Origin of the sequence: Bacillus sp. UNC437CL72CviS29, assembly GCF_000482345.1 — a bacterium.
Taxonomy (GTDB): domain Bacteria; phylum Bacillota; class Bacilli; order Bacillales; family Bacillaceae_G; genus Bacillus_A; species Bacillus_A arachidis.
In genome coordinates this window covers 1-115,343 of record NZ_AXVB01000011.1, presented here as the reverse complement: position 1 = coordinate 115,343, position 115,343 = coordinate 1, and the positions used below count along the sequence as shown (strand labels likewise).

Genomic DNA, 115,343 nt, shown 5'->3' with positions numbered 1-115,343 from the left:
TTCATACATATCATCTAATCGACCAATAATTTCATAATTCCCATATGATGATAGTATAATATCTTGGATAACCTTACTATGACCACCTGCCCCAATCATGATTATTTGCATTCATTTCACCTCCTCAAAAGTCCTTAGTACCAGTAAATTTCTCAATAGTTACATGCCCAACTTGGTTAATGCCTTCCGATTTAGATACCTTCTTCACCGTCAATAACAAAATTTTCATATCAAGAAAAAAAGTACGATTTTTCACATACCACACATCAAAATCGAATTTTTCTTCCCATGAAATTGCGTTTCTTCCATTCACTTGAGCCCACCCTGTAATTCCTGGTCTTACATTGTGCCGCCTAGCCTGTTCTTCTGTATATAGCTCCAAATATTCCATCAATAATGGTCTAGGACCCACCAAACTTAAATCCCCTTTTATAACATTAACTAACTGTGGCAACTCATCCAAACTATATTTTCTAAGAAATTTACCGAACTTAGTAAGTCTTACATTATCAGGCAGCATATTCCCCTCGCTATCTGTCTCATCAGTCATAGTTCTAAACTTATACAGAAAAAAAGGCTTACCATGTAATCCTGGGCGTTGTTGCTTAAATAGGATAGGGGAACCTAGCTTAACTCTAACTAAAACTGCTACTATTATAATAAGAAATGAAAACAACATCGATAATGACAAAGAAACGAACAAATCAAAAAGCCTTTTCATAAGTAATTATACTCCTATCGAAAATTTTTTGAGGCGCTTCCTACAGAACGAGGCTATAACCTTCCAACTACCTTTAGGGGATTCTTCTAATTCAACCATACTCTTGTATAAAATGAAATCAATTCGTAACTTACATTCTGCTATGAACTTCATTCAGTATGCTATAAATACACTTCCCCGTTCCCTGAAGATCAGACGCCTAAACTCAATAATAAAATCGCTATATTTTTATACAAATATAGCGGTTTTTTTCTTTCCATATTCAGTTGATGATAGTATTATCTATCAATCTAGTGGCCGTGCTTATATCACTAGATACATTATTGAATACACATTTGACTACAGTCATCGCCTTTTCCCTAGTTAACCAATGTAAACTAAGAAGAGTGTCTTCTAAATAGCTGTGCGTAATGATAGAAACAGCAGGATTATCAGTCTTCCTAATAACAGAATTTAGAAATGTGTTACAACTATGAACAATATTCCCTTCGAAGTTTATACCAACATTTTGAAACAAACAATTATCCGCATTAATTTTTCGCGTATATTGGGCATTATTGGAACCAAAAGATATATCCCCACCTATTCTGCTTGTTTTTGCTCTTATAAATTTACCGTTACTAAGGTTACAACATTCCAAATCTGCGGCCCCTTCTATTAAAATGAGACCTTCTATAGCAATAGGGCGACCACCATAATTAGCAGGTGGCTTAATATTAACATCATAATTCTTGACGGTAATATTCTTAATGACTCCACCTGTCAAAAGCACTGAAAAGTTTTGTGTTACCGCATTATCACTTCGCCACTCTCTTTCAACTGTGATGTCCGAAATATAGCATCTGCCATAATCATACCTGCTTATATTAAATCCGACTTTTCCAGCGTCAGTTATGACCATTGGTGGTCCATTCAATGTTTCAGATACTCGAAAACTTGTTGCCGTTACGTTAATCGTATAGTAGAGTTTATCCACACTAATTCCAGTTGGCACTTTGCCAACCCATTGTTCAAAACATATTTTCGCACCATTCCCCATTCCATGTGGAGTACTATAGGAAAACATTCCATTAGCGACATTTACAGTAGGGCTGCCAAAATATCCATAGATGCTTGAACCGTAAAATAAACCATTTTTTATCTGGCAATTTTGAATGACGGCTCCTCGGATATCCTGCAGTTTGATATTACCGTTATTACATATAGCCCCATTGACAAAATTATCCCCTTTCACAACGAGTTCACATCCAATGAAAGTGTTGTGAATGTATTTGACATACCAGTTATTCTGATAAGAACTAATTCCCCCTATGTTATATCCTTCAAATATATTATTTTCCAAAACTATATGAATGCCGTCTGCATTTACAAAATGTCCACGAGCATTATTAGAAATATAGTTATTATAAATATAAATTCTAGTATTCAATTCAAACCCCGATTGATTCAATTCAGGTCGCCATGTCGGTATGTTACTTTCAGACCACATGGATTCGATATCTATTCCGAACATCGGGGCAATGCCATCGGTTGTAATGCCGTCATCAGCTTTACCAATTGAATAAATTTTATTTTCAAAAATATAAGTGTCATTTGAACCACCGAGAGTAATCCCTTGCCTTCTGCAGTTATGAATATCACAGTTATGAATGTAAATATGCGAACCCATCTGTTCCTGTGTATAATCAGCTGGATTAATCTTATATTCTAACCAGCCTGTTGAAATGGCATCCCCTGTACAATTGCTTATTTCTACACAATCTATCTCCACAAAGTTTGAGCCCCTTATTTCTATTCCTTGTCCCCACTCATGAGTGTAATTCTGGCTGTCCACTTTTGCATTTATTTTTGCAATTTGGGCATCGCTTAAAGGTGAAGACGTAATATCAATAACAAAAATCATTTTATTAGCATCTTCTATTGGAGCGAACCAACCTCTCCCAGTCGAAGATGCAGGAGCAAATTGACCGTTTGTTCTAGAACCGACTAGCGTGCCAATTGCAACAGTATCTTTATATTGATAAAAACTGTATGCTGTGGTGTTTATTCCAGAGATAGACCATAGTCTAAAAGCTTTAAGGAGCCCAGGATTCTCATATCTGTCCACTATTTCACTACGGATAAAATTGGGATTATTATTCAATGAACCGTCAGTATTCACTCCTCCTCTTACAAATTTCACACCTATTTCGTAAATATGTGTTTTTTTATCTCCGACTATTTTCCCACCAGAAATTTTCACATTTTTAACTCCCTTAATATCAAATACTCGATACCAGGGTGACGAATTAGTTTCCAGTTGTAAGACACACTCTCCCGACATTTCAAAATGTAAGCCGCTTGGTATGGCAATACACGAGAATGATGTATTGTCAATTTTCAACTTATATATGCCGCTCGGTATTATAACATGATTGTATCCTTGGGACTTAGCCCAAACCAAAGCATCATTTATCCCCTTTGTAGTGGCAACAGAATTGGTACCATCGTTTTTAATATTCCATCTTACCAATTCTAATATATATGAATTTGAAACGTCCTCTGCATTTGAAACTGGTACCTTTTTTGGAGACCAGTGTGCTTTTGGGCCATCATAAGTTAATACATCACCATGAGTAGGAGATGCTGTTGTTACATCTACATCATTAAGGTCCCCAAGATTCGCATTTAAGTTTACGTCCATATTCCCACTTCCTTTTTTCTATATATTATGCTTCTATAGCTTAAATAGATTGGGTATATGAACTCTAACAATAAAAAGGATCCTTTCATTCCATAGCTTATAGCTCTTGAATTTTCCCCTTAAAACACGTGTTAATAGCATATAACAACACTTTGATTCGAATTAGGAGGGAATCCCCTTATTTAACTTAAATTTTTTTAATAACTTTTGTGAAATCCCTCTAATAATCCCAAATAAATATTTAAATTCCGTTGTTTTATGAAAAATCAATATATAAATCACATTAGGAACTATGATACATATGATTCCCTTTAACAATAACTCCAAGAAATTGCTTGATAACGTGAAATTGCTCGCAAAACTTGTAATAAAATACGTTCCTATGCCTATTGCTGCGTAGTAGGCGTATTTTAAGAAATAATCCATTACAGGCCTATTAAATACATTTTTGTATACTAAATAAGGGGTAAGCCAGAAAGGAACAGTAATCACACTTAAAAGGGTACCAAGAAATACACCCATTATCCCCAGATATTTAACTAGTACGATAGAAAAAGCTAGGTTGACAGCAGCTTGAAACAAAGGTGCATATCTATCCTCATGAAAAACACCCGCTGTAGTTTTCACAGTTGTTATGGAGTTCCTCATGCCTCTTTCATAAAAAATAATTACTAATACAAACAACACACTTTTACTCATAAGATACTCTGATCCAATCCATAAAGTGATAAAGGGCTCCATTATAATACATAATAATATAGAGAAGAATGAGTATAACCAAAAATTCAAAAGCATATAGACCTTATACACACTATAAACCTTCTCTATACTTTCTTTTGCTACTAAATTCCCTACACTATGGTATGTATTATTAAAAATTTGATAAGTAAAATTCCTACAAATGTCTATTAACATACTGTAGTTAGAATACAGTCCAACTGCTGCTACACTAATAAATGAAGATATGATAATGTTATCGGTACCTAATACTAAGTAATTTCCTATGTTTTGCAACACAATTGCTTTCACATTCTTAACAATTTTATCTTTAGTTTCAGCATCTAATACACCCGAAACTTTATCTTTTAAAAACGGGTACATCCTGTTGACTATGATTGCCAAAGCAATGCTAGTAGTAACTGTTATCATACTGTCGATAACTAAATATAAAATATAATTTTTTGTAAAGTGAAGTATTCCAATTTTGAGACAAGCAGATACAATTGAAGATATGGAATATATTCCTGTTACAATATAGCCCTTCTGAGAAACACTTAAAAACGAATTCTTATGCATGTACAGATAAGGAGCAACTGTATTGAATAAAAATATAAGGTAAATCCAATGAATATTTTCAACATTCGAATCTTTAATAAAGTATCCAAGAAACGGCATTAAGGACAAACCGAGTAACAAGACAATCAAGGCAATTACCATATATGCTTTCCGATACAATCTCATAAGTATGTTGATTTTTTCTTGATCATTTTCTGCGACCGGCTTATAAAGACTGTACATTATACTAGCACCTATTCCTGCCTCCGCTAACGAAAGCATAGAAAGTATATTAGTAAGAAATCCATTTATACCTAGATATTCAATGCCCAGATTATTGATAAATACGGTTCTTGAAATAAAGCTTAAAGATGTGACAATGATTTGATTTCCGATTCCAGCAGATATATTAATTAGGGAATTTTTTACTCTCATATTAAAACCTTCTTGATATAGATTTTTTACATGTAGCCAACAAGATAGCTGATATTAAAGTAAACGAATGAATCCCCAAATGCTCTGCGGCTTTCTTTACATTTAAATTAGACTTAACAAAATCATAATATAAATTATAATAGGATAATTTCCCTTTCAGGCCACACTTATAAAATTCAATTTGCTGATTTATGTAATATGCGGTACCTTTCGGACTTTTAGCAAATATATCCCTCATATTTTTTGTTAAACCATCTTCTAAATAATTACATATATATATTGTCTTATTAAACCATCTTATTTTATAACCTTCATAAGCCATCCGATTCCATACCGTAGCCTCTGTCATAAATTTTTCCCCTTCAAACTCATGAAACTTGTATTTCCTTAGTATATCGGTATAAAAGGCTTCAGCTTTATCTCCTGTTATATTGTATTTATTCCGTTCAAGTGAAGTTGCATCAACATATTCACCTTTAAACGTTGTTCCTAAAAAATCCTTACTGCTCCCTCCCCTATTACCAGAAACACCACAAAATAATTTTTTATCCTCCAAACTATTTTCCCATTCTACTATACTTTCTAATGCATCCTCCGTAACATGATCATCGGAATCTACGATAAAAAACATTTCTCCTTCAGCCAAATCAACACCCTTGTTAATTGCTCTATGTTTTCCTCCATTTTCAACTTTATAGTATCGTATGGAAAATGAATTTTCTTCTAATTTCCACACTTTAAATAATTCCTCTGTATTATCACTTGATCCATCATCAATGACTAACCATTCAAAATTTCTATACGTTTGCTCCTGTAATGATCTGTATAATTTCTCTATAATATATCCTCTGTTATACGTTGGGGTGAATACTGTTATTCTCATTTATAATCATCCTTTGTATGAACCTTGCTTACTTCTCATATAATCTATTACTTTCACCTTTTTATTTCATTTTCCCATAAAAAAAGCACCACAGATTTTACTCTACTGGCGGGAAATCATGTCTTACTTCATTCAACCAAAATTATTAACTTCCTAACATATCCATCTAATTTATAAAAACCTATCTTATACATTATTTATACTTAATTTTTATTTAAATATAAATTAATGCTCCTCATACAAAATCCTTGGGTAAAAGGCAGAATATTAAACAATGTAGAATATACTCCTATATCCTTTGTATCTCCTTGGGAAAATTCAACTGCTCCATCTTTTCTTGTAACTTGCATTAAATAATGCATAGCTCTCTCTACACTATCCATGCATTCACTTGAAATTTCATCTATCTTTGAAGCATTTAACATAAACCATCCAAGTGTAGCTGTAGCAGAAGAATCAGGCCTACTCTCATTTCTAGTTACAGTCCAATTCCAACTTCCATTATCTTGTTGAAAACTCATTGCAGTTTTCGCAAACCTTTTAACACTCTCCTCAAGTGATAATTTATATTTACTATCTTGGGGCAATTCATTCCAAGCATCTATAAGACCAATAGCAAACCAACCAAGACCTCTTCCCCATCCATATAATCCAAGAGGGACTTTATTCTCTATCTTGTAGACATGACATGGTAGCGAATGTTTATGTAACATTCCGTACTTTTCATACTCCCTAATTTGTTTCACTGCTAAATCTATGCATTCTTCCTCGTTATATCTAGTACCATAACAAACTAAAAAGGGGCATATAAATCCTATAGTATCTACATATCTGTAGCTCTTCATAAACTTCCTATATTCTACTGTGCCGTCTTCACCTATATGATCTTTAATCATTTCCCATGTATAATCTAATGCCTTTTTATATTTGTTTATGTCGATATGATCCAACTTCATAATAGCGTAAGCGAGTATAGCTCCATCTATATGCTTAGGTTTTTCTAGCCATTGACCACTACTATCAAATTTTGAATTCAAAAATTTTTCAATCTCATATTTCATTTCCTTATCATCATTATGTCTTAAATACTCAGATAAACCTAATACTAATGATGCTTCTTGCCAATGTTGTATCGTACTTTTCGTATAATTTCCTTTCAGCATATCTAATACAACTAATCTTGTATTGTCTGTTACTTTTATTTTTGGTGTGTTTAGTAACCACTTAGACCCTTTTTTCGTTATAGTGTTATTCCATATGGATTTATCCTCATATCTCCCCATATGAATTCTCAGTACCCAATCTTTTATTACAGGTACTACATCTATGGTAATAATCATTAGAATAATAAAAATTACAATGCAACTCAAAATTTGAAATATCATCTTTATATTGCCCTTTCAATGTAAAAATAATTTAAATACTTATTTAACATATCCAACAGTACTACCTAATGCTTCTGACATTTTGGTACACATATCTAGCGTGATATTCTCACCTATTGTCCAGCTTTTATCATAACGATGTGCTGTCTCTAGATTTAATTTGTGCTTATTGATATAATCTTTTGTTTTCCCTATAATTTCCGCTGGATTTCCCCCAACAATGTACCCTTCTGGAACTGATTTTGTTACTACACTTCCCGCAGCCATAATAGCATTTTTCCCTATTGTAATCCCAGGCATAATTAAGGCCCTTGCTCTTACAAATACATTGTCTTCTATTTTTATTTTCGCTATTTTTGTATAATCTAAATATCGTTTCGTACTGGCGTCATGTGCAAGGAGATATACTTGGGGGCAAATGTAACATTATCACCTATTTCTATTAGCCAACAATGAGCATAGTCAATTGTACTTCCAGCTAATCCACTACAATTTTTCCCTATCTTCATAACTCTTTGCACACACGCTTCTATTGTTAAATCTTCAAGGGATATGATTCCTAATTTTACCATTTAGGATTTTTTTACCCGACTTAACATAATGACCTCCAATGGATGTATTATTTAACTTATTTTTAAATGCTATATTTAACCATTTATTAAGTTATACAAATGATCCACTTCATCTTCTGTCCCCAATTCTTCTTTCTTGAGATTATCGATAAACTTACTTCTTAACTTTTCTTCTTTTATTAATAACTCAAGATGATTTGCCACTGACATAGGGGTCATCTCTGCAATTACTCCATTGATATTATTTCTTATATGATTATTAGCTGTCTCAAAATTAGTAATTAATATTGGCTTTGCCAGTATTTTTGCCTCATCTATAGAAATAGATTTACCTTCATATCTAGATGTTTGCATATATATATCTGCTTGTTTTATGTATGGATATGGATTTTCTTTTACACCTAATAATTTTACTCTTTTCTCCAGTTTTTCTTCCTTTATAATTCTTTCAAGTTCTTCTCTTACATTGCCTTCCCCAATCAAATACCATGTAAGATCGTACCCTTTTTTTATGAGTATATTAAATGCTTCTAAAGAGATATCTAATCCCTTTTCTTTAGCCAATCTTCCTACCGAAATTAATGATATACTTCTATCGTTCTCTTCTTTAAAATCAACTTTCTCTAATGACATTTTCCTTATCATTCTGGAAGAAACTATATTATGTATACACCCAATTTTTTGTTCATGTTCAGGAAAATTCTCTTTTAAAATATTTACTAGCTCTTCTGATACAGTCACTATATGATCCAGTTTACCAAAATAAAATTTTTCTTTGCTATAATCAATCCCTAATTTGTTATAATCCGTGTGTATCCATCCAATCTTTTTTTTCGCTTTTACCTTGTCTACACAGAAATATATAGGGTTTTTTTCCTGGAATCCTATAGCTACATCGTATTCCCCATTGATTTCACCTATCGATTTTGATATATATTTCCATATTTTTTGTTCAATTATGGCCCCATTTGTTTCTGTCTTAGCCAGATAACCTAATACCCCTCTAGAAAATATCGTTTTAAAATCTCCTATTTTTATTAATTCTGTAAAAGACTTTTTTATGGGCATATCAAAATATTTATATTTTATCGGTTCTGGTAATACAGTGACTTCTTTTGGTAACTTATTTATAAATATTCCTTCATGCTTGAATAAAAATAAATCTACTTTGTATTTAGAATAATCTATAACTTCCAATAAAGAAATTAGGGCTTTTTCAGCCCCACCACAATTTAGATTATTCATTATAAATAATATATTTTTTTTCATGAACTTCACCCATTATAGAATTTCATATAACTTATATATTTCTTCTTCCGTTCCTAATTTCTCTTTCGAAAGGTTACTTACTAATGTTTTCTTTAGTTTTATATCTTTTATAAGTCTCTCAATTCCTTCTGCAATAGCCTCTGGTTTCATGTCTACAATTAATCCATTTATCTCGTTGTCAATTTGATCTTTCGCAGTACTAAAATCAGTAACAAGTATAGGTTTATTCAATATTTTTGCCTCATCAATTGCTATAGATTTCCCTTCAAATTTAGATGTCTGTGCATAAATATCTGCTTGTTTTATATACGGGTAAGGATTAGATTTTAACCCTAACAATTTGAAATTATTTTCTAATTTATTTGCTTTTATCAAATTAGTCAGTTGTTCTCTTTCTTCCCCCTCACCTATAATATTCCACTTTATTTTGTATCCTTTATCTATTAATTTCTTACAGGATTCTATAGCCATTTCAAAGCCTTTTTGATAGTGCAACCTACCTATCGAAAGGATAATAATTTCATTATCTTGCTTAACATAAACATCCTTATTTTCTTGATTAGCCATTTTATGTATCATTGTCGGTGATACAATATTGTAAATAACACTTATTTCATCTTTTTGATTAGGAAATCTATTTTTTAGAATGTTGGCACACTCTTCCGATACTGTAACTATATTGTTTAGCTTTTTGAAGTACAAAACATCAAAGTTCGAATCCATTCCTAATTTATTATAATCAATGTGTACCCATCCTATTTTTTTATGTGCTTTCACCTTATCTACACAAAAATATGTAGCGGTTTTTTCTAAGAACCCTATAGTAGCATCATACTGTTTCTCAATTTCATTTAAAGACTTAGCAATATATTTCCAGCTGCATTGTTCCTTTATCGATGTATTTTTTCCTATTCTATTCTTCATAGTGAACATACATCTATTATATGCTAGTGATATTTCTCCTTTTAATAAAAATGCTTTGACCGATTTAAACAAAGGTAAAGTAAACGTCTTATATGCTTCTGGTATAGGCAAAATTTGTACATCTTTTGGTACAAATTCCATAAATATACCTTCATGGTTAAACAAAAATAAATCCACATTATATAACTGATAATCTATTTGGGATAGTAAATTTACCAGACTTTTTTCTCCACCACCAGCAGATAGACTAGGCATAACAAATAATAAATTTTTTTTCATAATATAACCTCGATTTACTTAGCTAATTCTTGTAAGTATTCTACCGCTTTATATGACATTCTTTTAATATTAGGCATAGTTTGCTCTAGTTTTCGTTTTAATTGATCTTCTTCTCTTACCATCTCATCGAATTTAGCTTTTAATTTATTACTATTAGATATTTCTTCTATATTTAAGACTAATTTCTCTTCTCCAAATAAGTCTTTAGCTATTCCCTTCGATTTTATACTGTATCCCAATACCATAGTTGGAACACAGTTTGAGTAAGCCGCTATCGTGGCATGTGTTCTAGCTCCTATAAAGAATCGCATCCTAGCTATATAGCCTTTATATTGTATTGCATTTAAATTGTTTGGTAATATAATTACCCTACCTGTATTTTTAAATTCCTCATAATATGTATGCAGAACCTCATAATCATTATTCCCATCCTGCATAACATGCGGTGTGAGGGCAATTGTTGAATCTGTAGTATCTAGTATATGATTAATTAAATCTCTTACCGCAACTTGTGAATCCTTATTTCTATTCCATACAAGTGGACTAAAATTAAGACCTATTGTATTTTCCTCTTGCCATCCTTTAGGTAATTCCAACTCTTCTTTCTCCATGGTAAATGCAGGATCTGCACACAATTTAACATTATTCAGTCCCTTGTTTTTCAACATATTATAGGTAAGAGTTTCACGAGCTAATATTAAATCAAACTGTTTTAAGTCACCTAACTTTCTCTCCGACATATCCTCTTCACCTATAGAACATCCCCATAACACTAACTTCTTTCCTGCTGCTTTTACTTTTTTATCTATTTCATACAATGCAGGCTGCTCCCCGTAACAATAATTATCTCCGCCTATAGATAAGCATACATCCATATTCTTTATATGTTTAATTATATTATCTTCCATTTTAGCTATTGCATAAGATTCATCATTAAACATTTTTACTTTAAGTAAAGCCATCCACCAATCATATGAGTACTTTGCTATACTCTTAGTAGAACCATCATATATTCCATCTAACTTTGTTATAATCTTATCTGTTTCCGGCTTACTTGATATCAAATATATCTTTGCTTCATCTATCTCTTCTTTTATGATATTAGTAGAGGAACGAACAATAGCCTCACACCCTCTATTCAGACTTCCGCCATGGGCAAACATCATGATTTTCATACTTAAACTCCCTCACTATTATTTATTTCTGAATCTACTGTAGGCTGTGACGCAATATAGCCCAACCGTTGATTGTCTCTTTATTAAATTTATTATTAGCCGCTCATATCTTCCTAGCTTGCTATAAATTTCACTATAATATATAGGTAGTGCCTCCCTCACATGTTTATTTTGTATCATACTTTTTACGTATTTATACCGCTTACTGAAACTTACATCTTTAGACGGTGTAAAATAAACGTGTATATAGGACATTACACTATTAATAAACTTTATTGATTTTAATTGATCTATTTTTACTTTATTAAATTTATCAGTATATATTTTAGGCAATTCCATAGTATATACTTCTACAGCCCTCTGAAAGTAATCTCTTTTCGATATATTTCTAGTAGCACTACCAGCTACTTCCCTATAGTGATAACCTGCATAATTGATATATTTCATACGGGTTGCAACACTAAAAAATTCAACGTTAAACATTCCATCTTCCCCCAATGCAATTCCATTTGGAAATTTAACGTCATTTTCCTTGATTACATTATTTCGATAAATCTTATTTACAACGGTATTCAAGTTATCTGCCTTCAGAAAATAAGGTAATAATTCTCGATCTATATAATCCCTTTTGAGAACAGTATCTATAGGAAATGGATATTTTGTAGTTACCTTATGCCCTTCTGTTTCACTCTCGAAATTTGATATAACTACATCACAATTACTTTCTTTTACCGAATTATATAACACCCTATACATATCTCTTTTTACAGAATCATCAGCATCAACAAATCCAACATATTCCCCAACCGCTAAATGTAAGCCCCTATTTCTAGCAACACTTACACCTTGATTTCTTTGATTGATAAGTATAATCCGGTCATCTAATTCCTTATACTTCTCAATTATTTCTCTGCTGTTATCTGTTGAACCATCATTAATAAATATAAACTCACACTCTTGAAGTGTTTGATTTAAAAGTGACTCTATGCACTGAGTGATATATTTTTCTACGTTATAAACTGGTATTATTACACTTACTTTTTGGCTCATGCCTAATCACACCTTTATGGGAAATCTCTTACGCCACTATCATAAATACACCTCTATTATTATCCCCTATACTTGATGTATGAATTGGTTAGGCGCTTATAAAGTGGAACTTTAATCATTGAGGATTTTCTTCATCCCCCAATGATTATTAGTTGAACCAATCGGGTTTTTACGGGCCGTTGATCTCCCACCTAACTTCTTTGTTTTTGCCGAATTTTGAGGTGGGGGTCTTACTGCCCGTTAATGCGGGATAATTTTATATAACTTATTTAATTCAGCGTTATTACTATAATCTCGATCTCGCAAATTATTGATTAATGTTTTCCTTAGCTCATCATCTCTATATAAATTTTCGATACCTTCGACTAACCCCTCTACACTTGAATCACATATAACGCCTTCAATTCCATCATCCAATTGACTGGCCGCAGTAGGATAATTAGTTATCAATATAGGCTTTTCAAGGATTTTAGCTTCCGTAACCGTAACTGCCTTTCCCTCATATCTGGACGGTTGAACGTATAAATCACATAACTTCATATACGGATATGGATTAGTTTGTTTGCCTAATAGTATAAAACTGTCTTCTAACTGTTGTTCCATTATCAGTTCTTTAAGGATAGATTCATCCGATCCGTATCCTATCACATACCATTTTATATTGTTTAATCCTTTATTATGTAATGCTTTAAGAGCTTGTATAGCAACATCAAACCCTTTCGCATATGACAACCTTCCAACTGATAAAATATTAAAGGTATCGTTATTTTTTTTATTAAAATTCACAGTGCTTTCAGCCATATTTCGAATAAATTGGGGTGAAGTAATATTTTCTATTTGTACAATTTTATTTTTTAGCGATGGATATACAGTTAAAAACGTCTTTGTACATTCGTCTGATATAGATGCTATGTAATCAAATTTATTCCACATAGAAAAATCAATTTTATTATCAATTTCTAGTGTGCTATAATCTGTATGAATCCAAGCAACCTTCCTATCAGCGCTGACATTATCAGCTAAAACATCGTGTGGCCATGCGTAACTAATCGCAACGTCATATTTTTTTTTCTGTTTAGGCAAAAAATATGCTGCATATTTTGACACAAGCTGCATCTGAATATATCCCGAACCTTCCTTTAACTGTCTCTTTTTTGATATTCTGCCTGCCATATACTTACTGATTATTCTTGTGATTACTGCCCCAAAATATCCTCCACGTATACATTGCACAATTGACTTCCTAAAGACGGTATATCCACCTATCTGTGGTAGTACGTTAACTTTATTAGGTACTAGATTTAAGAACTCTCCGCTATGATTAAAAATCAATAAATCTATGTTGTATGTATCATAGTCGAAGCTTTCCAACATATTAATTAGACTTCTCTCTATTCCACCTATCTCCATATCATAGATAGAGATTAAAACATTTTTTTTCATACGCTTCCTCACATTCATGTTTTGTTTTGATGTAAGTAAATGAAAGCAATCGTAGTATGTGAATTCATATGGAATAAACTTTTCATTAACTGCTTAAACTAGTGCGATCAATACAGATATTCTCTCTTTTATTCACAAATAACGTATTAGAAGGAATACGCCCTTTTACAACGCTTCCGGCAGCTATTACGGTATTATCGCCTATAACAGTATCCTTCAATATAACTACATTAGAACCAATCCAAACATTCTTCCCTATCTTTACTTCACCTTTTACCAGATGACCATCTGTAGGGTCTTTATAATTATGATCGTGGTCATTAATGCACACATTGGGTCCTATCTTTGTACCTCTTCCAATCGATATTCTATTTACACAGTTGATATTACAGTTATCATTAATAAACACTTTTTCTTCTATATCTAATACCCCGTCAAAATCCAGTCTCATGCTGGCATTCTTTCTTACAAATACAAACTTTCCAATATTAACTTTTGAACGCTTATTAAAGATCTCAATCTTGCTATTTGCTTGGAGAAAAAAGATTGAACACTTTATATTACGAAAATATATTACCTTATAGAAGGCACCTCTTAATGCACCAATTATATGTGAAATATTCATTAGTACAGTAAAGTACAGCCCTCTATTACGGCTTTCTGCAACTATTGTTTGAATAATTTTCTTGAATACATTAATCATGTGTATTCTCCTTAAAACCTTTTTTTCCTATTATGTACTTTCTTAGCCTAGCAATATTATTTCCACCTATTATTTTCGCTAAGATCAATTTTATATTACCCTTGATTCTTACTTTGGGCGGCAACCAACTTTTATAAAAATGATGCATTGCATATGTATTTTCAGTTATAAATTTTCTGCAATTGATATAATCATATGGAGAAAAATAAGTTTGTGGATAAAAGGCCCCCATACCGCTTATTTCTTGATATTCTCCATTTAATTTTAACCCTGCATTTTTTAGTATATTCGTTACAATAGCCACATTGGTTAATTCATCATGTTTTCCATCTTCTTTGATGAACTCTTTCCCTTCATATGAATCCAAAAATGTTTTAATTAACTTATTTCCTTTCATAGCCCCTATAGTACTTGTAGCTATATAATTTTCTTGTTCAAATCCCCAAAATGAATCATGATGAAGCATATTATCAAAAGGTTTAAATACCTCTACATCAGTATCTAAATAAATACCTCCAAACTTATAAAGAACATATACTCTTACATAATCACTTACAAATGCAAATTTTTTCGCATCATAGGCTTCTTTGACATATAGGTTACATTCTATGTCAAAATTTTTTTCATTCCACTCAATAATTTCATATTCTGGGAGGTTCCTCTTCCAGCTATCTATGCATTTTTGTACGATCTCAGGTTTCTCTCCACCACCAAACCAACAATAATGTATGATTGATGGAATTTTCCTCACGTTCTCCAATTGATACACTCTCCCCGATATGCTTAAATTTATACTTAAAAGTAGGGGTTACTTAAAAATCTATAAAGATATATATTTACTTGTATAAATGATACCTAAACTTATTACATTCTCATAAAAATAATAAATGAGATAACATAATAAAAGTCCGTAATATACAAACTTCCTATCCTTTTTAGAAAATAATACAACAATCCATGAAATTAAAATTAATTGATATAAACTGAAATAAATGGTAAACCTTGCAAATATCCAATTTTGCGTTGAAATAATCATAAACACTAAACCAATTAAAGACATGTTTACAATGTAATCACTTTTCGGAAAGACTTCTCTTAATTTTTCTCTGCCAAGATATGCAATAACTATTGGCACAGCACTAACTGCAACACGTAATACATTTGCTCCTCCCTCTGCAAAGTTCTTATAGTGTCCATACTGAGTTGATTCTAATGCCGAGAACAAAGCGGATGAGAATTGGTTAAACCCAATTACTATAATGACCGAGAAGAACAGCAATACATACGTATCCCAAGCCCAAGCCTTTCTCCTAACCAAAAAATAAATTGGGATTAAGATAAGCGCTGACTTATGAATCATAGCTGCTAAAAGTACAATTAAAATATATTTTTTCCAATTTCCATTAAAAATATATTTCGTGGCCAGAAAGACAATGGATGCTGCTAAAAATTGTCTGATTCCATTCATGGATACCAAATACATTCCACCTGTAATATATACAAATAAAGCTAATTCAAACATTCGGGAGTATTTATAAAGAGTTATTACAATTAATACATTTGTTACTAAAGCGACAAAAAATATCATAATCTGCGGATCTTTTGAGAAATGTTGCAGAAACATCTGTAAAATATCAAATCCAAAATCCCCTGAAAAATCAATATTGCTCCAACTGAATTCATTGTGGGCATAGGAATACATGTAAAAATAAGTATCACCAATATTATTTCTAAGTCCCGATACAATAACAAGAGATGCCATTGCCAAGAAACTAAGCATCTTATTTGGTTGAACCGGAACGATCCCGTTGCTCATGCTCTTTGCAGAATACCTTGCAAAAAAAGATAAAATGTAAACTACAAAAAGGTTTATCCATAATATAGTCATTCCATAACTCCTTCCACACAGCAAACAAGCAAGTAACTTAGACAAGCAAAGACACTGAAAAAATAGATATATTTATACATAAATATATCAACAGATTCATCAGCCAATGATTGCAACCTTAAACAGCAATTACCCGCACGTCTTTACCTTCCTAATGACGCTTCGAAATGGTTTTATTACTCGTATTCTGTATATAAAGATAGAGAAGAATCCCGAAAGGTATCGCCAAGAGAGTCGTGCCCTTACATGGTGATTCTTTAAGAAAAGCATAATTTCTAATCATTAGATTACTCGATACATAATGTATGGATTCTCGAAATCTCTCCTTAAAAGAAGGAGCATACTTCATAGCAACCTTCCTGAAGAATAAAAACCCACGCGGATTTTTCTTATATTGTTTAATCATGTTCATGCTTGAACCATCATCTAAATATTCCACATGGCATAAGACTTCGTTCATAATAAGTAAAGGACATTGTTGATCAATTAAAATATACTTATAACTGAGCGGACAGTACTTTTCTCCTGAAAATATAGGATATGGCAAAGATTTTTTTGTCAATTCCGAACGATAAACTAGTTTCTTATCGCCTCTAACCCCATGAAGACCATACAAACCTGATAGTGTGGAAGCCTGAATATTAGATGGCATTTTTGTTCCAATGATCTCCCCATTCTGTTTCGCATCCAAACCGACTATTCCAGCAAACTTCTTGCTTCCATGTGTCTTCCAAAATGAAGCAATCTTTTCAACTGCATCTTCAGCCATATAATCATCCGAGTCTATACAAACATTTAGCTCTGTATCAATTAATTCATAAGCGGTATTGTGTGCTCCGTGCATACCTTGATTTTCTTGGTAATGATAACGAATGGGAACGACATCTTCTGCAATCCAAGTATCTATAAGCTCCTTTGTGTTATCAGTAGAGCCATCATCAATAATTAACCAAATAAAATCTTTACATTTTTGTCTCTTTAAACTTTCGTAACATAAATGAAGGGTATATGCACGATTATATGTAGGCGTAAAAATGGTTAAGAGTTGTGTCATTGCAACCCCTCCTGCATCAAATTTTTATTATTTATAGGCATGTGCATAATAGTAATCTGTCAGCCAATTTGCCATAGTAGCCGTATCATAGCCCTTATTTTGCATTACATTTGTTGTATCCTCATGCTCTAATGATGAGGAAAGAATTGAATCTGCCCATAATTCCGTTGAACTCTTTAAGCTCATGAATTTCATTCGACCAGTCAAGTTAGATTCACTAGTAATTGCATCAGACACCACACAATTTAAACCAGCAGCCTGTGCTTCCACTAGTACAACTGGCAAGCCTTCAAAAAGCGATGGAAATAGAAAAACATCAAATCCTTGCATCAATTGCGGGATATCAGTTCTAGTTCCTAGAAATCTGACTTTAGAAGACAATCCTAAGTCAGCGACTTTTTTTTCAATGCTTGCACGTAGAGTACCCTCTCCTATGAGAACCAGTATGGATTCTGGGTTCTTTTTATGTACAGCATGGAAAATATCTATTAAAAATTCATGATTTTTTTGCTTATTGAATCTTCCTACATGCCCGATAACTAACGTATTATCGTTTGCTCCAATTTCTTCTCTTACCTTATTTCTGTTACTTTCGTTATATTTAAATTCTGCAGCATTCACTGCGTTATTTAGAACTTTTACTTCATTAGAGTTTGCTCTTTTCTTCCCAAACAACCATTCCCCTGCTTTTTTTGAACATGCAAAATATGCAGTCGGATTTTCTTTCATTGTGAATCGTGCATATAATCGAAAAGGAAGTTTTATGTCGATACCTAAATCACTCAAATGACTGTGAGCAATACGGCACGGAACACCTGCATTTTTTGCTGCTCTTAATACAAAACTACTGTTCTCATTGATATGGGAATGTACTACTTTATACTCAGGATTAGTAGCAAAGAACTCATTGAGTAATTTAAAGTAACGTCGATAATTTCCAGGGCGTATCTGTGGCATTCGATAAATTTTTCCACCAAGCTCCTCAATTTCATCATCATAATGTCCCTTATCTGTTCTATGTACCATAAAATCAAATTGAATCTTACTGCGATCTATTCTTCGATAATAATTCATCAACATAGTTTCAAGCCCGCCACGATTCATGACGGTAACTACTTGAAGTATACGAATAGGTTTCAAGAGTACCACCCCTATCTAATCATCTTTCTGAGTGAATCTATTGCCACTAACATGAAATAATATCCTGCAGTAAATCTGTATTTTACACAAAAGTAAAACGCCTTCCAAACAATCGGAAAGTAATTCATTTCTAATTGTTTAAAAGAACGTTTTATACGATTATCATTCAGTATTTTACTTAATATATTAAATTTCGTTAATGGAGATACACGATTACTTTTACTGATTGTATTCAGACCAAGTCCGAGCGTATTAAGACAAATACGATTATTTAAAGCTAATTGGAAATTCCCTGATAGCCCCTTATCTTTTAAAAATCTCTCGATGATGTCATACAGGTTAAACCATTGGTTCATCAATTCCGATTTGTAATTAGATGTCACCGAAGCCGTATTTGTTTTCCAATAATGATAAAATGGCTCGTTTAAGAAAACAAAATGATCTATATAATAAAACACCTGTATATTAAATAATGAATCTTCATTTGTACCAATATAACTCAAATCCACAAACTGAATAGCATTTTCTTTAATAACCGCAGAACGATAAAGCTTTGACCAAACAGTGCCCCACGCATCTAAGAATTCTGGATTTCCCATTTCTTCATTTATAGGACCGATTAAACGTCTCATTACATTTGCTTTAATTTCTTCGCCTTCATAACAAATTTTTTCAGGAAGATCAAATTTCTTCTCTTTTGAATGACTTCCAAATTCACGAGTATATGTGCACATAACAACGTCTGCTTTACCTTGAACTGCTTCCTTATACAAGGTTTCATACATTTCCATGTCTATCCAATCATCCGGATCAACAAACCCAATATATTCCCCGCTCGCAGTTTGTATACCTGCATTTCTTGCTGAAGAAACACCACCATTTTCTTTTTCAATCACTATAATCCTTTTATCTTTCTTTGCATACTCATTAAGTATATTTGCACTCTTATCTGTTGAGCCATCGTTTACCACGATGATTTCGATATCTTCAAGTGTTTGTGATATTAAGCTGTTTAAACATCTTCCTAATAAATTTTCAACATTATAGACAGGAACTATTATACTTACTTTCGGCTTCATCCGTTTCCTCCAGAATATATTTCCCATAAATAGAACTCAATTCCGATTTAACTTGAATAATCGAATATTTATGTACTTTCCGCTTACTTTCAATACCCATTTTCACAAGTAATTCCTTTGACTTGCTCATTTCTACTACTTTTAAAGCAAACACTTGAGCATCTTGATTGGAAATGATATGACCATTTACTTCATCTTCTACAAGCTCCAAATGTCCCCTATTCTCACTTGCAATTATTGGCAACCCACAAGCCATTGCCTCCATAATATTAACCGGTAAACCTTCGCGAAGACTCGATGCAACCGCAATATCGCAGGCTGGCAAAAATTTTGGGATATCATTTCGATAACCAAGAAAGTCCACCATTTCATATACGCCAATTTGTTTGGCCAAGTCTTTACAATCCTCTAGTAAGGGACCGTTTCCAGCTAATAGGAGCTTTGCGTTTGGGACAATATCCTTTATTAAAGCCAATGACCGAATCAAAAATTGTTGATTTTTATTTTTATTAAACTCAGCCGCATAGAACATCAAGAAATCATTAGGTTTATATCCCATCTCACTCCTTATACAAAGCTTTTGAATCTCATCAACTGGTTTAAAGTATTCTGTATCTACTCCCACTCCGTGAACCGGTTCAATTTTAACTGCTTTGAAACGCCGCTGAACAGCCAGATTATAATCCTCTTGATTTATTGTTATCAGGCAGTCTGTGTAATTTGCCATTATTTTTTCAATGGGATAATATAATAACCAATTTATAAGCGGGGCACCTTTACAAAAATGGAACCCGTGAGCAGTATATAAAACCTTCGTGCCATATTTCCTAGCATTTCTTGCCGCTAAACGTGTAATCACGCCCCCCATTGGTGTATGGCAATGAATAATTTTGTATCCATTTTCATCAATAATAGCTTTCAATTCTTTATAGGCCTTAATATTTTTGAACTGCAAAGGTGATCTTTGGATAGAAATTTCATACTTCTTATCCACGTAGGGAAGTTCCATGTTGCCAGCAGCAGCAACATGAACTTCCCACCCTTGTTCTTTAAACCATTTCATATACGGCAAGTGAAAAGCTTTAAAATGAAAATCAACTGTTGCACAGAATAATACTTTATTTCTCACATATATCACCCTACACTCGTTATAATCTGTCTAACCAACTTGCACATACTTCATTTTTTTAAATAATAAAATACGTATCTACGCACACGTACTCAAATTGACATTCATACTATATTTTGCAGAACTATACGACTATTTGCCAATTTCAATAGCTCTTCTCTTAATTCTGATTTTTCAATATTATGATATGTTTGAATAATTTCTTCAATTTCTTTTATGTAAAGATCAGACCTTTTACCTATATAAATTTTAGGATGAATTTGTTGCTCATGTACTTCCTCTTTTTTCAACAATTCTTCAAAAAGCTTCTCTCCAGGTCTCATTCCAGTGAACTTTATTTGTATCTCATCTAATGAATGTCCTGATAATGTAATTAAGTTTTTCGCAAGATCCACTATTTTGACAGGATCACCCATATCCAAAATGAATATCTCCCCACCTTTAGCTAATGCCCCGGCTTGTATTACAAGTTTAGATGCCTCTGGAATTGTCATAAAGTAACGAATCATTTTTGGATCAGTGACAGTCACTGGTCCTCCTTGCTTAATTTGCTTTTTGAACAGTGGTATAACACTACCACGGCTCCCCAATACATTTCCAAATCGTACAGCCACAAATTTCGTACTACTTGTTTTATCTAAGTTTTGGATTACCATTTCAGCAAGCCTTTTTGTCGCTCCCATTACACTCGTAGGATTCACAGCTTTATCTGTAGAAATCATTACAAACGTCTCCACGCCATGCCAACTTGCTGCTTTTGCTACGTTTGTTGTCCCGATCAAATTATTTTTTACCGCTTCTTCAGGATTACGTTCCATTAAGGGTACATGCTTATGTGCAGCAGCGTGATAAACAACTTGAGGATGATATTGACTCATGACTGACATCATTTTCATATCATCCTGTACATCAGCAATTTCTGTAGTAAAGATAATATCGGTGTCACTGTATAGCTCTTTTAATTCCATTTCAATAGAATAGATACTATTTTCCCCATGGCCTAATAAAACCAATTGTTTTGGATTAAATTTTGCGATTTGACGACAAATTTCAGATCCAATTGAACCACCGGCACCAGTTACCAAAATAACTTTATCAGTAATGAAACCTGAAATACTTTCAATATCTAATTCAACAGGTTCACGCCCTAATAAATCTTCTACCTGAACATCACGAAATTCATTTACTGAAACCTTCCCAGTCATTAAATCCTCTAACCTTGGGAGAATTTGTGTTTTTATTTTTGTCTTGGAACATTCTTGGAAAATCGTATTTAATGCTTTCTTGCTAAGCGACGGAATTGCTATTATGATATTATCAATATCTAATTGCTGAACAGCAGATTCAATATGTTTAACCCCTCCGATTACTGGTACCCCAAGAATATCCAATCCATGTTTCTTTATATTGTCATCGATGAAGGCAACAGGCAGTAATTCTGTTTCATTATTATTCAAAAGCTGTCGTACAACCATTGCTCCCGCAGAACCTGCCCCAATAATCATTGTTCTTTTTTTGTCGTCACCCTTTTTAATATATGCATCTCTAAATATTCGCCATAGAAAGCGTGATCCTCCAATCAGTAAAACATGAATCATCCACGTTACAACAAGCAGACGGAAATAAATATCATGGAGCAATATCTGTTGTACTACTGCTGTTGTGATAACAGAAAGTGTAACTGCTTTCAAAACAATGAATAGTTCGCCTATACTTGCATACTCCCATGCTTTTTTATATAACTTATAAATAAAAGAAAAAACATGATGGCTAAGAAGCAAGGTCAGTGCACTTACTACAATAGGCAATGTTATGACATGGAAATCAGCACTTACTAAAAAGCGACTAAAGAAAATCGTGGTTAATACAATTAAGGAATCTATTAAAATTAATAGAAACAACCTTTGATGATACGTCATAATAAGCCCCTCTCTCAATTTTTTGCAACTGATATTTTTATTTATATATACCCAACTAAAGATTTAATGAAGGAAATAAATGAATAACTAATACAAAGTTCCTGTCTACAAGATCCTTCAAAAAGACTTTCTAGACAGAAACTTCAAATAAATACGGGCATTTAACCCTCCCTCACATCACGCTCTTGACGACTAACGTCTAAGGTCTTTTAACCCACAGCATAATCGAGTGCCTCCATTGATAGCGGTAAGGAGACATCACCGTACCCTATACTTTTTTTTATAGGTGACCTTTCATTCTCTACCGAAGAATGTCCTTCCTCCTTACCCCATGGACTAAAAAGTACTGTACGAGCATCTCCCGCATAACTGATTTGAATAAATCTCTTATACCTTTTTATTCAAAATAGCTCCTAGAAACCTACTGTTGCTTAAACCTAACACTCTTTCTGCTTCAACTACTGCTTCACTAGCAGTTTTATTGCAATTTAATACCAACAATACACCATCACACTGACTAGCTAGTATACTCGTGTCTGTTACTTCCAGAAGAGGTGAAGAATCAAATAAAATAACGTCATATTGTTCGATTACTTTGTTAATTAAATCTTGCATGGATGGTAAGCTAAGCAGCTCAGCCGGATTATTAACTTCAGAACCACTTGTTAAAACATGCACATTTTTGATTTTCGTCTGAATTACCGCCTTCTCTAGCGTTGCTTTCCCCTCTAGAACATTTGTTAATCCCGATCTATTTTCTATTCCAAAAATTTTATGTAATTCTGAAGTTCTTAAATCCGCATCAATGACTAAGACCTTTTCATCCTGCTGGGCCATAGAAACCGCCAAATTTGCCACAGTAATGGTTTTCCCTTCCCCATATCCAGGAGAAGTAATTATTATAGTTCTTTTTTTATCTGCTTCAGATACAAACTGAAGATTAGTACGAATTGTTCGATATTCCTCAGCAACCTTCGAATTCGGAGCTGTATGCGCAATCAAATTACTATTATCAAGAGGACGACTTTGTTTTTTATTAAGAATCAAATGTTTTTCCTCCTACCATTACACTTTCTTTCTTACTGTTTTGATCTACTATGTTATTTTTTTTCATTTGGGAAACACTTCCCAAAATAGGGATCGGTAGTAACTTCTCAATATCACGTTCGGATTTAATTGTTTCATCAAGGGAATCTAATAAGAAAACGATCCCTATACTCAATATAAATGCGACAGCCATGGCCAGCTCTATCGTACCTGCATGATTTAAATTTATTGGTGAAGGGTTTCCTTTTTCGTTCGCTTCTGTTAAGACACGAACACCTCCAAAATTCATAACAGATTTTACTTCTTCTTTATAAACATTTGCTGTAACATTAGCAATTTGAGCAGCCTGTACTGGATTAGTATCTACAGCTGTTATAGTGATAACCTGCGATTCTTCTACCTTTCCAACATTTATCTGCCCGCTTAATGCGCCTGCTGATTTTTTCAAATTTAGTTGCTGAACTACTTTTTCTAAAACAACAGGTTCTTTAATCATCACTTTAAGTGTACCCATTGTTTCAGCATTTGCCGGAATAAGGATCCTTGCGGAAGACGAATATAAAGGCGTTTTCATAAAAAAACTGTATATCCCACCAACGAATCCGGCCAATAGTGTGATTACTGCGATAATCCAAAATCTTCTTTTTATAACATTAAACAAACTTTTTAAATTTATTTCCTTCTCCATACTTCCCCTCCACTATTATTTAATTAAAAATGAAGTTAAATATATATTGAACAACATCATTTATTTTACATCTGAATATATTTACAAATCGCCATCCAAATATACATATTTTCAATTATTTAAAAATGTACAAAATCACTTCTAATTTTTATTACAATGACTGACCTAAAGCATGAATAACTCCTCAAAAATTCCTTCGTATTGTTACATTATTTCATGTCACAATACGAAGGAATTAGTGTTAGTATCATCCACATAGAACATTGCACAGTCTTTTAAACAAATCCTTACTCTATAAGGTTTTAACAATATACCTATGTATATTTACTTTTCATAGTCAGGGAAAATGAATCAAAATTGTACATATTTATCCCAGCGTTAACACGTATATTTAAATTAATATTTATATATATTCAATGTAATTTAATGCAAGATAAGAAAATTGAACTTTTTAAGTATAGATTTAATTAATAAAAACAAACGTTTTGTTTTGTTAATCATAATATACTCATGTATTATTCATTTTAGTTCTTGATAATACCCTCGTCAATATAAATTTATACGTCCACTTCACTCTCTCCTCAGAATATTACATTCAATTATCTTCATATAAATTCACACACAATCTCATAAATAATTGTTTCAAGGAAGTAAAGATCATATAGTCATATGCATATTACCCAATTAAAAATTAGTTACAAACCTTTTCGTTTTCTACTAACTTCTTCATATGATCTAATAGCTCTTTCTTTAGCTCTTCATGTTGCAGTGCCATTTCAATAGTTGTTTGAATGAAACCAAGCTTTTCTCCAACATCATAGCGTTTTCCTTCAAAATCATATGCGAATACACGTTGAATTTCATTTAAACGTTGAATCGCATCTGTTAATTGAATTTCCCCACCAGCTCCTGTTTGTTGATCTTCTAAGAACGTAAAGATTTCTGGTGTTAACACATAACGTCCCATAATTGCTAAATTAGATGGCGCTGTTCCTTTAGCAGGTTTTTCAACAAATTTACTCACTTGATAACTTCTATCCTTTTGCTCTAACGGATCAATAATACCATAGCGATGTGTTTCATTCTCTGGAACAGCTTGAACACCAATTACTGATGATTGTGTATTCTCATATTGATTCATTAATTGGCGTAAACACGGCGTATCCGCTTGAACAATATCATCACCAAGTAGTACCGCAAACGGCTCATTTCCAATAAATTTACGAGCACACCAAACAGCATGCCCTAGACCTTTCGGCTCTTTTTGGCGGATATAATGAATATTGATTTTTGAAGACTCTTGTACTTTTTCAAGAATTTCATATTTTCCTTTTGAAAGTAAGTTTTGTTCTAACTCAAAAGAATGATCGAAATGGTCTTCAATTGCACGTTTTCCTTTTCCCGTTACAATAATGATATCTTCAATGCCAGACTCAATTGCCTCTTCCACAATATATTGAATTGTTGGTTTATCAACAATCGGTAACATTTCTTTCGGCATTGCTTTCGTTACTGGTAAGAATCGAGTTCCTAATCCTGCAGCTGGAATAATAGCTTTTCTTATTTTTTTCAATGGTAATCCTCCTAGTAATCTAAAACATATTTATATAAACCATAAAATTTAACCGTTATAAAAAACATCAAATAATTGAATTACACTCGATGTGGAATAATTTATCCATATATACCTTGTTTTAATTTTATGATTTTTGCCTATTCATATTTCACACATTATTATTCTATGAATGCAGATATTACTAATACAGAATCAATAAAGTATTATATTGATATCTCTGATAATACCTTACCATTCTTTTTTAACTTCTTTTGTACTTGCTCTTCTAAAATGTTTTCCCACTTGTCACCAACGACATTAAAAGTGTATCTTTCAACATTCTCTTTAGCCTTGCGGCCATACTCTTTTCTTAATTCTTCAGATTCCATTAAAGTCATTAATGAATTGGCAAGTTCATCAATATTTCCTTCCTCTACAAGCAATCCATCTTCTTTATTTTTAATTATTTCAACAGGACCTGTACAAGCAAAACTTACACACGGAACTCCTACTGACATAGCTTCAATGATAACCATCCCAAAAGGTTCGTATCTAGAACTTAAAACATAAATTGATGAATTAAGCATTTCACCAATAATATCATTCGTTTTTGGCATTAGAAAAATATTATTATAAGCTTTATAATCAAAAATTTGTTGTCGAAGGAGTTGTTCATCTTCCCCCGAACCAAATATTTTCAGCTTCCAATCTGGATATTTCCCTATAACTTTAGCGAATGCAGGGACTAAAAGGTCAAAACCTTTCTGAGGCACATACCTACCCGCCGCAATCACTACTTTTTTATCCAATTCAGCTGTTTCCTCAGGGATTGCTGTAGCATTTTCTACTTTATATAACTTTACCCCAGTCCCTTTTAAGAGCGATTGATAGTCGTTAATTTCCGAATCTGTTAGGCATGTTAAAGCATCTAATTTCCCATAATATTTTTCAATTTTATTTTGTAAACATTTTTCATGGCCACCAAAATACTTATGTTCTTGACCAATCTTGATTACATTATTACTTACAAACCTAGCTGCTAAGATATTAAATGATGGTATTGTTGTAATTAAGATACCTTCATTAATTTTTCTTAGTGCAGCAATAATTTTAAAGTCAACAAAAAGATTGAACATGTGATATAAATCTTCACTTTTATCTATGAAAAAACTAGGCATTTTCAATAAAATTTTCTTTATTACTTTCTGATAAAGAGGTGTGTTTCTTCCGAATAGTTTTCCTCTTCTAGCATCAAAAATAGGAGTAAGCTTTACTTTTTTATCAATATCAAACATCGGTTTTGCACTCGTTCTCCTAACACTAACAATCTCTACATCATAGTTTTGAGAGGCAAAATAGTTAGCAGTATTCACAACTGTCCTTACAGTTCCTCCCATTCCGTAAATATTATATACAAGGAAAGTAATTTTCACCCGTCCATACCTCACTATTTCTTTATTTTTTCATTGATATTTTTTTAATTTCTTTATAAATTCGTTCAAAGTTCTTTTCATCATGGTAAGCATAATACTTTTTAGATTTAATAAGATACTGAGGTTTGTATTTAAAATCATTTTTAACATATTCACTAATGGATTTTATTACTTCTTCTTTTGTATATGCTATATCTCCAACTAAATCTTTATTTAAATCTACATAAGATCCTCTGTGTTTCAAATAATCATTCACATCAAAATGATAAAAAATTGTTGGCTTTTTCAAATAATTAAAATCAAAGACAACGCTTGAGTAATCCGTAATCATTAAAGAACTATTTTGAATCAGTTCTTTTACACTCTCTTCACCAAGTTTAACAAATTGTATTCTTTCATTTAAGTTTGTAAATTCATCCTTATATTTTTTTTGTATTTCAATATGTGGGAAGAATTTAAGTACTAAATTATTTTTTTCAAGCAAATCATGTAATCTTTTATCCTGCAATAATCCCTGATAATATACAAAGAAATCTGATTCTAAAAACCCTTCTTTTGAGCCAATTATCCATTCTCTCCATGTAGGCATAAGTAGAATCTCCCTACTTTTCTTATCCTTACTTTTATCCACCAGTGAATCAAATCTAGCTAAGCCTGTAGTCATTATTTGCTTTTCTTTAAAATTCATTTTATTTATCAAAATGTTCTTTTCATGCGTAGAAGAAACGACAAACTTTTTAATCATTCCGTTATACGATTTGCTATTGAACTCTAACTTTTTCATTGCAATAATACCATGTTGTAAGTAAATAATTGGCTTTGTGTTACTACCCATTTTAGGATGAACAATATTTGGAATAACATCTCGAATTCCATGGCTTACAATAAGATAATTACTTAAATGATATAAGCAAAGATGTTTAAAACTATCATAGCGAATAACCTTAGCTTTATATGGCTCTAGATTATCCATATTCTTATTCTCCGCTTTACTTACATAATAATAGTCTTCTGAAACATTCTTCTTAACACATGATTCAAAAAAGGCAAATCCGTTATCTTGCGCAACCTCTCCTAAGTTCTCACCAATAAGCCATACTGGTTTCTTCCTAAATTTACTCCATATTTTAGCAATCCCTTTAGCCATTAAGAATCTTACTTTCTCCTTTTTCTTCTCATGGGCCTTTAAGTTTCGCGTTTCAAACGACATCGTCTTATTCTTTTTTTCAAAGAATATAGAACCGTATAACTCACTTCCAACTTTTATTGCATTCGACTTAAAAGTAGAGTTCTGGTTTATAATATTTATATCATTACACAATACCCTTGTTTTAACCTCGTTATTATTAATCCTTGCAGCAAAGTAAACATCCCATTTCCCTGCATCCTGAACTTCATTTGTTTGTATAAGTGATCTATCAATATCAAATTGATACTCATTCAACTTATTCAGCTTACCATTTTGTATAAAAGTTTGGCCTGTGTTTCTTTCTATACAAATTAACCTTGTATCCTGAACTTCAAACTGCTCTTCAGTCATTGAACAAATAACAAGGTTAATATTGTTATTTTTGGAATCCATTGCAATACAATATGCCTGTAAAGAATTTTGTACAGTTACCGATAATTCATTTTGATTTGTGTAATATGGCAGGATTTGCATCGGATACCCATTAATATTTTGGTTTAATGGTGGATAGATAATTGCTTTAGCCTTATTATCTATATCATCTAAGTTAGAAGCCAAACTAAACTCAATACTATGCCCATCACTCTCAATATGAATCATAAACTTTAAATTCAATTCACCATAGCGCCCAATATCAAATGCATTCCAATTATATGAACTATTAAAATAATATCCCTCATCTTCTTTTACAAATTCGCTTATACATTTCATTTTCAAATCGAGGGACTCTTCATACAGATACACGTTTTTTACAACATAATCAATATCTGGAATGTCTATAAAACCTTTTACTATCAAATTGCTAGCCTCGTAATCAACACTGATTACATCACAATATACTCCTTCATCCCTAATTAATAGTGCTAGGTTATCGTCTAAAGTCGCATATGGTCGAATTCTCTTTACACCACTAGACTGATTGTAAACTGTCCTAGGAATAATCACAAAATCCGATTTAGAATCTAAATTTAATTTGACTTTATCTCTGATCCCCTGTACTTCAAAGCTTACAAATATATCCCAAATCCCTTTTTCCCAAAAGACATTCTCTTCCCCAAAATCGACAATTGATTCAAAATATTTGTCTGTTACAGAAATAGGATAAGATAGTTCTCTTTTGGTACCTCGTTGAATAAACAGCAACTCCGCTCTTTGATTTTCCGTATCTATGGAGCTTTGAAATTGAACTTCCCCTTCAATAATTAACTTATTTTGATCCAATTCTACATTGTCAATTTGGGCAGAAACCATTTGTTCTGTATTCTTTTCAATACTCATAACTACTTCATGTTTATTATTACGAGAAAACACATGATAGTATAATTGATCATGATTACTAAAATAACTGCCCACTACTTTATCTGCTTTTGTGTATTTAACCTTTATTGATATAGGCTTATCATTAAAGGTTCCTGAACAAAACATTTCCCAATTGCCGTCATATAGTGGATTGCCTTTTAACTCTAATATTGCTTGATATTCATTTGTATGACTGTTCACTTTTAAACCAGCTAGTTTCCTAACTTCTTTTGTAAGGTTATTTTCCAAGAACAACTCTTTTAAGCATACTTCCTTACGTTTAAACTCTGGTGAAAAATCCCCTAGTATTAGGAGATCTTTTTCCTTATTTTCACTAACTTCAGTTACAGAAACTATAATACTTACGGAATCTTTTCTACTAAACTCAACAACTTTTTCAATCGAATCACTAGTACTCAATTGAAATACTGTTTGTTTTAGACATATATAGAAATCTTCCTTTATATTGTTATATATAGGAATAGAAATTATATCCTGATCCAGTTGTAAACAAAGATTTAATTTTCCATCATTCATTATTTTTGACAGCTCAGAAATTGGTAACGTGTATACCATTCTATCTGCATGAAGTTCTGCGCTAGATGACAATAATTGCTTTTTAAAACTTCCCTTTTGAATAAATAACCCCTTTATTCTCTTATAGACTTCTTCAATCTCCCCATCTGTTTCTACAGAAATATCCAATCTAATATTTCCCTTTGGAACATTGTTTATTTCTTCTAGTAACAATTTGACTTTCAATTCTCTCTCACCTTTCTTCTACTAATAGTTCAATTTGCCCATCAACTACATAATCTTCAGCTATCGCTTTAATTGCTTAGCTTTTTCAAATATCCCTTTCGCAATCCTCTTTGAATTATTCTGATCGACATATGAAAATAAGCGATTTCTAAGCAATGTATATTTTTCTTTTTCCTTAAACCCATTATTTATATAAAAATCCAGTGATCGGATTAGCTCCTCCACATGGATGCATCTATCTCCAAACAGTTCCCGTTCTACATCTAAATACCCATTTAACATACCATCAAATTGAAAGAAAATAATTGGCTTTTTTAAATAGTACATGTCCCAAGAAACACTAGAATAATCTGTTATAAGCAACGAAGATTCCATTATCAACTCATTAATTTTTATATCCCCGTATCTAACAAACTGTACATTTGGGGTATGATATCGGAAATAATGAATAGAATTATGAATTCTTGGATGCATACAAAATTTTAATATAACGTTATTTTTCTCTAATTGTTCAGCTAGGTTTGTATCATTTAGTAGCCTTTCATATTGCCTATAGAATTGACTATTTAAAAACTCTTCCTCTGATACTTCATCTAGCCACTCTCGCCATGTCGGCAGCAATAAAATTTGCTTTTGCTTCCCGCTCCTATTTTGCAAATGATCCCACCTTGCTAATCCGCTCACAATGATTTCATCTTCTGTGTAATTGAAAAATTGTTTTACAATTTCTTTTTCGTATTCCGAGGATACAAAAAATAAATTTGTTCCATTCGGGCTCCCTTTTTTAAAGATCGAATCTACCTTTTTTAACCCTAGTACACCGTGTTGTAAAAAAACGTGTTTTTTAGCATGGATAACTTTCTTTAACGTTCCTCTGTTTTCCTTCCATATATAACAGTGTGCTTTTGACTCAGAAGATATCATAAATGTACTAGCAAGGAGATAAATCATATGCTTCACACTCATAAAATCAATAACTTTATCCTCATATTGATTGAGCATCTTATAGTCATTAGATCTTTTGTTAATTACATAATATAGGTTAGGAAATTGCTTATGATCATAGCAATACTTAAAGAAATAATAAGAATTATCTTGTGCAGTTTGGCTAAATTTTTCATATGCTAATACAATGCATTTTCGATCCCAATATCGTTTAAACGTATAGTATATAATTAGTGCCACCTTTTCTTTCAAGGCATATTTTAGCTGGTCATAAGCTCCCTTTTTTCGATAATGTAAGCTGAGCCCACCTTTAACAGTCACATATGGATACACTACATACCCACCTTCAGTATGGTCACGCTGTAAGCGATTGTTTATTTTTTTATTAACAATGTAGCTAGGATGTTTAACTCGATAGCTTTTAAGTTCATCAGATTTCAAATGCACATAAAAATCCCAAAAAAACGGACCTAGCTCAAGTTGACTCAATTCTACTTCGAAGACAATCTTTTTTTCAAATTTATTTACGTTACTTTCTTGATAGGGGAGATGATAAAATTTATCTTCTCCCCTTTTTTTTAAAGTTACACCCTTTGTCTCACATTTACCTGTATATTTTATTCTAATAGCAAATTGCCACTTTTTTTTTCTCTTCTTAAACGATGTTATTCGCATTTTAGCAATTAATTTTCCAGAGGATTTTACCATTCGCCTCACTCTTTCCTCAATATTTCACTGAATTTAATTCATAAAGTTAGCTATACAGCTGCGCACCTTAGATTTCTAAGTAACTTTTATCGTATAACTCAACTATGAGCGATATACGAAGGTTTTAATCCTGCCGTAATCATGCAAATCCTTCATCCATTTAATTAACGTGTAAAAATACAGATATCTGATCGATAGTTATACCATCTACGGATGATAATTTAAAATCATATTTATCAGAGCGATATATAAATGATGCTCCGTCTTCACTTGTTAATTGTGCTTGACCTAACTTCTCTAACATCGCTGCTTTCGGGATAGACATATTCTGCATTGTAACTTGTTTTACAATGGACTGCTGGTTATATAGAACAATAATGTTTTTATAACTATTTAATGTACCTTCTAATAGATTTTCGACATTTTTCGATTTCCCTATTACACTTTGCACATCTTGTTGATTTTTTCCTAATAAAGATATACCATTTTCAAAATCTTGATTTGAGCCCGATAGCTCCTTTAACTTGTTATAGATATCCTCATACTGTAATGCTGAGCTAAAAGGAATCGCACTAGAAACACTCTCACTAACCCAACCTTCCGTTCCATCTTCATATACAAGTTTTAACCAATTGATATCATCTTTTGCATCTTTTTGCTGTTGTTTTACAACAAACGGTGTGCCGAATCCTATCATGTTTACTTGCTCGCTATTTAGATTTGGCATACTTCTCACATGTGCCTTTGCTGTTTTCACATATCGAACATCTAAATTTGCCACCGGATTTTTTTTCTTTTCGGCGGAAACATGTTTCTTTTTACCTACTGCCTCTACCTGTGGCGATTTTGAGAATGCATCTTTTTTCAAATAAGCAGTACTTCCTAATCCGATACATAAAACCAATCCTGCCAAAGGAATCGTATACTTTTTCTTGTTATTACTTCTCTTGCGGCTTAATGTAGTATAGGGTAATTTCCTACTTAATTTTTCATCACTTTCTTGCTTCATATCTTGTCCGGCCTGTTTTCGCTGCGCCTCTTCTTTAAATTTCTGTTGCTCTTCTTTACTCATTGCACGATATTCTTTTAAAAACTGCTCATATTTAGGCATTACATCTTGGATGAGTCCATAATCTTTAATTTCACCATATTCAAGCCACAATGCCTTTGTACAAAAAGACTTAACTTGTCCTAATGAATGACTCACAAAAAAGATCGTTTTCCCTTGTTCTTTAAATTCATTCATTCGCTTTAAACATTTATCTGTAAATGTTTGATCTCCTACAGACAAGGCTTCATCAATAACTAAGACATCTGGATTAATATTCACAGAAATTGCAAAACCAAGGCGGGATTTCATACCACTAGAATATTTTTTTACAGGCATATCAATAAACTTACCAATATCAGCAAACTCAATAATATCTGGTGCTAAAGCTTGAATCTCTTCTTTGCTTAAACCCATCATCAGGCATTTTAGTTCAATATTTTCCCGACCCGTTAATTGGTTATTAAGTCCAGCGGCTATTGCAATAAGTGCAATTTTCCCCTTTATATCAATACTTCCCAACGTAGCTGGTGTAATACCAGCAATTAAATTAGACACTGTGGATTTACCAGATCCATTTACGCCAATAATACCTATTACATCCCCTTTTTGAGCCTCAAAACTTAAATTTCGTAATGCGTAAAAATCTTCACCGAATCCGCCAGGGCATATAATATCCTTTAACTTATCAGAACTTTTACTATGCATTTTATATTTTTTTGTTACATTATGAAACTTCACTGAATAATTCATTTTTTACAATCCTCATTATAGGTAGTCTACAAAATGTTTTCTAAATTTCACATGTATTGCTGTACCAATCAATAACATAAGGAATACAATTCCCCAAAAATAGAGCGTGTATTTTATATCTTCATAAAACCAACCTGTTCCTAAAAAAGCATCTCGATAACCTTCAACGATATAACATAATGGGTTTAGTTGCATAATCTTTTGTAATGATAGCGGTAACTTCTCAGGAGTCCATAAAATAGGAGTTAAATAGAGTAGCATCCGCATTAAAGATTGAACTATCATTTGTACGTCACGTACGATTGTAGCTAACGTAGAAGTAATTAAAGAAAATGCAAAGATTAACATAACGGCGGAGAACATATAATAGATCAGTTGGAGATAATGTATTGAAATCCCTTGACCCGTCACTAAAAATATTACAGTAACAATACCAACTAATATTATATGTTGATAAAAGTTAGCCATAATTACATAGCTAGGAATAACACTCATTGGAAAGCTCATCTTTGAAATCATATTCAATCTTGTATAAATAGATTTAGAGGCCTGCATAGTTGCAGGGTTAATAAAGAACCACACAGATATACCTGACACCAACCAATATACAAACGGTATACCATCAACACTGGAGCCACCCCTTATTGCAACTCCAAAAACGAACCAATAAATACACATTTGAATTAAAGGGTTTAACATTTCCCAAATAATGCCTAGATAGTTATCTTTATTTGTACTTTTAACTTGATAAATAGATAGACGTTTAATTAAATAGAGACTATTTATCTGTTCTTTTAATACCATAATCATTGCATTCATTTTATTGTGCCTCTCCAAAAAACACTTTCTCTACCACACGTCTAGATGCAAAACCATCTTCCAAATAACAGTAGTTACTATAGAAAGTATCGTATTTTTTTTCAAATTCGCCTAATCCATTCCTTTGGAATTTCATAATTTCTTCTAACACACCTTCACTTGTTGAAACAACTGGTCCAGGGGCTTCTTTTTCTAAATCAAAATAAAAACCTCTTAGTTTATCACGATATGAATCAATATCATACGTGTAAAAAATCATAGGCCTTTTTAAATTGGCATAATCAAAAAAGACAGAAGAATAATCTGTAATTAGCAAATCTGATAACACGTATAATTCATTAATATCAACATGCTGCGAAAAATCATAAACAAATCCTTTATAGGGGGCTAAATCAAATTGCTCTGCTACTAGGTAATGCATTCTTAGCAAAATAATATACTCAGAACTTAAATTTCGTTGTAAAAGGCTTAAATCCAATTGCAAGTCCAGCTTATAACGCCCTTTACTATAAAATTGATCATCCCTCCATGTTGGAGCATATAAAATAACTTTTTTATCTACCGGTAAACCATTCTTTTTCTTTATCTCTTCAATTTTCTTATCATTATTGTCTACATATAAAAAATCATTTCGAGGATATCCTGCCTCAACTATATTTTTTTTAAATTGAAACGCCCTTTGAAAAATCTCTGTGGAATATGCATTAGGTGATAATAAATAATCCCAATTTTGCACTTCTCTTTTGAAATTTTCCTTATATTTTTCTGTAGTTGTTCCTGGCATATGGACTTCATTCATATCCATTGCTAATTTCTTTAATGGTGTACCATGCCAAGTTTGTACATAGGTGGTGTGCTTCGGTTTTGGGAGCCACAATGGCATCCGACTATTTGTAACCCAATATTGTGCACGTGCCATTAAAATAAACCAACGAAGCGAAAAACGTTTAATATATGGAATATTTGCCTCTTTAAACTGTACTGTGTAATTTTTATTCACACTCCAAACCATATGGAATCCTGCCTGTTGTTCCATATATTCATATATCGCACGCGGGTTACAACTGTACTGTTTGCCAGAAAAACTTTCAAAAACAACTAATTTTTTCCGAACAGGTAAGCGACTACAAGCGACAAATATCGTTTTACAAACAACCTTTATGATTCGATGGTTTTTTATTCTTCTGATTACACTCATTTTTATTAATCACCTTCTAACTACAATTAGCCGTTTTATAAATTACACACTAACAATTAAAATTCTTACATAAATAAAAAAGCTAAGTAATTTTCATGAATTTCACTTAGCCTCTTTCACTCGCTACTTATGACATAGCTTAAATCTTAATTTCATTTCGACCAAATAAGTAATTCACTAAATTCCTACTTGAATTACCATTTGAATATTGATTCCAACGTGCATTAAATTGTTCCAACTTTTTAATATCGAATGAATGATTTTGTATCGTCTCAATAATTTCAGCCGAACTATACACAACGGGTCCAGGAACATCTAACATAAAATCTCCAATGATTCCTCTTTTCTTCGCGTATTTCTTTAAATCATATGTGAAGAATACCATTGGTTTATTTAGTAGACAAAATTCAAAAGGTACAGAGGAATAGTCTGTTATTAAAATATCCGTTACTAAAAACAAATCATTTATATTAGGATATAGAGAATAATCATATAGGAAATTCTTATATTTTTCCTTGTATCCCAATTCATTCCTAATAGCAGGGTGTAGTTTAATAACAAGAATATATTCATCTTTTAACGCTTCATACATTGCATTAATATTTAAATGTAAGTCAAAATCTTCTAGCTCTTTATCTCTAAAAGTCGGCGCATATAAAATTACTTTTTTCTTTTTTAAATCGGGATTATCACTTACAAGATTATGGATAATGTGTTTTTGATCATCTTTATTAAAAAACAAATCCGTACGCGGAATACCTGTTTTTAATATATTGTCGGTTGTTATTCCAAATGCATTTATATAAATCTCTGCCAATGAATCTGATCCTACAACAATCTTATGAAAATTGTTATATACCCTTAAAAATCTATTCTGAGCATATTTACTTCTCTTTTTAAAAGAAGGAGCTAGTAATCCAAATTTCTTGATAGCGCCTGCCGCATGCCAAAGTTGGATACATTGTACCCCACTTTTAAATCGGACCGTCGACAACGATCCGAAATAATTATCAATAATGACGTGTTGAGCTGTCGCTAAATGATATATTGCTTGTACCGTTTGTGCTATATTTTTTGTTTCAAATGCGAATGATTTTACATCCGAATAACTTTTTACTTCATACTTACAAGTTGCTTTATATAAAAAAACAACTTCACAATCTATATGTTGCCTCTTCATTTCTTCATAGATAAAAATAAGATTTTCCCCATAAGACATAATAAAGGTCACCTTATTTTTAAGGGGGAATAACTTTGCTATACTAAATAGGATTTTGAATACAGTGAGGTATACCGTTATAATAAATTCTCGAAACATACTAAACTACCTAGCAACTAGCACTAGCTCCTTTTTAATTTTAGTAGTAGAAATCCCAATTGTTCTTGGTAAATAAACAACCTCACAGTGTTCCTTCAAGAAATCAAAATTTCCTTCCCAATCATCACCCATAACAAAAATATCCACGTCATGATTAATAACATCTTCCATTTTTTGTTCCCAATTATGCTCAGGAATTACCTCATCTACATAGCGAACCGCTTCTAGAATCATTTTACGATTTTCATAGCTATGATAAGATTTTTTATTTTTTAATTTATTAAACTCATCTGAAGAAACCGCAACAATTAAATAATCCCCCAAATCTTTCGCTCTCTTTAACAAATTAATATGTCCCCAGTGCAATAAATCAAAAGTCCCATATGTAATAACCTTTTTCATAATCCTGCCCCCTGCGAATTATCATTATCATTTCATAATTTTTTAGTTTATAAATATATTTAAATTAGAGCTTTTCCTATACAAGTGAATCGTGAGGGAAACTCGCATCCAATGTAAAAATTATGTAATTCTAAGATATTTTTACATAATTTTTACATTCAGTTCACACGAAATTCACAAAAGTGATTATAACATATTTTTTATTTACAAACTATGACAACCAGATGAAGATTATTGTCATATTAAACAAAAGAATGCGCTTTCTTGTCGTTTTTTGTAATGTTCATTTGCTTTTAAAAAAATAACAAAAAAAAGGTGCGAAGAAAATATTCCCTTCGCACCTTTTCTAAATTATAAACTTTCCAGCCTTATCGCAACGCACGACGTGGTAATTTATCAATATTCTCTAACATGATACCCGTACCAACAGCAACACAGTGCATTGGGTTTTCAGCGATTAATACTGGTACTTTTAATTCTTCTGCTAGAAGCATGTCAATACCGTGTAATAATGCGCCACCGCCTGTTAAGATAACACCGCGGTCAATGATATCCGCAGATAGTTCTGGCGGAGTACGTTCCAATACGCCTTTTGCAGCTTGTACAATGACAGCTGCATTTTCTTTTAATGCTTCTGTAATCTCTTCTGAACATACTGTAATTGTACGTGGTAAGCCCGTTACCATGTCACGTCCGCGAATTTCAAGTTCTTCACTACGTGCACCTGGGAATACTGTACCGACTTTAATTTTAATATCTTCTGATGTACGCTCCCCAATTAATAGCTTATACTTACGTTTAATATAATTTAAGATTTCCATATCAAACTTGTCGCCAGCCATTTTGATAGAGGAGGAGGTAACAATATCACCCATTGAAAGTACAGCGATATCTGTTGTACCTCCGCCAATATCAACAACCATATTTCCGCTCGGTTGGAAGATTTCCATACCAGCACCAACAGCAGCTACTTTTGGTTCTTCTTCTAGGAATACTGTTTTACCACCTGAACGTTCAGCAGCTTCACGAATTGCTTTTTGTTCTACAGATGTGATGTTTGTTGGACAACAAATTAAAATGCGAGGTTTTGAAAAGAAGCTCTTCACGTCCAATTTGTTAATGAAATACTTTAACATTGCTTCTGTAATTTCGAAATCTGCAATTACACCATCTTTAAGCGGACGAATCGCTATAATATTACCAGGTGTACGCCCTACCATACTTCTTGCGTCTTCACCTACCGCTAATACTTTTCCAGTATTACGATCAATTGCTACAACAGACGGTTCGTTTAAAACGATCCCTTTACCCTTTACATGAATTAATACGTTAGCCGTGCCTAAGTCAATTCCGATATCTCTCGCAAACATTCCTGCCTCTTCCTCCTTGATATTCAAAATCAGGTTGTACCCGAATTCTTTTACACCTAATTTCAGATTTTATCATAGTTTTAACGGAAACGTAATATTTGAAAAGATAATTCTTCTGAAAAATGTTCCGTTATTCTCAGGGGAATGTTTGCATATGATACTTTATTGTCGCACAGGCTTTTCTACATCTTCTTTTCTGTACTTCTGTTTCGTCGCTTCTCCGCCTCTTAAGTGACGAATCGACTTATGATAATCAAGAATTTCTTTCACTTCATTTGCGAGCTCTGCATTAATTTCTGGTAAACGTTCTGTCAAATCTTTATGGACTGTACTCTTTGATACCCCAAACTCCTTTGCGATTACACGCACTGTCTTTCTTGTCTCCACGATATACTTACCAATCTTGATAGTTCTCTCTTTGATGTAATCGTGCACACCACTCGCCTCCCTAAATTGGATGTGAGAAGTGTGAAATGAGACTCGCTGCATATGACTAAGAAGTAAATTCGAGTGCTGTTTGTAAGCGTTAAACATTCTGGATTTTATAATGAAATGATTCACGATTTCTCACCTCAAACACTCTCTTTGCATTGGTTTATAACATTGTATTGCTCGCACTACTGATATATGCTACAAGTTCGGTATTTTTGCGGACTAAGTTAAGAAAAATTACAATTTTGTATGAGAAATACGTTAACAATGACAATTTTCACTTGATAAATTTCTATACAAAACAAAAAAATGACGCCTCTTGTCAAAGGCGTCATTCTTCACGATCACATTCTTCCTCTAATAATTGATGGCGGGGAACTTCTTTCTTACTCGCAATGTAATAATATAAAGTAAATAAAATGAACACTAAAATAAGAGCAATCGACAGCACAAATAAAAATGACATAGAATCCCCTCCTTTTCTTAATATATATTCGAGAATTCCGTCAAATTTCCTTGTTATTGCGATTTTCTTCCTTTAAACGAATTATTTTTATATAAAAATAAAAAAATCAACTCCCTAGTGAGAGCTGATTTTTTCGTTTGACTATTCTTGTGTAGAAGAAGAATCGCTAGATGATTCCGTAGAACCATTTGTTGATTTTTCCTCTTTTTTCCCTTTTTCGTCAGCTGAACTATTTGTTGATTTCTCTTCTTTTTGTGACTTTTCATCAGCTGAACCACTTGTTGATTTCTCTTCTTTTTGTGACTTTTCGTCAGCTTTGCCGCTTGTTGATTTTTCTTCTTTTTGTGACTTTTCGTCAGCTTTGCCGCTTGTTGATTTTTCTTCTTTTTGCGATTTTTCATCAGCTTTGCCGCTTGTTGATTTTTCTTCTTTTTGCGATTTTTCATCAGCAGAACCATTTGTTGCTTTCGCTGAACCTGCTTCTGCTTTTACATCTGTCGCAAGTTTGTTTAGGTAACGCTCTGGATTTACAGCTACATTCTCTTTACGTACTTCAAAGTGTACATGAGAACCTGCTTCTTTATTCATTGCGCTTAGACCGGATTTTCCTAACACTTCACCTTGTGCAATTGTTGCACCTTTTTCTACTTTTACACTGCCTAAGCTTTGATAAGATGTTGTAAGACCATTTCCGTTATCAACTGTTACGACATAACCAAGAAGCGAATCTTTTTCCGCCTTTACTACTTTACCGCTTAAAGCAGCTGTAACATCGAATTCTTTCCCATTTTTCGCAGCAATATCGATGCCTTTATTAGGAGAATATGTGTTGTTATAAAAGACAAGTGCTTGTTCTTGCTCCTCCTCTGCTGCTCCATCCTCATAAAACTTCTTCTTCACAACAACATCTACATTCGTTGCAGCTGGCATTTTCACAACTTCTGAAAATTTTGTTACTGGTACTGCTGGATTTTCCGTTTGACCATACGGCGCACTTTGCTCTTTATTAGGTTCTTTCTTTGGATTTGCTGCCTGGAACCATAGAGCGACTGTCAAGATTACCGCTGCACATGCAATATAGATTGCCGGAAATACCCACCGTTTTTGAAATAAATGAACTACCTTTTGCGACTTTTTATTATTCCTTCCTCGCATTCTATCATCACCTCAGCAATCATTTTGAACAATATTCGTTTATCCTATACAAGCTATAACCAATTACTTTTCGACAAAATTTGTAAGAATATGTATAAGAATCACAAAATTTCCGAGGAAATGATAGAAAAAAGAAAAAACTGAGCGGATTGGCTCAGTTTTTTAGTCTAGTTGTTTCTTTTTGTAGACAATAAAACATGCAAGTAAAGAAATTACAAACCAAACGAGCACATTCAATAAATCTCCGCTAATGCTGCTAAACCCATTGCCCTTTACTACACTTTTAATTGCCTTATCAATATGAAATGTCGGAAAGTACCCAATCACTGTTTTTATTGCTTTATTTTCAACAAGTGGTTCAAATTGCACAGCTAAATAAAGAGTCATCAAAATCGGCATTCCGATCAGTGATGTTTGTGGTACAGATGAAGCAATTAGTCCAATCATTGTACCAATTATAATAAATAACATTGTTCCGCATAAAAATAGCAAACCGAGTAATGGAAGATTTCCATCTAGCTGATCTAGAATGAATAAGTTGGCGATGCAAATCACAATCGTAATACATGCGGTTAATATACTTTTTCCAATCAGTACTTCAGCTGAAGAAGCCGGTGATAACATTAATACACGTAATGTATGTTTCTCTTTCTCTTCTGCAATAACCATAGATTGAGCAAACCCTGCAACAAATAGAAACGTCATGAGTGTAATGGTCCCTAAACCTGCTCCACTCGCGTTACCAAACCGGCTAAATATGAAAGCAAATATAATTGGCATTGCCGCCATTAACAATACTTGTGAATTTGCTTTAAAATCCTGTACCTCTTTTCGAAAAATAGCTGATACACGTCTCATTGAAAACGTCATTATAATCCCCTCCCAGTTACTTCAATAAAGATATCCCCTAAAGTCGGTTCATGCGAATGAATTGATAAAAGCTCACCTTGTTTCATCCATTCCGAAATACGTTTTGCCCCTAATTCATCTTTTTGCACTGTTTCTTTTTTCTTATTTGTTAAAACCACTTCGATTTTGTCTTTCGCATATTGAAGCCTTAAGTTCTCCGGTGTATCAAGTGCTACAATTTCCCCGCCGCATAAGAATGCAATGCGGTCACAAAGCGTCTCTGCTTCATCCATGTTGTGGGTCGTTAAGAAAATAGTTGTTCCTTCTCTATTTAAGTCTTTTAAGATGTTATGAATGTTTTGGACATTTACTGGATCAAGTGCTGATGTTGGTTCATCCAAGAAGAGAATATCCGGTTTATGCAGGATTGCTCGTGCTAGCGTAACGCGCTGCTTCATCCCTTTTGATAATTTTTTAACTGGTGTTTTTTTATCTTCTAATAAATTCACTTGGGATAGTACTTCATCGATTCGTCCTTTTGGACAATCATATAAGTCGCAAAATAATAGTAAGTTATCATAAATGCTAAGTCTTTCATATAAACCGCTGTTATCTGTCAAAATACCGATTTGTTTATAATCAATGCTGCCTGGTCCGGCAATATCCTTCCCTAGTACTCTCACTGTTCCAATACTATGAAGTAATTGAGAAGTTAAAATTTTCACCGTTGTTGTTTTTCCTGATCCACTCGGTCCAAGAAACCCGAATATTTCTCCTCGCTTCACTTCAATATTCACATTTCGAAGTGCTGTTTTCCCGTCAAAGGATTTCATTACATCCTTCATTTCAATTGCCAATGTCATTTCGTCATCCCCTTTGTTTTTCTTTTATAGTTGAAATTCGCTTCAGTGGCTTGTTTGCCGCCTCCGCTTTTTAGTTTCGCTGCTTGTGACTTAATCTTATGAAAAACAAAGGGATTACGCATTAAAACATCGATAAAAGGAGTATTTTCACCGGCGAATGAATCCTATTTTTAGCTTACTGGAGCATAATTACAGTCCAATTACACCTTTTAATTCATCCATTCGACCCTTCGAAAGTGGAATTGAGCTTTTTCGTTCATCATCCAAAATTAAGCTAAAGCTATTACGAGTCCAAGTGATTACTTCTCGTACACGCTGTAAGTTAACAAGGTAAGAACGATGACATCTGAAGAATCCGAAACCTTTTAATCTTTCTTCTAACTCACTTAATGTTAACGCGCATACAAAGTCTCCTTCGCGGACATGAATATGCGTTGTTCCATTTTGTGTTTCAATAAAATGAATTTCCATTGGATCAAGCAAAATGATTTTATCGCTCACTTTCGCTGGAATTCTCTCGAGCTTCATTTGCGGAATCATTTGAACGATGTTTTCTAGATCTATCTCTACCTCTTCTTCCTGCTCGATTTCTACTTTTTTAACGCCATCTAGATTTAATATATACACATCTTCTGTTAAAGAAAGTGCATCCGACAAAAAGGATGATGTAATAAAGATGGCCTTTCCTTGTTCTTTCATCTTCATAATTGCTTTTCGAATGATAATTGTACTTTCTATATCTACATTTTGTTCGGGTTCTTCCAAAATAATTAAATCCGGATTATGAATCATGACCCGGCCAATATGAAGACGCCGTTTTTCAGAAAATGATAGTTTTTCGATTTTGATGTTCATTTTATCTAGTAAACCAACATACTGAACAACTTCTTCTATGTTAATATTCGAGTTATACAATCCGGATAAAAAGGCGAAGTATTCTCTCACTTTTAACCGATCGTATGCTTCATCTTTTAAAAAGCAAAAACCAATGCGTGAGTAGAATTGCTTTTGAATCGGTTTCCCTTCAAATAAAACACTTCCAGTCGATGCCTCTTCTTCACCGATTATAATGCGGTGTAAAATCTTCGCCGTATGATTGTTACATTGCAGCACAACGCATTGCCCTTTTTTAATTTCAAGCTGAATCGCCTGCAATTGATTCGTCTTACCCAATTGTTTTAACTCCAATAACGCCATGGTTTCTCCTCCAGGTGAGTTTTTTACCTTATTATATCAAACAATTAATGGAAAATTATGATATTTATTCCGTATATAAAAAGAAGCTAATTTAAATTAGCTTCTTTTTGTCGAAACGCTAATATATTCGAAAGCGAGTGAAACAAAACAATTATTACTGCTTCACCAAATAACTCTTCAGCTGATCACGAAGCGCTCTTTTCAAGAATTTCCCGACGGATGTTTTCGGAATTTCCTCGACAAATAAGATGTCGTCCGGCATCCACCATTTCGGGAATTGTTCTTCTAATAATGCATAAAGCTCTTCTTGTTCTACTGTTTGTTCTTCTTTTAAGACAACGCAGGCAACAGGGCGTTCTTGCCATTTTTCATGCGGAACAGCAACGACAGATGCCTCTAGCACTTTATCATGTGCCATTAAAGCGTTTTCTAAGTCCACGGAGGAAATCCATTCACCGCCGCTTTTAATTAAGTCTTTCGTACGGTCGGCAATTTTAATAAACCCTTCTGGATCAACAGTTACAATATCTCCTGTATGTAGCCAGCCATCCTTCATAGAATCTTCTGTGCGTTCATCTTTATAATAACTACCGGCAATCCATGGTCCGCGTAGGCAAAGCTCTCCCATTTCTTCACCGTCCCATTTGATTTCCCCATCTTGACCAATTACCTTCATTTCAAGTCCTGGGATTAAGTAACCTTGGCGGGAGCGTAACTCATAATATTCCTCTTTCGGTAAATCGCGCTGATATGATTTTGGACAGTTAATCACAACAGCTGGACTTGTTTCAGTCATCCCATATATTTGCCTAAAAGCAATTCCATAGTTCTCCTCATATGTGCGAATCATACTTCCTGGTGCTGCTGATCCACCTGACCATATTGTACGAATACTACTAATATCATACGGGTGCTTTTCAAGCTCTTGTAACAGGCCAATCCAGATTGTTGGTACACCGGCAGCAATCGTCACCTTCTCACGTTCAATAAGCTGTGCCAAAATTTCCGGTGTAAAGTGTGGCCCTGGTAAGACGAGCTTTGTACCGAACCATGTACCTGCAAATGGAAGTCCCCATGCATTCACATGAAACATTGGAACAACAGGCATACAAGTATCTACTTCTGAAATGTTACCGCCGTCCACAAGGCCGAGTGTATAGCTATGGAGTGCGATGCTACGGTGTGTATATACAACGCCTTTCGGTTTTCCTGTCGTTGCAGAAGTGTAGCACATACCTGCAGGCTCTTTTTCATCTAAATCTGTTATAAATGGGAATGTTTCGTCGCCTTCTTCAAGTAGTTTGTCATAATGATATGCTGGTGATAGTGTTGTGTGAGGTAGTTCGTGATCATCTGTCATAATAATAAATGCTTTCACATGAGGAATTTCGTGTTGAATACTTTCGAGTACAGGAACCATATCTTCATCAACAAGAATGATTTTGTCTTCAGCATGGTTAATGATATAAGAAATGTGATCTGCAGAGAGACGTAAGTTAATCGTATGTAATACCGCTCCAAGTCCTGGGATCGCAAAGTACGCTTCCAAATGTCGGTGATGATTCCAAGCAATTGTTCCGACTTTATCTCCTTTATCAATTCCCATTTTGCTTAGGATACTAGCAAGCCGCCTTGTCCGCTTCGCAATCTCTCCGTATGTTAATGTTTGAATACGAGATGCAGTGCGTGAGACGACTTCCTTTTTTGAAAAATATTTCTCAGCTCTCTCCATCATCGCTGGAATGAGGAGTGGTACATCCATCATCATGTTTCATGCCCCCTGTTATTATATTTAATCACCCAACTGTATTATAACACGAAGGAACATAACGAAAGGAAGCAACATTTCTTTCATTTTCTACAAAAAATGACATCCCATTAAAGCTGTATTAAAACATCCATTCTACTTTATAGAACATATCCACAAGTGATATTTTATTATATGAATGATTTTTTCGATCTCTAATTCGGCATGCAAAATTGCATGCCAAAACGTATTGATATAATTATAAACGCTTACTATAATGAAGACATCAAGATTTGAAACATCTTAATATTCGAACTAAGAGGAGGATTAATATTATGGAAATCGCAATGGCTGTATTGAAATTTATTGGTAGCATAATCCCATTAGTACAAGACCTTTTAAAATCAGTAATGTAAACTTATTATCCTGCAATTATCTTTAATTACTATCATACAAATGATCTGTAAATCAAAGAATATTTGATTTACAGATCATTTGTGTGATCCAAATTCACGGAAGAAAAAGCGTCCGAAAGGCACAAAAAGACGCTTCTTCTTTCTCATCTTATTCATTTATAAATAATGCCCCTCTTGACGTTTTAACAGATACACATGGAAAAGCAAAAAATTCCTGCTCATTATATAAAAATGTATAGATTTCAAGAAATAACACGCTCCTCTTTCAATAAGGACAAAAAGCCCATCTATTATGATGGACTTCGTATTACTTCTCAATTAATTTTTCGCCATTAACTTTCCTTCATACTCATTCATCGTTTTAATTTCGATCCCTTTATAATAATGAGTAACAATATCTGTATACACTTTTCCCTCTTTCGCCATTCCATTGGCACCATACTGACTCATGCCAACGCCATGACCATATCCTTTCGTTGTGACGACAATGTTATTTCCTTCTTGTTTCCACGTAAAGTCCGAAGAACGTAAATCTAACTTTTCTCGCACTTCTTTTCCTGTTAATGTCTTCCCTTGAAATTCTACATCCTTTACACGCTTTCCTTTTGTACGCTCTTTAATATTGCCAACTTTCCCGCTTTCCAGTACCTTTACACCAAGACGCTTTTGAAAATCAGCTACGGTAAAAATTTGCTCACTCGCAAATTTCGGAGAAACTTGGTCCCAAGGACTGTCTACGCTTTTCAAATACGGTAAGTCCTTGCCAAAATAGTCTGCAGCATTTTCTGTATAACCATTGCTTGTTGAGAAGAAGGACGCTGTAATGGGACTACCGTCATACGTTAAAACTTGTCCGGCTGTTTTAGACACAGCTTCCTCAATCTTCTTCAAGTTTTTCTCATAGTCTCTGCCCCATGTCTTCTTTAATTCTTCTTTACTTTTGTACACTTGATCTCCCACCGTATCGGTCACATCCGCGTTATTTTTCTTACTTCCGCTTAGCATACGCTGTACAATAAATGTCCTTGCCGCCAATGCCTGTGCTTTTAATGCCTCCATTTCAAAGCTAGCATTCATCTCAGAGGCTACTACACCTGTCACATATTCTTCCATCGGCACTGTCTCTACTTTCTTTTGTGCATTACGATACACAGTCACTTTGACAGCGGTATCTACCTGTTTAGGAGCTGGCACACTTTGCATCGCTGGAGGATTTTTGGGCGGCTGACTTGTCTTTTCTTTCGTAAATGGAATGACAAGCACGGTCGGTACAATAATGACGAGCGCTACTAAGAGCGCCATTGTAATGAAAAGTGGCTTTGAAATTTTCATCTTTTTCCCCCGCTATGAAATTAGACTCATTTCATTCTTATGGAGCATGGCGAGTTTTTAGAACATACCGGGAGAAACTTCTTCTATTAGGAGGCTTCCTCATTAAACGAACGAATTTTCTAAATATTTTTTAATGAGACGTGCATAAGTTGGGCTTTTCTTGACTATAACTGTAATGAATACTCCCCCACTTAACTTCGTTTGAAGTAGGGATACTCTTTCGATAAAATTTGATAGAAAAAAAATCGCCCCTATGTCAAAAGACATAGAGACGATTTTAATTAAGCGTGAAGATCAGAAATTTGTTGTTCTTTCACTTCTTCTACTTTTTCGTTTACACGTTCAATTGTTGCACCTAATGCAGCTAACTTCTTATGGAAGTTTACATATCCACGATCAAGGTGTTTTAATTCTGTTACACGAGTGTAACCCTCTGATACTAAACCAGCTAGAATTAATGCTGCTGCTGCACGTAAGTCAGTTGCTGACACTTCTGCACCTTGCAAGTTGTTAGGTCCGTTCATAATAACAGAGCGACCTTCAATTTTAATATCAGCATTCATGCGACGGAACTCTTCTACATGCATGAAGCGGTTTTCAAATACCGTTTCTGTAATCATGCTTGTTCCATCAGCATGTAATAATAATGCCATCATTTGTGATTGCATGTCTGTTGGGAAACCTGGATGAGGCATTGTTTTAATGTCAACAGCTTTTAATTTATCTGGGCCGATAACACGTACACCTTCATTTTCCTCAATAACCTTAACACCCATCTCTTCCATTTTCGCTGTAACTGAACGTAAATGTTCTGGTACAGCATTTTCAATTAAGATGTCTCCACCAGTAATTGCTGCTGCAACCATAAATGTTCCCGCTTCAATACGGTCAGGAATAATAGAATGATGTGCACCATATAATTTATCTACACCTTCAATACGAATCGTTCCAGTTCCAGCTCCGCGTACTTTCGCTCCCATTGCATTTAAGAAGTTAGCTAAGTCAACGATTTCTGGTTCTTTCGCTGCGTTTTCAAGGATTGTTGTCCCTTTTGCTAATGTAGCAGCAGACATAATGTTTTCTGTTGCACCTACGCTTGGGAAGTCTAAGTAAATTTTCGCGCCTTCTAATTGTCCATCTACATAAGCTTCAACAAATCCATTACCAACTTTTACTTTTGCTCCCATTGCTTCGAAGCCTTTTAAATGTTGGTCAATTGGACGTGAACCAATTGCACATCCACCAGGAAGTGCAATACGAGCACGACCATTACGTGCTAATAATGGTCCCATTACTTGAACTGACGCACGCATTTTACGTACATATTCAAATGGCGCTTCAATATTTAATTCCTTTGAAGCATCGATTGTTACTTGATTATTTTCAAATACGACTTCAGCATTTAAATGACGTAATACCTCATTAATTGTGTATACATCAGACAAAACTGGTACTTCAGATAGTACATTCTTTCCATCACTCGCTAATAGGGCTGCAGCGATTATAGGTAATACAGCATTTTTCGCGCCCTCAACACGCACTGTGCCGTTCAACCGCTTTCCGCCACGGACGATGATTTTTTCCAATTTATTCCCCTCCGTGTCCTTTTTTCAATATCTATTCAATACTCAGAAGTTATGATCGGTGTGCCAACCACAATTGTATCTTTGTTGTCTGTAGAACGTATTGCTATTTGCACATTGATTTTCTCTCTATTTGTTGAAAGAGCGTCATTCCACTTTTTATTATATGCCGAGACTGACACAAATGCTCTTTCTTCTATCTTTTCGATCGCTCTTGCTGAAAGATCTTTCAAAACCTGATTGGTTTTATTTTGCAAAACACCTTCAATCTTATCATTCAGTACACCTTGAACACAAGTGTAAATTGTGGGTTTTGTACTAAAAATTTTATCCATTTTTCGAATATTTTCAGGGTCCCATCTTGACCCACTCACTTCAAAGATAATGAAAGTGTTTTCTTTAGTATTTTCCTTACTCCAAGTTACTACTATTCGTTCTTCATGAGAAGAGAACTTTTTGTATGCTGTTGCTTTATATCCGTCATGAGATGGTTCCAATTCCCATTTTTGAATATTCGCTTTTTCTTTCACTTCATTTAACAACTTTTGAAACGTATGTATGTTAGAAATGGTTTTGGTTTCTCGTGCTAACCATGACCACCGCTCTACCTCTGCTCCATTTTTTTCAAGAGCTGCGATCATACTCTCCATCTTCTCTTCGTCACTTACGGGTTTTATCTGTTTATACCCGACCAAGAATACGACAATACTTACGACAACAATAAGAATTGTTTTCAAGCTTTTCAAGGTTCATCCCCTCCTATCCCCATTGTTAACGGAGATATGAGGTTCTATACAATTACTTTACTAAATACGTTAAACTCTTCGAATACCCTAAATAATCAAGAAAAAAGTTGCTGACAGATGTACCGATTGCAATCGTAACAAGAATAAGCAAAATCCTCGTCTGCATTACCTTTCCAGATTTCATCAGGCGTTCGATATGGATACCTTGTAAGGCCCACCATGTAATGGTAATAAACAATAAATGCGAAACAATCGCAATCAGTGCTTGTTGCCCTAAAAGCTGCGCCAAAAAAATCGACTCCTTTTGTTTGGCTTGCCATCACTTAGGATGCAAAACGATCCCATACAAATGGAAACCACACTTTTTCACGCTCAAATAGGTAGTATAAAGTTTTCTCTCCGAAATTGCTAGAGAAGAACTACCTATTAGAATTTACTTTACCTACGCATCACATTCGTGAAAGATAAAAGCTTCTTGCTCCACAATAAAAAGCGTAGAGCGGTAACTCTACACTTTTTATTGTCACTATTGTACCACGTTCCCCGTAAAGAAGAAATCTTTCATGAGTGGAAAATATTCATAAAAGAAATTGTAGCCAATCGTCGGTAGAATCCCGAGTAATACGATTGAAATTGCACAAAAACTAATGACGACCTTCAAATTGATCGGTAGGTTTACCTGCTTTTCTTCACTGCTCTTTCGAAAGAACATTTGCTGCAAAATACGGAAGTAATATACAAATGAGATAACCGTTGTGCCCATCATGACTGATGCTAGTACGTAATGAGCTGGACTAGCTGTAAAGGCGCTTAAGAAAATATTAATCTTTCCGATAAAGCCCGCTGTTCCTGGAATTCCTGCCAAAGACAGAATAAAAATAGTCATCGCTACAGAAACAAACGGAGAACGTTTGTATAAACCTGCGAAAATTGTTAAATTTCCCTTTCCACTTTGTAAGATTAACCCATGGATGACTGCAAAAGCTCCTATATTCATTAACACGTATGCCAACATATAAAACCACATACTATCCATTGTAAATGGCGATAACGCTACAAGCGGAACAAGTAAATATCCAGCATGCGCTATGCCAGAATAGGCAAATAACCGTTTTACATTGTATTGCTTTAGCGCCACGATATTACCGATAATCATTGTAATAATAGCGAGCACGGCGATATATACGCTCATATTACCGAATATGGATTGCTCACTTCCATGAACCGGTATGCCGCCGAATACCATGAAAAACAATCTTATCATCATAATAAAGCCGGCGATTTTAGAGATTGTCCCAAGGAAAGCTGTAACAGGTGCTGCGGCCCCTTCATATACATCCGGTGCCCACATATAAAACGGTACTGTCGCAATTTTAAAGGATAACCCAACAAACAGAAGCAAAAAAGCAAGCGATAGCAAAAGTCCAATACTTCCATCTACACCTTGCATGAGAACTTCCTGCATACCCAGAATATTAGTCGATCCCGTAATACCATATAAATAGCTCATTCCAAAGAGAGTGATAGCCGTGGCAATTCCGCCATTAATGACATATTTCATTGCTGCTTCATTCGAAGCACGATTTTTCTTTCGAATCCCTACTAAAATGTACGAAGACAATGACAACAACTCTAGACCAATAAAGAGCGTAATAAAATCAACGCTAGATGCCATGAACATCGCCCCGAGAACTGCCATTAAAAATAAGTAATAGTATTCTCCCTTATCTTGAATCGGCTCTTTTTTATCATCACTCATCGCCACAAACAAGATGAGAATCGCTCCAATTAATAGTAATGTTTTAAAACCTTTTGAAAACCCATCTAGTACAAACGAACCACTTAAAATGTCTCCAGCCGGTTCACTATACAATGTAATTAACGCTATTAGTGATAGCACCGCTGATACAATCGCTCCAATCCCTAAATACTTACGATCAAACTTTAGAAATAAATCAAAAAGCGAGAGAAGGATGGCCGCCCCAAGAATGATGAATTCCGGTACCATTAAATGCCAAGATAAACCAAGTAATGTATTCATATCCATCCTATCTCACCCCCAATATTTTCACAGTGTATTGCAGCGGCGTTCCTAACAGTTCTGGCATAACACCAATTGCGATAATACAAGTGAGTAATAACACAAGCGGAATGTATTCCCAGCCGCGAACATCCGGCCGCGCTTCCAATTCCTTCTTTCCAAATGTCACTTGAAGCGTAGCCCTTAAGACATATACCGCTGTTAAAATAATGCCGAGCGCACCAATTGCTGCGATTACCTGCTTCCCCTGAAATAATCCGAGGAACGCAAGAAACTCACCAACAAACCCAGACATTCCTGGGAGGCCAAGCGAAGCCATACTTCCTGCTAATAAAAAACCACTTAGCACCGGAACTTGTTTTGCGAGTCCACCAAGCTTCGTAATATCAGAAGTGTCAAAGCGCCGTTCAATCATACCGAGTAAGCAAAATAGTAACGCTGCAATTAAACCGTGAGATATAACTTGAAATAGCGCTCCCTTCATGCCAGCTGCATTCAGTGCCCCAATCCCCATTAACACAATTCCCATATGCGAAATACTGGAGTAGGCAAGTACCTTTCGAAAATCGGTTTGAATCATCGCTAGAAAAGCACCGTACAGCAAGTTGATTACTCCTAAAATCGCTATAAGCATCGCAAAGTCATGAAACTGCTCCGGGAATAGCCCTTTCCCAAAACGAATGATACCGTATGCTCCGATCTTGAGCAGAACACCCGCGTGAAGCATCACCACTGCAGGATGGGCTTCTACATGCACATTCACCATCCAGCGATGCAAAGGAAAGACCGGCAGTTTAATGGCAAAGGCAATCATAAGTGCAATAAATAAACCGAGCTGCAATGAATTTGAAATATCGCCTAGGAGCGTCGTTTCCGCTCCAGTCAAAATATCTTTTAACTCTGTAATATTTGTTGTACCTGTTTTTGCAAAGAGGATAGAGAAAACAATGAGTAAAATTGCTGATCCAATTCCGTTATAAATCAAATAACTATAGGAAGCTTTTTCACTGTTCAATTTCCCCCACTTTCCGATAAGCAAAAACATCGGTGGTAGTGTGAGTTCAAAGAAGACAAAGAAGAGAAGTAAATTTTCGGCTGCAAAGACACCAAGCATCCCAATTTCAAGTGTTAGTAGGAGCATGTAAAAACCTTTTATATTTTTTTGAATGGAAAAGGCAGCTATCGCCGCAAGTGTTGCTAAAAGTGCTGTAAGTATCATCATCACAAGCGAAAAACCATCAATACCAAGTTCATAGTAAATAGAAAACAACTTTTCATCTACTTGCGAAAAGCTTCCAAATTGAATCCATTTCACCTTTTCAGCAAAAATCGTTAAGCTCTTTCCGGAAGCGTATGTACTAGCTAAAACAATCGCGATGCCAAGCGGAAGAATTGTTCCGAACAAACCGAGGCCTCGCATTGCACGCACTTCCGTTTTCGGCGTTAATGTAAGTAAGAGAATCCCTAGAAGCGGAGAAAAAATAAAAAACGATAATAATAATGCATTCATTGCCAATACCCCCCTGTATATAACAGAATGACAACTAATGCCGCTAAAGAAACAGCCATAACGGTTCCGTATACTTGTACGTTTCCATTTTGAAGTTTAGAACCCACGTTGCTCGTTCCTTTCACAATACGCCCAATTAACTGAGCGATCCCTTCCACAATATATACTTCACATAAGCGAAGCACATAAGCGATTCCTTTAACGAGCGGGACCACAGTTACGTTATATATTTCATCTACATAATATTTTTCCTTTAAGAGACTATATAGCACGGTTTCTTTTCCGCCAGCCCAGTCTCGAGAGATGGATCGTTTCCCATAGATGAGATATGCCAAGAGAATGCCAGCAAGCGAAACGAGTGTCGCAACAATCATAATCCACACCGGGCCATGGCTTTGCTCTACTTGAAACGGAATATCCTTCGTAAGCCAGTCACCAAGGAATGTTCCAAACCATGGCGTATTGATGTAACCTGCCAAAACTGCGAGAACACCAAGGACAATCATTGGAAATGTCATAACGCGCGGAGATTCACGCACATCTTCTTTCTTCGCCTCTCCTGTAAAGACAAGAAAGTATAACCGAAACATGTAAAACGCCGTTAGGAAGGCCGCCAGAACCGCAAGGACAAACAACACATAATTGCCGTGCACCCACGTCGCTACCAAAATTTCATCCTTACTAAAAAAACCTGAGAGGAGCGGGACACCACTAATTGCTAGCGTGCCGATTAAGAAGAGTAGCCCCGTCACTTTCATTTTTTTCTGTAATCCGCCCATTTCATTAATGTTTTGCGTATGCACCGCATGAATCACGCTTCCTGCCGCTAAAAAAAGTAGCGCTTTAAAGAAAGCATGTGTCGTTAAATGAAAGACCCCGGCCACATACCCTGCCGAGCCAAGCGCGAGCATCATATAGCCCAGCTGGCTGACTGTTGAATATGCGAGGACTCTTTTTATATCCGTTTGTACGAGGCCGATGGACGCGGCAAAGATTGCGGTAAAGGCACCGACAACCGCGACTGTTTGCATCGCTACAGGACTTGCAGAAAATAGCGGAAACATCGTTGCCACTAAGTACACACCTGCCGCGACCATCGTCGCCGCGTGAATGAGTGCTGATACTGGTGTTGGTCCTTCCATCGCATCCGGAAGCCACGTATGAAGCGGAAACTGACCTGATTTCCCCATGGCACCGATAAAAATTAAAATTGCCGTGAGCGTAATCATGGTAGGTGATACGTCTCCCATTTTCATTGCTTTAAAGATAGCGTCGTACTCAAAACTACCAGCTTGCCAGAAAAGTAAAATCATCCCGATAAATAAGCCTACATCCCCAATACGCGTCATAATAAACGCCTTCTTCGCCGCCAACTTTGCTTCTTCTTTAAAGAAATAGAACCCAATTAATAAAAACGAGCCAAGTCCAACTAATTCCCAAAATATATAGAGCTGCAATAAATTCGTCGAGATGACAAGCCCAAGCATCGCAAATGTAAAGAGCCCTAAATATGCATAAAAGATAGGTAACCTCTCATTATCATGCATATACCCTTTCGAATACACATGCACGAGGAAGCTAACGAGCGTTACAATAAAAAGCATCAAAGCATTTAATGCGTTAATCTCAAAGCCAAATGAAAGATCCACATCACCAATTCGGAGCCATAACCACTGATGTTTTACTGTTTCTGATGAAAACCGTTCTATTAATACAGTCGCCGCACCCACAAAGGAAAGAAATGTGAGAAAGATACCAAGCCAGCTGCTTCCTTCTCTCAATTTCCCCCCAAATATAATGAGCAAAAAAAACGAGGCAAGCGGGAAAAGCGGTATGAGCCATGCATAATCGATCATTGTTTCCTTCCCCCTTTTTGGTCACAATTAACCTTTAAGCGAATCCATTTCATCTACGTTAACGGTTGCATGCTTACGATATAACGCAATTAATATCGCAAGTCCGACTGCTGCTTCCGCTGCCGCAACGGACATCGTAAACAGTGAAAAAATTTGTCCTGTTAAGTTCGGAAAAAAGCCTAATTTACTAAAAGCGACTAGGTTTAAGTTCGCCGCATTTAACATCAGTTCAATACAAATTAAGACAATGACCGTATTCCGCTTTGTTAAAGCCCCGAATAAGCCGATGCAAAACAGAATAATAGCAAGAGCTAAGTAGGCGGCAACTGGAACACTACTCATTGGAATCCCCCTCTTTCTCATCCTTCTTCGCAAGTACAATTGCCCCAACAAGCGCAACAAGCAAAATAACCGACGTTAATTCAAATGGAATAACATATTTCGAATACAAAAGTGTACCAATTTGAAGTGTATTTTGTTCATGAAGCGGTAAACTTCCTTGTACATTTCGATTTGTAAAATCTATATTATTAACAGCAAAGTACATTACCGCGCCAAACGCTACTACTGCGAGGAAGATAAGCAACTTACGAAAACTAAAACTAGATTCACTTTCAGCGTCATGCTTCGTTAGCATAATACCGAAAATCATAATAATCGTAATTGCTCCGGAATAAATTAAAATTTGTGTGACCCCAACAAACTCCGCTGATAATAGAAAATACAATCCCGCAATGCTAAGAAACGTAAACACAAGGGCGAGCATCATATGCATGACTTTCGTTAAGTTCAGCATAAGGATACCACCGATAATCGCCGTTAAGGACAATATAAAAAACGCTATCAAATCGCCGCTCATGCTTTATTCTCCTTTCTGACGTTCTCATCATTTTCATCGAGCCACTGCAAATTTTTAAACAAATCATCACGCGAATACTCCGCTAACTCGAAATTGTTTGTCATAACAATGGCCTCAGTTGGGCAAACCTCTGTACATAAATCGCAAAGAATACAAATTTCAAAGTTAATATCATACGTATCAATGATTTTCCCTTTTTTCGTAGGGTCTGGATGCTTCTTCCCTGTTAGTTGAATACAATCAGTTGGACAAATGTTAGAACATTGGTTACAAACAATGCATTTTTCTGGATAGAATTTTTGAATCCCTCGGAAGCGATCTGGTAGTGGTAATGGTTGATTGGGATAATCGTACGTTACTTTTTTCTTACTTAAGTTGCTAAGCGTATATTTTAAACCTTTAAATAGCCCTTTCATATCTTACTGGCACCCCCCTCATAGATTAGAAGAATAACTCCTTAATCAATGCCGTTAAGAAAATATTTGCAAGTGCGATTGGCAATAATACTTTCCAGCCAAACTCCATCAATTGATCACCCCTGATACGCGGAAACGTAACGCGGAACCAAATAAGCAAGAAAACTACCGCGCTAAACTTTAAAGCAAACCATACAGCACCAGGAATAAAACCAAGAAACGGAATTGGCTGCCATCCTCCTAAAAACAGCACCGTTATAAGCGAAGCCATTCCAAAGAAGTACACGTACTCAGAGAGCATAAAGAATGCCCAGCGAAACCCTGAATACTCGGTATGATATCCAGAGACAAGTTCTGATTCCGCCTCTGGTAAGTCAAACGGTGTCCGGTTGAGCTCTGCAACTGCTGCGATTAAGAAAATCACAAAACCGATCGGCTGCGCAAAAATGTACCAAACTTTCTCCTGCCCCGCTACGATTTCATTTAAATTGAGACTGCCAGCTAATAAGACAACGCCAATTACGCTCATTACAAGCGGAATCTCATAGGAAATCATCTGCGCCGCCGCACGCATCCCGCCTAAAAGTGAATATTTATTGTTTGATGCCCATCCTCCGGTCACAACACCAATCGTTGTAATCCCTGATACAGCAATATAGTAAAGAAGCCCTACTCCGATATCTGCAAACTGAAATTTATCTGTAAACGGAATGACTGCAAGCACCATAAAAGCTGGTGCGAATGCAATAACAGGTGCCAATATAAACAGCGGCTTATCTGCAGCTTTCGGAATGCTATCTTCTTTTAATAAAAGCTTTAAAACATCAGCAACTGTTTGCAATAAACCAAATCTGCCGCCGACCTGATTCGGTCCTATCCGTCCTTGCATAAATCCCATTACTTTTCGCTCTGCTAAAATCCCATATGTAACAAATCCAAGGACAGCAAATAATAAAAGCACCGCTAATCCGAAAAAAATGAAAAAATTCGTCCAACTTGCCGATGACTCTAAGAGGCGCTCTATCATCACCCATCAACCTCCCCAAGTACAATATCAACGCCGCCTAAAATGGTAATTAAGTTCGCGATATTTTCACCCTTCAAAAGCTTCGGTAAAATTTGGAGGTTATAGAAAGATGGCCTGCGGAACTTTAAGCGATACGGCTCTTTCTTCCCTTCGCTAGCAATATAACAGCCTATCTCTCCGCGCGGCGACTCAATGCGAACAAATGCCTCACCCTTTGGCACCTTAATAATTTTCGGCACTTTCGCCAACACCGGCCCTTCTGACGGGAATTGCCGGGCCGCCTGCTCAATAATTTTGAGGGATTCCTCAATTTCCTCCATCCGGCAAACATAACGATCCCAAGCATCCCCCACGTTTCCTACCGGAACATCAAAATCAAAACGGTCATAAATAGAGTACGGTTCATCCTTGCGAAGATCCCACTTTACACCTGTGCATCGTAAATTTGCTCCGCTAAGTGAATAAGAAAGTGCATCTTCCGCGCTATATATTCCAACGCCCTTCACACGTTTTAAGAAAATTTCATTTCCGCTCACAAGATCGTGATAACCCTTCAATTGCTCTCTCATATACGGAACAAACTCGCGAACTTTTTCAATCCAGCCATCTGGGGCATCCCACTTTACACCGCCTACCCTCATATAATTGAACGTTAACCGCGCACCACAGAGCTCATTTAAGAGATTAATAATCATCTCTCGCTCCCGGAATGCATATAGAAACGGGCTAACCGCTCCAATATCAAGAAGATTCGTTCCCCACCAAACGAGATGGCTCGCAACGCGACCAAGCTCCATCGCAAGTACTCGCAAATATTCGGCCCGCTCTGGAATCTCAAGCCCCATCATTGTCTCAACAGCGTGACAGATCACATAGTTATTCGTCATCGCCGATAAATAGTCCATTCGATCTGTATAAGGGATAATTTGTGTATACTGCAAGTTCTCTGCGATTTTCTCTGTTCCGCGGTGTAAATAACCAATGACAGGTGTAGCTTCCTTTATAATTTCCCCATCAATTTTAATAACAAGCCTAAATACACCGTGTGTACTCGGGTGCTGCGGCCCTACATTTAAAAGCATTTCTTCTGTACGGATCATATTGCTACACCTCCACATCGAGTGGTTCATAATCTTTTCGAAGCGGATGACCAGCCCAATCTTCTGGCATTAAAATACGCGTTAAATTCGGATGTCCTTCAAACGTAACACCAAGCAAGTCATATGCTTCTCGCTCTGGCCAGTCTGCCCCGCTCCATAGCGGCGCAATCGATGCTACTCGCGGCGACTCCCTGTCCATCTTCACCTTCACTGCGACAGATTGTTTCTTTCCATATGAAAATAAGTGAACATACACTTCCATATGTGTAACAAAATCCGTAGCATGTAACTCCGACATATAATCAAAGGCAAGTCCTTCATGGCCTCGCAATAATTCCATTACTTCGTAGTACCTTTCCAGCTTAACAACAAGTGTTGGTACATCCTTCGAAAGTTTATTAATATAATAATCTTCTAATGAATTTTCATCCATTTTCTCCTTAATAATCTCTACATAAGCATCCAGATATGGCTGATTCGAAGATGGTTCCTCTTGCTTCATCTCTTCTTCTCTCTTGCCCACAGCGCCTTTTGCCTTAGCAGCAGCGGCTGCCTTTGCTTTTGCCGCTGCAATCGCCTTTACCTTTTCATCATTAGACGTTGTTCCTTCCTTGGATACCTTCTGTTTCGCTAGCGCTGCCGCTTTTGCTTTTGCTGCTGCTACCGCCTTTGCCTTCGCTTTTTCCTTTTCTTCTTCTGATGGGGATTCATTTTCTTTTGCTTTCTGCTTCGCTAACGCCGCTGCCTTTGCTTTTGCTGCTGCGGCTGCTTTCGCCTTTTCTTCTGATGGGGGTTCACTTTCTTTTGCTTCCTGCTTCGCTAACGCAACCTCTACGGCATGGTGTTTTGCTTCCTCTATACTGACCTCGCTATCTTTTGGTAGCGCTTTCTTCTTTTCTTCTTGTACTCCATTAGACATTTCCATCTCATGCTTAGCAGCAAGCCGTTTCCGCGCTTCTTCTTTCGCATGTCTTGCAGCCTCTTTTTTCATATCCTCTATCTCTTTATTTGAATCGCTCATCTATTCGTCACCTGCTTTCCAGTCTTTGCTTCGTAACGAATCTTCTCTTTCAATTTATTAATCCCATAAATTAAAGCCGCCGGGTTCGGGGGACAGCCTGGAATGTACACATCTACTGGTACGATTTGGTCCACTCCTTTCACAACAGCATACGAGTTCACATATGGACCACCAGCTGTTGCACAGGACCCCATTGCAATAACCCATTTTGGTTCCGGCATTTGGTCGTATAAACGACGCACAATTGGCGCCATTTTCTTTGTTACTGTTCCTGAAACAATCATGACATCTGATTGCCTCGGCGATGTTCGAAAAAATGATCCAAATCGATCTAAATCATAATGTGATGAGCCAACTCCCATCATTTCAATCGCACAGCATGCAAGTCCAAATGTCATCGGCCATAAAGAATTGCTCCTTGCCCATCCCTTTACTTGCTCTAATGTCGTAAAGAAAATATTCCGCTCTAATTCCGCCCGTTCCTGTGGATGTAATTCTTCGAAATTTATAGCCATTGTAACACCTTCTTTTTCCAAGCATATGCCAGGCCAACAAGCAACATAATGACAAAGATTAACATTTCAACAAGCGCAAACAAACCAAGCTTGTCATATGCGACAGCCCACGGATATAAAAATACAGTTTCCACATCAAAAATTACAAACAATAACGCAAAAATATAATAACGAGCATGAAAACGAACATTTGCATCATGATAAGGTTCCATTCCGCTTTCATACGTCGTTCCCTTTGCTGCGCTTGGTTTATGTGGGCGCAGCAGCTTGCCTAATGTAAGAGCCACTACTGGTAGCAATATGCCCAATAGTAAAAAGATGCCAACAATCATATAACTATTTTCATATACATTCGCCACCCTGAAACCCTCCCCCTTAAATTTGGAACAAGTTCACTTAGTAAACAATATGTCTCATCTGCATCATTTATTATTTTTAAATTTTTCTAAATAATGAGATTATTGTTATTATAACAAACTTCAAATTCCCATGTCGATATATTGGGGAAAAGAAAAACCAAGTAACATAGAGGAAGACTTTCCCTTACATCACTTGGTATACAATCATTCGAACTCATTTCATAAACACTCAAATCCCTCTTCATTTTGTTACGAAAGGAATTGAAACGAAAGAATAACTTCAATTCATGCACAATAACAGCTGTAAATACATACAAGGCTACCGTAAGCCACTAAGCGGTAAAGAATTTATGAAATTCCTATAAAAAAACCCTAGCATGTTTATGCTGGGGGCTCATAACTATTTTTTTCTGATATGTACTGATAAAAATGTGCTGTTGTCGTATACATATACGGCATTACCCATAGTACTCCGATTATAGTAATCGTACCTAATATCAGCCAACCAATAAAGCTAAGGTATAAAAGGAATAAGTCCATTTTATGTCCTTTCATCATTGCTTTACTTTCCTTCATTGCTCGTAAAACCGGATACTCTGGATGTTCAATTAACACAAAAAATGTCATTGAGTACGAAAAAAACGCCATAATCATAAGGATAATCGTGATGATCATTGAAACAATATAAACAACTAAAAATCCCGTACCGTCACCTGGTATTAAGAATGGCAATATCAGCATTACTAAAAACGGCAGCCATATCCCTGAATAAAGAGGAATCAAAATCATCACTCTCATAGTAGCCATCATTCTCTTAAAACCACGAAACCCTTCAAATACAGAATCTATTGTAACATTACCTTTTTTACTTAACTGGAAAACGGTATTATAGTATCCGTATAACGTAATTCCCTGCGAAGAAAACAGAGCCAATATAAAAATAAAATAAAGCAATAAAAAAATAATAAGAGCGACAACCGAAAACATATCCGTATAAAATATATCTGTTATTCCATCTGCAACTCCACCTACTGCAAAAACAAAAGACATAACAAATATAAAAAATATAAAGTACATCGCAAACATAATAGCAAACGCCATAAGATAATATATAAACGTTGCCCCAACACTCAATCCCCATCTTCCTCTTAAAGATTCTAATGCCTCCCGTTTCAGTTCACTAATCACTTTCTCATCCCCTTCTGTTCAATCGAAATAGTAAGTTTCTCTAGGAAGAAACATAATAATTGTACCACTTTTGGAAATATTTTTGGAATACATAAAGTTCTCCTAGGGATACAGTTGACTTTAAGCTGGAATATTGCTGCCGGAAAATAGCAGGGTAAAATAAAAAAATCCGTAAAGGAATGAACCTTTACGGATTTTTTTATTTCATATCAGAAACATTCAAACGGTTAACCGCACGTTTTAGTGCAAGTTCTGCACGCTTGAAGTCAACATGTACTTGTTTATCTTGCATACGTTGCTCAGCACGACGCTTCGCTTCGTTTGCACGATGAATATCGATATGGTTTGCTTCTTCAGCAGATGGTGCTAATACTGTCACTTTATCTGGACGAACTTCGATAAAGCCACCACTTACCGCTACATAATCAGTGTGACCGCCATTTTTCAAACGAACCGCACTAATTTTTAGTGGTGCAACAGTAGGAATGTGACCTGGTAAGATCCCCATTTCCCCACTTTCTGCTTTCACGCTTACCATTTCTACTTCTTTTTCGTAAACCGGTCCATCAGGAGTTACAATACTGACTGGAAATGTCTTCATAATTCGTCCCTCCTAAGGCCTTACGCCATCATTTTCTTCGCATTTTCAATAACTTCTTCAATGCCACCAACTAAGCGGAATGCATCTTCTGGAAGGTCATCATATTTTCCTTCTAGAATTTCTTTGAAACCACGAACTGTTTCTTTTACAGGTACATAAGATCCTTTTTGACCTGTAAATTGCTCCGCTACGTGGAAGTTCTGTGATAAGAAGAACTGAACACGACGAGCACGATGTACAACTAATTTATCTTCTTCAGATAACTCGTCCATACCTAAGATAGCGATGATATCTTGAAGCTCTTTATAACGTTGTAGAGTTTGCTGAATTTGACGAGCAACTGAATAATGCTCTTCTCCTACGATTTCCGGAGAAAGCGCACGAGATGTAGATGCCAATGGATCTACCGCTGGGTAAATACCCATTTGTGTTAAACGACGCTCTAGGTTTGTTGTTGCATCTAAGTGAGCGAACGTTGTAGCTGGTGCTGGGTCAGTGTAGTCATCGGCTGGTACATATACCGCTTGGATAGACGTGATAGACCCTTTATTTGTAGATGTAATACGTTCTTGTAATTGACCCATTTCAGTTGCAAGTGTTGGTTGGTAACCTACCGCAGATGGCATACGACCAAGAAGGGCAGATACTTCAGAACCCGCTTGCGTGAAACGGAAGATGTTATCGATGAACAATAGTACGTCTTGTCCTTGCTCATCACGGAAATGTTCAGCCATTGTTAAACCTGTTAATGCAACACGTTGACGTGCACCAGGTGGCTCGTTCATTTGTCCGAATACCATCGCTGTTTTCTTAATTACGCCAGAATCGCTCATTTCATGGTATAAGTCGTTACCTTCACGAGTACGCTCACCTACACCAGCGAATACAGAGATACCACCGTGCTCTTGTGCGATGTTGTTAATTAACTCCTGGATTAATACTGTTTTACCTACACCGGCACCACCAAATAGACCGATTTTACCACCTTTAATGTATGGAGCAAGTAAGTCTACTACTTTAATACCAGTTTCAAGAATTTCTACTTTTGTAGATAGCTCTTCGAATGCAGGTGCTTGACGGTGAATTGGATCACGGCGTACATCCGCTGCAACTTCACCATCTAAGTCAATTGCATCACCTAATACGTTAAATACACGACCAAGTGTTGCATCACCAACTGGAACAGAAATTGGTTTACCAGTATCCTCTACTTCTGTACCACGAACAAGTCCATCTGTAGAAGACATTGCAACCGTACGAACTGTGTCATCACCTAAGTGAAGTGCAACTTCTAAAGTTAAGTTAACTTCATCTTTTTTAATTCTAAGGGCATTGTAGATTTCAGGTAGCTTTCCGCCGTCAAACTTAACGTCTACAACCGGACCCATGATTTGCGTAACGCGCCCTTTGTTCATCGGGTTCCCTCCTAGCTTTCTCTAAATTAGCCAGCTTTTTATGAGCAGTCGGCTTTCATTTTTTATTAGTGTAGCTTAGGCGACTCTTATAATAGAGCCGCTTCCACCTTTTATTCAATCTAGCTCCAGCGGTTAGAATGCTCGGTGGCTTCGCTTTTTCCTACGAGGCAAAAGCTCCATCCCCCTCCCATTCTGAACGAACCGCTTCTACTTTATATTACTATTCTAGCGCTGCTGCTCCACCAACGATTTCCGTAATTTCTTGCGTAATCGCTGCTTGGCGAGCACGGTTGAATGAAAGTGTAAGTGTATCGATAACTTCCATTGCGTTGTCTGTAGCACTCTTCATTGCTGTCATACGCGCTGCGTGTTCACTTGCTTTACCGTCTAGTAATGCACCGTAAACTAAGCTTTCTGCGTATTGTGGCAATAATACTTTTAAAATATCTTCTTCAGAAGGTTCAAACTCATAAGCTGTCGTCGGTTTGTCCGACTTCACGTCCGTAAGCGGTAAAATTTTATTTTCCGTTACTTCTTGTGAAATTTTACTTACGAAATGGTTGTAGTAAATATACAGCTCATCATAAGCGCCATCTGCAAACATCGCAATTGCTCGAGAAGCAAGGTCTTTAATATCCGTAAATGACGGGTGGTCAGATAATCCAACTACTTCATCAATAATATTAAAGCCACGACGTTTTAAATAATCACGTCCTAGTCGTCCAAGCACAATAATTGAATATTGGTTTGAATCCATATTATGACGTTCGCGAATTACGTTACTTACCGTACGTAATACGTTACTGTTATAACCACCTGCTAGTCCGCGATCAGACGTGATAACGATGTATCCTGTACGTTTTACAGGACGCGCTGTTAACATTGGATGATTAATTCCTTTGCTACCTTGCGCAATACTCGCTACTACTTCTTGAATCTTTTCCATATACGGAACGAAAGATTTAGCATTTTGTTCTGCACGGTTCAATTTCGATGCAGATACCATCTCCATCGCTTTCGTAATTTGACTCGTTTTCTTAGTCGAGTTAATTTTCGCTTTTATATCGCGTAAAGATGCCACAGGTTTTCACCACCTTTTTTCCGGAAGTTGGCACGATTAGTAAGAATCCTTGTCGTTCATCTTTCTAATCTACGTTGCAAGATCTTCTTGCTCATGATTGAAGGAAAAGAATAGGTGCACCTACTCTTTTCCTTTACATAACCGTTAGCAATTCCCTAAAGAATCACCTTTTATATAATCTAGCTCCAGTGGCTAACAAGCCACTTCCGCCTTTTATTATTCAGAAGCTACGAATACTTTCTTAAATCCGTTGATTGCTGCAGCAAATTTCTCGTCATCCGCAAGTTTTTTTGTTGTACGGATTTCGCTTAATAATTCAGCTGCATTTGAATCTAACCACGCATGGAGTTCTTCTTCAAAACGAGTGATATCTACTACTGGGATATCATCTAAGAATCCACGTGTTAGAGCGTAAAGAATGATAACTTGTTTCTCTACTCGCAGTGGTTTGTGTAATCCTTGTTTTAATACTTCAACTGTGCGAGCACCACGGTTTAATTTCGCTTGTGTTGCTTTATCAAGGTCAGAACCGAACGCAGCGAACGCTTCTAACTCACGATAAGATGCAAGGTCAAGACGAAGTGTACCTGATACTTTACTCATCGCTTTAATCTGAGCAGCTCCACCAACACGAGATACCGAAGTACCTGCATCGATCGCTGGACGTACACCAGAGAAGAATAAATCAGATTGTAAGAAGATCTGTCCATCTGTGATAGAGATTACGTTTGTTGGGATGTATGCTGATACGTCCCCTGCTTGTGTTTCGATGAAAGGTAAAGCTGTTAAAGAACCGCCGCCTTTTGCATCACTTAATTTTGCTGCACGCTCTAGTAAGCGAGAATGTAAGTAGAATACATCCCCTGGATACGCTTCACGACCTGGAGGACGACGTAATAGTAATGAAAGCTCACGATAAGCAGCCGCTTGTTTCGATAAGTCATCATATACTACTAATACGTGTTTACCATTGTACATGAACTCTTCACCCATTGTTACACCAGCGTAAGGAGCTAAGTATAATAATGGAGCTGGTTGAGAAGCTGATGCTGTTACAACGATTGTGTACTCTAACGCACCGTGCTTACGTAGTGTTTCTACTACGTTACGTACTGTAGATTCTTTTTGTCCAATTGCAACGTAGATACAAATCATATCTTCATCTTTTTGGTTCAAGATTGTATCAAGTGCAACTGCTGTTTTACCTGTTTGACGGTCACCGATGATTAACTCACGTTGACCACGACCAATTGGTACAAGAGCATCGATCGCTTTAATACCTGTTTGAAGTGGCTCATGAACAGATTTACGATCCATTACACCTGGTGCTGGACTTTCGATTGGACGAGTTTTTGTTGTATTGATTGGGCCTAAACCGTCTACTGGTTGACCTAATGGGTTTACAACACGACCAATTAGTTCTGCCCCTACTGGTACTTGCATGATGCGACCAGTACGACGAACTTCATCACCTTCACGGATTTCTGTGTAAGGTCCTAAAATAATGATACCTACGTTGTTTTCCTCTAAGTTTTGTGCTAGTCCCATAACGCCGTTAGAGAACTCTACAAGTTCACCAGCCATTACGTTATCAAGACCATGAGCACGCGCGATACCGTCACCAACTTGGATAACTGTACCAACATCACTAACTTCGATTTCAGACTGATAGTTCTCGATTTGTTGCTTTATCAGTGCGCTAATTTCTTCAGCTCTGATGCTCATGTGCTTCACCCCTATCTATTCTTCATAAGTTCACGCTGAATACGTGCTAACTTTCCTTGTAAACTACCATCATAAATGCGATTTCCAATGCGTACTTTAATGCCGCCTAGTAAATCTTCATCTACAACATTTTTAATACGAATTGCATCTTTTCCTGTTCTCTTTGCGAATGATTCTGCAATGCTAAGCTTTTCATCTTCTGATAGCGGACGAACTGAATATACAGTTGCATCAGCAACGTTACGCTCGTCATTAGCAAGAACAACATATTCATTTGCAATTTCAGGTAGAATTTCAATGCGTTTGTTATCAATTAAAATATATAACGTATTTAAAATTGATTCAGAAACAGAAGAGAATACGTTCGAAAGGAACGTTTTTTTCTGCTCCTTTGAAATGTTTGGTTGTGTTAAAAAGCTATGTAGTTCTCCGTTTTTTACAAAAACGTTTTGTACAAGGCGTAATTCCTCTTCAAACATTTCTAATACGTGTTTTTCTTTTGCAATTTGAAAAAGAGCGACAGCATAACGTTTTGCTACAATCTCATTGCTCATCGCGCTTCTCCTACTTCTTTAATATAATCGCGAATTAACTTCACTTGGTCTTCTTCTTTTAATTCTTTCTCAATTACTTTAGAAGCAATTTGAACAGATAAAGAAGCGACTTGTTCTTGCAGAGCAGCAATTGCTTGCTCTTTTTCGCGTTGAATTTCTTGTACAGCAGATGCTTTGATAGATTCTGCTTCTTCTTTTGCAGCGGCAACAATACCATCTTTTTGATCTTCTGCTTGTTTTTTCGCTCTTTCGATTAACTCTTGTGCTTCAACACGTGATTGTTTTAACATTTCACGTTGTTCTTCTACTAACTTTTTCGCCTCTGCATTATTTTGTTCTGCAGCATCGATTTCGCTAGCAACATGCTCTTCACGTTCCTTCATAATTCCCATCAAAGGACCCCAAGCAAATTTACGTAGCATTACTAATAAAATTAGGAAAACGACCAATGTATAAGCGATCGTTCCAAATGGAATGGCAGCTCCTAACATTAAAGTTGGCACAAGGATTCACTCCCTTCGTGATATCTAAATTTACTATATGAAAAAAAAAGACATACATTTCGTTCATAAAGCAATGGCGAAGAAAGTCCAAAAACACTCTTCGCCATCTATGTAAGGGGAGTCTCCCTTATTTGTTCATTACGATGAATGCAATAACTACACCGATGATTGGAAGTGCCTCAACTAATGCAACCCCGATGAACATAATTGTTTGAAGTGCGCCTTTTAATTCTGGTTGACGAGCAACACCTTCGATTGTACGTGATACGATAAGACCGTTACCAATACCTGCACCTAATGCTGATAAACCAATTGCAATTGCAGCTGCGATTACACCTAAACTCATTTAATTTGTCCTCCTTTGTATTATAAAAAAATAGATTTTTTTACTTACTTATTAAAGTATATTAATGGTCATGACTTACTTTATGAGCCATGTAAACCATCGTTAACATTGTAAAAATGAACGCTTGGATTGAACCAACGAACACACTGAATCCCATCCACGCTAACATCGGCACAATAGCACCTAATGCTCCAAGTACTGTACTTCCACCTAATTTAGCAAGTAATCCTAACAAAATCTCACCTGCATAAATGTTACCGAATAGACGAAGACCTAACGTTAATGTGTTAGCAAACTCCTCAATAACCTTTAAAGGAAATAAGAATGACATAGGTTGGAAGAAACCTTTGACATATCCTTTTGTACCCTTCATCTTAATTCCATAATAATGGGTGAGGGTAACTACCATCACGGCTAATGTTAATGTAACTGCTGGATCAGACGTTGGCGATCTCCACCATGCAATGTGTTCACCAGCCTCAGTTGTTGAATACATGAATGGTAAACCTAGCATGTTTGATACGAAAATAAACATCATAAGTGTTACGCCAAGTGTTAAAAAGCGCCCACCTGTTTTCCAGTCCATTGTACTGTTAATGATCCCTTTCACGAAGTCTAAAATCCATTCCATGAAGTTTTGCATTCCGGTAGGACGAAGAGCTAAGCTGCGAGTTCCAATAACAGCGATTAAAAAAACAATAACTGCTGAAATAGTGACCATCATAACTGATGATAAATCGAACGTTAAACCTAGAAATTCAACTAATTTACCGTGTTCCACTAGTAATTCACCTCTCTTCCCTGCTCTTATACTCTAAATAAAGAAAATCTATGATCATGACAAGATATCCTGTCAGCAATCCTACACCTAAGCTCCACATCGCAATTAAATGCTGATATTTTGCCGCAAATAAAATTAATAATCCAATCGTGGCAAATCTCGAATATGTACTGACAGCCGTTGCTTTAAATTTCACGTTCTCTCCATTGGTAACGCGATCTAATAGCTTGTCTGTTCTACGTGCAATGATGCGCAAACTAAGAAAACTGAAAATCGTTCCGATAATCAGCCCAAGAAATACATCCTTGTAAGAGGTAAATCCCCATCCTAGCACTAGAAGCGCAAGCAAGTAGTACATATATTTCTTTTGTCTTTGGACAAGTCCATGTACGTCTATCATCATTGCTCTCCCGAATAATAATGTCGAATGAGTCGAATCATTGCGTAAATCCCTGTTCCTAATCCTAGCAATAAGCCTATAATGAGAAACAACGGAAACGTTCCAACCTTACTATCAATCCATTGCCCACCAAAAATTCCAACAAGAATGGAACCGACTAGCTGAGCAAGAATTCCTGACATTAAAGCATATGCTTTGACTGGGTTGCGATCGTTTTTTTGCAAGGATTCATCCCTCCAATATGTAACCCTCATTCACGATGTGTTAATAATAACTCATTTTTTTGTATAAATTCTATACAAAATAAAAAGTTTACTTTTTTGTCACGGAATAGATGCAAATTTGTCACTGAAAGCCCTACCATCCATCCCCGTAGTTAGCATACAATAGGGTATTAGCACTGTCAACGAGAAATCGTAAAAAATCTAAAAATTTGAGTATTAGTCATTTCCTGCCAAAAATGAAAACGTTCCCCTTCTAAATACTGGCCAAAGATATCAAATTTCTTCAAGTTTTCTCCTTATAATAGAAGAAAAAGTTCACAAGTTTGTCACGATTATATTTTTACGATATAACGTTTTTCCTCTACAATACAGAGCTTATTAGACGTTCGACTTCTATATTATATGTGAAAGATATGCAAGTTATGTTGCATATACAAAAAATACCATTGCCCCTCCCCTCTCCATGTTTTTACATAAAAAAAGACGAGCAGGAACCCCCTCTCGTCTGTTGTCTTACTTCGTTCCAAATAAACGGTCACCAGCATCGCCAAGACCTGGAACAACATAACCATGGTCATTTAATTTCTCATCTAATGCCGCTACATAAATATCAACATCAGGATGTTCTTCTTGTACTACTTTTACTCCTTCTGGTGCAGCTACGATACACATTAATTTAATTTGCTTCGCACCGCGCTTTTTCAGAGAGTTAATTGCTTCCGCCGCAGAACCACCTGTTGCTAACATCGGATCAAGTACGATAAAGTCACGTTCTTCTACATCCGTTGGAAGTTTCACATAGTATTCTACCGGTTGCAATGTTTTCGGGTCACGATATAAACCAACGTGTCCCACTTTTGCTGCTGGGATTAATTTCAGAATTCCGTCTACCATCCCTAAACCTGCACGTAAAATCGGAATTAGACCAAGCTTTTTACCAGCGATCACTTTTGTTTTCGCTTTGCTTACAGGGGTTTCAATCTCGATTTCTTCAAGTGGAAGATCACGTGTAATTTCAAATGCCATTAAGCTTGCTACTTCATCCACTAATTCACGAAATTCTTTTGTACCTGTATTTTTATCGCGAATATATGTAATCTTATGTTGAATTAGCGGGTGATCAAATACATACAGTTTTCCCATGTGAATCTCTCCTTAAGATGATATTCATGCGTGTGCACACGCCGTTTTACACTATTTACGATTGTAAAGAAAACGCTACTAATATTCAAGGGCAAATTTGGAAAAGTTTCAATTTGATTATGAACATACCTAATATCTTTACCATTTATGGAATTCGTATCCTTCATTATATATCCAAAATTTATTCACGTTTTGTATACATACTAAAAGAGTACTGTATGCTCTTCTGTCCATCATTATTACTTTTCTACATTATGAAGCAAATCTTCATCACATTACATCCCGAAAACTATATATTGAAATTTAGATTCAGAAATAAAAAAGACTGTTAAAACAAGATGTGTTTTAACAGTCTTCATTCAATTTATTATAGACCTGTATACATTGGGAATTTTGCTGTTAATGCTTCTACACGTTTACGTGCTTCTTCTAATGCCGTTTCATTCTCATGATTTTTTAACGTATGAGCAATGATTGCTGCAATTTCATCCATTTCTTCTAAGTCAAATCCGCGAGATGTTACCGCCGCTGTACCAATACGTACACCGCTTGTTACAAATGGGCTTGCTGTTTCAAATGGGATTGTGTTCTTGTTTACAGTAATACCAACTTCATCTAATATGTGCTCTGCAACTTTACCTGTAATATCTAGGTTACGAACATCGATTAAGATAAGATGGTTGTCCGTTCCACCAGAAACAAGTGTAAGTCCTTCTTTTTGAAGACCTTCCGCTAGGCGCTGCGCATTATTAATGATGTTTTGTGCATATATTTTAAAGTCTTCTTGAAGTGCCTCACCAAACGCAACAGCTTTCGCAGCAATTACGTGCATTAGTGGTCCACCTTGAATACCAGGGAAGATTGATTTATCAATTTGCTTTGCAAATTTTTCTTCACATAAAATCATACCGCCGCGTGGGCCACGTAATGTTTTATGTGTTGTTGTTGTAACGAAATGTGCATGTGGTACTGGGTTCGGATGTAAGCCTGCTGCAACTAAACCTGCGATATGTGCCATATCTACCATTAAGTATGCACCTACTTCGTCTGCGATTTCACGGAATCTCTTGAAATCGATAACACGAGGGTATGCACTTGCACCTGCAACGATTAATTTTGGCTTGTGTTCTTTTGCTTTTGCTAACACATCATCATAATTGATGAGGTGTGATTCAGCATCTACGCCATATTCTACGAAATTGTATTGTACCCCACTGAAGTTAACAGGGCTTCCGTGTGTTAAGTGACCACCGTGGGATAAGTTCATACCAAGTACTGTATCGCCTTGCTCTAAAATCGTGAAGTATACAGCCATGTTCGCTTGTGCACCAGAGTGTGGTTGAACGTTTACATGCTCTGCGCCAAAGATTTCTTTTACACGATCACGTGCGATATCCTCTACTACGTCTACATGCTCACAACCGCCATAGTAACGTTTACCAGGATATCCTTCCGCATACTTGTTTGTTAAAACAGAACCTTGCGCTTCCATTACAGCTTCACTTACGAAGTTTTCTGAAGCAATTAACTCAATCTTTGAACGCTGTCTTCCTAGTTCTGCCTCAATTGCAGCAAATACTTTTTCATCTTGACGTTTTAAATGATCCACCAAAATCCCCCTTTTCTGAACGAATTACACCGATTCCCAACAGTTTTTTCTTATTTATTCAGAAAAAACGAAAATTCAAGTTGTAATTCCTTCGAACCTTCATGTTTTCAACTACATTCTAACATGACTTTCTATATCATAAAAGAAAAAAAGACCGAGTTCGGTCTTTTCTTTTTATCCTTTATGAAGTCAGACTACATACGTCTTTACGAAAGATACTGTATCCCTGTTTCTTCTACTTCCGCATGAACGGGCAGTAAGACCTTCACCTCAAAATTCAGCAAAAGCAAAAGGTTAAGTGGGGAATCAACTGCCCGTAAAGGTCCGATTGGTCGAGCTAATAATCAACGGGAGATGAAGCCACCCACTGATTAAAATTTTACTTTATTTTTAGCTACAAGTAACTGTTTCTTCTACTTCCGCATATACAGCACGTGCCCCACCAATAAGTTTCGCACGTGTTTTGGCCATCGTTACGTGCGCACTTCCAATCTCTTTTACACGTGTACGAATTGGAACTGCAACATGTTTTAGATGCATACCAATAAATGTATCACCGATATCCATACCTGCATCTGCTTTTATAAACTCCACTACTACAGGATCCTTTAGATTTTGATAGGCGTATGTTGCTAATGCACCACCAGCTGATCTAACAGGCGTAACGGTTACAATTTCAAATTGATACTTCATTGCTACTTCTCTCTCTACTACTAAAGCACGATTTAAATGCTCGCAACATTGGAATGCCAATTCTATGCCAGTTTGCTCTTGAAATTGTTTTAGCTCAGAAAAAATCGCTTCTGCCACTTCCATCGTTCCTGATGTTCCAATTTTCTCTCCTAGCACTTCGCTCGTGCTACAGCCCACTACAAAAATTTGCCCGCTTTGTAAAGAAGCTTGCTCTTGAAAATCAGAAAGCGATATTTGTAGCTGCTCTTTCACCTTTACTATTTCCGTCATGACGCCTCTTCCTTTCACAGGTTGGTTCAACAAATGATAGTATGTCCTAATAAAAGATTACTTCGCTTCGTATGTTTTAATTTTCCCTACGCGATTTTCGTGACGTCCACCTTCGTAATCAGTTGTCAGCCAAATTTTTGCAATATCACGCGCTAAACCAGCACCAATCACACGCTCACCCATCGCTAACATGTTTGTATCATTATGTTCTCTTGTTGCTTTTGCACTAAATGTATCATGTACTAACGCACAGCGAATACCGTGTACTTTATTTGCTGCAATTGACATACCAATACCTGTTCCACAAACTAAAATACCACGGTCTACTTCACCATTTGCAACCATTTCTGCCGCTGGAAATGCAAAATCAGGATAATCAACAGATCCTGCTTCACATTCACATCCTAAATCAACATATTCAATATTTAGCTCTTCTAATAAACTTACGATTTCTTTGCGGATATTCATTCCACCGTGATCAGATGCTACTACTACTTTCATTTTGACCCCTCCAAAATTTTAGTGAAACTTCTATCAAGTAGGGTTCTTCCCCCCACTGATGAATGATTGCAAAAAAACTGATACTCACTTGCTCATTCCGAGCAAGATCATCTCCAATATCGTATTATACACGAAACATTAACCTTCTGAATGTTTTTCCAATAAAGTTTGTATAAGTTCTTCCATCTCTACTAATGTTGATTGATAAATAGATAGAGAACCACCAAATGGGTCTGAAATATCTTTACTTGTACCTTCTACAAATTTATATAATGTATGCACTTTCTCCCCCGCATTCGGATAGTACCCAAGCACAAGTTGCTTATGGCTTTCCGTCATCGTGAGAACCATATCCGCCCACTCAAGTAATTCTTCCGTTATTTGCTGCGAAGCATGCGCTATTTTAACCCCTTTTTCTGCCAATGCATCTTTTGCATGTAAAGATGCGTCACTTCCAGGATTGGCAAAAACACCAGCAGACTTCGCCTCAAACTTCCCTTCTCCATAGTGACGAAGCAACGCCTCTGCCATTGGGCTACGACATGTATTTCCAGTGCAAACAAACAACACTCGCTTCATCTAAGCTCCCTCCTTATGGTGAATGTCCTACACTCATCATAACGTAGATTACAATGGAACAAAAGAAATGTGAATATACAAAAGGCGCATTTCTCCTTTATTTTTTCTTAGAGAAATACGCCCTATCCACATATATGTGAAACCCTAGTTCCAAGTGCCCTCAATATAGTACCATACATAACTGAAACATCCCACGAAAAAAACTTATAACTAAATAAATTAAGGAATCCATTTCATATGAAATAGATTCCTTACAAAACATCATTATTTCATTGTAACTTTCATTACTTCAGTTGCACCTTTTGTAGCTGATACGCCTATAGTTGTATGAATAGATTCTGTTGCATCCGTGTTTGTAATAACGATTGGAGTAATTGTGCTTTTTGCTTTTTCGCGAATTAATTCTAAATCGAAAGAAATTAATTTGTCGCCAGCTTTCACAGCTTGTCCTTCAGATACGTGAGCTTCGAAACCTTCGCCTTCCATTTTTACAGTTTCTAAACCAACGTGAATTAAAATTTCCGTACCATTTTTCGCTTTAATTCCAACAGCGTGTTTTGTATGGAATAATTGTACAATTTCACCGTCTACTGGTGATACAACTACACCTTCAGTTGGAACGATTGCAACACCGTCACCCATCATACGACCAGCAAATACTGGATCTGGTACTTCTTCAATATTTTTCACTTCTCCAGTTAATGGAGCTACGATTGTTTCTGCATTTGTTTTTGAGCCAAGACCAAATAATTTTTTAAACATAGGATGGTCCTCCTTATAATTAGATTAAAAATGTATAGGGTACTCCCTAGTAAAGATTGCGATACATGTAAGACTTCATACTTCAAATATTATAGTGTAAAAACGCTTTCGAAAAAAATTGCGTACTTACTAATAGAGCCTTATTGTATCGCCTTGTAAAATTCCAGTCAATTCAAATTGTCTGAATAACAATAATAGAAATAAACTTCTTACGTATATTTTCTCCTTTTTTTCACAACTCGTCTAGAGGTCTTTACAACATTTTTTTTGTTATTGATTTGTAAAATTTCTTTATGTTTTTTCGAAAGTCACTTGACTAAAGTAAGTAACTGATTTATTATAACTTACATAAGGTAAGTAAATAACTTTTTGGAGGTTTTATAGATGATGAACATCGGTCTTCTTATTATTCGTCTTATTATTGGAATTACATTCATGGGCCACGGTGCTCAGAAATTATTCGGTTGGTTTGGTGGTCACGGCCTAAAAGGAACAGGCGGCTGGATGGAATCAATTGGCTTACGCCCTGGCGTATTCATGGCATTTATGGCTGGTGCAACTGAACTATTAGGCGGTTTCTTATTCGCGGCAGGTATCTTCACTTGGGTTGGCTCATTATTTATCGTTGGTACAATGCTAGTTGCAATCTTTACTGTACACGGAAAAAATGGCTACTGGGTAACACAAAACGGTTTTGAATATAACATGATCTTAATCGCTATCGCAGTTGGTGTTGCATTAACTGGGCCTGGCGCTTATGTTTTACTTTAATTAATCATTTTGGTTTCAAGGTATTTTTTTACACCATCGGAATATACATTTGCAGTTAGATTGATAAATTTCTAACACTCAAGCTCATTAAAATAGTAAGACCACCAAGTAAAAAAACTTGGTGGTCTTTTGTTGTCCTTACAACTTTAATCCGTATAGATTTTCATTACTTTATCTTTCCTAAAATAGTAGATAATTATCTTCTTAAGGATTTCTACCAATATTCCTTCCTTGTACTCACCAATTCCCTTTTTATGTTTTGCATATGAATGTATTTCATAAGTTTTTCATCGCGTCAACTAGCGAATTATTGAAATGAAAACAATCATAGTAATTTAGTTGGGACTGTTGTGTCATAAGCCTAAGACATAAAAGTCCCAACTTGATGTACATACGATACAAAGTCCCCAACTCAGTAGAAACAAAACTCATAAAAAGAGTGCTTATAATGAGCCTCCATTGCCATTAAACTAAGCTTAAATAAAAATTAATTTAACTAGATTTTCTTTTGTAATAGTCTTGTGAAACTTTCTCATAAAACGCCGCTTTTGTAGTATAAAAATATGGGATTAACCACAAGAAACCGATTCCTAAAGTAAAGACACTTAATATAAACCAGCCAATAAAACTTAAACACATTACGAAATAATCCATTTTATTTCCGTTCATCATACGGCGACTTTCAGCAATAGCTTGGTTCATTGAAAATTCTGGGTGGTCATTTAAAATAAAGTAGGTCATGGTATAAGAGAAACATTTAACAATTCCCGGAATGATAAATAACAATATCCATAAAGCCAGATAGATACTAATTAGTAAATGTATTAAAATTGATTTAATGTATTTTTTGACCCCTGTACACCATTCAAATAATTGCCCAATTCCAACTGTTTTTTCTCGAACTGTATTTAAAGCAAGATGATAGGCACCTAGAGTTAAAGGGCAAACCATTAGTATTACAATAATATCTATCACAAGCGATTCTATCACTTCGCTCCAGCCACAAGTCCATAGGAAAGGAAACGTAAGGATCAATGTAATCCCTACTGCTAATCCCCATTTTCCATCAAGCTCATCAAGTGCTTGTTCTTTCAACTCACTAATCATGTAAGAAGCCTCCTAAATCTAATGAGTATTTTAACTCATACCAGTATACAACTCTCGTAGAGATTACAATAGCAATTTAGAAAATATATATTTAATTCAGCCTAAATTAACATAAGGTTTGTTCCGTTAAAGGTGTAACGAAATAATAAAGTCATTTCATTCTTCCCATCAATGCAGAGAGTTGAAATTCTTTAAAAGTTAATGCTTGTTTGGATTATTTTTCTTAATAAATTCTTTTCGTCAATTGATTCACCTATCGCTTAATTTTTCGATGTATCAGGTACATCATGCCGAACACCTTCGCCAATAAGATGAATTTAGCCAGTTCCATTCACTCGACATCCATCTATTAAATAAAAAATATTAAGTATGCCATGTAAAATTGCGGCTGACGTTACAGAAAGACTCTACTCTCTTGTATATTTCAAAATCATTGATTACAAAAACCGTCAAAAAAAATTTTTTTAGCAGGAGTTTCCCTCCATTATCTTGTAAACAAACAAAGAAGTATTCATATCAAGGAAGGGAGATTCTAAATATGCTTTCGATTAATCCAAATGAACAAACAGAAAAAGATAATTACAAATTATTAACGGGGAGTATTATTCCGCGCCCAGTCGCATTCGTTACTTCTATAACAAAAGACGGGGTTTTAAATGGAGCTCCATACAGCTATTTTAATATTGTTGCTGCTAATCCACCGCTCATCTCAGTTTCTGTGCAGCGAAAAGGAGGAGAGCGAAAAGATACTTCTCGAAACGCAATTGAGAAAGGTGAATTTGTTGTACATATTTCCGATGAATCCTATGTGGAGGCCATCAACGAAACCGCTGCAAACCTCCCTCCAACTCAAAGTGAAATTGAATTAGCTAAGCTAACCCCTATCGAAAGCGATGTCATCTCCGTACCAGGTGTAAAAGAAGCGAATATTCGAATGGAATGCGTATTAGAACAAGCCATCCCACTAGGAGGAACAGAAGACTCTCCCGCATGTGACCTACTAATCGGCCGCATTGTCCGTTTCCACATCGCAGAACATTTATATGAAAACGGGCGTATTCACGCAGAAGAACTAAAACCAATAAGCCGACTAGCCGGACACAACTACGCCAAATTAGGAGAACAATTTGAGCTTGTAAGGCCAATTTAAAAGCGAAAGCGGCTCGCTCAGAATGGGAGGAGGATGGTGCTTCTGACGTAGAGGCGCTTTTTGCCTCGCAGGAAGATGTGAAGCCACCGACCATTCTTGCCGCTGCAGCTGGATATTTTTAAAAGCGGAAGCGGCTCGCTCATTTTATAACACAAAAAGACCAGCCTAGGCATCACACAAGCTGGTCTTCTTCTATATATTATACTTCCCCGCGCTTTTTCTCTAACACAGGCGCACTTTCCTTTTTCGGATTCCCAAGCTTTATAACAAAGAAATAGAGCGAAAGTAATGTAATGAGAAAAACGATTACAAATGGGTAAGGAGAATAAAACATACGAGCTGCTTCTGTTCTCCCCTGAATGAATTTTAAAGAATCTATATTTAGAAACTCCGCAAACATTTGTACACCGAGCACACTAAACCAAAATACGAAAAAACTAATAATAATACCAAAAACTTGTTTTATCCTTGTCATTCCTATCATCCTTTTTACCATATAAGATTTTCCATTAAAATAACAACTGTTAGAAAAAATGTTTTGTACAGAAAGGAATTAATTTATATTGACCGTTCACGAATGAATCTAGTTTAGTCCAGCACTGTTATTTGTAAAATAACCGCAAAACAACAAGCATGTGTAACTATCTTGAAAAAAATATAAACAAAACAGATGTACCATTTTCTTATATCGTAGCAAGATTATATTGGAAAAAGAAGACATAATCCAAAACCAACAAGAATGATACCCCCGATTACTTCACCGTACATACCAAGTAAACGCTTTGCATGTCTTCCAATCAGTAAACCACTCCAGGCTAATATCATACTAACCAGTCCAAATAGTAAGATTGTTACAATCATTTGTGCTCCGTAAATCCCAAGACTGAGCCCAACCGAAAAACTATCAACACTCACACTAAACGCAAATATAAGTAAACTTATCCCCACCGGAGCAGATCTTGTCTCTTCCCCTTCTAAAATTGCAGAGTATACAATATAAAACCCTAATCCAATTAATAAAATAGCCCCGGCAACAGTTGCCATATGACCAAATGTCTCCGATAAAAAACGTCCTAGTATCATACCAAGAAACGGCATAACAATATGAAACACCCCTATTGTCATACCGATATACATGATTTGTCGCATTCTAAGGGCTACCATCCCCATGCCGAGGCTTACAGAAAATGCATCCATTCCTAAGGCAAATGCCATTATAAACAACGGTAGTATTTGTTCGATCGTCATTCTCGTCCCTCCTCGGACTCGCTACTTCACAATATGCTCATCCGAGGAAAAATAGAATCTACGAATTTCTTCTAGATAACTTGAAACTTCCAGCAAAATCTTTACAGGATACCTTCGTTTCAATTGTTCAATCTTCTCATCACGAGTTATGAAAACAAAAGGTAAACCACACTCGTTTTCTCCTTCTGGTTTCACTTGGCATGTGGCTAAAAAAGGTGGTAACCGCTTCTATACATAAGCGGATCCTCTCTCCCACCTTAAAAAATAGGTTTTTATCTCATTTTTCAACCCATCTACTCTTCAATAATAATATGATGCCCTGCTGCTTTCGTTAGACGGTTCATAATTGCATTTCCAATTCCTTCATTCGGAAATGACTCACTAAAAATCATATCCACTTTACTAGCATCGAATGTTCGAAGCACATCGTATAATTTCGTCGCAACGCTTGCTAAATCACTTCGCATACCACAAGATAACACAACATCTGCTTTATACACATGTTGATTCTCTTCTGTCGTTAATACACCGACTGCATAACCTTCACTTTTCTTCTTATCCACAAGCTGTTGAATAAAATCACGTGATCCTTCTACAATACTAAGTGGTGCTTTCGGTGCATAATGGGTATATTTCATTCCTGGCGCCTTCGGTTTCTCTTTTTCATCTTTTAGCGCAGGATCCAAAGAAACTGTTCCGATCACGTCTTCTAATTGCTCCTTCGTAATCCCGCCTGGACGTAAAATCGTTGGCACGTCACTTGTACAATCTATTACTGTTGATTCAACGCCAACACCTGTTGCACCGCCGTCAACAATACCAGCAATTTTCCCATTTAAATCTTCATATACGTGAGATGCAAGTGTTGGACTTGGGCGTCCAGAACGATTAGCACTTGGCGCTGCGACAGGTACATTTGCTTCCTCAATAAGAGCAAGTGCCACTGGATGATCCGGCATTCTCACTCCAACCGTATCTAAGCCCGCTGTAACCTTCTCTGAAATCCCATCTTTTTTAGGCAAAATAATCGTTAATGGCCCCGGCCAAAAATGCTTCATTAATTCTTCCGCAACCGGCGTAATTTCTCTAACAATTTCTCCTAATTGTGATTTTGCACCAATGTGGACAATAAGTGGATTATCACTCGGTCTGCCTTTTGCTTCAAAAATCTTCGCAATCGCTTCATCATTCATCGCATTTGCTCCTAGTCCATAAACCGTTTCAGTTGGAAAGGCAATTGCTTCATTTTCTCTTAATAATCTTGCTGCTTCTTGTAATTGTGGATAATCTTTTTTTATTTCCACAAAATTATCCACAACCCACATATTTGTATGCATTTTTTCACACGTCCTTTTCTTCCATGAAATACTTGTCTATTGTTAGTTTACTATGACATTTATCCAAAAGACAAACAAGGTTTATCCACAAAATGTGGATAAACCTAATTAATCCGTGGATAACTTTGTGAATAGCTGACAATTTAGTATTATTACATCCTGCTGTTTTATATTTTCACAAAAATGTTCTAGTTGCTGAATATCATCTGACACTTGATCTTTTTCCACAGATATAAAGTTGAAAAACTGAAATATCGTCACAGATTGTGGATGATTTGTGAGTAAATATACTTGCCAGATATTTTTCTCTTTCATATACTGCAAAAACATTTCAAAAAAATATAAGAAAGTCTCGTTATCCACAGCAGGTGTGAACAAACAAGAACGAATGAGTGCGTTCTCTCCTTTTTGTTCATAACCAATGACAGCCTGGATTTCTCCGTTATCTTCCATTATCATAAATTGCCCGTATAACTCATTTATTTTATCATCTTTTTTATTAGCTTGTCCGAAAAAAGAATGTAACCTATCAACATCATCTTTTGTAGCAAAATAAGTTTTTTTCACAGCAAATCCCTCCTCATTTCTATATATGGGGAAGGATTCAAAAATAGTACTTATTTAGAAAATAATGAGGAAAATACTTCTACAATAAATAATTTAACTTCTGGCTTGTCCTCTTGCTCTTCTACTTCTACTGTTTCAATTGTTTGCTCTTGTTTCTTTTCAACCGTTTTTTCTGTTTTTTCCACCAGCTGTTTTTCTTCCTGTTTCACGCTTTTCTCTTGCGCAGGCTTTTTACTTGTCTCTTTCACAGCAGTTTGCACTTTTGAAGCAACCTCTTTTTTCGATGTTTCTTGTCTTATTGTTTGCTTCGATACTTCTTCTTTTTCTTCCTTCAGTGCTACTGGTTGTTCTTCCTCATCAATTGATTCCGCTTTTACAACATGCTCTTCTTTTTTTACCGCTGATCCACTTGAGAAGTCTAGAAAACACATCGGTGGGAATAACACGCACCACCAATTTGCACCTTCACCTTTTCCAATTGAAATGAGTACTGCTTCATATTCCCCTGCTGGATAAATAAAATTCCCATATACTTTTGTAGGAAATTTAATGTTTTTCCCAAATGTAACTTGAAAGGATTCTTTACTTCCTTCTCGCTTTAATGTTTCAGCAACCGTTTTTTCAATTTCCGGGATGTGACTTTGAATGACACGACGTGCATCCTCAAATGATTTCAAATCTGCTACCCAACCATCAATTTGTGCTTTTACTTCGTCACGCACTTTACGCTTTAACGCTTGATCTTTATCTGAATCGCTATTTGCTAAAATACGTAATCGTACAGCTTCTTTCGGGATAACAGTATTCCCCTTCGCATCAGCTTTCATATATCCAAACTGCACAAGTAGCTGTGCACCAATTAATAATAAAAGAAAATAGGCAATCACTTGTTTTTTCATGTCTTTGCACCGTCCCTTCTGGTAAACAGTGTAGACACACTTACCTCTTTCTAAACTATTAAATTCTAAATCTATAGAAAAACTTTCGAGGATATAAAACCTTTCTTTGTGGATGGGAAAGAGCATCTAGCCATGTACAGATACGGTCAGGGCCTTTTCCTACCCCGTTCCACATGAAAACAAAAGGAGAAAACGAGTGGAGAACTTCTTTTGTTTTCATAACCGTGATGTATATGCAACAAATCAACATAAAAAAATGGAGTAAGGTTCTACCTTACTCCATCTCTGCAAAGACCATACGATCTTTTCCGTTAATATCAAAGACAACTTCTACATCTGCATGTGGGAATGTCTGTTTCAATAATTCTTTTACATCCTCACCTTGCCCTACACCTATTTCAAAAGCAACAATCGCTTTCTTGTGCAAAACGTTTGGCAACTCTTCCATAAAACGACGATAAAAATCAAGTCCATCTTCCCCGCCTACAAGTGCACGCTTTGGTTCATGCTCTTTTACAACCGGAGAAAGACCTCTCCAGTCTTCTTCTGGAATATAAGGCGGATTGGAAACAACAACATCTAATTTTTGTCCTGTTTCATAAAACGGTGATAATAAATCACCATGATAGAAGGTTACATTGGCACCTAATGCTTTTGCATTTTCTTTCGCAACTTCAATCGATTCCTGCGCAATATCTACTGTATATACATGAAGATTTTGATTTTCTAAGGCAAGTGTAATTGAAATAGCTCCACTCCCCGTACCAATATCAGCTACATGTAGTTCCCGCTTCCCAAACATACGCTGGACTCTATCTAGCACACCTACTATAAGCTCTTCTGTTTCTGGCCTCGGTATTAACACCTCTTCATTTACAAAAAACGAACGACCATAAAACATTTCATATCCAATCATATATTGAACAGGAATCCCATCAACGTGTTTGTGAATAAATTCCGTAAAAGTCTTCTCTTGTTCCTCAGATATTGCTTCGCGCATATTCATCATTAAACCTGTTCGGTTCGTCTTTAATACATGACAAAGGACGATTTCTCCCGCATTTTCATCTCGCCCATTTTCTTGTAAAAAAGAAGAAGCCCATTTCAGGGCTTCATAGACACGCATTACTCAGCTGCCTCCATCTTTTGCGCTTGATCTTCCATCACTAAGGCGTTAATGAAATCATCTAACTTACCTTGTAAGATTTGATCTAGCTTTTGAATCGTTAAACCGATTCGATGGTCTGTAACACGGTTTTGCGGGAAGTTATACGTACGGATACGCTCTGAACGGTCTCCCGTACCAACAGCTTGCTTACGGTTTTGATCGTACTCAGCCTGAGCTTCTTGCCTAAACTTATCATAAACACGCGCACGTAATACTTTCATTGCTTTTTCTTTGTTCTTAATTTGTGACTTTTCATCCTGACAAGATACAACTACACCAGTCGGCAAATGCGTTAAACGTACCGCTGACATCGTTGTATTAACACTTTGTCCACCAGGTCCACTAGAAGCAAACGTATCAACACGAACATCTTTTTCATGAATATCGATTTCCACTTCTTCCGCTTCTGGTAATACAGCTACAGTTGCTGTAGAAGTATGGATACGTCCCCCAGATTCTGTTTCCGGAACACGTTGCACACGGTGTGCACCATTTTCAAATTTCAATTTTGCGAAAGCACCTTTACCGTTGATCATAAAGATAATCTCTTTATATCCACCTAATTCTGTATAGCTTGCCTCGATAATTTCAGTTTTCCAACCTTGCACCTCAGCATAACGGCTATACATACGGTATAAGTCACCGGCAAATAAAGCAGCCTCATCGCCACCAGCAGCACCACGTACCTCTACGATAACGTTTTTATCATCGTTCGGGTCTTTTGGAACAAGTAAAATTTTCAGACGCTCTGATAATTCCTTCTCTTGCCTCTCTAGCTCAGAAACTTCTTCCTTTACCATTTCACGCATGTCAGCATCTAACTTATCTTCTAACATTGCCTTCGCGTCTCGTAATTGCTCACGAACATCTTTATATTCACGGTACACCTCTACCGTTTCTTGAATATCAGATTGTTCCTTTGAATATTCACGAAGTTTATTCGAATCACTAATAACCTCTGGATCACTTAATAATTCGTTTAACTTCTCATAACGATCTTCTACAGCTTGCAAACGATCTAACACATCATTCACCTCAACATCCTAGTATCTAATACAAATAGTATATGGTACTTAATCAAAAAAACGCAAATTATTATTTTAAAAGCGCAGGCGGCTCGCTTAGTTCTGACACACAAAGAGCTTGCCCCAATCTTCATCTATTTTCGAAAAAAACCCGCCCTATGTAGCGAGTTTCACTTATCTTTGTTTTGTAGGTACCGCATGACAATGACGGCAACGCGGCTCATATGACTCTGAAGCTCCAACTAAAATAATTGGATCATCAAAAGAAGCTGGTTCATTATCAATCAAGCGCTGTGTACGACTTGCTGGAGATCCGCATACAGAACAAACTGCTTGCAGCTTCGTTACATATTCGGCAATCGCCATCAGCTGAGGAACTTGTCCAAATGGTAGACCACGGAAATCTTGGTCTAAACCGGCTACAATGACACGATAGCCACGATTTGCCAATATTTGCACCACTTCCACAATGTCCCCATCAAAGAACTGCACCTCATCAATTGCAATAACGTCCATTTCTTCTGTTATATGATTAAATATATCTTTTGAAGCTGAAACAGGAACTGCTCTTACCTTTAATCCATTATGTGAGACAACATCTTCTTCACTATAACGGTTATCAATACATGGTTTAAATACAATCGCCTGTTGCTTTGCAAATTGCGTACGACGTACGCGGCGGATGAGCTCTTCTGATTTCCCAGAAAACATACTTCCGCAAATCACTTCAATCCAACCGTTTTGATTTATTAAGTACATGGAGCTCTCCTTTCATCTACTTTTTATCCAAAGTAGGGTAAAGGTTTAATATTTTCGCAAAAAAAACAGACAAGCGAATAGATACACTTGCCTGTTTTATGTTTTTTATTACTTAAGACCGTATTTCTTATTGAAGCGGTCAACACGTCCGTCTGCAGTAGCAAACTTCTGACGTCCAGTGTAGAATGGGTGAGAATCAGAACTGATCTCAACTTTTAGTAATGGATAAGTGTTTCCATCTTCCCACTCAATTGTTTCGCTAGAACCTTTAGTAGATCCGCTTAAGAATTTGAAGCCTGTGTTTGTGTCCATGAATACAACTTTCTTGTAATCTGGATGGATTCCTGCTTTCATTCTTTTCATCTCCTTCCGCCCTGAATCATTTTCGAAACAGAGTTTTTCATCTTTAGCTGCAATCACAACTATATTGATGAAACACATATGATGAAATTATAACAAGGCTAACTTCATTTTGCAACTACCTGTTTTTGTCTTTTTAAAATAAAAGTGCAAGCGGCTCATCCAGCTCTGATTGGCTAAATTTCTCTCATAAAAAAGCATGGAAAAACTCGCTTAGTATAAAAATAAGCGAGTCATCACCGTTTCCCTTTACTTCGTTGTTACATATCTTTTTGAGTCCGCAACAATGTTTTGTAAAAATTCTTCATTTGTTTTCGTTTGACGCAACTTACGTAAGAAGCTCTCAACAAAGTCTGGTGTATCACGCATTGTTTTACGAATACCCCATAGCTTGTCTAGATGTTCTTTAGGAATTAATAGATCTTCTTTACGTGTACCAGAGCGGCGAATATCAATCGCCGGGAAGATACGACGTTCAGCTAACGAGCGATCTAAATGAAGTTCCATATTACCAGTTCCTTTAAATTCTTCGTAGATTACATCATCCATACGAGAACCTGTATCAACAAGTGCTGTTGCTAAAATCGTTAAGCTACCGCCCTCTTCGATGTTACGAGCTGCCCCGAAAAATCGTTTTGGTCGATGGAACGCAGCTGGGTCTATACCACCCGACAATGTACGTCCACTTGGCGGGATAACGAGGTTGTAAGCACGTGCTAAACGGGTAATACTATCCATTAAAATGATAACGTCTTTCTTATGTTCTACAAGACGCATCGCACGTTCTAATACAAGCTCAGCTACCTTAATATGATTTTCCGGCACTTCATCGAACGTAGAACTTACAACATCACCTTTGACAGAACGTTCAATATCCGTTACTTCCTCTGGACGCTCATCAATTAAAAGCACAATCAGTTCCGCTTCCGGATGATTTGTTGTAACACTGTGAGCAATTTCTTTTAACAGTATCGTCTTACCAGCCTTAGGAGGCGCGACAATTAAACCACGTTGTCCAAATCCAACTGGTGCGATTAAATCCATGATGCGTGTTGATAATTTCTTTGTTTCTGTTTCCAATTTCATTTGACGATTTGGATATAACGGTGTTAATGCAGGGAAATGCACACGCTCTTTTGCTGATTCCGGATCATCACCATTTACCGCTTCAACTTGTAACAATCCAAAATAGCGTTCATTTTCTTTCGGAGGTCGTACTTTACCAGAAACTTTATCTCCATTACGCAAATCAAAACGACGAATTTGCGAAGCTGAAATATAGATATCTTCTGAGCTTGGAGAATAGTTGATCGGACGTAAAAATCCGAATCCTTCTGATTGAATAATTTCTAGTACACCTTCCATGAAAAAGAAACCTTCTTTTTCTGCGCGAGCTTTTAATATAGCAAAAATTAACTCTTTCTTTGTTAATTTGCTGTAATACGAAATCTTAAATTCTTTCGCAAGCTCATATAATTCTTTTAACTTCATGTTTTCTAATGCTGCAATTGACAAATTCATTCAGACACCACACTTTAATATTATTCTCTTTTCACATGGGTAAAGGGAAAAAATACGGAAGGCAAATACATAATAATGAAAGGCAATAAGTTCAAGTAGGATAATATCCACTATTGTAACCCTTTTATCTAGTTTTAATCAATACGTTGTAACACAAATACAAGAAGCGAAGACAAGAAAAGTTGTCTCCGCTTTTTATATCGCTTCTGTTTTTTTCTTTACACCATTTGGATGAGGGCAAAATCAAAGCTGATTGAGCCATTTTCACTTTTTATTTAATCCAGCTCCGGCAGCTAGAATGGTCGGTGGCTTCGCGTCTTCCTACGAGGCAAAATACGCCTCTTCGTCAGAAGCTCCATCCCCCTTCCATTCTGATCAAGCTGCTTCCGCTTTTTATTTAATAACCAAATTCGGTTTTTTATTTAAGCTGTGACGTCCGTCAACAAAGCGAACTGTCCCAGATTTTGCACGCATAACAAGGGATTCTGTTGTACCAACGCTACCTTTAAATTGAACGCCGCGTAGTAATTCTCCATCTGTTACACCTGTTGCTGCAAAGATTGCATCGTCACCTTTTACTAAGTCCTCCATACGAAGAATACGATTAGTATCTTCAATACCCATCTTTTTGCAACGAGCTAATTCTGCTTCGTTTTGAGGGAGAAGTTTCCCGTGAATTTCTCCACCTAAACATTTTAATGCAACTGCTGCAAGAACGCCTTCAGGTGCACCACCAGAACCGAATAAAATATCAACACCTGTACGATCAAATGCTGTATTAATCGCTCCTGCTACATCGCCATCATTAATCAATTTAATACGAGCGCCAGCTTTACGAATTTCTTCAATAATCGCTTGGTGACGTGGTCGGTTTAGCACTGTTGCAACAACATCTTCAATATCTTTATTTTTTGCTTTTGCAACGGCACGTAAGTTATCAATAATAGGTGCATCAATATCAACTGCACCTACCGCTTCTGGCCCAACCGCGATTTTATCCATGTACATGTCAGGAGCATGTAACAAATTACCGTGATCCGCAATCGCAATAACAGCAAGTGCATTCCAGCCTCCAGCTGCTACAATATTTGTTCCTTCTAACGGATCAACCGCTACATCAACACGTGGACCGTATCCTGTACCTAATTTTTCCCCGATGTACAGCATTGGCGCTTCATCCATTTCTCCCTCACCAATTACAACTGTACCTTTCATCGGAATTGTATCGAATACATCACGCATTGCAGATGTTGCTGCACCGTCTGCTTCATCTTTTTTGCCGCGTCCCATCCAACGCGCTGATGATAATGCTGCAGCCTCTGTTACACGTACTAACTCCATAGATAAACTTCTTTCCACAATAATCCCTCTCCTTTAAGTCTTAATATTTATGCCGTATTTTGTGAACTGTTTCTTTCTATGAAAACTCCCCCACTTAACTCCTTTGGATCTTAAAGTAGGGGTTTCTCGTGCATCTTAACAGATCATTAACACGAGTGGAGTTGACATAGTTGCCTAATGGCTCAACCCCTCTATTCCATTAGCAAATACCTTTGGAACTACTTTTTTTGTACACAGCGTTCAAGAATGCAGTTACTAACAATGCTACTCTATCCCCAGACCTATTCCTTAAGGATAGAGTTCTCTTTCTTGTTTTTTCATAAAGAGCAACTTCCGTCAGCAGCGATTTTCGTTCCCCACTAACGAAAGCGCCACCACTTTGCCTTTATTCTGCAATAACAGTACATTGCTAGCAATCATTGCAATTTATGCATTTTTCATTTCTTCAATCTCTTGCTGCGTCATTTGTTCTCGCCAAATGTTTGCACCAAGACCTTTAAGCTTGTCTACTATATTTTCATAACCTCGGTCAATATGCTCAAGCCCTGTCACTTCTGTAATACCATCAGCCATTAATCCTGCAATTACAAGTGCAGCACCTGCTCGTAAGTCGCTCGCTTTTACCTTTGCTCCTTGTAACGAGACAGGCCCAGTCACAATAGCAGAACGGCCTTCTACCTTAATTTGTGCATTCATTCGGCGCAATTCATCGATATGTTTGAAACGAGCGCCATAAATCGTATCCGTTACAACTCCCGTACCATGCGCCTTTGTTAAAAGAGTTGTAAAAGGTTGTTGCAAATCTGTCGGAAATCCTGGATACACAAGTGTTTTTATATCAACTATTCGGAGTTTACGATTCCCATTCACCGTAATTTGATCATCGTTCGTCTCGACTTGTACACCAGCTTCTCGTAATTTTGCGGTGATTGACTCTAAATGTTGCGGGATTACATTATCAACTGTTACTTCTCCACCAGATGCCGCTCCTAAAATCATGTACGTACCTGCTTCAATTCGGTCTGGAATAATAGAATGATGACAACCGTGAAGAGAATTCACACCATCAATGCGAATTACATCTGTACCAGCACCTTTAATTCGTGCTCCCATACTTGTTAGTAATGTCGCTACATCAATAATTTCTGGTTCTTTCGCAGCATTTTCAATCACTGTTCTACCTTTTGCACGCACAGCTGCTAGCATAATGTTAATTGTTGCTCCTACACTCACAACATCTAAATAAATACGAGCTCCTCGTAATTCATCCGCTCTTAAATAGATTGCACCTTGCTCATTTGTCACATGTGCACCTAATGCCTCAAATCCTTTAATGTGCTGATCGATTGGCCTTGGTCCTAAGTGACATCCACCAGGAAGCCCAATTACAGCTTTTTTAAAGCGGCCAAGCATAGCGCCCATCAAGTAATAAGAAGCACGTAATCTTTTTACCTTCCCATTTGGCAAAGGCATAGCAACCATTTTGGAAGGATCAATTGTCATCTCTTCCTCCTGATTGTATGTTACAACTCCTCCAATTTCCTCTAGTAGATCTCCTAACATCTTCACATCTGAAATATTAGGTACACCACCGATGGTCACTGGAGTATCAGCTAGAATGGTCGCTGGAATTAGAGCAACAGCACTATTTTTTGCACCGCTCACGCGAATTGATCCATTTAAAGGTCGTCCACCTTCAATCAGCAACTTTTCCATGTTGAGCTCCCTTCTTGTGAATGTATTTACTTTCAGCTCCCCTTTCAAAGAAAACAGAAAGCCTTGCCTTAAGAATCTCATTCGTTCAACAAACTATCAATAAAATATTCTCTAGTCTAAACTTAACAAGCAGTAAGGCCTCACCAAAAAAATAATGATATTTTAAGTGAGTAGATGAAGACTAACTGCCTGTCAAGATTTGTTCATCACTTACTTTAGATACGTTATTACATTTATTAATAGGACTATGCACATTCTGTTCCACTTTTATCTTTAATAGAAGTAGAAAACTCCTTTAGTATATAAGAAATGTAGAAATTTAATTAATCTTAAGACTTGTTCACGCTTTCATTATACAACGAAAGGAAACCGTCTAAAAGACTAGACGGTTTCCAAAACGGAATTTTATTCTTACGCTTTACCGTTAGAACCGAATTCACGAATTTTACCAACAACAGTTGCTTTGATAGCTTCGCGGCCAGGTCCGATAAATTTACGAGGATCGTAAACTTCTTGGTCTTTGTTTAATACCTCGCGAACAGCTTTTGTAAACTCGATTTGGTTCTCAGTGTTTACGTTGATTTTTGAAGTACCTAAAGAAATAGCTTTCACGATATCAGCAGTTGGGATACCAGTACCACCGTGAAGTACTAAAGGTACACCAGTGAAGTCGCGAACTTGTTCCATTTCTTTGAATCCTAAGTTAGGCTCACCTTTGTAAGGACCATGTACAGAACCTAAAGCTGGAGCTAGGCAGTCGATGCCAGTTGCTTCAACAAGGTGTTTACACTCTTCAGGATCAGCGTAGATAACGCCTTCAGCGATTACGTCGTCTTCTTGTCCGCCAACTGTACCAAGTTCAGCTTCTACAGATACGTTACGAGCGTGTGCGTATTCTACTACTTTTTTAGTAGTTTCTACGTTTTCTTCGAATGGATGGTGAGAAGCGTCGATCATTACAGATGTGAAACCTGCATCGATTGCTTCTTTACATTTTTCGAAGCTTGAACCATGGTCAAGGTGAATCGCTACAGGAACAGTGATGTTCATTTCTTCGATTAAAGCTTTAACCATAGCTACAACTGTTTTGAAACCAGTCATATGACGAGCTGCACCCTCAGATACACCTAGGATTACAGGAGATTTTTCTTCTTCTGCAGCAGCTAAAATAGCTTGCGTCCACTCTAAGTTGTTCATGTTGAATTGACCAACTGCGTATTTTCCTTCTAGTGCTTTGTTTAGCATTTCTTTCATGGAAACTAAAGGCATGGTGAATCCTCCTAAAAAACGTTTTTTGTATCCGATAAGTTCTTATCGCTGGTAGTATGACCAGAATAAGGTAAAATATGTATATCTACATACCGGACTTTTTTCTACACTCAATAGGATAACAACTTGTATCCAAAAACTCAACTGTATTCACCTGCTCATCAGCCCATGTAAACGCTTTTTTCCATTTTTTTTATAAAAAATTCATTTTTTAAGCCTGTACAGCAATTTCATTTCGTACTGCTTGACGAATTTCGTCAATATCAAACGGCTTAGCAAAGTGCATGAGAGCCCCTAGATCTTTCGCTTCCTGAATCATATCAAGCTCTCCGTAAGCAGTCATTAAAATAACTTTAATATCTTCATTAATTTCTTTTACATGTTTTAAAATCTCTATACCATCCATACCTGGAATTTTCATATCTAAAATAACTAAATCTGGATTATCCTTTTTCACGATATCTAAAGCTTGAAATCCATTTGCTGCTTGGAACGTTTGATAACCTTCTTTTTGGAACACTTCATGCAATAACACACGAATGCCGTATTGATCATCAACGATTAAAATTTTCCCTTCCATAATCCCCAACCTTTCTGTGTAAATACAAGATTAAAAGCTTCTTATATCCTATTCGATTATTTTCGCTACTGTTTACCAAATTCCTTCCTGTTCTTTCTTATTTTATCGTCTACTATTTTGTTATGCTACCCCTATTACTTCGCCTTTCTAAAAAAATAAGCTATAATGAAAGCCGCCTAACACAATCGAAAGGAGCAACACAATGTTAAAAATTTTTTCTACTCAATTGAGCGGCTATTTTACACGAATTTCTCAAACAGAAGAGATGAATATAGAAGATAGTGCCCGTCTACTTGCCCAAGCTTTAGTTGGCGATGGCATCGTTTATTTACACGGTACACAAGAAATGGAGGGCGTAGTTCTTGAAGCACTGCATGGCGCAGAATCACTCAAACAAGCAAAACGCTTAATAGAAAACGGTAACCAAGCAGACGTTACTTCCGCAGACCGCGTACTTCTTATCAGTCGTTTTTCAACAGATGAGGATATCATTTCATTGGCTAAAAAGTTACAAGAAGAGGGTCATTCTATTGTTGGTATTTCAGCTATTCAAAATGGCGATGTCTCACTAGAACAATTTACAGATGTACATATTGATACAAAATTACTAAAAGGTTTGATTCCCGACGATGAAGGCAACCGTTACGGTTTCCCTAGTTTAATCTTATCTCTCTTTGCTTATCACGGTTTAAAATTTACAATTGATGAAATGATAAACGAATATGAGTAAAGGAAAAAGGCGTCCGAATTTGGACGCCTTTTTTTATTACTTGCTTTCTTTATTCGTAATAGAAGCTTTTACGAAATCACGGAACAACGATTGTGGACGGTTTGGACGAGATACAAGTTCTGGATGGAACTGTGCTGCCACGAACCAAGGATGATCTTGTAATTCAATGATTTCTACTAAACGACCGTCTGGGCTTGTACCAGAGAAAATGAATCCAGCGCCTTCCATGTCTTTACGGAATTCGTTGTTGAACTCATAACGATGACGATGACGCTCATATACAACCGGTTCGTTATACGCATTGTAAGCATTTGTTTTTGGAGTAAGCTTACATGGGTATAGACCAAGACGAAGTGTACCACCTAAGTCTTCTACATCTTTTTGTTCTGGTAATAAGTCGATAATTGCATAAGGTGTGTCAGGGTTAATTTCAGAAGAGTTAGCTCCTTCTAATCCTAATACGTTACGTGCAAATTCGATTGATGCAAGTTGCATTCCTAAGCAAATTCCTAAGAATGGAACTTTATTTTCACGTGCATATTGAATTGCAGCGATTTTCCCTTCTACACCGCGGTCGCCGAAGCCACCTGGTACAAGGATACCGTCTGTATCGCCAACTAATTCTTTTACGTTTTCTGCTGTTACGTGCTCAGCGTTTACCCATTTCACTTCTACATCTGTATCAAATGAATAACCTGCATGGCGAAGTGCTTCTACAACAGAAATGTATGCATCTTGAAGCTCTACATATTTACCAACAAGAGCGATTTTTGTTTTCTTAGATAGGTTGCGTACTTTTTCAACTAATGCAGTCCACTCTGTCATATCTGCAGCTGGGTTGTCTAATTTTAAGTGATCGCAAACGATTTGGTCCATATTTTGCTCTTGAAGAGATAATGGAACTGCATATAATGTATCTGCATCGCGCGCTTCAATAACTGCTTTTGTATCAATGTCACAGAATAATGCTAGCTTGTCTTTCATATCTTGAGAAACAGGCATTTCTGTACGAACAACGATAATGTTTGGCTGAATGCCTAAGCTACGAAGTTCTTTAACGCTATGTTGCGTTGGCTTTGTTTTCATTTCACCCGCTGCTTTTAAGTACGGGATTAGTGTACAGTGAATGTACATTACGTTGTCACGGCCAATATCGCTCTTAATTTGGCGAATTGCTTCTAGGAATGGTAGAGACTCGATATCACCAACCGTTCCCCCGATTTCCGTAATAACAACGTCCGCATTTGTTTCGCGGCCTGAACGATATACACGCTCTTTAATTTCATTTGTAATGTGAGGAATAACTTGAACTGTTCCTCCTAGATATTCACCGCGACGCTCTTTTTGAAGAACTGAAGAGTAAATTTTACCTGTTGTTACGTTGCTGTATTTGTTTAAATTAATGTCGATGAAACGCTCATAGTGACCAAGGTCTAAATCTGTTTCTGCGCCATCATCTGTTACGAATACCTCACCGTGTTGGTATGGGCTCATTGTCCCCGGGTCTACGTTAATGTATGGGTCAAACTTTTGAATTGTTACGTTTAAACCACGATTTTTTAAAAGTCTTCCAAGGGATGCTGCTGTAATTCCTTTTCCTAAAGAAGATACTACACCGCCTGTTACAAAAATATACTTAGTCATGAAAGTACTCCCTTCTACTTTGTTGTTATATAATCACCGTTGCAAAGCGCAACGTATGTAGATAACACTGTATCTATCTTATTGTTAGACTCTTTTTATTTTCTAAACAAAAAACAAAAAAGAAAATTGCTCCCCTCATTACAAAAAGTAATAAGTAGGGAGCAATTTTCTTTTATATTTACACTTAAAAAGTATGATCGTCCTGTTTTAAAGAGCCCAAAAATGATTCTACATGGACGATAATGAAAAGTCAAGAACTACAGTTCTTCCTCTTCCTCTTCTTCTGTTTCATCGTACTCGAGTTCTTCGTCCGCGAATTCTTCATCTTCTTCATCTTCTAAGTCATCAAGATCATCGTCTTCATCAAGAACCTTGTCCAAATCTTCTACATCATCATCGTCTTCGTTTTCATCATCGAAGTCTTCTTCACTGAAGTCTTCGTCTTCTTCAACGTAGTCATCAAAGTCATCTTCTTCAACCTTGCGCTTTTTCTTAGGTTTTGGTTGAGGTAGAATTTCCTCATCGATTTGCTCGTATGGGTACCAGCTACGTAGTCCCCAACGGTTTTCTCCTAAATTGATGAAACGTCCATCAATATTTAAATCTGTATAAAATTGTGCGATCTTCGCAGCAACTTGTTCTTGAGATAGTCCCAGCACTTGAGCAATTTCTTGAACCAAATCATGGAATGACGTTGCCTGTCTTTTATCCTCTAAAACACTATGTACAACTTCAATCATGGAAAATTCTTTTAGCTCTTCTGGTGAATATTGCTTAAAATCCACTTATGCGGCACTTCCTTTCTTAAAATATAATCCTATATATAACGGCCTGTTTAAAAAAATCCATACTATTCATTATAAACAAAACTCCAACAAATATGCTACAAAAAAAATGGGAAACTTTTATAAGGAGTCATTAAAAGTGATTATAGGCCATTATTTACGAGATTAAGCTGTAAGAACGATATAAATCCATTGTGATTTTCAAGCATATAAATTGCGGCTATAAATACAAAAGTGGATTTCCTCTCATTTTCCCCTCCTGATTTCACCCAGCATGGGGCTAAAAAAGGCTCTGACCGCTTCTATGCATGGCCGGATGCTCTCTCCCGCCTAAATAAAGAGAGTTTTATATTTATATAACCTTCTATTTCGGAAGCATATGCGCTCCATGTAAAACATACCTAATCTGCATTTCTGTATATTCCTCTAGCGTATAAAGCTTTTGTAACGCCCAACGTCTAAATCCCCACATTTGTCCTTGAATGAAAATATTATGAGCGAGCAGCTGTATTTCCTTTTTTGTTAATGTAAATGTGCCGTTTCTCGTGCACTGTTCTAAAATATTTTCAAACATCCCCACCATTTGGAACTCTTTTTCTAACACGTATGGAAGAGACTCTTTCGGTAAAAAACGAACTTCTTGATACATAATTAATACCTCTTCTTGTAACTCATCCATCACTTTAAAATAATTCGTAATTGCTATTCTTAAACTTTCAATACTTCCTTTTTCTGTGCACACTACTTTTTCTAATCTTTCTTTTACATGTTCGTAAATGCTATCACATACTAGATATAAGACATCATCTTTCGTACGAATATATTCATAAAGTGTCCCAATACTAAACCCCGCCGCTTTTGCAATCTCTCTCGTTGTTGTACGCGGAAATCCTTTTTGTTTAAAAAGCTGCACAGCTCCTTTGATCATCTGTTCACGCCTTAGCGCAACCAGCTTCTCATCCTTTACAGATGCATGTACATTGTGCTTAACCATCCCCTTCACCTCTCTTTATTATTTGGAAGGAAAAAGCGTAGGAAGCCCCCCTACGCTCTTTCTCTTATTTTGTTAACATACGAGAAATCACAAGTCTTTGAATTTCTTGTGTTCCCTCATAAATTTGCGTAATCTTCGCATCGCGCATAAAACGTTCCACTGGATAATCTTTCGTATATCCATATCCACCAAATACTTGCACTGCTTCAGTCGTTACTTTCATCGCTGTATCGCCAGCAAATACTTTCGACATCGCCGATTCTTTTCCGTATGGAAGTCCTTCTGATTCTAGCCAAGCAGCTTGATATGTTAATAGGCGCGCTGCTTCTACATTTGTCGCCATATCTGCTAATTTAAAACCGATTCCTTGTTGCGCGGCGATTGGCTTCCCAAATTGGTGCCTTTCTCTCGCATAATCCACAGAAGCATCTAAAGCGCCTTGCGCGATACCAACGGCCTGTGCAGCAATCCCATTACGTCCGCCGTCCAGCGTCTGCATTGCAATTTTAAACCCTTGTCCTTCTTCGCCAAGTAAGTTCTCAGCAGGGATACGGCAGTCTTCAAACATGATTTCTGTTGTTGGTGAAGAGCGAATCCCAAGCTTGCTCTCTTTCTTGCCAACTGAAAATCCTGGTGCATCACTTTCTACAATGAATGCACTTGTGCCGCGCTGTTTCGATTCTGGATCAGTTAATGCAAAGACAACGTAAATATCAGCGATTCCCCCATTTGTAATAAAAATTTTGGACCCATTTAAAATGTAATGATCACCATCGCGCTTTGCCGTCGTTCTCATCCCGCCTGCATCTGAACCAGAACCTGGCTCTGTTAAACCGTATGCGCCAATTTTCTTTCCTTCTGCCATCGGACGTAAAAACTTTTGTTTTTGCTCTTCTGTTCCAAATTTAAAAATAGGCCATCCAGCAAGCGAAGTATGAGCAGATAACGTTACACCTGTCGAAGCGCAAACACGTGATAACTCTTCTACCGCAATCACGTACGCTAAGTAATCGCTTCCAATCCCGCCGTATTCTTCAGGCCATGGAATTCCTGTTAAACCAAGTTCTGCCATTTGGTCAAATAAAGCACGGTCAAATCGTTCTTCTTCGTCGCGCTCAGCAGCTGTTGGGGCCACTTCATTTCTCGCAAAGTCCCGAACCATTTTTCTTATCATTTCGTGTTCTTCTGATAATTTAAAATGCATGTTTCTTCCTCCCCGCTCTCTTCCCTCTATAGTGCACGGCTAATAACAAGCCTTTGTATTTCACTCGTTCCTTCGTAAATTTCACAAATTTTTGCATCACGGAAAAATCGCTCAACTGGATAATCTTTCGTATAACCGTAACCACCAAATACTTGCACCGCTTCAATTGCGACATCCACCGCTGTTTTCGAAGCAAATAACTTTGCAATAGATGCTTCTTTCCCGCACGGAAGTCCTTGCGCTCTGAGCGATGCTGCCCTATACACAAGTAGCCTCGCTGCTTCTACGCTCGTAGCCATATCTGCTAGTTTAAAGCCAAGTCCTTGCTGCGCGGCAATCGGCTTCCCAAATTGCTGACGTTCCTTCGCATAATCCACTGCACATGTTAGCGCTGCCTCAGCGATTCCAAGTGCCTGTGCCCCGATACCAATGCGGCCAACATCTAAATTTGCCATCGCGACTTTAAAGCCTTGTCCTTCTTCACCAAGTAAGTTCTCTGCTGGCACCTTCATATCTTCAAATGTTAATTGCACGGTACGAGAACCAAGCAGTCCCATCTTATGCTCGTCTTTGCCAACGATTAAGCCTGGTGTATCTTTTTCTACAATAAACGCCGAAATCCCGCTTTTTCCTGCATCTGGATTCGTAGAAGCAAATACGATATATGTATTTGCCTCGCCGCCGTTTGTAATAAATACTTTCGATCCGTTAATGATATAGTGGTCACCTTGTTTTATGGCCCTTGATTTTAAGCTACCTGCATCTGAACCCGCATTCGGCTCCGTTAAAGCAAATGCACCTAAATATTCACCTGTCGCCAGTTTAGAAACATATTTCTGTTTCTGTTCCTCTGTTCCAAAATATAAAATTGGGTTTGTTCCAACCGATGTATGTACCGCTAAAATAACACCAATCGTCGCGCTCACTTTTGATATTTCCTCAATCGCTAAAATGTAAGAAATGAAATCCATTTCCGCGCCACCATATTTCGCCGGCGCTGGAATCCCCATAAGTCCAAGTTCCCCCATTTTCGTCAAAATTTCTCTAGGGAACACCCCTTGTTCCATACTTGGAACAAAGGGGGCGATTTCCTTTTGCGCAAAATCCCGAACCATTTTCCTCATCATCTGCTGCTCTTCCGTAAAATGAAAATTCATACGCCCCGCCTCCATTTGCTATATATCCTCTTTCACCTTCCTGGTAAGACCACTACTTTGTAAAAAAGAGGGAGATCTACCTTATCTTCCTTACTCGTATACGTAGAAACCGCGTCCTGTTTTTCTTCCTAACCACCCTGCATTTACATACTTACGTAATAATGGACATGGGCGATACTTACTATCTCCTAGTCCTTCATGCAGAACTTCCATAATGTATAAACACGTATCTAAGCCGATAAAATCCGCTAACGTCAGTGGTCCCATAGGGTGGTTCATACCAAGCTTCATTACTTCATCAATCGCTTCTTTTGTCGCCACACCTTCATATAGCGTATAAATCGCTTCATTGATCATCGGTAATAAAATACGGTTAGAAACAAACCCAGGGAAGTCATTTACTTCAACAGGTACTTTTCTGATTTTCTTTGTAATGTCTTCGATTGTTTCGTATACCGCATCGTCTGTTGCAAGCCCGCGGATAATTTCAACAAGCTTCATCACTGGAACTGGATTCATAAAGTGCATACCGATTACTTTCTCTGGGCGGTTTGTTACCGCTGCGATTTCGGTAATTGGTAAGGAAGATGTATTTGTTGCCAAAATTGTATGTTCTGGTGCAATTTCATCTAAATTCGCGAAAATTTTCTTTTTAATATCCATTTTCTCAACGGCTGCCTCAATGACAAGATCCGCTTTTTTTACACAATCCAATTCAAGCGTCGCAGTAAGACGATTTAAAGTTGCTTCCTTTGACTCTTCATCCATGCGTCCTTTTTCTACTTGGCGTGCTAAGTTTTTTGTAATAATGGATAATCCCCGATCTAATTGGTCTTGCTTCAAATCTTGCATATACACATCATAGCCTGCCATTGCACACACCTGTGCAATACCTGAACCCATTTGCCCCGCACCGATTACCACAATTTTTTGTACACTCATTTTTTCTCCCCCTTTTTATTAATGAACCTCAATCATAATCGCGTCGCCTTGACCGCCACCGCTGCAAATCGATGCAATTCCAATTCCACCGCCGCGCTGCTTCAGCGCATGAATAAGCGTTACAATAATCCGTGCTCCGCTTGCTCCAATTGGATGACCCATCGCAACCGCGCCGCCATTTACGTTAATTTTCTCCGGATCAATTCCTGCAATATTTGCACTCGCAATTGCAACTGCTGCAAAGGCTTCGTTAATCTCAAATAAGTCAATCTCATCCACAGTCTTACCTGTTTGTTTCAAAAGTTCGTTAATTGCATAACCTGGCGTTCTTGGGAAATCCTTCGCTTCTACTGCAATGGCTGTATGCGCTAAAATTGTCGCTAACGGTTTTCTTCCTTCTTGCTGCGCTCTGTCTTCACTCATTAATACAAGCGCTGCCCCGCCGTCATTTAATCCAGGTGCATTCCCAGCTGTTACTGTTGCTGCCGGATCAAATACAGGTTTTAATTTCGCTAACTTTTCAATTGTTGTATCCTCACGTGGCGCTTCATCTTTTGTAACAACAATCGGATCTCCTTTGCGCTGCGGTACTGAAACAGGAACGATTTCTTCTTCAAATCTTCCTTCTTTTTGCGCAGCAACTGCGCGCTGATGACTACGGTACGCCCATTCATCTTGCGCTTCGCGAGAGATTCCATCCTCCTTCGCGACTTCCCCGCCATACACGCCCATATGTATACCAGAAAATGAACATGTTAAGCCATCTACTATATTTAAATCAGCAACTTGATTATGTCCCATCCGATATCCCCAGCGGGCACCTTGTAGAATATAAGGACTATTGCTCATCGATTCCATTCCACCCGCTACAATAAGCGTTTGATCCCCAGTGCGAATAACCTGATCCGCTAACGTCACAGCACGTAGTCCCGATGCACAAACTTTATTCACTGTTTCTGTACGAGTTTCCCAAGGAAGTCCAGCTTCTCTTGCTGCCTGGCGCGAAGGAATTTGCCCCTGTCCGCCTTGAATCACCGCTCCAAATATAACTTCTTCAACATCATTTGCAGCAACACTCGCTCGTTCAAGCGCAGCTTTAATCGCAATTCCTCCAAGTTCCGTTGCTTTAACATCCTTTAAAGATCCCCCAAATTTTCCAACCGGTGTTCTTGCAGCACTTAAAATAACTGTTCTTACCACGTTTATTTCCCCCATTTCTTTTTTTCGGCGCTGAGCGCACGCTCGGTACTCCTACGCTGAGAAGAGGTGCAAATCTTGCACCTCTTTCTAAAGTTGTATAGATTCTTACGTACTACATAGCTTCTTTTTTAGGTCCAATTACAGAGCGTTCTAAAATTTCTGTTACATCAAGTGTCTGAACTTGCTCTTCTACTTCTTTTGCTTTCGTACCGTCACTAATCATCGTTAAGCAATACGGACATCCTGTACCAATAATTGACGGTTTCACAGCAAGCGCCTGCTCTGTACGGGCAACGTTAATGCGCGAACCTGTTGTTTCTTCCATCCACATAAGTCCGCCGCCTGCGCCGCAGCACATGCCAGTTTCACGATTACGCTCCATTTCAACAACTTTCACACCTGGAATTGCTTTTAAAATACTACGCGGTGCTTCATATACTTCGTTGTATCTTCCTAAATAACAGGAGTCATGATACGTAATCGTCTCTTCAATACGGTGAACCGGCTCTAATCGCCCTTCTTTCACCCACTGCGCTAATAATTCTGTATGGTGATAGACTTCTGCTTGTAAGCCAAAGTCTGGATACTCATTTTTAAATGTGTTATAGGCATGCGGATCAATCGTAACAATTTTCTTCACACCTGCTTTTTCAAACTCTTCAATGTTCTTTGTAGCCATCTCTTGGAATACGAACTCATTTCCAAGGCGTCGTGGTGTATCTCCAGAGTTCTTTTCTTTGTTACCAAGAATCGCAAATGATATGCCTGCTTTATTCATCAGCTTCGCAAACGATATCGCAATTTTCTGACTGCGATTATCATACGATCCCATAGATCCAACCCAGAATAAATATTCAAATTCTTCGCCAGCTTTCGTTTTCTCTTTCACAGTCGGAACCGTTACTTCATCATCACCTTGTCGCCATGTTTCGCGCTCTTTACGATTCAGCCCCCACGGATTTCCTTGGCGTTCAATATTTGTCATTGCACGCTGCGCTTCCGCATCCATCTTTCCTTCTGTTAAAACAAGATAACGACGTAGATCAATAATTTTATCAACATGCTCATTCATAACAGGGCACTGGTCTTCGCAGTTACGGCACGTTGTACATGCCCAAATTTCTTCTTCTGTAATGACATCCCCGATTAAACTCGGATCATATGAAAGCGCCGTAGTAGCTGACTCCTGTTGTCCTTGACCAGCCGTCATCATCGCTAACTGATTTCCTTGGGTATTGTTAAATGCAACTGCCGGAACCCACGGTACCTTTGATGTCACCGCTGCCCCCTTATCAGTTAAATGATCGCGAAGCTTTAAAATTAAATCCATTGGCGACAGCATCTTGCCCGTCCCTGTTGCCGGGCACATACTCGTACAGCGTCCGCATTCTACACAAGCGTATAAATCAATAAGTTGTGTCTGTCTAAAGTCTTCAATTTTTCCAACACCAAATGTTTCTTGGGTTTCATCTTCAAAATCAATTTTTTCAAGTTTTCCTGGATTAGAAAGACGGCTAAAAAATACATTGGCCGGTCCAGCAATTAAATGAGCGTGTTTTGATTGTGGTACATAAACTAAAAATGTTAACAAAATAAGTAGATGCACCCACCAAGAAAAATAGAACACCGAAATGGCTACGGTTTCATTTATTCCCGAAAAAACGTAAGCGATTCCAGAAGCAATTGGTTCGCTCCATGAAAGTTCCTCACCGTGCCATATAATGCCCATGCCGTTACCAAGTAGTACAGAAAGCATTAAGCCTCCAATAAAAATAAGAACAAGGCCCGATTTAAAATTACGTTTTAAACGAACAAGCTTTTCAACATACCTTCTATGAAAAGCCCAAAAAACTGCGATTAAAATCATAAGTGTGACAATTTCCTGGAAGAATGTAAATGCAGGGTATAGTGGTCCAAGTGGAAGATGTGATCCTGGTGCGAGTCCTTTCCAAATGAAGTCAATTGCTCCGAATTGGACAAGAATAAATCCGTAAAAAAACATAACGTGCATGATGCCGCTTTTTTTATCTTTCAGCAATTTTTTTTGGCCGAAAACGTTGACCTTCAGGAGATCCCATCGCTCTTTAAAGCGGCGGTCAAATTCTACTTTTTTTCCTAGTTGTATGTAGGCCACCCTCGTCCGTATAAGATATACAAACAAATATCCCGCATAAGCAATAACAGCAATGGCAGCCAGCCAATTAATGATCAGTAAACTATTCATTTTTATGCTACCCCTCTCTTTGTAAGCCTTCTTTCTTTTAGAATCTTCGAAAATAAATAATTTTCTGAATTATATCCTCTATCCTCATTATATAATGAGTGAGCATTCAGTCAACAGTTTTTTGTTATACAACACAATATTTTTTCATAAAGCTGTTTATTTAGGTGAAACTATAAAAATGAATTCGCAGGAGGTAATTTGATAATGGTCTTTTTATCTCTCTTACTAATAGGCTTAATCATATGGGTCTCACTCGACTTTTTGCTCGGAAGAACACATCATTTAAAAAAAGTAAAGCCCCGCCCTTTTCCTTTACGACGCGGCAATTTTAAATTGTATACATGGGGAACAAATTTATATAATGATTTATTTCTGGATATACAGGAGGCAAAACACCATATACATATTCTATTTTTCATTGTCAAAAATGATGAAATTAGTCACACCTTTTTACAACTTCTCACTGAAAAGGCAAAACAAGGGATAGAAGTACGTCTACTTCTCGATCGTATAGGAAGCCATCATTTATCAGATGAGGCGATTCGCTCAATGCAACAACACGGTGTATCTTTTTCATATTGTCATAAAATCAAGATCCCTTTTCTCTTTTTTTCTGCAAACCAAAGAAATCATAGAAAAATTACGATTATCGACGGGAAGATTGGCTATATTGGGGGATTCAACATCGGAGAAGAATATTTAGGGCGTGATCCAGAACTTGGCCTTTGGCGTGATTATCATTTACGCCTAACTGGAGAAGGCGTACAAGATTTACAAAAACAATTTTTGCACGATTGGCGCGATGATACAAATGAAGATTTACTAGAAGAAGTGGCACTTTTTCCCAAACAACTACCAGGTCCTATATTGCACCGCTTTATCCCAACAGACGGTGCTTATTTACAGGAAACATTTGTATCACTGATTGAAAGTGCAAAAGAAGAATTATACATTGGCACACCCTATTTTGTTCCGGGAAAAATAGTAATGAATGCATTATTACAAGCAAAGAAACGAGGTGTTCGCATTACAATTCTCGTTCCTAAAAAAGCAGACCACCCGCTCGTTCGCGAAGCTAAACTACCATACTGCCGGAAATTGATGAAGGTAGGATGTAACATTTATGAATTTCAACAAGGTTTTTTTCATGCAAAAATTATTATGGTAGATAATCATATTTGTGATATCGGAACAGCTAATTTTGATATGAGAAGCTTATATATTAATCATGAAATAAATTGTCTCCTTTATGACTCAGCTTTTATACAAGAAATTAAGGTTCAAATTAGCAAAGATATCGAAGGGTCTACATTGCTTACTTGGAAAGATGTCGCTTCTCTTTCCCTTGTTGATAAAGGAAAAGAATGGATTGGAACGTTACTAGCATTTTTCTTATGAAATGAAACTTTTAATAATTAACGGGGGTAGGGCAGATGATTATGCGCTTTGGGTATGTCTCACATGCAGTCGCTTTGTGGGACTGTTCCCCTGCTAAAACAATGACATTTACAACGTGGAAAAAGCTTGGCAAACAGGAACGAGAAGAAAAATTATATAACATTACAATGCAAAACCTTATGCATACATTACGTATCCTGCATTATAATATCGCACATGAAATTCCATTATACCGATTATCATCTTCTATCGTCCCACTCGCCACCCACCCTGAAGTTGATTTTAATTATATCGATACATTTACACCATTTTGGCGTAAGATGGGAGAATTAATTCGAGAGTATAACTTACGAGTCAGCTTTCATCCAAATCAGTTCACATTATTTACAAGTGAAAAACCTCATGTTACAGACAATGCGGTTTTAGATATGATGTATCACTATAACGTATTAGATGCAATGGGACTCGCAGACTCTTCCTACATTAACATTCATATTGGAGGTGCATACGGCAACAAAGAGAAAGCTTTACTGCGCTTTCATGAAAACTTAAAAAAGCTCCCTTTCCATATCAAACAGCAAATGACACTTGAAAATGATGATAAAACCTATACAGCCTCTGAAACATTGGCCGTTTGTAAGCAAGAAAGAATCCCTTTTGTATTTGATTATCATCATCACATGGCAAATCTTTGTGATGAACCGTTAGAGACACTACTACCAGCTATTTTCGAAACATGGAATCATACAAATACCATTCCTAAGATCCATATTTCTTCACCAAAATCAGAGAAGGAATTCAGATCCCACGCTAATTATATTGATACTGCATTTATAAATCCCTTTTTACATATTGCCAATGCAGTAAATCAAGATTTTGACATTATGATTGAGAGTAAACAAAAAGATTTAGCACTTTTTCAGCTAGTAGATGAACTTGCTTCTATAAGAGGAATGAAACGAATAAGCAGCGCAACGTTACAATGGTGATTGTAACGTTTTTTCACGATTCTCTTCTCTTTAGTGTGATTGCTGAAGGTGTTAAGAGCAAGGAATAATAATCATTCTTACATACCTAAACCTTTGACTACACATTCAAGAGCTTTGAATTATCTAACACTTTTATCCCTAACAAAAATAAAGAACCCTCACTTGGGTTCTTTTTTTATCTTAATGTTCAAATGGCATATCTGAAGCTAATTGTACTTGTTCCTGTTGATTTGTTAATGCGTGATCTTGACTCACTCCGAATGCAATACCAGCTAGCATTGCCATTGCCATTAAACCGCATGCAAGAATTTTTTTCATCACTCATCACCCTATGCTCTATTTTCTTTAAATATATCATGAAATAATTTCTTTTAAAAATGCAATTATGCATATTCTCTTATGGTTTCATTATTTAAAAATATAGAATGAAACTTCCATCAGTGGGAGTACTCTTCATCCCACACTGATTGTTAGCCCTCACCGACTGGGCTTTTACGGGCAGTTATCTTCCACCTATCTTCCTCTTCTTTCTCTTAATCTTGAAGTGGGGGAATTACTGCCCACGAATAGCGGGATAAATTTAATTAGCTAGAGAATATTGTCTGTTCATTACGATCAGCTAATCCCATTTTTGCTAATAATATCTCTTTTTGAGAATGTAAATCTAGTAAATCAAAAAATAATAAAGCCTTTTCATAAACAACTGTAACTTCACTTGGCGGATAAATTAATTTCTCTAAGCACTCTCCCTTTTGATAGTACAGTTGCCCAAGAAGCTGCATACTCCCAATAAGTCGCGACGTTTCAATTGCTTTATCTACTTGCTGAAGCGACTTTGCATATTCATTATTTAAACATAAAGCTTTCGCATAATTATATCGAACCTTAACAACAAAATCTTGATCACTCTGCAATGACTCCAGCTGTTGTAAAATATCTTGAAATAATGTAATAGCTTTTTCTAAATGGTTATTTTCTGCATAAATAATAGCAATCGAATTTTCGATATATAAATTTTGAAATACATCTACCCCAACATATTGCCGATGGATTATATTTTTCAGCTCTGAGATGCAGTATTCAAAATTGACTTTCTTTAAAGCATAAGAAGATAAATGATAATACCATAGAAGAAATTGCTTAAATTCAGGATGACATTCTTCTTTCTTTAACTCCTCTGAAACAATTTTATGAATTTCATCATACTGCTTCTTCTTACACAATAATTGAATTTGATTCTTAAACTTTTTCTTTCTTTCGAGGTCAGAATAAAGAAGAACCTCATAAAAATGAATAATGGGAACCCTTAGCTTTGCTGCAATCCCTTGCAGTATATCCATACTTGGATATACCGTTCCTGACTCAATCCTGCTTACTTCTGATTGATGACATATATTCTCAGACAACTGCTTTTGTGTTAAACCTCTTAACATTCTAATTTTCTTTATTTCAGCTCCCAGCTTTTCTGCGTGCATAATAGCTCACCATCCCATTACAGAAATCTAACTTTTTAAGTTGTCATACCACTACAATAATAGTTTTTCGGCACTTTTAGACATGAAATATTGCATAATATATATCATTTAGCACACCTTTCTTGTAAATCATCTTATACAAATACAAGACTCCAAATGTTAGAGATGAACAATATAAAAATTGCTAGTATATTCCTTACTTCTGTTCTATTCTACCCCTTATCATGTAGCAGCAATTATCGTGCCCCAAAAATTGATAACAATGAAGTGAACATTGACGTTACTCAACCTAGCTTGATAATTAGTAAATAAACTGAACCACAAAACGTAACAATAGGAAATATTGCTAAAAATACTTAAAAGATGAAGTACAAGAGGTTAACGCGTAACAAAAACAAGTTACCACTGAAAAGATGTTAAATTTCAACCTACAAGAAAATCAAACCGAAGTATGTCTTTCCCAATCATATAAAAATGATGAAATATATGACCAAGACATCATTGCTCAAGTAGATAAACATGGGGTAATTAAGACAATTAGTGGTAAGGTTACCCAAAATCTAGAACAGCAACCTAATCTTACTATAACAAATTTTTTGTCGAAAAATGAAGTAAAATCTATATTATGTCATAGACTTTACATTTTAGTGATAGAGGTTCAAAAAAAAGAATAAAAAGATGTTTACCACTATAACCGGTAAACATCTTTTTTTATATCCATCCCTTTTCTTCCGCAATCGTAATTGCTTCAATTCGGTTTTTCGCACTTAATTTTGTTAACACATCTGAAATATAGTTCCTCACAGTACCAGATGAAAGATACAATGTCTTCGCAATTTCATTTGCTGTTTTTCCCTCTTTTGCTAAGCGAAGCACATCTTTTTCACGATCTGATAACGGGTTTTGTTCTTGCCATAGCCCAAACATTAATTCAGGAGAAATCTCTCGTTTCCCCTTCATCACATTACGAATCGCCGCCGCTAAATCTTCACTTGGACTATCCTTTAATAAATACCCATGAACCCCTGCTTTCATCGCTCTTTCAAAATAACCTGGGCGTGCAAATGTTGTTAAAATCATTATTCTACATGAAGATTTCTTCTTTTTCTGCAATTCTTCCGCAACATCCAACCCGCTCTGAATTGGCATTTCAATATCCATAATACTTACATCCGGCTGCAACTTTTCAATTAATTTTAAAGCTTCTTCACCGTTCTCTGCTTGCCCAACCACTTCAATGTCGTCTTCTAAATCAAGCAGAGCCCCGAGTGCCCCCCGAAGCATTCTTTGATCTTCAGCAAGAATAATTCGAATCATGCTCTCACCTCATCTTTTCCTGTTCTAATTACAATTGGAACTTTCACTATTAAAATCGTCCCTGGATGCAGCGCCTTTAGTTCAAGCCCTCCATCAATAAGTGCCAGACGTTCTTTCATACCTAAGATACCATTCCCATCATGACTCTGCTTTTGTAATCCCACTCCATTATCTTTCACCTGCAAAATCAGTTCTCCTTGCGTTTCAAATAAAGAAACCGTACATGCCGTCGCCTTACTATGCTTTACAACATTCGTTACTGCTTCTCGCAAACACATCCCTAAAATATTTTGTTCAAGCGGTGATAATGCACCGCTATTCGCTTTCTGCTTTACCTCTAGTGAAATATTAGCAGCTTGCAGAATCGCCTTTATTTGCTCAAGCTCCTCTTCAACTGTAATCATTCGCATATCAGAAATTAATTCCCTAAGCTGCTTTAAAGCTATGCGCGATGTTTGCGTTATCTCCTTTGCCTCAAGACTAGCACGCTCTGGATTTTTCACAATCAACTTCTCAACAAGCTGACTTTTTAAAGTAATAAGAGATAACGTATGTCCTAGCGTATCGTGAAGGTCCCTTGCAATTCGCTGACGTTCTTCACGTTTTACTAAATCTTTAATTTGTTCATTGGCTTCGTTTAATTGCATTTTCAACATTTTTTTTTGATTAAAGTTACGCATACCAAATGGTGTAAGAAGCATTAAGATAAACATTGGAATCATATTGATTAAACTAGTCTTGGTTAACTGATCTATATTCACAAATAAAAAAGTACCGATCATTACTACTAAAAGGGCAAGTAATACTCGAAATGATTTTTTTGTTGGTGCAAATCCTATTGCACTGGCAGTGTAAAATCCAAAAAATATCATAAATGGATTATAAATTACAGAGAATATGAATATAATTACAATTTGAACACATGCCCATAAAATAAATGTCTCTTTAACAAAATAAAGTTGACGGTATGCAATGACAAAAACCACTAGCATACCGATTCCAGCTAAAAGCCTCCAACCCGATTCTTGCGTTAAATTGTAAATCGGAAATAGTAGATACACAAACCACATATATGGGAAAAAACCCATATGTTTTGGAAAAAATTCAAACTGCTTTTTTTCTGTCATTTATACCGCTTCCTGTCTCTTTCTTATATATATTGATATTACAACAAAGATAAGGAAATAACCTCCTAAAATCGCGATATTTTCCCATCCTATCGATTTACCATCAACAATATCCCAAGCACCGCTTCCAAAATGATATGTTGGTGTCCATTCCCCGATTGTTCTTAGTACCTTTGGAAAAACTTCGATCGGCATCCATAAACCACCTAACACCGCTAAACTCATATTTAAAATGTTTGCAAGCCCCGCAGCTGCATCTGCTTTCTTAATGGAACCAATAACCGTTCCTAGCGCTAAAAATGGTGTGACACCTAGTAATAACCACAATCCAGCACCTATCCATTGTCCAACCGTTAACTCTACGTTATTAATTAGCATACCTGCAATAAAGATCACAAGTATTGAAAATGCATTTACCACTGTTTGAGAAATAATTTTAGCTGTTAAATATGCACCCTCTGGAAGTGGCGTGATTTTTAAAAGATGTGTCCACCCCTGCCCCTTTTCTTGTGAAAGTCTCACCCCGAAACTAAAAAGTGCTGTTCCTACAATACTGAAAGTAGCCATCGAAATTAAATAGTGTGCTTTCCAAGCATCTCCGTTTTGTGGTACTTGAATGACATTCGTAAAAATGTAATAGAACATCACTGGCATTAATAGTGAGAAAAAGATAAATAATTTATTGCGGAATGTACGTAAAATCTCTATTTTGCATTGCATCCATAATGCCTTCATGCGATTCCCTCCTTTTGATTTGCAACAAACTGTTCAAACGCCTCGTCAAGGCTTCCACGTTCAACAGAAACATCTGTAATAGGTAAGCTCTTTTGATAAATTGCCTGCAATGTAGCATCCGTATCATCCGTTGTGAGAATAACACGCTGTTCATGAAACTGTACTGCTTTAACATGCGGTAATTCTTTCAGCAAATCTGTAGGGATTTTTTCTTTTGCATAAAATGAAATGGTTTTTTGAGAAATCGTTGCCTTCATTTCCTCTGGAGTCCCATCCGCAATGATTTTTCCGTTTGCAAATAATAAAATGCGATCTGATAGTGCATCAGCTTCTTCTAGATAATGCGTTGTTAAAATAATCGTTTTCCCTTCACTTGCTAACCTTCGAATCGTTTCCCAGAAAGCCTTTCTAGATGTGATGTCCATGCCTACAGTCGGTTCATCTAAAAATAATAAATCGGGATTTCCAGCAAGTGCGAGCGCAAAATTCAAACGTCTTTTCTGACCACCTGATAACTTTTCACACCGCTGTTTTTTTTCTGATTCTAAGTTTGATAACTGAAGCAATGTATCTTTTGCAACTGGATTCGTATAGTAACTACGAAACAAATCAATTGCCTCACCAACTGATATACTGTCAATCACGCTCACCTCTTGCAGCATGGCACCAAAGCGATTGCGAACATCTCGATGCTTTGGACTTTTCCCAAATATAGAAACACTTCCTTCTGATGGATCCTTTAATCCAAGCATCATTGAAATCGTTGTTGTTTTCCCTGCACCATTTGGTCCAAGAAGCGCAACAATCTGCCCCTTCTCTACATGAAATGAAACATTATTTACAGCCTTTTTATGTTTAAATGTTTTTGAAACATTATTTACTTCAATAATCTTTTCCATCTCTCCACCTCCGTCATTCCTTATATTTACATTGTATAAATTGGAAGAGATGGAAAACAGTAAAATACGTCATGATATGAATATGACAATTGTCATAAAGTGAAAATTTCATAAGCAGGCAAGTTTATCTCTACAGATTATTAGCACTCACTAATTGGGTATTAACTGGCAGTTTACCTCTCACCTTCCTTCTCTGCTTTCTCCGAGTTTTGAGGTGGAAGTATTTTCAGGGGACTATCTCTATGAGATCACCTCCCCCTTCAAAGCGCTCCAAGAAGCATATGAGCCGTACGCCAGTAGCAGGACAAAAATAAACATGATACAATCGTGTAAGATATATATTCGAGGAAGGACAGTGGTTTTTTTTATGATCATTCGTAATGAGAAGGATTTAGAAGGTTTACGAAAAATTGGCCGTGTTGTTGCGCTTGCACGTGAAGAAATGAAAAAGCAAGCGAAGCCAGGTATGACAACGAAAGAACTTGATTTGATCGGCAAAAAAGTATTAGATGAGCACGGTGCCATTTCTGCGCCTGAAAAAGAATATGATTTTCCAGGTGTAACTTGTATTAGTGTAAATGAAGAAGTTGCCCACGGTATCCCAAAAGATCAAGCATTAAAAGAAGGCGACTTAGTAAACGTTGATGTGTCCGCGGCACTTGACGGTTATTATGCGGATACAGGTATTTCTTTTGTTCTTGGGCAAGATGAAGAAAAAGAAAAACTTTGCCAAGCTGCAGTAGACGCATTTTGGGCAGCAATGAAAAAAGTAAAAGCTGGTTCAAAACAAAACCAAATCGGTCGTGCAGTTTCTAACTTTGCCCATAAAAATGGCTATGCTGTTATCCAAAACTTAACAGGTCATGGTATCGGGCTTAGCTTACATGAGGCACCAAACCATATTTTAAGCTACTATGATCCAATGGATAACGCGCTTCTTAAAGATGGGCTTGTTATAGCTGTAGAGCCTTTCATTTCCATGAAAGCTGACCATATTATTGAACGCGGTGATGATGGCTGGACATTTGTAACACCAGATAAAAGCCTTGTTGCACAATGTGAACATACAGTTGTCGTAACACGTGGTGAGCCAATTATTTTAACTGAACTGTAAAGGATAAAAGGAATGCAAATAGCGTTCCTTTTCCTATACAAAAAAAAAGAGAAATCAAACTGATTTCTCTTTTTTCATATGGATGCCTTACATCTACAGATGATCATCATGCAATGTGGAAACATGACAATTATCGTTTTCAAAAGGTTCTGGCATGAGAAAAAGAAACCCCACCATAGATTTCTTTTTCTCTTCTACATAATCTAAAATTTGGGTACACTAGACATGCAATTTAGGGGCTTTCAAAACAAGAAAGCGAACCTTTGTCTAAAATGATAGCATATACATTCTCTCTAAAAATATGCAAATATGCATATGAAACTATTCTATATAAATCTATTTCAATTTTTCGACATCTAATTGAAAAAGCGACGTGCAATTCTTTTCTCTCTGTTTTCATTTGGCTTTACTTTTATTTCTCAACCTAAATTGATTGAAGATACAAAAAACAAGAGATAAAATAAAGTCGTTATCCGTCTTCTTTTGTCATTCATATAGAATAGAAGAATAGGAGAGGAATATATGAAGAGAACATTGAAACAAAAAATAGTAAGCTCTTTGCTTGCTGCAACACTCGCTGTCAGCCTAGCTCCAATTGGACAAGCAAAAGCTGATTCCCCAACAGAAACTATCAAAACTCCATCTATTACAGGACAAGTTGATGCTAACCGCGCAATCGAACACATCCGTTTTTTATCAAAAACAATTGGCCCGCGCCCTGGTGGTACACAATCAGAAAAATGGGCTTCTCGCTATGTTGGGCTGAAATTACAGTCAATGGGATATGAAGTAGAATATCAACCATTTTCTGTACCAGATCAATATGTCGGATTTATTGATTCTCCTTTATCTCGTTCAAAAAATTGGCAAGCAGGGGCTGCCCCGAATGCTTTAATTTCTACTGAGGCTGTTACCGCTCCCCTCATTTTTGTACCAAATGGGACAAACCTAGACGAAATTCCAAATGAGGTAAACGGGAAAATTGTCTTATTTGAAAGAGGTGCCACAGTAGCAGACTACAACAAACAAGTAGAAAATGCCGTTACAAAAGGTGCAAAGGCGGTCCTCTTATATAGTTTAATTGGCGGCCGCGGTAACTATGGACAAACTTTCAATCCAAGATTAACTAAAAAACAGTCAATCCCTGTATTCGGTCTTGCATATGCACAAGGTAATGCCTTCAAAGAGGAATTAACGAAAAAAGGGAGTGAAATCCTTTCTTTAAAAGCACGACATGAATCAAACCTACAATCTCTAAATGTTATCGCGAAAAAGAAACCAAAGAACAGCACTGGAAATGAAAAAGCTGTTATCGTAAGTTCCCATTATGACAGTGTTGCTGGAGCACCAGGAGCAAACGACAATGCCTCTGGAACCGGCTTATTATTAGAATTAGCTCGCGCATTTCAAAACATAGAAACTGACAAGGAAATCCGTTTTATTGCTTTTGGATCAGAAGAAATGGGACTAATTGGATCTGAACATTACGTTGACAACTTATCACAAACAGAACGCGATCGTATTTTAGGTGTGTTCAATGCTGATATGGTCGCAACAAACTATGAGAAAGCAAAAAATTTATATGCAATGACTCTAGATGGATCTACGAATCTTGTAACGGATGCTGCACTAAATGCTGGTAAACAATTAAATAATGATCTTGTTCTTCAAGGAAAATTCGGTTCTAGTGACCATGTACCGTTTGCTTATGCTGGCATCCCTGCAGCTCTGTTCATTTGGATGGGAGTAGATAGCTGGGACCCGCTTATCTATCATATTGAAAAGGTATACCATACACCGCAAGATAACGTTCTAGAAAACATTTCACCTAAGCGTATGAAAATCGCTTTAGATGTCATTGGTACTGGTGTTTATGATGTTCTTCAAAAAACAGCTATACAAACAGGGCAGAAAGCTGCTTAATTATCATCAAAGCCACCATTTAGAACTGGTGGCCTTTTTATATTGAAATAAATATGCATAAATACATCTCTATTTCAATATATTATCATGTATAATAATAACTATAACAATAATGATTATAGCTAATAAGAATGCATTTCTATTATGAAAAAGATGATACTTGCAGGTACATTAACTTTTGCCGGACTGGCAGGAGTTGCTGCTTTTGTTTCAAAAACAAAAGCTACCGCTGCAACCATTCAAGAACAAAACTTTACCAAATATTATTTCTAATTTCGACATAAAAATAGCTATACAGTCATCCAAAACGTAATGGAACATGGCATTGATCATAAGCTTACATGAGGTACCAAATCCCATTCTAAGCTTATGCTTCAATAGATAATGCACTTCTTAAAGATGGGTTTTTTATCAATTTAGAGCCGTTTATCTCTGTGAAAGTTGACCATATTATTCGCTGATTGAGCCCGATTTGAAAACGCTCTCTTTTCCCGATAAAAAAACCCCTTCAGGTTGCATTCTTTCCTTCACCTTATCGTGAAGTTTTTTGAATACCTACCTAAAGGGAGTAATATCAATAGTAATTTTTTAATTTGTGTACTACTCAGATTACAGTGTAATCAATAATCTAAAGCTTTTTTATTATTTTACTCGCTGACGAGCGAATAGAATTCCACCTAAAAGGAACAATACCATACCTCCAAGAATTGAAATCATTTCCGCTGATGTTCCTCCTGTGTTAGGAAGTAATGTCGGCTTATCATTTTCTGTAGTAGGTGGAACTTTTGAATTGTTATTTGTGTTTGGATCTTTTGGATCTGTGCTTGGATCTTTCGGATCTGTGCTTGGATCTTTCGGATCTGTGCTTGGATCTTTTGGATCTACGATTTTTGTATTCGTGATGTCATAACCATTTACTTCAGATTTGTATCCGTCTACTGCTTGTTCTTTTACTTCATACTTGTAAGCTACACCATTTTCATCATATGCTGCTAAATCTTTAAACGCATATTTCCATTCACTTGCTGCGCTTACTTCTTGTGTTGCGATTACTTTACCATTTTGTAGTAGGTCTACTTTGATCATTTCTGGACGTTCTTTCGCATTATCGTCTTTCCATGTTTTCTTACCACTAACTTCCGTTTTTTCCGTATTCTTGTAGGTATTCGTAATTGTTGTTCCTTCTACTTTTGTTTCGTAGTCGTTTACTTTTACTTCACTTACTGTGTACTTGTACTCGTTTCCTTGTTCATCGTACTTCGG

At 36.5% G+C, this 115,343-nt stretch carries 110 protein-coding genes and 2 pseudogenes (1 of these 112 running past the window's edge); 8 read left to right on the top strand and 104 right to left on the bottom strand.

Annotated features, from left to right (window positions below; translation table 11 throughout):
- The 73 genes from M014_RS0111795 to M014_RS0111435 all read right to left on the bottom strand — a co-directional run.
- On the bottom strand, window positions 1-111 hold the 5' portion of the coding sequence (locus M014_RS0111795; RefSeq protein ID WP_026591916.1) for an acetyltransferase. Its footprint begins 525 nt before the window's first position; 111 of the gene's 636 nt are visible here — the first part of the coding sequence; the start codon lies at window positions 109-111; its stop codon lies beyond the left edge, outside the window.
- 13 nt (window positions 112-124) lie between these two features.
- Window positions 125-721 (bottom strand): sugar transferase, encoded by a 597-nt coding sequence (locus M014_RS0111790; RefSeq protein ID WP_026591915.1) that lies wholly within the window; start codon window positions 719-721, stop codon window positions 125-127.
- Window positions 722-983: 262 nt separating this feature from the next.
- Window positions 984-3,404 (bottom strand): right-handed parallel beta-helix repeat-containing protein, encoded by a 2,421-nt coding sequence (locus M014_RS0111785; protein WP_026591914.1) that lies wholly within the window; start codon window positions 3,402-3,404, stop codon window positions 984-986.
- 162 nt (window positions 3,405-3,566) lie between these two features.
- Window positions 3,567-5,114 carry a lipopolysaccharide biosynthesis protein gene (locus tag M014_RS0111780; protein ID WP_026591913.1) on the bottom strand — a complete coding sequence of 516 codons (1,548 nt, stop codon included), beginning with the start codon at window positions 5,112-5,114 and terminating at the stop codon, window positions 3,567-3,569.
- Window position 5,115: 1 nt separating this feature from the next.
- Window positions 5,116-5,997 carry a glycosyltransferase family 2 protein gene (locus M014_RS0111775; protein WP_026591912.1) on the bottom strand — a complete coding sequence of 294 codons (882 nt, stop codon included), beginning with the start codon at window positions 5,995-5,997 and terminating at the stop codon, window positions 5,116-5,118.
- A gap of 203 nt (window positions 5,998-6,200) precedes the next feature.
- Window positions 6,201-7,382: a glycoside hydrolase family 88 protein gene (locus tag M014_RS0111770; RefSeq protein ID WP_026591911.1), complete on the bottom strand. Its 1,182-nt coding sequence runs from the start codon at window positions 7,380-7,382 to the stop codon at window positions 6,201-6,203.
- A gap of 39 nt (window positions 7,383-7,421) precedes the next feature.
- Window positions 7,422-7,682 carry an acyltransferase gene (locus M014_RS30075; protein WP_231503934.1) on the bottom strand — a complete coding sequence of 87 codons (261 nt, stop codon included), beginning with the start codon at window positions 7,680-7,682 and terminating at the stop codon, window positions 7,422-7,424.
- Window positions 7,683-7,747: 65 nt separating this feature from the next.
- Window positions 7,748-7,954 carry a hypothetical protein gene (locus tag M014_RS30070; RefSeq protein WP_231503933.1) on the bottom strand — a complete coding sequence of 69 codons (207 nt, stop codon included), beginning with the start codon at window positions 7,952-7,954 and terminating at the stop codon, window positions 7,748-7,750.
- A gap of 75 nt (window positions 7,955-8,029) precedes the next feature.
- A complete protein-coding gene (locus tag M014_RS0111760) occupies window positions 8,030-9,223 on the bottom strand; it encodes a glycosyltransferase (protein WP_026591910.1) in 1,194 nt (397 codons plus the stop codon).
- A gap of 12 nt (window positions 9,224-9,235) precedes the next feature.
- On the bottom strand, window positions 9,236-10,426 hold the full coding sequence (locus M014_RS0111755; RefSeq protein WP_026591909.1) for a glycosyltransferase: 1,191 nt from the start codon (window positions 10,424-10,426) through the stop codon (window positions 9,236-9,238).
- A 14-nt stretch (window positions 10,427-10,440) separates the two neighbouring features.
- On the bottom strand, window positions 10,441-11,601 hold the full coding sequence (locus M014_RS0111750) for a polysaccharide pyruvyl transferase family protein (protein WP_026591908.1): 1,161 nt from the start codon (window positions 11,599-11,601) through the stop codon (window positions 10,441-10,443).
- 18 nt (window positions 11,602-11,619) lie between these two features.
- Window positions 11,620-12,651 carry a glycosyltransferase gene (locus M014_RS0111745; RefSeq protein WP_026591907.1) on the bottom strand — a complete coding sequence of 344 codons (1,032 nt, stop codon included), beginning with the start codon at window positions 12,649-12,651 and terminating at the stop codon, window positions 11,620-11,622.
- Between the two features lie 240 nt (window positions 12,652-12,891).
- Entirely contained in the window at window positions 12,892-14,094 is a 1,203-nt protein-coding gene (locus tag M014_RS0111740; protein WP_026591906.1) for a glycosyltransferase, read from the bottom strand.
- An 85-nt stretch (window positions 14,095-14,179) separates the two neighbouring features.
- Window positions 14,180-14,797 carry an acyltransferase gene (locus M014_RS0111735; RefSeq protein ID WP_026591905.1) on the bottom strand — a complete coding sequence of 206 codons (618 nt, stop codon included), beginning with the start codon at window positions 14,795-14,797 and terminating at the stop codon, window positions 14,180-14,182.
- A complete protein-coding gene (locus M014_RS0111730) occupies window positions 14,790-15,557 on the bottom strand; it encodes a glycosyltransferase family 32 protein (RefSeq protein ID WP_026591904.1) in 768 nt (255 codons plus the stop codon). The genes M014_RS0111735 and M014_RS0111730 overlap by 8 nt, the downstream gene beginning before the upstream one ends.
- A gap of 60 nt (window positions 15,558-15,617) precedes the next feature.
- The gene (locus M014_RS0111725) at window positions 15,618-16,685 is read right to left on the bottom strand and encodes an EpsG family protein (RefSeq protein WP_026591903.1); all 1,068 of its coding nucleotides are present in this window, start codon (window positions 16,683-16,685) and stop codon (window positions 15,618-15,620) included.
- A 151-nt stretch (window positions 16,686-16,836) separates the two neighbouring features.
- On the bottom strand, window positions 16,837-17,739 hold the full coding sequence (locus tag M014_RS0111720) for a glycosyltransferase family 2 protein (protein WP_026591902.1): 903 nt from the start codon (window positions 17,737-17,739) through the stop codon (window positions 16,837-16,839).
- A 27-nt stretch (window positions 17,740-17,766) separates the two neighbouring features.
- Complete coding sequence (locus tag M014_RS0111715; protein ID WP_026591901.1) at window positions 17,767-18,879, bottom strand: glycosyltransferase family 1 protein; 1,113 nt, start codon at window positions 18,877-18,879, stop codon at window positions 17,767-17,769.
- Window positions 18,880-18,890: 11 nt separating this feature from the next.
- A complete protein-coding gene (locus M014_RS0111710) occupies window positions 18,891-19,958 on the bottom strand; it encodes a glycosyltransferase (protein ID WP_026591900.1) in 1,068 nt (355 codons plus the stop codon).
- On the bottom strand, window positions 19,921-21,087 hold the full coding sequence (locus tag M014_RS0111705) for a glycosyltransferase family 4 protein (protein WP_026591899.1): 1,167 nt from the start codon (window positions 21,085-21,087) through the stop codon (window positions 19,921-19,923). Before M014_RS0111705 ends, M014_RS0111710 begins: the two co-directional genes overlap by 38 nt.
- A gap of 104 nt (window positions 21,088-21,191) precedes the next feature.
- Window positions 21,192-23,006, bottom strand: coding sequence for a polysaccharide biosynthesis protein (locus M014_RS0111700; RefSeq protein WP_026591898.1), 1,815 nt, complete (start codon window positions 23,004-23,006; stop codon window positions 21,192-21,194).
- Between the two features lie 387 nt (window positions 23,007-23,393).
- Complete coding sequence (locus M014_RS0111695; protein WP_026591897.1) at window positions 23,394-24,053, bottom strand: CpsD/CapB family tyrosine-protein kinase; 660 nt, start codon at window positions 24,051-24,053, stop codon at window positions 23,394-23,396.
- Complete coding sequence (locus M014_RS0111690; protein ID WP_026591896.1) at window positions 24,043-24,741, bottom strand: YveK family protein; 699 nt, start codon at window positions 24,739-24,741, stop codon at window positions 24,043-24,045. Before M014_RS0111690 ends, M014_RS0111695 begins: the two co-directional genes overlap by 11 nt.
- Window positions 24,742-25,432: 691 nt before the next feature.
- Window positions 25,433-26,314, bottom strand: a complete 882-nt coding sequence (gene galU, locus M014_RS0111685; protein WP_026591895.1) for a UTP--glucose-1-phosphate uridylyltransferase GalU — start codon at window positions 26,312-26,314, stop codon at window positions 25,433-25,435.
- Between the two features lie 206 nt (window positions 26,315-26,520).
- Complete coding sequence (locus M014_RS0111680) at window positions 26,521-27,729, bottom strand: glycosyltransferase family 4 protein (protein WP_026591894.1); 1,209 nt, start codon at window positions 27,727-27,729, stop codon at window positions 26,521-26,523.
- Window positions 27,730-27,751: 22 nt separating this feature from the next.
- Window positions 27,752-30,979, bottom strand: coding sequence for a CDP-glycerol glycerophosphotransferase family protein (locus M014_RS0111675; protein ID WP_026591893.1), 3,228 nt, complete (start codon window positions 30,977-30,979; stop codon window positions 27,752-27,754).
- A gap of 60 nt (window positions 30,980-31,039) precedes the next feature.
- On the bottom strand, window positions 31,040-32,632 hold the full coding sequence (locus M014_RS0111670; protein ID WP_026591892.1) for a CDP-glycerol glycerophosphotransferase family protein: 1,593 nt from the start codon (window positions 32,630-32,632) through the stop codon (window positions 31,040-31,042).
- A gap of 160 nt (window positions 32,633-32,792) precedes the next feature.
- Window positions 32,793-34,433, bottom strand: coding sequence for a teichoic acids export ABC transporter ATP-binding subunit TagH (gene tagH, locus M014_RS0111665; protein WP_026591891.1), 1,641 nt, complete (start codon window positions 34,431-34,433; stop codon window positions 32,793-32,795).
- A 15-nt stretch (window positions 34,434-34,448) separates the two neighbouring features.
- Window positions 34,449-35,252, bottom strand: coding sequence for an ABC transporter permease (locus M014_RS0111660; RefSeq protein ID WP_026591890.1), 804 nt, complete (start codon window positions 35,250-35,252; stop codon window positions 34,449-34,451).
- Between the two features lies 1 nt (window position 35,253).
- Window positions 35,254-36,450, bottom strand: a complete 1,197-nt coding sequence (locus M014_RS0111655; RefSeq protein ID WP_026591889.1) for a CDP-glycerol glycerophosphotransferase family protein — start codon at window positions 36,448-36,450, stop codon at window positions 35,254-35,256.
- A gap of 139 nt (window positions 36,451-36,589) precedes the next feature.
- Complete coding sequence (locus tag M014_RS0111650; protein ID WP_081811024.1) at window positions 36,590-37,768, bottom strand: CDP-glycerol glycerophosphotransferase family protein; 1,179 nt, start codon at window positions 37,766-37,768, stop codon at window positions 36,590-36,592.
- 6 nt (window positions 37,769-37,774) lie between these two features.
- Window positions 37,775-38,170 (bottom strand): glycerol-3-phosphate cytidylyltransferase, encoded by a 396-nt coding sequence (gene tagD, locus M014_RS0111645; protein WP_026591887.1) that lies wholly within the window; start codon window positions 38,168-38,170, stop codon window positions 37,775-37,777.
- Between the two features lie 368 nt (window positions 38,171-38,538).
- Entirely contained in the window at window positions 38,539-39,540 is a 1,002-nt protein-coding gene (locus M014_RS0111640; protein ID WP_026591886.1) for a rod shape-determining protein, read from the bottom strand.
- A 162-nt stretch (window positions 39,541-39,702) separates the two neighbouring features.
- Window positions 39,703-39,975, bottom strand: coding sequence for a sporulation transcriptional regulator SpoIIID (spoIIID, locus tag M014_RS26830; RefSeq protein WP_000544009.1), 273 nt, complete (start codon window positions 39,973-39,975; stop codon window positions 39,703-39,705).
- Window positions 39,976-40,303: 328 nt separating this feature from the next.
- Window positions 40,304-40,438 carry a hypothetical protein gene (locus tag M014_RS0111630; protein ID WP_026591884.1) on the bottom strand — a complete coding sequence of 45 codons (135 nt, stop codon included), beginning with the start codon at window positions 40,436-40,438 and terminating at the stop codon, window positions 40,304-40,306.
- A gap of 141 nt (window positions 40,439-40,579) precedes the next feature.
- The gene (locus tag M014_RS0111625; RefSeq protein ID WP_026591883.1) at window positions 40,580-41,593 is read right to left on the bottom strand and encodes a M23 family metallopeptidase; all 1,014 of its coding nucleotides are present in this window, start codon (window positions 41,591-41,593) and stop codon (window positions 40,580-40,582) included.
- A 162-nt stretch (window positions 41,594-41,755) separates the two neighbouring features.
- Window positions 41,756-42,463 carry an ABC transporter permease gene (locus M014_RS0111620; RefSeq protein WP_026591882.1) on the bottom strand — a complete coding sequence of 236 codons (708 nt, stop codon included), beginning with the start codon at window positions 42,461-42,463 and terminating at the stop codon, window positions 41,756-41,758.
- Window positions 42,463-43,305, bottom strand: a complete 843-nt coding sequence (locus M014_RS0111615) for an ABC transporter ATP-binding protein (protein WP_026591881.1) — start codon at window positions 43,303-43,305, stop codon at window positions 42,463-42,465. Before M014_RS0111615 ends, M014_RS0111620 begins: the two co-directional genes overlap by 1 nt.
- Window positions 43,306-43,494: 189 nt before the next feature.
- The gene (locus tag M014_RS0111605; RefSeq protein WP_026591880.1) at window positions 43,495-44,502 is read right to left on the bottom strand and encodes a LytTR family transcriptional regulator DNA-binding domain-containing protein; all 1,008 of its coding nucleotides are present in this window, start codon (window positions 44,500-44,502) and stop codon (window positions 43,495-43,497) included.
- Between the two features lie 154 nt (window positions 44,503-44,656).
- Complete coding sequence (locus M014_RS0111600) at window positions 44,657-46,270, bottom strand: long-chain fatty acid--CoA ligase (protein ID WP_026591879.1); 1,614 nt, start codon at window positions 46,268-46,270, stop codon at window positions 44,657-44,659.
- Between the two features lie 713 nt (window positions 46,271-46,983).
- Window positions 46,984-47,997 (bottom strand): stage II sporulation protein D, encoded by a 1,014-nt coding sequence (gene spoIID / locus M014_RS0111590; RefSeq protein ID WP_026591878.1) that lies wholly within the window; start codon window positions 47,995-47,997, stop codon window positions 46,984-46,986.
- A gap of 281 nt (window positions 47,998-48,278) precedes the next feature.
- Complete coding sequence (gene murA, locus M014_RS0111585; protein ID WP_026591877.1) at window positions 48,279-49,583, bottom strand: UDP-N-acetylglucosamine 1-carboxyvinyltransferase; 1,305 nt, start codon at window positions 49,581-49,583, stop codon at window positions 48,279-48,281.
- A 35-nt stretch (window positions 49,584-49,618) separates the two neighbouring features.
- Window positions 49,619-50,326 carry a YwmB family TATA-box binding protein gene (locus tag M014_RS0111580; protein WP_026591876.1) on the bottom strand — a complete coding sequence of 236 codons (708 nt, stop codon included), beginning with the start codon at window positions 50,324-50,326 and terminating at the stop codon, window positions 49,619-49,621.
- A gap of 52 nt (window positions 50,327-50,378) precedes the next feature.
- Window positions 50,379-50,615, bottom strand: a complete 237-nt coding sequence (locus tag M014_RS0111575; protein ID WP_026591875.1) for a DUF1146 family protein — start codon at window positions 50,613-50,615, stop codon at window positions 50,379-50,381.
- Window positions 50,616-50,852: 237 nt separating this feature from the next.
- Window positions 50,853-52,367, bottom strand: a complete 1,515-nt coding sequence (gene nuoN / locus M014_RS0111570; RefSeq protein WP_026591874.1) for an NADH-quinone oxidoreductase subunit NuoN — start codon at window positions 52,365-52,367, stop codon at window positions 50,853-50,855.
- A 7-nt stretch (window positions 52,368-52,374) separates the two neighbouring features.
- Window positions 52,375-53,877, bottom strand: coding sequence for an NADH-quinone oxidoreductase subunit M (locus M014_RS0111565; protein ID WP_026591873.1), 1,503 nt, complete (start codon window positions 53,875-53,877; stop codon window positions 52,375-52,377).
- Complete coding sequence (nuoL, locus tag M014_RS0111560) at window positions 53,874-55,733, bottom strand: NADH-quinone oxidoreductase subunit L (RefSeq protein ID WP_026591872.1); 1,860 nt, start codon at window positions 55,731-55,733, stop codon at window positions 53,874-53,876. Before nuoL ends, M014_RS0111565 begins: the two co-directional genes overlap by 4 nt.
- A 27-nt stretch (window positions 55,734-55,760) precedes the next feature.
- On the bottom strand, window positions 55,761-56,075 hold the full coding sequence (nuoK, locus tag M014_RS0111555; RefSeq protein ID WP_026591871.1) for an NADH-quinone oxidoreductase subunit NuoK: 315 nt from the start codon (window positions 56,073-56,075) through the stop codon (window positions 55,761-55,763).
- Window positions 56,068-56,592 (bottom strand): NADH-quinone oxidoreductase subunit J, encoded by a 525-nt coding sequence (locus M014_RS0111550; RefSeq protein ID WP_026591870.1) that lies wholly within the window; start codon window positions 56,590-56,592, stop codon window positions 56,068-56,070. The genes nuoK and M014_RS0111550 overlap by 8 nt, the downstream gene beginning before the upstream one ends.
- The gene (nuoI, locus tag M014_RS0111545) at window positions 56,589-57,008 is read right to left on the bottom strand and encodes an NADH-quinone oxidoreductase subunit NuoI (RefSeq protein ID WP_000677191.1); all 420 of its coding nucleotides are present in this window, start codon (window positions 57,006-57,008) and stop codon (window positions 56,589-56,591) included. The genes M014_RS0111550 and nuoI overlap by 4 nt, the downstream gene beginning before the upstream one ends.
- Before the next feature lie 25 nt (window positions 57,009-57,033).
- A complete protein-coding gene (gene nuoH / locus M014_RS0111540; RefSeq protein ID WP_026591869.1) occupies window positions 57,034-58,035 on the bottom strand; it encodes an NADH-quinone oxidoreductase subunit NuoH in 1,002 nt (333 codons plus the stop codon).
- Window positions 58,035-59,135 (bottom strand): NADH-quinone oxidoreductase subunit NuoD, encoded by a 1,101-nt coding sequence (gene nuoD, locus M014_RS0111535; RefSeq protein ID WP_026591868.1) that lies wholly within the window; start codon window positions 59,133-59,135, stop codon window positions 58,035-58,037. The genes nuoH and nuoD overlap by 1 nt, the downstream gene beginning before the upstream one ends.
- A gap of 4 nt (window positions 59,136-59,139) precedes the next feature.
- Window positions 59,140-60,156: an NADH-quinone oxidoreductase subunit C gene (locus tag M014_RS0111530; protein ID WP_026591867.1), complete on the bottom strand. Its 1,017-nt coding sequence runs from the start codon at window positions 60,154-60,156 to the stop codon at window positions 59,140-59,142.
- Window positions 60,153-60,671, bottom strand: a complete 519-nt coding sequence (gene nuoB / locus M014_RS0111525; protein ID WP_017153544.1) for an NADH-quinone oxidoreductase subunit NuoB — start codon at window positions 60,669-60,671, stop codon at window positions 60,153-60,155. Before nuoB ends, M014_RS0111530 begins: the two co-directional genes overlap by 4 nt.
- Window positions 60,662-61,030, bottom strand: coding sequence for an NADH-quinone oxidoreductase subunit A (locus M014_RS0111520; RefSeq protein ID WP_026591866.1), 369 nt, complete (start codon window positions 61,028-61,030; stop codon window positions 60,662-60,664). Before M014_RS0111520 ends, nuoB begins: the two co-directional genes overlap by 10 nt.
- A gap of 381 nt (window positions 61,031-61,411) precedes the next feature.
- Window positions 61,412-62,218: a DUF975 family protein gene (locus M014_RS0111515; RefSeq protein ID WP_026591865.1), complete on the bottom strand. Its 807-nt coding sequence runs from the start codon at window positions 62,216-62,218 to the stop codon at window positions 61,412-61,414.
- Window positions 62,219-62,417: 199 nt separating this feature from the next.
- Window positions 62,418-62,819, bottom strand: a complete 402-nt coding sequence (atpC, locus tag M014_RS0111510; RefSeq protein ID WP_026591864.1) for a F0F1 ATP synthase subunit epsilon — start codon at window positions 62,817-62,819, stop codon at window positions 62,418-62,420.
- A 20-nt stretch (window positions 62,820-62,839) separates the two neighbouring features.
- On the bottom strand, window positions 62,840-64,234 hold the full coding sequence (gene atpD / locus M014_RS0111505; RefSeq protein WP_026591863.1) for a F0F1 ATP synthase subunit beta: 1,395 nt from the start codon (window positions 64,232-64,234) through the stop codon (window positions 62,840-62,842).
- A gap of 220 nt (window positions 64,235-64,454) precedes the next feature.
- Window positions 64,455-65,315: a F0F1 ATP synthase subunit gamma gene (gene atpG, locus M014_RS0111500; RefSeq protein WP_026591862.1), complete on the bottom strand. Its 861-nt coding sequence runs from the start codon at window positions 65,313-65,315 to the stop codon at window positions 64,455-64,457.
- Between the two features lie 216 nt (window positions 65,316-65,531).
- Complete coding sequence (gene atpA / locus M014_RS0111495; RefSeq protein WP_026591861.1) at window positions 65,532-67,040, bottom strand: F0F1 ATP synthase subunit alpha; 1,509 nt, start codon at window positions 67,038-67,040, stop codon at window positions 65,532-65,534.
- Between the two features lie 11 nt (window positions 67,041-67,051).
- On the bottom strand, window positions 67,052-67,594 hold the full coding sequence (locus M014_RS0111490) for a F0F1 ATP synthase subunit delta (RefSeq protein ID WP_026591860.1): 543 nt from the start codon (window positions 67,592-67,594) through the stop codon (window positions 67,052-67,054).
- The gene (gene atpF, locus M014_RS0111485) at window positions 67,591-68,097 is read right to left on the bottom strand and encodes a F0F1 ATP synthase subunit B (RefSeq protein WP_026591859.1); all 507 of its coding nucleotides are present in this window, start codon (window positions 68,095-68,097) and stop codon (window positions 67,591-67,593) included. The genes M014_RS0111490 and atpF overlap by 4 nt, the downstream gene beginning before the upstream one ends.
- A gap of 127 nt (window positions 68,098-68,224) precedes the next feature.
- Entirely contained in the window at window positions 68,225-68,443 is a 219-nt protein-coding gene (gene atpE / locus M014_RS0111480) for a F0F1 ATP synthase subunit C (protein ID WP_000052064.1), read from the bottom strand.
- A 61-nt stretch (window positions 68,444-68,504) separates the two neighbouring features.
- On the bottom strand, window positions 68,505-69,224 hold the full coding sequence (atpB, locus tag M014_RS0111475) for a F0F1 ATP synthase subunit A (RefSeq protein ID WP_026591858.1): 720 nt from the start codon (window positions 69,222-69,224) through the stop codon (window positions 68,505-68,507).
- 7 nt (window positions 69,225-69,231) lie between these two features.
- Window positions 69,232-69,624 carry an ATP synthase subunit I gene (locus M014_RS0111470; protein ID WP_000567602.1) on the bottom strand — a complete coding sequence of 131 codons (393 nt, stop codon included), beginning with the start codon at window positions 69,622-69,624 and terminating at the stop codon, window positions 69,232-69,234.
- Window positions 69,624-69,848: an AtpZ/AtpI family protein gene (locus M014_RS0111465; RefSeq protein WP_001171217.1), complete on the bottom strand. Its 225-nt coding sequence runs from the start codon at window positions 69,846-69,848 to the stop codon at window positions 69,624-69,626. The genes M014_RS0111470 and M014_RS0111465 overlap by 1 nt, the downstream gene beginning before the upstream one ends.
- A gap of 26 nt (window positions 69,849-69,874) precedes the next feature.
- Window positions 69,875-69,988, bottom strand: a complete 114-nt coding sequence (locus tag M014_RS28265) for a DUF4024 domain-containing protein (RefSeq protein ID WP_081811022.1) — start codon at window positions 69,986-69,988, stop codon at window positions 69,875-69,877.
- Window positions 69,989-70,361: 373 nt separating this feature from the next.
- On the bottom strand, window positions 70,362-70,991 hold the full coding sequence (upp, locus tag M014_RS0111460) for a uracil phosphoribosyltransferase (RefSeq protein ID WP_003202275.1): 630 nt from the start codon (window positions 70,989-70,991) through the stop codon (window positions 70,362-70,364).
- 367 nt (window positions 70,992-71,358) lie between these two features.
- Window positions 71,359-72,600, bottom strand: a complete 1,242-nt coding sequence (glyA, locus tag M014_RS0111455) for a serine hydroxymethyltransferase (RefSeq protein ID WP_026591857.1) — start codon at window positions 72,598-72,600, stop codon at window positions 71,359-71,361.
- Window positions 72,601-72,990: 390 nt separating this feature from the next.
- Window positions 72,991-73,563 carry a TIGR01440 family protein gene (locus tag M014_RS0111450; protein ID WP_026591856.1) on the bottom strand — a complete coding sequence of 191 codons (573 nt, stop codon included), beginning with the start codon at window positions 73,561-73,563 and terminating at the stop codon, window positions 72,991-72,993.
- A gap of 57 nt (window positions 73,564-73,620) precedes the next feature.
- A complete protein-coding gene (gene rpiB, locus M014_RS0111445) occupies window positions 73,621-74,064 on the bottom strand; it encodes a ribose 5-phosphate isomerase B (protein ID WP_026591855.1) in 444 nt (147 codons plus the stop codon).
- A gap of 138 nt (window positions 74,065-74,202) precedes the next feature.
- Window positions 74,203-74,643, bottom strand: a complete 441-nt coding sequence (locus tag M014_RS0111440; RefSeq protein ID WP_026591854.1) for a low molecular weight protein arginine phosphatase — start codon at window positions 74,641-74,643, stop codon at window positions 74,203-74,205.
- Window positions 74,644-74,907: 264 nt separating this feature from the next.
- Complete coding sequence (locus M014_RS0111435) at window positions 74,908-75,405, bottom strand: PTS sugar transporter subunit IIA (RefSeq protein WP_026591853.1); 498 nt, start codon at window positions 75,403-75,405, stop codon at window positions 74,908-74,910.
- Window positions 75,406-75,789: 384 nt separating this feature from the next.
- On the opposite strand from M014_RS0111435, the gene M014_RS0111430 reads away from it, so the two are divergent.
- Window positions 75,790-76,176, top strand: a complete 387-nt coding sequence (locus M014_RS0111430) for a DoxX family protein (RefSeq protein WP_026591852.1) — start codon at window positions 75,790-75,792, stop codon at window positions 76,174-76,176.
- Window positions 76,177-76,668: 492 nt separating this feature from the next.
- Here the strand turns inward: M014_RS0111430 and M014_RS0111425 are convergent, their stop codons facing one another.
- Together M014_RS0111425 and M014_RS30465 are read right to left on the bottom strand one after the other, a co-directional pair.
- Complete coding sequence (locus M014_RS0111425; RefSeq protein WP_026591851.1) at window positions 76,669-77,283, bottom strand: DUF975 family protein; 615 nt, start codon at window positions 77,281-77,283, stop codon at window positions 76,669-76,671.
- Between the two features lie 253 nt (window positions 77,284-77,536).
- Window positions 77,537-77,720: pseudogene (locus M014_RS30465) on the bottom strand (CPBP family intramembrane glutamic endopeptidase); the annotation flags it as partial.
- A gap of 101 nt (window positions 77,721-77,821) precedes the next feature.
- Between M014_RS30465 and M014_RS0111420 the strand changes: the two are divergent.
- Complete coding sequence (locus tag M014_RS0111420) at window positions 77,822-78,433, top strand: flavin reductase family protein (protein WP_026591850.1); 612 nt, start codon at window positions 77,822-77,824, stop codon at window positions 78,431-78,433.
- Window positions 78,434-78,632: 199 nt separating this feature from the next.
- Here the strand turns inward: M014_RS0111420 and M014_RS0111415 are convergent, their stop codons facing one another.
- From M014_RS0111415 to spo0F, 14 genes are all read right to left on the bottom strand, one after another.
- A complete protein-coding gene (locus tag M014_RS0111415) occupies window positions 78,633-78,908 on the bottom strand; it encodes a DUF3935 domain-containing protein (RefSeq protein WP_026591849.1) in 276 nt (91 codons plus the stop codon).
- Between the two features lie 224 nt (window positions 78,909-79,132).
- The gene (locus tag M014_RS0111410) at window positions 79,133-79,681 is read right to left on the bottom strand and encodes a manganese efflux pump MntP (RefSeq protein WP_026591848.1); all 549 of its coding nucleotides are present in this window, start codon (window positions 79,679-79,681) and stop codon (window positions 79,133-79,135) included.
- Between the two features lie 293 nt (window positions 79,682-79,974).
- The gene (locus tag M014_RS0111405) at window positions 79,975-81,018 is read right to left on the bottom strand and encodes an L-threonylcarbamoyladenylate synthase (RefSeq protein WP_026591847.1); all 1,044 of its coding nucleotides are present in this window, start codon (window positions 81,016-81,018) and stop codon (window positions 79,975-79,977) included.
- A 108-nt stretch (window positions 81,019-81,126) separates the two neighbouring features.
- Entirely contained in the window at window positions 81,127-81,585 is a 459-nt protein-coding gene (locus M014_RS0111400; protein ID WP_026591846.1) for a mechanosensitive ion channel protein, read from the bottom strand.
- A 50-nt stretch (window positions 81,586-81,635) separates the two neighbouring features.
- Entirely contained in the window at window positions 81,636-82,484 is an 849-nt protein-coding gene (gene spoIIR / locus M014_RS0111395) for a stage II sporulation protein R (RefSeq protein ID WP_026591845.1), read from the bottom strand.
- Window positions 82,485-82,758: 274 nt separating this feature from the next.
- Window positions 82,759-83,610, bottom strand: a complete 852-nt coding sequence (gene prmC / locus M014_RS0111390; protein WP_026591844.1) for a peptide chain release factor N(5)-glutamine methyltransferase — start codon at window positions 83,608-83,610, stop codon at window positions 82,759-82,761.
- The gene (gene prfA / locus M014_RS0111385) at window positions 83,610-84,677 is read right to left on the bottom strand and encodes a peptide chain release factor 1 (protein WP_026591843.1); all 1,068 of its coding nucleotides are present in this window, start codon (window positions 84,675-84,677) and stop codon (window positions 83,610-83,612) included. Before prfA ends, prmC begins: the two co-directional genes overlap by 1 nt.
- Before the next feature lie 174 nt (window positions 84,678-84,851).
- Window positions 84,852-85,436, bottom strand: a complete 585-nt coding sequence (locus M014_RS0111380) for a thymidine kinase (protein ID WP_026591842.1) — start codon at window positions 85,434-85,436, stop codon at window positions 84,852-84,854.
- 108 nt (window positions 85,437-85,544) lie between these two features.
- Window positions 85,545-85,790, bottom strand: coding sequence for a type B 50S ribosomal protein L31 (locus M014_RS0111375; RefSeq protein WP_026591841.1), 246 nt, complete (start codon window positions 85,788-85,790; stop codon window positions 85,545-85,547).
- A 255-nt stretch (window positions 85,791-86,045) separates the two neighbouring features.
- Window positions 86,046-87,317 carry a transcription termination factor Rho gene (gene rho, locus M014_RS0111370; protein WP_026591840.1) on the bottom strand — a complete coding sequence of 424 codons (1,272 nt, stop codon included), beginning with the start codon at window positions 87,315-87,317 and terminating at the stop codon, window positions 86,046-86,048.
- 393 nt (window positions 87,318-87,710) lie between these two features.
- Window positions 87,711-88,676 carry a class II fructose-bisphosphatase gene (glpX, locus tag M014_RS0111365; protein WP_026591839.1) on the bottom strand — a complete coding sequence of 322 codons (966 nt, stop codon included), beginning with the start codon at window positions 88,674-88,676 and terminating at the stop codon, window positions 87,711-87,713.
- Window positions 88,677-89,084: 408 nt separating this feature from the next.
- The gene (gene murA / locus M014_RS0111360) at window positions 89,085-90,374 is read right to left on the bottom strand and encodes a UDP-N-acetylglucosamine 1-carboxyvinyltransferase (RefSeq protein WP_026591838.1); all 1,290 of its coding nucleotides are present in this window, start codon (window positions 90,372-90,374) and stop codon (window positions 89,085-89,087) included.
- Between the two features lie 411 nt (window positions 90,375-90,785).
- On the bottom strand, window positions 90,786-91,643 hold the full coding sequence (locus M014_RS0111355; protein WP_026591837.1) for a class II fructose-bisphosphate aldolase: 858 nt from the start codon (window positions 91,641-91,643) through the stop codon (window positions 90,786-90,788).
- Window positions 91,644-91,854: 211 nt separating this feature from the next.
- The gene (spo0F, locus tag M014_RS0111350) at window positions 91,855-92,223 is read right to left on the bottom strand and encodes a sporulation initiation phosphotransferase Spo0F (protein WP_026591836.1); all 369 of its coding nucleotides are present in this window, start codon (window positions 92,221-92,223) and stop codon (window positions 91,855-91,857) included.
- A 202-nt stretch (window positions 92,224-92,425) separates the two neighbouring features.
- On the opposite strand from spo0F, the gene M014_RS0111345 reads away from it, so the two are divergent.
- Window positions 92,426-92,953, top strand: coding sequence for a DUF2529 domain-containing protein (locus M014_RS0111345; protein WP_026591835.1), 528 nt, complete (start codon window positions 92,426-92,428; stop codon window positions 92,951-92,953).
- 36 nt (window positions 92,954-92,989) lie between these two features.
- On the opposite strand, the gene pyrG is transcribed toward M014_RS0111345, so the two are convergent.
- From pyrG to M014_RS0111305, 8 genes and pseudogenes are all read right to left on the bottom strand, one after another.
- Window positions 92,990-94,597 (bottom strand): CTP synthase, encoded by a 1,608-nt coding sequence (gene pyrG / locus M014_RS0111340; RefSeq protein WP_026591834.1) that lies wholly within the window; start codon window positions 94,595-94,597, stop codon window positions 92,990-92,992.
- A gap of 257 nt (window positions 94,598-94,854) precedes the next feature.
- Window positions 94,855-95,382, bottom strand: a complete 528-nt coding sequence (gene rpoE, locus M014_RS0111335) for a DNA-directed RNA polymerase subunit delta (RefSeq protein ID WP_026591833.1) — start codon at window positions 95,380-95,382, stop codon at window positions 94,855-94,857.
- Window positions 95,383-95,746: 364 nt separating this feature from the next.
- Window positions 95,747-96,376, bottom strand: a complete 630-nt coding sequence (locus M014_RS0111330) for a TetR/AcrR family transcriptional regulator (RefSeq protein ID WP_026591832.1) — start codon at window positions 96,374-96,376, stop codon at window positions 95,747-95,749.
- Between the two features lie 64 nt (window positions 96,377-96,440).
- Window positions 96,441-97,580: an acyl-CoA dehydrogenase AcdA gene (gene acdA, locus M014_RS0111325; protein WP_026591831.1), complete on the bottom strand. Its 1,140-nt coding sequence runs from the start codon at window positions 97,578-97,580 to the stop codon at window positions 96,441-96,443.
- 26 nt (window positions 97,581-97,606) lie between these two features.
- Window positions 97,607-98,737, bottom strand: coding sequence for an acyl-CoA dehydrogenase (locus tag M014_RS0111320; protein WP_026591830.1), 1,131 nt, complete (start codon window positions 98,735-98,737; stop codon window positions 97,607-97,609).
- 90 nt (window positions 98,738-98,827) lie between these two features.
- The gene (locus M014_RS0111315) at window positions 98,828-99,679 is read right to left on the bottom strand and encodes a 3-hydroxybutyryl-CoA dehydrogenase (protein ID WP_026591829.1); all 852 of its coding nucleotides are present in this window, start codon (window positions 99,677-99,679) and stop codon (window positions 98,828-98,830) included.
- Between the two features lie 18 nt (window positions 99,680-99,697).
- Window positions 99,698-100,982, bottom strand: a pseudogene (locus tag M014_RS0111310) (acetyl-CoA C-acetyltransferase).
- Between the two features lie 9 nt (window positions 100,983-100,991).
- Window positions 100,992-103,103: a (Fe-S)-binding protein gene (locus M014_RS0111305; RefSeq protein ID WP_026591827.1), complete on the bottom strand. Its 2,112-nt coding sequence runs from the start codon at window positions 103,101-103,103 to the stop codon at window positions 100,992-100,994.
- A gap of 204 nt (window positions 103,104-103,307) precedes the next feature.
- Here M014_RS0111305 and cls point away from each other — a divergent pair, with 204 nt between their 5' ends.
- The gene (cls, locus tag M014_RS0111300) at window positions 103,308-104,501 is read left to right on the top strand and encodes a cardiolipin synthase (RefSeq protein WP_026591826.1); all 1,194 of its coding nucleotides are present in this window, start codon (window positions 103,308-103,310) and stop codon (window positions 104,499-104,501) included.
- A gap of 35 nt (window positions 104,502-104,536) precedes the next feature.
- Window positions 104,537-105,490, top strand: a complete 954-nt coding sequence (gene uvsE / locus M014_RS0111295) for a UV DNA damage repair endonuclease UvsE (protein ID WP_026591825.1) — start codon at window positions 104,537-104,539, stop codon at window positions 105,488-105,490.
- A 180-nt stretch (window positions 105,491-105,670) separates the two neighbouring features.
- Here the strand turns inward: uvsE and M014_RS0111290 are convergent, their stop codons facing one another.
- The 6 genes from M014_RS0111290 to M014_RS0111260 form a co-directional block, all read right to left on the bottom strand.
- The gene (locus M014_RS0111290; RefSeq protein ID WP_026591824.1) at window positions 105,671-105,808 is read right to left on the bottom strand and encodes a quorum-sensing peptide PapR; all 138 of its coding nucleotides are present in this window, start codon (window positions 105,806-105,808) and stop codon (window positions 105,671-105,673) included.
- Window positions 105,809-106,074: 266 nt separating this feature from the next.
- A complete protein-coding gene (locus M014_RS0111285) occupies window positions 106,075-106,965 on the bottom strand; it encodes a helix-turn-helix domain-containing protein (RefSeq protein ID WP_026591823.1) in 891 nt (296 codons plus the stop codon).
- Window positions 106,966-107,676: 711 nt separating this feature from the next.
- Entirely contained in the window at window positions 107,677-108,282 is a 606-nt protein-coding gene (locus M014_RS0111275) for a response regulator transcription factor (protein WP_026591821.1), read from the bottom strand.
- Complete coding sequence (locus tag M014_RS0111270) at window positions 108,279-109,409, bottom strand: sensor histidine kinase (RefSeq protein WP_026591820.1); 1,131 nt, start codon at window positions 109,407-109,409, stop codon at window positions 108,279-108,281. The genes M014_RS0111275 and M014_RS0111270 overlap by 4 nt, the downstream gene beginning before the upstream one ends.
- Window positions 109,410-110,144, bottom strand: coding sequence for an ABC transporter permease (locus tag M014_RS0111265; RefSeq protein WP_026591819.1), 735 nt, complete (start codon window positions 110,142-110,144; stop codon window positions 109,410-109,412).
- Window positions 110,141-111,043 carry an ABC transporter ATP-binding protein gene (locus M014_RS0111260; RefSeq protein ID WP_026591818.1) on the bottom strand — a complete coding sequence of 301 codons (903 nt, stop codon included), beginning with the start codon at window positions 111,041-111,043 and terminating at the stop codon, window positions 110,141-110,143. Before M014_RS0111260 ends, M014_RS0111265 begins: the two co-directional genes overlap by 4 nt.
- Window positions 111,044-111,359: 316 nt before the next feature.
- Here M014_RS0111260 and map point away from each other — a divergent pair, with 316 nt between their 5' ends.
- The 3 genes from map to M014_RS30325 all read left to right on the top strand — a co-directional run bounded on the left by map (window position 111,360) and on the right by M014_RS30325 (window position 114,353).
- Entirely contained in the window at window positions 111,360-112,157 is a 798-nt protein-coding gene (map, locus tag M014_RS0111255) for a type I methionyl aminopeptidase (RefSeq protein ID WP_081811020.1), read from the top strand.
- A gap of 522 nt (window positions 112,158-112,679) precedes the next feature.
- The gene (locus M014_RS0111250; protein WP_026591816.1) at window positions 112,680-114,080 is read left to right on the top strand and encodes a M28 family metallopeptidase; all 1,401 of its coding nucleotides are present in this window, start codon (window positions 112,680-112,682) and stop codon (window positions 114,078-114,080) included.
- Window positions 114,081-114,224: 144 nt separating this feature from the next.
- The gene (locus tag M014_RS30325; RefSeq protein WP_255260058.1) at window positions 114,225-114,353 is read left to right on the top strand and encodes a hypothetical protein; all 129 of its coding nucleotides are present in this window, start codon (window positions 114,225-114,227) and stop codon (window positions 114,351-114,353) included.
- 369 nt (window positions 114,354-114,722) lie between these two features.
- Here the strand turns inward: M014_RS30325 and M014_RS0111240 are convergent.
- A partial coding sequence (locus M014_RS0111240) for a Cna B-type domain-containing protein (protein WP_155924330.1) occupies window positions 114,723-115,343 on the bottom strand: 621 nt, incomplete at its 5' end.

What these genes read in the sequence shown, in the direction of transcription:
- M014_RS28265 (WP_081811022.1), bottom strand. Translation starts at nt 69,988, where the DNA reads ATGGTAGGGCTTTCAGTGACAAATTTGCATCTATTCCGTGACAAAAAA.
- atpD (WP_026591863.1), bottom strand. Translation starts at nt 64,234, where the DNA reads ATGAACAAAGGGCGCGTTACGCAAATCATGGGTCCGGTTGTAGACGTT.
- M014_RS0111290 (WP_026591824.1), bottom strand. Translation starts at nt 105,808, where the DNA reads ATGAAAAAAATTCTTGCATGCGGTTTAATGGCAATGGCAATGCTAGCT.
- rpiB (WP_026591855.1), bottom strand. Translation starts at nt 74,064, where the DNA reads ATGAAAGTAGTAGTAGCATCTGATCACGGTGGAATGAATATCCGCAAA.
- M014_RS0111620 (WP_026591882.1), bottom strand. Translation starts at nt 42,463, where the DNA reads ATGACGTTTTCAATGAGACGTGTATCAGCTATTTTTCGAAAAGAGGTA.
- cls (WP_026591826.1), top strand. Translation starts at nt 103,308, where the DNA reads ATGGTCTTTTTATCTCTCTTACTAATAGGCTTAATCATATGGGTCTCA.
- M014_RS0111450 (WP_026591856.1), bottom strand. Translation starts at nt 73,563, where the DNA reads ATGACGGAAATAGTAAAGGTGAAAGAGCAGCTACAAATATCGCTTTCT.
- M014_RS0111775 (WP_026591912.1), bottom strand. Translation starts at nt 5,997, where the DNA reads ATGAGAATAACAGTATTCACCCCAACGTATAACAGAGGATATATTATA.
- M014_RS0111655 (WP_026591889.1), bottom strand. Translation starts at nt 36,450, where the DNA reads ATGAGTGTAATCAGAAGAATAAAAAACCATCGAATCATAAAGGTTGTT.
- M014_RS0111660 (WP_026591890.1), bottom strand. Translation starts at nt 35,252, where the DNA reads ATGAATGCAATGATTATGGTATTAAAAGAACAGATAAATAGTCTCTAT.
- M014_RS0111530 (WP_026591867.1), bottom strand. Translation starts at nt 60,156, where the DNA reads ATGAGCGATTCAAATAAAGAGATAGAGGATATGAAAAAAGAGGCTGCA.
- M014_RS0111415 (WP_026591849.1), bottom strand. Translation starts at nt 78,908, where the DNA reads ATGACAAGGATAAAACAAGTTTTTGGTATTATTATTAGTTTTTTCGTA.
- M014_RS0111260 (WP_026591818.1), bottom strand. Translation starts at nt 111,043, where the DNA reads ATGGAAAAGATTATTGAAGTAAATAATGTTTCAAAAACATTTAAACAT.
- murA (WP_026591838.1), bottom strand. Translation starts at nt 90,374, where the DNA reads ATGGAAAAGTTGCTGATTGAAGGTGGACGACCTTTAAATGGATCAATT.
- M014_RS0111470 (WP_000567602.1), bottom strand. Translation starts at nt 69,624, where the DNA reads ATGATAGACGTACATGGACTTGTCCAAAGACAAAAGAAATATATGTAC.
- M014_RS0111315 (WP_026591829.1), bottom strand. Translation starts at nt 99,679, where the DNA reads ATGAGTGTACAAAAAATTGTGGTAATCGGTGCGGGGCAAATGGGTTCA.
- M014_RS0111380 (WP_026591842.1), bottom strand. Translation starts at nt 85,436, where the DNA reads ATGTACTTAATAAATCAAAACGGTTGGATTGAAGTGATTTGCGGAAGT.
- atpA (WP_026591861.1), bottom strand. Translation starts at nt 67,040, where the DNA reads ATGAGCATCAGAGCTGAAGAAATTAGCGCACTGATAAAGCAACAAATC.
- M014_RS0111745 (WP_026591907.1), bottom strand. Translation starts at nt 12,651, where the DNA reads ATGAGCCAAAAAGTAAGTGTAATAATACCAGTTTATAACGTAGAAAAA.
- M014_RS0111410 (WP_026591848.1), bottom strand. Translation starts at nt 79,681, where the DNA reads ATGACGATCGAACAAATACTACCGTTGTTTATAATGGCATTTGCCTTA.
- prmC (WP_026591844.1), bottom strand. Translation starts at nt 83,610, where the DNA reads ATGCGTGTCTATGAAGCCCTGAAATGGGCTTCTTCTTTTTTACAAGAA.
- M014_RS0111270 (WP_026591820.1), bottom strand. Translation starts at nt 109,409, where the DNA reads ATGACAGAAAAAAAGCAGTTTGAATTTTTTCCAAAACATATGGGTTTT.
- nuoI (WP_000677191.1), bottom strand. Translation starts at nt 57,008, where the DNA reads ATGAAAGGGCTATTTAAAGGTTTAAAATATACGCTTAGCAACTTAAGT.
- nuoH (WP_026591869.1), bottom strand. Translation starts at nt 58,035, where the DNA reads ATGATAGAGCGCCTCTTAGAGTCATCGGCAAGTTGGACGAATTTTTTC.
- M014_RS0111710 (WP_026591900.1), bottom strand. Translation starts at nt 19,958, where the DNA reads ATGAAGCCGAAAGTAAGTATAATAGTTCCTGTCTATAATGTTGAAAAT.
- tagD (WP_026591887.1), bottom strand. Translation starts at nt 38,170, where the DNA reads ATGAAAAAGGTTATTACATATGGGACTTTTGATTTATTGCACTGGGGA.
- M014_RS0111440 (WP_026591854.1), bottom strand. Translation starts at nt 74,643, where the DNA reads ATGAAGCGAGTGTTGTTTGTTTGCACTGGAAATACATGTCGTAGCCCA.
- M014_RS0111615 (WP_026591881.1), bottom strand. Translation starts at nt 43,305, where the DNA reads ATGACATTGGCAATTGAAATGAAGGATGTAATGAAATCCTTTGACGGG.
- M014_RS0111285 (WP_026591823.1), bottom strand. Translation starts at nt 106,965, where the DNA reads ATGCACGCAGAAAAGCTGGGAGCTGAAATAAAGAAAATTAGAATGTTA.
- nuoB (WP_017153544.1), bottom strand. Translation starts at nt 60,671, where the DNA reads ATGGCTATAAATTTCGAAGAATTACATCCACAGGAACGGGCGGAATTA.
- atpE (WP_000052064.1), bottom strand. Translation starts at nt 68,443, where the DNA reads ATGAGTTTAGGTGTAATCGCAGCTGCAATTGCAATTGGTTTATCAGCA.
- M014_RS30325 (WP_255260058.1), top strand. Translation starts at nt 114,225, where the DNA reads ATGAAAAAGATGATACTTGCAGGTACATTAACTTTTGCCGGACTGGCA.
- spoIIR (WP_026591845.1), bottom strand. Translation starts at nt 82,484, where the DNA reads ATGAAAAAACAAGTGATTGCCTATTTTCTTTTATTATTAATTGGTGCA.
- M014_RS0111265 (WP_026591819.1), bottom strand. Translation starts at nt 110,144, where the DNA reads ATGAAGGCATTATGGATGCAATGCAAAATAGAGATTTTACGTACATTC.
- M014_RS0111760 (WP_026591910.1), bottom strand. Translation starts at nt 9,223, where the DNA reads ATGAAAAAAAATATATTATTTATAATGAATAATCTAAATTGTGGTGGG.
- M014_RS0111490 (WP_026591860.1), bottom strand. Translation starts at nt 67,594, where the DNA reads ATGAGCAATGAGATTGTAGCAAAACGTTATGCTGTCGCTCTTTTTCAA.
- M014_RS0111600 (WP_026591879.1), bottom strand. Translation starts at nt 46,270, where the DNA reads ATGATGATGGATGTACCACTCCTCATTCCAGCGATGATGGAGAGAGCT.
- M014_RS0111435 (WP_026591853.1), bottom strand. Translation starts at nt 75,405, where the DNA reads ATGTTTAAAAAATTATTTGGTCTTGGCTCAAAAACAAATGCAGAAACA.
- M014_RS0111625 (WP_026591883.1), bottom strand. Translation starts at nt 41,593, where the DNA reads ATGCGAGGAAGGAATAATAAAAAGTCGCAAAAGGTAGTTCATTTATTT.
- spoIID (WP_026591878.1), bottom strand. Translation starts at nt 47,997, where the DNA reads ATGAAAATTTCAAAGCCACTTTTCATTACAATGGCGCTCTTAGTAGCG.
- M014_RS0111725 (WP_026591903.1), bottom strand. Translation starts at nt 16,685, where the DNA reads ATGACTATATTATGGATAAACCTTTTTGTAGTTTACATTTTATCTTTT.
- M014_RS0111605 (WP_026591880.1), bottom strand. Translation starts at nt 44,502, where the DNA reads ATGGCGTTATTGGAGTTAAAACAATTGGGTAAGACGAATCAATTGCAG.
- M014_RS0111430 (WP_026591852.1), top strand. Translation starts at nt 75,790, where the DNA reads ATGATGAACATCGGTCTTCTTATTATTCGTCTTATTATTGGAATTACA.
- M014_RS0111305 (WP_026591827.1), bottom strand. Translation starts at nt 103,103, where the DNA reads ATGAATAGTTTACTGATCATTAATTGGCTGGCTGCCATTGCTGTTATT.
- pyrG (WP_026591834.1), bottom strand. Translation starts at nt 94,597, where the DNA reads ATGACTAAGTATATTTTTGTAACAGGCGGTGTAGTATCTTCTTTAGGA.
- M014_RS0111640 (WP_026591886.1), bottom strand. Translation starts at nt 39,540, where the DNA reads ATGTTTGCGAGAGATATCGGAATTGACTTAGGCACGGCTAACGTATTA.
- M014_RS0111425 (WP_026591851.1), bottom strand. Translation starts at nt 77,283, where the DNA reads ATGATTAGTGAGTTGAAAGAACAAGCACTTGATGAGCTTGATGGAAAA.
- tagH (WP_026591891.1), bottom strand. Translation starts at nt 34,433, where the DNA reads ATGAATTATTCAGTGAAGTTTCATAATGTAACAAAAAAATATAAAATG.
- nuoL (WP_026591872.1), bottom strand. Translation starts at nt 55,733, where the DNA reads ATGATCGATTATGCATGGCTCATACCGCTTTTCCCGCTTGCCTCGTTT.
- M014_RS0111565 (WP_026591873.1), bottom strand. Translation starts at nt 53,877, where the DNA reads ATGAATGCATTATTATTATCGTTTTTTATTTTTTCTCCGCTTCTAGGG.
- M014_RS30075 (WP_231503934.1), bottom strand. Translation starts at nt 7,682, where the DNA reads ATGCCTGGGATTACAATAGGGAAAAATGCTATTATGGCTGCGGGAAGT.
- M014_RS0111670 (WP_026591892.1), bottom strand. Translation starts at nt 32,632, where the DNA reads ATGGTAAAATCCTCTGGAAAATTAATTGCTAAAATGCGAATAACATCG.
- M014_RS0111780 (WP_026591913.1), bottom strand. Translation starts at nt 5,114, where the DNA reads ATGAGAGTAAAAAATTCCCTAATTAATATATCTGCTGGAATCGGAAAT.
- M014_RS0111650 (WP_081811024.1), bottom strand. Translation starts at nt 37,768, where the DNA reads ATGTTTCGAGAATTTATTATAACGGTATACCTCACTGTATTCAAAATC.
- map (WP_081811020.1), top strand. Translation starts at nt 111,360, where the DNA reads ATGATACAATCGTGTAAGATATATATTCGAGGAAGGACAGTGGTTTTT.
- M014_RS0111700 (WP_026591898.1), bottom strand. Translation starts at nt 23,006, where the DNA reads ATGACGTATCATCAAAGGTTGTTTCTATTAATTTTAATAGATTCCTTA.
- M014_RS0111750 (WP_026591908.1), bottom strand. Translation starts at nt 11,601, where the DNA reads ATGAAAATCATGATGTTTGCCCATGGCGGAAGTCTGAATAGAGGGTGT.
- M014_RS30070 (WP_231503933.1), bottom strand. Translation starts at nt 7,954, where the DNA reads ATGGTAAAATTAGGAATCATATCCCTTGAAGATTTAACAATAGAAGCG.
- nuoD (WP_026591868.1), bottom strand. Translation starts at nt 59,135, where the DNA reads ATGATCCGTACAGAAGAAATGCTTTTAAATGTAGGGCCGCAGCACCCG.
- M014_RS0111755 (WP_026591909.1), bottom strand. Translation starts at nt 10,426, where the DNA reads ATGAAAAAAAATTTATTATTTGTTATGCCTAGTCTATCTGCTGGTGGT.
- M014_RS0111630 (WP_026591884.1), bottom strand. Translation starts at nt 40,438, where the DNA reads ATGTCATTTTTATTTGTGCTGTCGATTGCTCTTATTTTAGTGTTCATT.
- uvsE (WP_026591825.1), top strand. Translation starts at nt 104,537, where the DNA reads ATGATTATGCGCTTTGGGTATGTCTCACATGCAGTCGCTTTGTGGGAC.
- rho (WP_026591840.1), bottom strand. Translation starts at nt 87,317, where the DNA reads ATGAATTTGTCAATTGCAGCATTAGAAAACATGAAGTTAAAAGAATTA.
- atpC (WP_026591864.1), bottom strand. Translation starts at nt 62,819, where the DNA reads ATGAAGACATTTCCAGTCAGTATTGTAACTCCTGATGGACCGGTTTAC.
- M014_RS0111690 (WP_026591896.1), bottom strand. Translation starts at nt 24,741, where the DNA reads ATGGAGAAGGAAATAAATTTAAAAAGTTTGTTTAATGTTATAAAAAGA.
- M014_RS0111375 (WP_026591841.1), bottom strand. Translation starts at nt 85,790, where the DNA reads ATGAAAGCAGGAATCCATCCAGATTACAAGAAAGTTGTATTCATGGAC.
- M014_RS0111330 (WP_026591832.1), bottom strand. Translation starts at nt 96,376, where the DNA reads ATGGTTAAGCACAATGTACATGCATCTGTAAAGGATGAGAAGCTGGTT.
- M014_RS0111720 (WP_026591902.1), bottom strand. Translation starts at nt 17,739, where the DNA reads ATGACACAACTCTTAACCATTTTTACGCCTACATATAATCGTGCATAT.
- M014_RS0111785 (WP_026591914.1), bottom strand. Translation starts at nt 3,404, where the DNA reads ATGGACGTAAACTTAAATGCGAATCTTGGGGACCTTAATGATGTAGAT.
- M014_RS0111790 (WP_026591915.1), bottom strand. Translation starts at nt 721, where the DNA reads ATGAAAAGGCTTTTTGATTTGTTCGTTTCTTTGTCATTATCGATGTTG.
- M014_RS0111405 (WP_026591847.1), bottom strand. Translation starts at nt 81,018, where the DNA reads ATGCATACAAATATGTGGGTTGTGGATAATTTTGTGGAAATAAAAAAA.
- M014_RS0111740 (WP_026591906.1), bottom strand. Translation starts at nt 14,094, where the DNA reads ATGAAAAAAAATGTTTTAATCTCTATCTATGATATGGAGATAGGTGGA.
- acdA (WP_026591831.1), bottom strand. Translation starts at nt 97,580, where the DNA reads ATGCATTTTAAATTATCAGAAGAACACGAAATGATAAGAAAAATGGTT.
- nuoN (WP_026591874.1), bottom strand. Translation starts at nt 52,367, where the DNA reads ATGAATACATTACTTGGTTTATCTTGGCATTTAATGGTACCGGAATTC.
- nuoK (WP_026591871.1), bottom strand. Translation starts at nt 56,075, where the DNA reads ATGAGTAGTGTTCCAGTTGCCGCCTACTTAGCTCTTGCTATTATTCTG.
- M014_RS0111355 (WP_026591837.1), bottom strand. Translation starts at nt 91,643, where the DNA reads ATGCCTTTAGTTTCCATGAAAGAAATGCTAAACAAAGCACTAGAAGGA.
- M014_RS0111275 (WP_026591821.1), bottom strand. Translation starts at nt 108,282, where the DNA reads ATGATTCGAATTATTCTTGCTGAAGATCAAAGAATGCTTCGGGGGGCA.
- M014_RS0111320 (WP_026591830.1), bottom strand. Translation starts at nt 98,737, where the DNA reads ATGAATTTTCATTTTACGGAAGAGCAGCAGATGATGAGGAAAATGGTT.
- M014_RS0111550 (WP_026591870.1), bottom strand. Translation starts at nt 56,592, where the DNA reads ATGAGCGGCGATTTGATAGCGTTTTTTATATTGTCCTTAACGGCGATT.
- M014_RS0111250 (WP_026591816.1), top strand. Translation starts at nt 112,680, where the DNA reads ATGAAGAGAACATTGAAACAAAAAATAGTAAGCTCTTTGCTTGCTGCA.
- M014_RS0111735 (WP_026591905.1), bottom strand. Translation starts at nt 14,797, where the DNA reads ATGATTAATGTATTCAAGAAAATTATTCAAACAATAGTTGCAGAAAGC.
- M014_RS0111345 (WP_026591835.1), top strand. Translation starts at nt 92,426, where the DNA reads ATGTTAAAAATTTTTTCTACTCAATTGAGCGGCTATTTTACACGAATT.
- spo0F (WP_026591836.1), bottom strand. Translation starts at nt 92,223, where the DNA reads ATGGAAGGGAAAATTTTAATCGTTGATGATCAATACGGCATTCGTGTG.
- M014_RS0111770 (WP_026591911.1), bottom strand. Translation starts at nt 7,382, where the DNA reads ATGATATTTCAAATTTTGAGTTGCATTGTAATTTTTATTATTCTAATG.
- upp (WP_003202275.1), bottom strand. Translation starts at nt 70,991, where the DNA reads ATGGGAAAACTGTATGTATTTGATCACCCGCTAATTCAACATAAGATT.
- M014_RS0111420 (WP_026591850.1), top strand. Translation starts at nt 77,822, where the DNA reads ATGCTTTCGATTAATCCAAATGAACAAACAGAAAAAGATAATTACAAA.